General features: G+C 62.0%; 89 protein-coding genes and 1 pseudogene (1 of these 90 running past the window's edge). 50 read left to right on the top strand and 40 right to left on the bottom strand.

Annotated features, from left to right (window positions below):
* Positions 1-83 precede the first annotated feature (83 nt).
* The 3 genes from FJ419_RS19355 to FJ419_RS19345 form a co-directional block, all read right to left on the bottom strand.
* Entirely contained in the window at positions 84-1,616 is a 1,533-nt protein-coding gene (locus FJ419_RS19355; protein ID WP_064993412.1) for an IS66 family transposase, read from the bottom strand.
* A gap of 69 nt (positions 1,617-1,685) precedes the next feature.
* Entirely contained in the window at positions 1,686-2,042 is a 357-nt protein-coding gene (gene tnpB, locus FJ419_RS19350; protein ID WP_064993413.1) for an IS66 family insertion sequence element accessory protein TnpB, read from the bottom strand.
* Complete coding sequence (locus tag FJ419_RS19345) at positions 2,039-2,482, bottom strand: transposase (RefSeq protein ID WP_064993414.1); 444 nt, start codon at positions 2,480-2,482, stop codon at positions 2,039-2,041. The genes tnpB and FJ419_RS19345 overlap by 4 nt, the downstream gene beginning before the upstream one ends.
* 128 nt (positions 2,483-2,610) lie before the next feature.
* Between FJ419_RS19345 and FJ419_RS19340 the strand changes: the two genes are divergently transcribed.
* Positions 2,611-3,363: a hypothetical protein gene (locus FJ419_RS19340; protein ID WP_064993415.1), complete on the top strand. Its 753-nt coding sequence runs from the start codon at positions 2,611-2,613 to the stop codon at positions 3,361-3,363.
* Between the two features lie 245 nt (positions 3,364-3,608).
* Positions 3,609-4,868 (top strand): hypothetical protein, encoded by a 1,260-nt coding sequence (locus tag FJ419_RS19335; protein WP_064993416.1) that lies wholly within the window; start codon positions 3,609-3,611, stop codon positions 4,866-4,868.
* Between the two features lie 34 nt (positions 4,869-4,902).
* Here FJ419_RS19335 and FJ419_RS31215 read toward each other — a convergent pair whose 3' ends face one another.
* Complete coding sequence (locus FJ419_RS31215) at positions 4,903-5,112, bottom strand: hypothetical protein (RefSeq protein ID WP_224655926.1); 210 nt, start codon at positions 5,110-5,112, stop codon at positions 4,903-4,905.
* A gap of 286 nt (positions 5,113-5,398) precedes the next feature.
* On the opposite strand from FJ419_RS31215, the gene FJ419_RS19325 reads away from it, so the two are divergent.
* From FJ419_RS19325 to FJ419_RS19205, 23 genes are all read left to right on the top strand, one after another.
* A complete protein-coding gene (locus FJ419_RS19325; protein WP_064993418.1) occupies positions 5,399-6,433 on the top strand; it encodes a hypothetical protein in 1,035 nt (344 codons plus the stop codon).
* Positions 6,434-7,516: 1,083 nt separating this feature from the next.
* A complete protein-coding gene (locus FJ419_RS19315; RefSeq protein WP_064993420.1) occupies positions 7,517-8,191 on the top strand; it encodes a DsbA family protein in 675 nt (224 codons plus the stop codon).
* Positions 8,192-8,904: 713 nt separating this feature from the next.
* The gene (locus tag FJ419_RS19310) at positions 8,905-9,867 is read left to right on the top strand and encodes a zincin-like metallopeptidase domain-containing protein (protein ID WP_064993421.1); all 963 of its coding nucleotides are present in this window, start codon (positions 8,905-8,907) and stop codon (positions 9,865-9,867) included.
* Between the two features lie 132 nt (positions 9,868-9,999).
* A complete protein-coding gene (locus FJ419_RS19305) occupies positions 10,000-10,410 on the top strand; it encodes a DUF2958 domain-containing protein (protein WP_064993422.1) in 411 nt (136 codons plus the stop codon).
* A gap of 83 nt (positions 10,411-10,493) precedes the next feature.
* A complete protein-coding gene (locus tag FJ419_RS19300) occupies positions 10,494-12,221 on the top strand; it encodes a ParB/RepB/Spo0J family partition protein (protein WP_064993423.1) in 1,728 nt (575 codons plus the stop codon).
* Positions 12,222-12,755: 534 nt separating this feature from the next.
* Positions 12,756-13,079: a DUF736 domain-containing protein gene (locus FJ419_RS19295; protein ID WP_013533279.1), complete on the top strand. Its 324-nt coding sequence runs from the start codon at positions 12,756-12,758 to the stop codon at positions 13,077-13,079.
* A 144-nt stretch (positions 13,080-13,223) separates the two neighbouring features.
* Positions 13,224-13,463 carry a helix-turn-helix domain-containing protein gene (locus tag FJ419_RS19290; RefSeq protein WP_064993425.1) on the top strand — a complete coding sequence of 80 codons (240 nt, stop codon included), beginning with the start codon at positions 13,224-13,226 and terminating at the stop codon, positions 13,461-13,463.
* Positions 13,460-14,008, top strand: a complete 549-nt coding sequence (locus FJ419_RS19285; RefSeq protein ID WP_064993426.1) for a S26 family signal peptidase — start codon at positions 13,460-13,462, stop codon at positions 14,006-14,008. Before FJ419_RS19290 ends, FJ419_RS19285 begins: the two co-directional genes overlap by 4 nt.
* Entirely contained in the window at positions 13,996-14,679 is a 684-nt protein-coding gene (locus tag FJ419_RS19280; protein WP_064993427.1) for a lytic transglycosylase domain-containing protein, read from the top strand. Before FJ419_RS19285 ends, FJ419_RS19280 begins: the two co-directional genes overlap by 13 nt.
* A 179-nt stretch (positions 14,680-14,858) precedes the next feature.
* Entirely contained in the window at positions 14,859-16,829 is a 1,971-nt protein-coding gene (rlxS, locus tag FJ419_RS19275) for a relaxase/mobilization nuclease RlxS (protein WP_064993429.1), read from the top strand.
* 730 nt (positions 16,830-17,559) lie between these two features.
* A complete protein-coding gene (glmS, locus tag FJ419_RS19265; protein WP_064993430.1) occupies positions 17,560-19,383 on the top strand; it encodes a glutamine--fructose-6-phosphate transaminase (isomerizing) in 1,824 nt (607 codons plus the stop codon).
* Between the two features lie 200 nt (positions 19,384-19,583).
* The gene (locus tag FJ419_RS19260) at positions 19,584-21,614 is read left to right on the top strand and encodes a conjugal transfer protein TraG (RefSeq protein WP_064993431.1); all 2,031 of its coding nucleotides are present in this window, start codon (positions 19,584-19,586) and stop codon (positions 21,612-21,614) included.
* Positions 21,615-21,730: 116 nt separating this feature from the next.
* Entirely contained in the window at positions 21,731-22,144 is a 414-nt protein-coding gene (locus FJ419_RS19255; RefSeq protein WP_064993432.1) for a CopG family transcriptional regulator, read from the top strand.
* Positions 22,141-23,109 carry a P-type conjugative transfer ATPase TrbB gene (gene trbB / locus FJ419_RS19250; RefSeq protein WP_013533270.1) on the top strand — a complete coding sequence of 323 codons (969 nt, stop codon included), beginning with the start codon at positions 22,141-22,143 and terminating at the stop codon, positions 23,107-23,109. Before FJ419_RS19255 ends, trbB begins: the two co-directional genes overlap by 4 nt.
* Positions 23,110-23,120: 11 nt before the next feature.
* Entirely contained in the window at positions 23,121-23,429 is a 309-nt protein-coding gene (locus tag FJ419_RS19245) for a TrbC/VirB2 family protein (RefSeq protein ID WP_064993433.1), read from the top strand.
* Positions 23,429-23,701: a VirB3 family type IV secretion system protein gene (locus FJ419_RS19240; protein ID WP_064993434.1), complete on the top strand. Its 273-nt coding sequence runs from the start codon at positions 23,429-23,431 to the stop codon at positions 23,699-23,701. The genes FJ419_RS19245 and FJ419_RS19240 overlap by 1 nt, the downstream gene beginning before the upstream one ends.
* Positions 23,695-26,136, top strand: a complete 2,442-nt coding sequence (gene trbE, locus FJ419_RS19235; RefSeq protein WP_064993435.1) for a conjugal transfer protein TrbE — start codon at positions 23,695-23,697, stop codon at positions 26,134-26,136. The genes FJ419_RS19240 and trbE overlap by 7 nt, the downstream gene beginning before the upstream one ends.
* A gap of 5 nt (positions 26,137-26,141) precedes the next feature.
* Positions 26,142-26,867 (top strand): P-type conjugative transfer protein TrbJ, encoded by a 726-nt coding sequence (gene trbJ, locus FJ419_RS19230; protein ID WP_064993436.1) that lies wholly within the window; start codon positions 26,142-26,144, stop codon positions 26,865-26,867.
* Positions 26,868-26,895: 28 nt separating this feature from the next.
* Positions 26,896-28,218, top strand: a complete 1,323-nt coding sequence (gene trbL, locus FJ419_RS19225) for a P-type conjugative transfer protein TrbL (RefSeq protein ID WP_064993437.1) — start codon at positions 26,896-26,898, stop codon at positions 28,216-28,218.
* Complete coding sequence (trbF, locus tag FJ419_RS19220; protein ID WP_064993438.1) at positions 28,219-28,950, top strand: conjugal transfer protein TrbF; 732 nt, start codon at positions 28,219-28,221, stop codon at positions 28,948-28,950. It abuts the gene before it with no gap.
* Complete coding sequence (trbG, locus tag FJ419_RS19215) at positions 28,940-29,968, top strand: P-type conjugative transfer protein TrbG (RefSeq protein WP_064993439.1); 1,029 nt, start codon at positions 28,940-28,942, stop codon at positions 29,966-29,968. Before trbF ends, trbG begins: the two co-directional genes overlap by 11 nt.
* Positions 29,969-29,981: 13 nt before the next feature.
* The gene (locus tag FJ419_RS19210; RefSeq protein ID WP_064993440.1) at positions 29,982-31,202 is read left to right on the top strand and encodes a TrbI/VirB10 family protein; all 1,221 of its coding nucleotides are present in this window, start codon (positions 29,982-29,984) and stop codon (positions 31,200-31,202) included.
* A gap of 2 nt (positions 31,203-31,204) precedes the next feature.
* Complete coding sequence (locus tag FJ419_RS19205) at positions 31,205-31,477, top strand: DUF2274 domain-containing protein (protein ID WP_064993441.1); 273 nt, start codon at positions 31,205-31,207, stop codon at positions 31,475-31,477.
* A 132-nt stretch (positions 31,478-31,609) separates the two neighbouring features.
* Here the strand turns inward: FJ419_RS19205 and hemN are convergent, their stop codons facing one another.
* Complete coding sequence (hemN, locus tag FJ419_RS19200; RefSeq protein WP_064993442.1) at positions 31,610-32,932, bottom strand: oxygen-independent coproporphyrinogen III oxidase; 1,323 nt, start codon at positions 32,930-32,932, stop codon at positions 31,610-31,612.
* A 178-nt stretch (positions 32,933-33,110) separates the two neighbouring features.
* Here hemN and FJ419_RS19195 point away from each other — a divergent pair, with 178 nt between their 5' ends.
* The 11 genes from FJ419_RS19195 (at position 33,111) to ubiM (ending at position 44,532) form a co-directional block, all read left to right on the top strand.
* The gene (locus tag FJ419_RS19195) at positions 33,111-33,860 is read left to right on the top strand and encodes a Crp/Fnr family transcriptional regulator (RefSeq protein ID WP_064993443.1); all 750 of its coding nucleotides are present in this window, start codon (positions 33,111-33,113) and stop codon (positions 33,858-33,860) included.
* Between the two features lie 336 nt (positions 33,861-34,196).
* A complete protein-coding gene (gene ccoN / locus FJ419_RS19190; RefSeq protein WP_064993444.1) occupies positions 34,197-35,825 on the top strand; it encodes a cytochrome-c oxidase, cbb3-type subunit I in 1,629 nt (542 codons plus the stop codon).
* Complete coding sequence (gene ccoO, locus FJ419_RS19185; RefSeq protein ID WP_064993445.1) at positions 35,816-36,547, top strand: cytochrome-c oxidase, cbb3-type subunit II; 732 nt, start codon at positions 35,816-35,818, stop codon at positions 36,545-36,547. Before ccoN ends, ccoO begins: the two co-directional genes overlap by 10 nt.
* 10 nt (positions 36,548-36,557) lie before the next feature.
* Complete coding sequence (locus tag FJ419_RS19180) at positions 36,558-36,707, top strand: CcoQ/FixQ family Cbb3-type cytochrome c oxidase assembly chaperone (protein ID WP_013533256.1); 150 nt, start codon at positions 36,558-36,560, stop codon at positions 36,705-36,707.
* Positions 36,708-36,709: 2 nt separating this feature from the next.
* Positions 36,710-37,573, top strand: coding sequence for a cytochrome-c oxidase, cbb3-type subunit III (gene ccoP, locus FJ419_RS19175; RefSeq protein ID WP_064993446.1), 864 nt, complete (start codon positions 36,710-36,712; stop codon positions 37,571-37,573).
* A gap of 139 nt (positions 37,574-37,712) precedes the next feature.
* Positions 37,713-39,272 (top strand): cytochrome c oxidase accessory protein CcoG, encoded by a 1,560-nt coding sequence (ccoG, locus tag FJ419_RS19170; protein ID WP_064993447.1) that lies wholly within the window; start codon positions 37,713-37,715, stop codon positions 39,270-39,272.
* Positions 39,269-39,766: a FixH family protein gene (locus tag FJ419_RS19165; protein ID WP_064993448.1), complete on the top strand. Its 498-nt coding sequence runs from the start codon at positions 39,269-39,271 to the stop codon at positions 39,764-39,766. Before ccoG ends, FJ419_RS19165 begins: the two co-directional genes overlap by 4 nt.
* Entirely contained in the window at positions 39,763-42,048 is a 2,286-nt protein-coding gene (locus tag FJ419_RS19160; protein WP_064993449.1) for a cation-translocating P-type ATPase, read from the top strand. The genes FJ419_RS19165 and FJ419_RS19160 overlap by 4 nt, the downstream gene beginning before the upstream one ends.
* Positions 42,048-42,203 carry a cbb3-type cytochrome oxidase assembly protein CcoS gene (gene ccoS / locus FJ419_RS19155; RefSeq protein WP_064993450.1) on the top strand — a complete coding sequence of 52 codons (156 nt, stop codon included), beginning with the start codon at positions 42,048-42,050 and terminating at the stop codon, positions 42,201-42,203. The genes FJ419_RS19160 and ccoS overlap by 1 nt, the downstream gene beginning before the upstream one ends.
* Positions 42,204-42,930: 727 nt before the next feature.
* A complete protein-coding gene (locus tag FJ419_RS19150; RefSeq protein ID WP_084015713.1) occupies positions 42,931-43,221 on the top strand; it encodes a hypothetical protein in 291 nt (96 codons plus the stop codon).
* A 129-nt stretch (positions 43,222-43,350) separates the two neighbouring features.
* Complete coding sequence (gene ubiM, locus FJ419_RS19145; protein ID WP_064993451.1) at positions 43,351-44,532, top strand: 5-demethoxyubiquinol-8 5-hydroxylase UbiM; 1,182 nt, start codon at positions 43,351-43,353, stop codon at positions 44,530-44,532.
* Here the strand turns inward: ubiM and FJ419_RS31210 are convergent.
* Entirely contained in the window at positions 44,522-44,668 is a 147-nt protein-coding gene (locus FJ419_RS31210) for a hypothetical protein (protein WP_224655927.1), read from the bottom strand. The two genes, ubiM and FJ419_RS31210, sit on opposite strands and share 11 nt — an antisense overlap.
* 1,513 nt (positions 44,669-46,181) lie before the next feature.
* Here FJ419_RS31210 and FJ419_RS19130 point away from each other — a divergent pair.
* Genes FJ419_RS19130 through FJ419_RS19115 form a run of 4 tightly spaced genes read left to right on the top strand, consistent with a single transcriptional unit; the run spans position 46,182 to position 51,941 of the window.
* Positions 46,182-48,296, top strand: coding sequence for a hypothetical protein (locus tag FJ419_RS19130; protein ID WP_064993452.1), 2,115 nt, complete (start codon positions 46,182-46,184; stop codon positions 48,294-48,296).
* Positions 48,297-48,312: 16 nt separating this feature from the next.
* Positions 48,313-49,512 (top strand): hypothetical protein, encoded by a 1,200-nt coding sequence (locus FJ419_RS19125; protein WP_064993453.1) that lies wholly within the window; start codon positions 48,313-48,315, stop codon positions 49,510-49,512.
* 33 nt (positions 49,513-49,545) lie between these two features.
* Positions 49,546-50,895: a tyrosinase family protein gene (locus FJ419_RS19120; RefSeq protein ID WP_064993454.1), complete on the top strand. Its 1,350-nt coding sequence runs from the start codon at positions 49,546-49,548 to the stop codon at positions 50,893-50,895.
* Positions 50,892-51,941, top strand: coding sequence for a hypothetical protein (locus FJ419_RS19115; protein WP_064993455.1), 1,050 nt, complete (start codon positions 50,892-50,894; stop codon positions 51,939-51,941). Before FJ419_RS19120 ends, FJ419_RS19115 begins: the two co-directional genes overlap by 4 nt.
* 196 nt (positions 51,942-52,137) lie before the next feature.
* Here FJ419_RS19115 and FJ419_RS19110 read toward each other — a convergent pair whose 3' ends face one another.
* Positions 52,138-53,040, bottom strand: coding sequence for a serine protease (locus tag FJ419_RS19110; RefSeq protein ID WP_084015715.1), 903 nt, complete (start codon positions 53,038-53,040; stop codon positions 52,138-52,140).
* A gap of 322 nt (positions 53,041-53,362) precedes the next feature.
* Here FJ419_RS19110 and FJ419_RS19105 point away from each other — a divergent pair, with 322 nt between their 5' ends.
* A complete protein-coding gene (locus FJ419_RS19105; protein WP_140696752.1) occupies positions 53,363-54,706 on the top strand; it encodes a hypothetical protein in 1,344 nt (447 codons plus the stop codon).
* A gap of 1,395 nt (positions 54,707-56,101) precedes the next feature.
* Here FJ419_RS19105 and FJ419_RS19095 read toward each other — a convergent pair.
* The 18 genes and pseudogenes from FJ419_RS19095 to FJ419_RS19010 all read right to left on the bottom strand — a co-directional run.
* Positions 56,102-56,914 carry an NAD(P)-dependent oxidoreductase gene (locus FJ419_RS19095; protein WP_140696749.1) on the bottom strand — a complete coding sequence of 271 codons (813 nt, stop codon included), beginning with the start codon at positions 56,912-56,914 and terminating at the stop codon, positions 56,102-56,104.
* A gap of 3 nt (positions 56,915-56,917) precedes the next feature.
* Positions 56,918-58,120 (bottom strand): pyridoxal phosphate-dependent aminotransferase, encoded by a 1,203-nt coding sequence (locus FJ419_RS19090; RefSeq protein ID WP_140696746.1) that lies wholly within the window; start codon positions 58,118-58,120, stop codon positions 56,918-56,920.
* Positions 58,120-59,736 (bottom strand): hydantoinase B/oxoprolinase family protein, encoded by a 1,617-nt coding sequence (locus tag FJ419_RS19085; RefSeq protein ID WP_140696743.1) that lies wholly within the window; start codon positions 59,734-59,736, stop codon positions 58,120-58,122. The genes FJ419_RS19090 and FJ419_RS19085 overlap by 1 nt, the downstream gene beginning before the upstream one ends.
* On the bottom strand, positions 59,733-61,829 hold the full coding sequence (locus FJ419_RS19080) for a hydantoinase/oxoprolinase family protein (protein WP_140696740.1): 2,097 nt from the start codon (positions 61,827-61,829) through the stop codon (positions 59,733-59,735). Before FJ419_RS19080 ends, FJ419_RS19085 begins: the two co-directional genes overlap by 4 nt.
* Entirely contained in the window at positions 61,826-63,496 is a 1,671-nt protein-coding gene (locus FJ419_RS19075; protein WP_140696735.1) for a thiamine pyrophosphate-binding protein, read from the bottom strand. The genes FJ419_RS19080 and FJ419_RS19075 overlap by 4 nt, the downstream gene beginning before the upstream one ends.
* Before the next feature lie 98 nt (positions 63,497-63,594).
* On the bottom strand, positions 63,595-65,019 hold the full coding sequence (locus FJ419_RS19070) for an FAD-binding oxidoreductase (RefSeq protein WP_140696732.1): 1,425 nt from the start codon (positions 65,017-65,019) through the stop codon (positions 63,595-63,597).
* A gap of 49 nt (positions 65,020-65,068) precedes the next feature.
* Positions 65,069-65,833, bottom strand: a complete 765-nt coding sequence (locus FJ419_RS19065) for an amino acid ABC transporter ATP-binding protein (protein WP_140696728.1) — start codon at positions 65,831-65,833, stop codon at positions 65,069-65,071.
* Positions 65,834-65,843: 10 nt separating this feature from the next.
* A complete protein-coding gene (locus tag FJ419_RS19060; protein WP_140696725.1) occupies positions 65,844-66,923 on the bottom strand; it encodes an amino acid ABC transporter permease in 1,080 nt (359 codons plus the stop codon).
* Positions 66,924-66,926: 3 nt separating this feature from the next.
* A complete protein-coding gene (locus FJ419_RS19055; RefSeq protein ID WP_140696722.1) occupies positions 66,927-68,090 on the bottom strand; it encodes an ABC transporter permease subunit in 1,164 nt (387 codons plus the stop codon).
* An 82-nt stretch (positions 68,091-68,172) separates the two neighbouring features.
* Positions 68,173-69,207 carry an amino acid ABC transporter substrate-binding protein gene (locus tag FJ419_RS19050; protein WP_140696719.1) on the bottom strand — a complete coding sequence of 345 codons (1,035 nt, stop codon included), beginning with the start codon at positions 69,205-69,207 and terminating at the stop codon, positions 68,173-68,175.
* Positions 69,208-69,293: 86 nt separating this feature from the next.
* Positions 69,294-70,244, bottom strand: coding sequence for a LysR substrate-binding domain-containing protein (locus FJ419_RS19045; protein WP_140696715.1), 951 nt, complete (start codon positions 70,242-70,244; stop codon positions 69,294-69,296).
* Positions 70,245-70,317: 73 nt separating this feature from the next.
* Positions 70,318-71,067 (bottom strand): SDR family oxidoreductase, encoded by a 750-nt coding sequence (locus FJ419_RS19040; protein ID WP_140696712.1) that lies wholly within the window; start codon positions 71,065-71,067, stop codon positions 70,318-70,320.
* A 1-nt stretch (position 71,068) separates the two neighbouring features.
* Positions 71,069-71,791 carry an SDR family oxidoreductase gene (locus FJ419_RS19035; protein WP_140696709.1) on the bottom strand — a complete coding sequence of 241 codons (723 nt, stop codon included), beginning with the start codon at positions 71,789-71,791 and terminating at the stop codon, positions 71,069-71,071.
* Positions 71,792-72,083: 292 nt separating this feature from the next.
* Complete coding sequence (locus FJ419_RS19030) at positions 72,084-72,872, bottom strand: FadR/GntR family transcriptional regulator (protein ID WP_181170755.1); 789 nt, start codon at positions 72,870-72,872, stop codon at positions 72,084-72,086.
* Positions 72,873-72,928: 56 nt separating this feature from the next.
* Positions 72,929-73,276, bottom strand: coding sequence for a RidA family protein (locus FJ419_RS19025; RefSeq protein WP_140696701.1), 348 nt, complete (start codon positions 73,274-73,276; stop codon positions 72,929-72,931).
* 13 nt (positions 73,277-73,289) lie between these two features.
* Positions 73,290-74,096, bottom strand: a complete 807-nt coding sequence (locus tag FJ419_RS19020; RefSeq protein ID WP_140696698.1) for an SDR family oxidoreductase — start codon at positions 74,094-74,096, stop codon at positions 73,290-73,292.
* A complete protein-coding gene (locus tag FJ419_RS19015) occupies positions 74,089-74,868 on the bottom strand; it encodes a shikimate dehydrogenase (RefSeq protein ID WP_281405827.1) in 780 nt (259 codons plus the stop codon). The genes FJ419_RS19020 and FJ419_RS19015 overlap by 8 nt, the downstream gene beginning before the upstream one ends.
* Positions 74,869-74,922: 54 nt before the next feature.
* Positions 74,923-75,795 (bottom strand): annotated as a pseudogene (locus FJ419_RS19010) (2-hydroxy-3-oxopropionate reductase); the annotation flags it as partial.
* 110 nt (positions 75,796-75,905) lie between these two features.
* Here FJ419_RS19010 and FJ419_RS19005 point away from each other — a divergent pair.
* From FJ419_RS19005 to FJ419_RS18980, 5 genes are all read left to right on the top strand, one after another.
* The gene (locus FJ419_RS19005) at positions 75,906-76,670 is read left to right on the top strand and encodes an aldolase/citrate lyase family protein (protein ID WP_140696695.1); all 765 of its coding nucleotides are present in this window, start codon (positions 75,906-75,908) and stop codon (positions 76,668-76,670) included.
* 14 nt (positions 76,671-76,684) lie between these two features.
* A complete protein-coding gene (locus tag FJ419_RS19000) occupies positions 76,685-77,902 on the top strand; it encodes an FAD-dependent oxidoreductase (protein ID WP_140696692.1) in 1,218 nt (405 codons plus the stop codon).
* 57 nt (positions 77,903-77,959) lie between these two features.
* Positions 77,960-78,709, top strand: a complete 750-nt coding sequence (locus tag FJ419_RS18995; RefSeq protein ID WP_140632863.1) for an electron transfer flavoprotein subunit beta/FixA family protein — start codon at positions 77,960-77,962, stop codon at positions 78,707-78,709.
* A gap of 24 nt (positions 78,710-78,733) precedes the next feature.
* Positions 78,734-79,666 carry an electron transfer flavoprotein subunit alpha/FixB family protein gene (locus tag FJ419_RS18990; protein ID WP_140696688.1) on the top strand — a complete coding sequence of 311 codons (933 nt, stop codon included), beginning with the start codon at positions 78,734-78,736 and terminating at the stop codon, positions 79,664-79,666.
* Between the two features lie 543 nt (positions 79,667-80,209).
* A complete protein-coding gene (locus tag FJ419_RS18980; RefSeq protein WP_140696685.1) occupies positions 80,210-80,584 on the top strand; it encodes a hypothetical protein in 375 nt (124 codons plus the stop codon).
* A 21-nt stretch (positions 80,585-80,605) separates the two neighbouring features.
* On the opposite strand, the gene FJ419_RS18975 is transcribed toward FJ419_RS18980, so the two are convergent.
* The 7 genes from FJ419_RS18975 to FJ419_RS18945 form a co-directional block, all read right to left on the bottom strand.
* On the bottom strand, positions 80,606-81,781 hold the full coding sequence (locus FJ419_RS18975) for a Fic family protein (protein WP_140696682.1): 1,176 nt from the start codon (positions 81,779-81,781) through the stop codon (positions 80,606-80,608).
* A gap of 256 nt (positions 81,782-82,037) precedes the next feature.
* Positions 82,038-82,670, bottom strand: a complete 633-nt coding sequence (locus FJ419_RS18970) for a flavodoxin (RefSeq protein ID WP_140696679.1) — start codon at positions 82,668-82,670, stop codon at positions 82,038-82,040.
* Positions 82,671-82,696: 26 nt separating this feature from the next.
* Positions 82,697-83,524, bottom strand: a complete 828-nt coding sequence (locus FJ419_RS18965; RefSeq protein ID WP_140696676.1) for an SDR family oxidoreductase — start codon at positions 83,522-83,524, stop codon at positions 82,697-82,699.
* Positions 83,524-84,537, bottom strand: coding sequence for an aldo/keto reductase (locus FJ419_RS18960; protein ID WP_140696673.1), 1,014 nt, complete (start codon positions 84,535-84,537; stop codon positions 83,524-83,526). The genes FJ419_RS18965 and FJ419_RS18960 overlap by 1 nt, the downstream gene beginning before the upstream one ends.
* Positions 84,534-84,728 carry a hypothetical protein gene (locus FJ419_RS18955; RefSeq protein WP_140696670.1) on the bottom strand — a complete coding sequence of 65 codons (195 nt, stop codon included), beginning with the start codon at positions 84,726-84,728 and terminating at the stop codon, positions 84,534-84,536. The genes FJ419_RS18960 and FJ419_RS18955 overlap by 4 nt, the downstream gene beginning before the upstream one ends.
* A 14-nt stretch (positions 84,729-84,742) precedes the next feature.
* Positions 84,743-85,732 carry an aldo/keto reductase gene (locus tag FJ419_RS18950; RefSeq protein ID WP_140696667.1) on the bottom strand — a complete coding sequence of 330 codons (990 nt, stop codon included), beginning with the start codon at positions 85,730-85,732 and terminating at the stop codon, positions 84,743-84,745.
* 42 nt (positions 85,733-85,774) lie between these two features.
* Positions 85,775-86,608, bottom strand: coding sequence for an SDR family oxidoreductase (locus FJ419_RS18945; RefSeq protein WP_140696664.1), 834 nt, complete (start codon positions 86,606-86,608; stop codon positions 85,775-85,777).
* 127 nt (positions 86,609-86,735) lie between these two features.
* Between FJ419_RS18945 and FJ419_RS18940 the strand changes: the two genes are divergently transcribed.
* From FJ419_RS18940 to FJ419_RS18925, 4 genes are all read left to right on the top strand, one after another.
* Positions 86,736-87,632 (top strand): LysR family transcriptional regulator, encoded by an 897-nt coding sequence (locus FJ419_RS18940; RefSeq protein ID WP_140696660.1) that lies wholly within the window; start codon positions 86,736-86,738, stop codon positions 87,630-87,632.
* A gap of 114 nt (positions 87,633-87,746) precedes the next feature.
* Positions 87,747-88,112 carry a VOC family protein gene (locus FJ419_RS18935; protein ID WP_140696657.1) on the top strand — a complete coding sequence of 122 codons (366 nt, stop codon included), beginning with the start codon at positions 87,747-87,749 and terminating at the stop codon, positions 88,110-88,112.
* A 291-nt stretch (positions 88,113-88,403) separates the two neighbouring features.
* Positions 88,404-90,329, top strand: a complete 1,926-nt coding sequence (locus FJ419_RS18930; protein WP_140696654.1) for an APC family permease — start codon at positions 88,404-88,406, stop codon at positions 90,327-90,329.
* Between the two features lie 153 nt (positions 90,330-90,482).
* Positions 90,483-91,043, top strand: a complete 561-nt coding sequence (locus FJ419_RS18925; protein WP_140542295.1) for a sigma-70 family RNA polymerase sigma factor — start codon at positions 90,483-90,485, stop codon at positions 91,041-91,043.
* 13 nt (positions 91,044-91,056) lie between these two features.
* Here FJ419_RS18925 and FJ419_RS30830 read toward each other — a convergent pair whose 3' ends face one another.
* From FJ419_RS30830 to FJ419_RS18890, 8 genes are all read right to left on the bottom strand, one after another.
* Entirely contained in the window at positions 91,057-91,218 is a 162-nt protein-coding gene (locus FJ419_RS30830; RefSeq protein ID WP_181165011.1) for a hypothetical protein, read from the bottom strand.
* Between the two features lie 123 nt (positions 91,219-91,341).
* Complete coding sequence (locus FJ419_RS18920; RefSeq protein ID WP_224544246.1) at positions 91,342-91,479, bottom strand: hypothetical protein; 138 nt, start codon at positions 91,477-91,479, stop codon at positions 91,342-91,344.
* A gap of 192 nt (positions 91,480-91,671) precedes the next feature.
* A complete protein-coding gene (locus tag FJ419_RS18915; RefSeq protein WP_140542293.1) occupies positions 91,672-91,890 on the bottom strand; it encodes a hypothetical protein in 219 nt (72 codons plus the stop codon).
* A 59-nt stretch (positions 91,891-91,949) separates the two neighbouring features.
* Positions 91,950-92,864 carry a class I SAM-dependent methyltransferase gene (locus FJ419_RS18910; protein ID WP_246679249.1) on the bottom strand — a complete coding sequence of 305 codons (915 nt, stop codon included), beginning with the start codon at positions 92,862-92,864 and terminating at the stop codon, positions 91,950-91,952.
* Complete coding sequence (locus FJ419_RS18905) at positions 92,861-93,853, bottom strand: GNAT family N-acetyltransferase (RefSeq protein WP_140696648.1); 993 nt, start codon at positions 93,851-93,853, stop codon at positions 92,861-92,863. The genes FJ419_RS18910 and FJ419_RS18905 overlap by 4 nt, the downstream gene beginning before the upstream one ends.
* Complete coding sequence (locus FJ419_RS18900; protein ID WP_140696645.1) at positions 93,853-94,914, bottom strand: glycosyltransferase family 4 protein; 1,062 nt, start codon at positions 94,912-94,914, stop codon at positions 93,853-93,855. The genes FJ419_RS18905 and FJ419_RS18900 overlap by 1 nt, the downstream gene beginning before the upstream one ends.
* Positions 94,915-94,932: 18 nt before the next feature.
* Positions 94,933-95,868 carry a beta-xylosidase gene (locus tag FJ419_RS18895; RefSeq protein ID WP_140696642.1) on the bottom strand — a complete coding sequence of 312 codons (936 nt, stop codon included), beginning with the start codon at positions 95,866-95,868 and terminating at the stop codon, positions 94,933-94,935.
* A protein-coding gene (locus FJ419_RS18890; RefSeq protein ID WP_140696639.1) for a TIGR04290 family methyltransferase crosses the window boundary here: on the bottom strand, positions 95,861-96,120 show its 3' end. Its footprint extends 502 nt past the window's final position; 260 of the gene's 762 nt are visible here — the last part of the coding sequence; its start codon lies off the right edge, out of view — the gene reads right to left on this strand; the stop codon is at positions 95,861-95,863. Before FJ419_RS18890 ends, FJ419_RS18895 begins: the two co-directional genes overlap by 8 nt.

Genomic DNA, 96,120 nt, shown 5'->3' with positions numbered 1-96,120 from the left:
GCTCATCAGAATGAGCAGCCGTTCCTCGGATCGGGCGACCTTCTGCGTTCCAAACCTTGACAGCGGACATCAGAGCGATGTTCTCAGGCCACTGCGCTGAGTTCGTGAGCCTGGATGTAGGCCCATGGCAAGAGGTCGTCGATCTGGCTGTTCGGGTGGCCATTGACGATCCTGGTGAGGACATCGGCGAGATAGCCGAGGGGCTCGACGCCGTTGAGTTTGCAGGTTTCGATTAGCGAAGCGACGACGGCCCAGTGCTCGGCGCCGCCGTCCGATCCGGCAAAGAGTGCATTCTTGCGGTTTAGCGCGATAGGACGGATCGAGCGTTCAACAGTGTTGCTATCGATCTCGATGCGGCCATCATCGAGGAAGCGCGAGAGGCCTTCCCAACGCGACAGCGTGTAGCGGATTGCCTCGGCGAGCTTGGTCTTCTGGCTGATCAGCCCGAGCTTCTCGCGCAGCCAGGGCTCGAGAGCGACGGTGATCGGCAGGCTCTTTTCCTGGCGCACGGCACGACGCTGCTCCGCCGATCGTCCACGGATGTCGTCTTCGATGCGATAAAGTTCGGCGATCTGTCTCAGCGCCTCGCAGGCGATTGGCGCGGGACCGGCCGCGGCGAGTTCGTAGAAGCGCCGGCGCACGTGCGCCCAGCAGAAGGCGAGCGTCACGCCGCTCTTGTCGGCGAGCACGCGATAGCCGCCATAGCCGTCCACCTGCAGGATTCCTGTGAAGCCCGCGAGATGAGCGATCGGACGCTCAGCTTTGCGGTCGGGCGCGTAGACATAGGCGACGCCGCGCGGATCGGCTCCGTCCCATGGCCGATCATCGCGGGCATAGGCCCAGAGCTGGCCGGTCTTCGTTTTGCCGCGACCGGGATCGAGCACCGGCGCCGTGGTCTCGTCGGCGAAGAGCTTTGGCGAGGACTTCAGCTTCGCCAGCAGCCGTTCGTGAACCGGACGCAGGTGCCAGGCGGCACGGCCAACCCAGTCGGCGAGTGTCGAGCGGTCGAGATTGATGCCCTGCCGGGCGTAGATCTGCGCCTGGCGATACAGCGGCAGGTGGTCGGCATATTTGGAGACCAGAACCTGGGCAACCGTCGCCTCGGTCGGCAGGCCGCCTTCGATCAGCCGGGCGGGCGCGGGAGCCTGAACGATCACGTCTTCGCAGGCTCGGCAGGCATATTTGGGTCGGCGCACGACGATCACACGCAGCTGCGCCGGAACGATGTCGAGCCGCTCGCTTACGTCCTCGCCGATCCGATGCAAGTCATTGCGGCAGCACGGGCAGGCATGGTCCTCGATGTCGACCACCATATCCGTGCGTGGCAGATGGGGTGGCAACGCACCGCGGTTCGCCCGACGCTTGGTGACACGCGCCTGACGCTCCATGGGAGCAGCCTGTTCGTTCTCCTCCTCGCCGGCCGCCTCGATCTGCTCGGCTTCTTCAAGTCCCAGCAGCAGCTGGTCTTCCGGCAGCGTCTCAGCACGACGGCCGAAGCGGTGGCGCTGCAATTCCTTGATGATCTGGATCAACCGGGCGTTCTCGACGTCGCGCGCCAGCACCATCGCCTTCAGCGCATCCGGATCGTCGGGAAGCTGGTCCGCCGTCATCGCCATGAGTGGATCAGACCATATTCGTCGACAGCCCGCGACAGCGGAATCCAGGCTGATTCACTTGGTCGCGGGTCAGCCCGCCTGGGCTGGAACACGGGTCCGGCGCGCCTCGTGGACGCGCCGCCAGTCGAGTCCTTCGAGCAGCGCCGAGAACTGCGCCGCCGTCAGCTGCATCACGCCATCCTGAACCTTTGGCCAGCGGAACTCCCCGTCCTCCAAGCGCTTGGCATAGAGGCAGACGCCGGTGCCGTCCCAGAAGATCAGCTTGATCCGGTCAGTCCGCTTCGCCCGGAAGACGTAAACGGCCCCGCTGAACGGATCGGCCCCCATCGTCTCTCGCACCAGCGCCGCCAATCCCTCCGCACCCTTGCGGAAGTCGACCGGCTTCGTCGCCACCATGACCTTGACCGCACCCGTCGGCCCGATCACGACGTCGCCTTCAGCGCGCGGATCACCGCCGCCACCGTCTTGGCGTCGGCGCCACGGCCGACCCGCATGGCGACGCCGTCGATCTCCAACTCGATAACGCCGGCGTCGCGGGCAGCTTTCCGTTTGCGTTGTGGCTGTTGTTTCCCCGTCGGTTCCGGCTTCGGAGCCGGCACCACTGCCGGCACGAACAACGGTTCCGGTGCCAGCGCTTCCGCCAACGGCACACGAGCAGCCCGACGCCAGGCGAACAACTGCTGCGGGGACAATGCATACCGCCGGGCCACGGCACTCACGGTCTCGCCGGCATCGTAACTTTCAGCCACGATCCGGGCTTTCTCTTCCGGCAGCCATTCGCGCCGCCGACCGGAACCCGTGAACACCTCGAAACGGCGCGCGGGCTCAAGATTGCTGGATTTAAGCGTAAGCTCTGAAATCGTCATGTGTCGAAGCCCTCAAAGGCTCCGAACATCGTTCCTCACGACCACGCGCGAAAGGTGCCACCAGAACAGCGCTTACAGTTATCGGGATAGTCGACAACGTTGGAACACCTTGGGTTCACACCCTCCAGGTGGCGGCGCGAATAGGCCCCGAGCTGTCCGGCATTGCTTTGCAAAACTTCTGTGAGGTCGCTCTCGATCTACAAAAACAAAACCCTGTAGATCGACCTCTTCGCTACGCGCTGTCGTTGATACAGGGTTCTGAAATCAAGGTGCCCGACGCGTTATACCTGCAAAGTTTCCTGATGCGAGCCCTGATGGTCGATCCGAGAAACATCGACCTAGTGTCAGCGCTTCTGATCAACATGCGCCATGAGGGGCGGACGATACACGAAAGTCTCATCACCAAGCGCTTGACGTCGATTATAAAAGGCGGCTTGGAGCGCGGCGAGCACTATGAAGTTGCATGGGCGATCTTCCTCATGAAGGGCTTGGCACTGCCGCTGCAGTTGGGCGCCCAAGCTGCTCTTCTTGCGAAGATCGAATGTCCAGCGATCTGCTTGCTCATTCTCGACATGGCATCTCGCGGACTTGCTCCGGAGGCTCCAATCCGGGATTGGGAGCGCCGGGTGAAGGCCGTATCAGCCGACGGTCCCGACTGGTTGCTCGCCTACGAAGGAGTTCGGCATGGTTGGCTGGCAGACATCACTGGCGCTATCAGAGCCGATCCGATGTTGAAGCCCTTCTTTGACCGAAATATCGTCTTTTACGACGATAAGCGGAACGTGCCGACAACCAAGAAAGCGGTGAGAACGCGGCGCGCAAGATCGAAGAGGCTGACAACAGCAATGCTCTGGCGGATCATTACGTCCAAGTACATATAGATCCGACCACCCCGCCAGGGAAACCCAAAGACTGCATCAGGTCGATGCTGGGCTCACATTTTTCCGTCAGAAATTTGGCGCTCCGCATCAGAGTGGTGCGCCGAGTCATCTGGAGGGATGAGCGGTGAACCCGCTGCCTCGTGACCTCATGCAAAGGGAACTGTCGACTCAGCGCATACGGCGCTATGATACGTTGGGTCAGCTCAAAGACTTGCCGGAACCAAACAACCGTTAGCGTGAAGACGATGGACAAATTCAAGAGCTTATCCGACATCGCCACGGGCCAAAGTGATGGGCCGCTCGATCGACTGAGTCGCGGGCTAGAGCTGTCGACCCTCTCAACGGCCATCAGCAACCTTCCGGAATCGACCCTGTCGAAGGCGATCAGCGGGCTGGAGGTGTCGCCGTTCTCGCCGACCATTGCCGAGCTTCAGGCAAAGGGATCGGCCCTATCGCAGACCTTCGCCGAGCTGCAGGCAAGGGGATCGACCCTATCGCCGACCATTGCCGAGCTTCAGGCATCGCCTGGCATGGCATTGATTGCGCGCGCCACCCAGTGGGCAAGCCAACTCGCTAGCACGGGTACGCTCGCGGTGCACATGCCGACTGGCACGCCAAACAAAGAAATCGAGCTAATCCAGCGGGCCGCTACTGGCGTCTTGAGCCTCTCGGCTGAGGTAGGCCGCTTGCGTCTGAGCGCTCTGGGAGCGGAAACTCTGTCCGCTGGGCTGCAGACAACCCGGTTGAAGCTCTCCGCACTGGCTGGTGCTGGAGACGTGCTTGGCTTCGCGGCGAGATCAAGCTTCACAGCCTATGAGGAGCTATTCGGCAACTGGCACACGCGGTCTGATCTGCCAAACCGCTTCTGGAGCGATCCAGAAATGCGCCAACGACACTACCGCGAAGCCAAGGTTGACCCGGGTCTGATCGAGACCACGTCAACTGGTGCGATCGAGGTTGTCATAGAGAGCGGTTTCGCGGCCGGCGCTTCGGAAGCTGGTAGGTCCGTCGCGCTGCTGGACGTTGCGGGGCTGTCCGTTCAGATACGGTCGGCCAATCCCAGAAATGATGCCTTCAGCGCGATAGGCTTCTTTGAGCGCGCGTTGCGGTCCTTCATCTCGAAGAAGATGGAAGCGGTGGGCGGACCGCAGTGGTTCAAGCAGAGGGTTGGGGGCGAAATCCGTAACAAGGCGCGTGATCTTCGCGCGGCGGCGATGGCGAATGGCGAGCGGGATGAAGCGTTGCTTTCTTATCTCGATCTTGGCGACCTGATGGCGATCGTGCTTCGCGCGGATAACTGGAATCAAGCGTTCGGGTACGTCTTTCCAAACGAACAAAGGCTGCGGCTTGACCTACAGGCGCTTATCGCCACTCGCCGTCCGACGATGCATACGCGCGATGTCGATGCGGTGCGTCTCGTCGAGCTGATTTGCATTATCAGCCGCCTTAGCCAATTTATGACCGGCGACGGCGAATGGAAGCGCATCGCCGACTCCGAGGATTGAGGGCTGCTGTTCATCGGTTGGGCGTCCGCACTGTCTAGAGCAAACGTAGTTGGTCACCGGGTGTCGAGCCCAGCGGAAACTTGATCTGCGTGGCGGGCTTCTCGACAATCACCAAAGCGTCGTCCGGTGCCGGATACGGCTGCCAATGAAAGTAGTTGGTCTTGCGAATGTTGGTGGTCCCGTAATCGGCTTTGCCTGTCACTCGCTCCGAAGGTGACGGCATTCCCCTCAGGAGATAGGCCAACTCTCGCCCCCTTCGAGAGCGTTTCGGACCACGGGGCCGGGCCAGTTGGGATAGATGTCAATGGACGGCTCAAGGTTGCCCAAGATGTTCCGCAAGGTACCGGTCCACTGGCGGATGGCCTCTTGCGAAGTGGTGAGGTTGTAGAGGTTACACATCGTTTTAATGTTCCCAACAGACATTGAATTTCAACCAGTTCTCTCATCGCCAGTTGCCCCGGTCCAGTTGCCCCTTGAAATAGATCTTTAAGTGGCTCTTAGTTGAGGTTGGTGGGTTTGGATGTTGGGTTATGCGTTCGGTTGTGAAGTTTCTCGCTGTCGCGTCAGTTATTGTCGCCACATCAAGTTCAGCTAAGGCTCTGGAATACAAGCCGGTATCGTCGCCGGGCGAGCTTCCGTTTCTCATCGTCTCTGGTGAATTTGGGGTCAACGAACCTCTGAATGAGTTTAGCCACGCTGTCACAAGCAGTGGGGCTAGGGTGGTCGTATTCGACTCGCCGGGCGGCAGTATCGGAAGTGCAATGCAGCTTGGACGTTTGATCCGGGCAGCCGGCCTTGATACGCTTCAAGTCCGACAGTTGCAGTGCGCGTCGGCTTGCTCGTTAGCTTACATGGGTGGCGTTCGCCGTGTTGCCGACCCGGGCTCTATTGGTGTTCATCGCTCATCCTTCGCCCCAGAGAACGGAATGTCTACCGACGAGGCTGTGGCCAACGTTCAAGCCGTAACTGCCGATATCATGTCCTACATGTCCGAGATGGGCGTTGACCCCAAGTTGATGGCCGTAGCATTGAGTTACGACAGGTTTGATATGCGATATCTCTCCGCCAGTGAGATGGCTGAACTGCGCGTAACCAACGTTTCTACCACGCCGCCGTCCGTTGACACGTCGCGTGTGTCGCCAACGCCCAGTCCGGCCCCCGCTGAAGCCAGCGCAGACGAGCGGCAGCTAGAGAGCGCGGCGGTAGCATTTATCAAGGGGCTCATCGAGCACCATGGCGACAACGCAGATTTGGCGATCGCTCAGGTTCAAAATTCGTATGCTGGCATCGTCGATTATTACGGAAAGCCAACGGACCTAAGCTCGATCATCGCCGACAAGAGAAGCTATTTCCAACGATGGCCGGAACGGGGATACAATCTCCACGACGAGAGCGTCATAGTCACCTGTGCCAATGAGCGATGCATGGTGTCGGGCACTTATGACTGGGTCGTCCGCAGCCTGCCAAGGCACAAGCAGGCAAAAGGTGTGGCGCGCTTCAGTTACACGATTGCGATTGGGCAGAACCCCAAAATCATCGCTGAGACCAGCAAAGTCATGCGCTGAAAGTTCCGTCAGATTAGTGCCTTCTCAAGCGCCCGTCTCGCAACCTCAAGCCGCGCCTCGTCGCCCCATAAGTCCTCACCAACGCTGCCCGATGAGTGACCCAGAACAATGTCTTGGTCCGACTTTGTGACGCCGGCCAAGCGTAGTCGGTCTTTCATGAGGTGGCGAAGCGAGTGGGTGGTAGCCTTTGGGTCCGTCACGCAGGCCCGAACGTGCTTGCCCAAGGCAGCAGATGCTGAGGAGGCGCCTTTGGGACGCCCGTAGGTCGGAAAGAGCATCGTTGCGCTGCCGGCAGCCTTGACGGCTTCCTTTGCGGCCTCCAGCGCGCGACCTCTCAACGGCACATTCCGCCGCGATACGGCATTCTTAATGCGGCGGTCATCGTGCCACTCAACCGTGATGTGCGGGACGACGTGGTCAACATGCACGTCCGCAACGCGAAGACCTGAGACCTCGGCGAGGCGGCATCCGGTACCAGCGAGGATTGCCCAGATGTGTTGAAGGTCTGCCTTCGCATGGTACGCAATGCGGGCGGTTACCCCGCAGTGTATCGCGCGGTGTATCTCTGGGGAAGCGGAAACCCGGGCAATCCTTGGGTTTCAAGACATTTCTGGATTAAGTGGCTCCCCGGGCCGGAGATGAACTAGCGCTTGCAAAGCGAGCCACAGTGGAGGACTCGGCTACAGTTCGAGTTTTGTGGCCGCGCTCTGTGAAATTTCACAGACCTATTTTCTGCAAAGTGCACAGGAAGCGCCGACAAATCCCCGCCAGTTGTTTGAACGGTTCCCGACCTTATGTCGCGAAACCGCCGCCGGTTGCGCCATCTTATGGTGCGCCCGTCGAGCGAGGCCACCCAGCCTACGAAGTCAGCTGTGAGCCACAGTGATCTTCAATGCACGATGGCCCACGCTTTCCGCGGCGCAGCGCTGCGTGAGCTCCTGCTGCGGGCGGCGATGGCACGGGAATTGCGGCACGGGGGGTGCGGCGCTTGACCGGAGAGCCGCGACGGGAGAAGCGCCGCAACGTGCCGGGGGTGCCGGCGCCGCGGGCGTCCTGCCGTTCATGTTTGATTGGAGCCCACCCATGTCCAGGCTGAATGCCGCCCTTGTCACAGTAATCGCTTTGTTGGCCCTAGCTTTGTTCGCGCTGGGAGCGCTGAAACAACATCTGGATACGGCCGAGGACCTGCAATGTGTGGAGGACCAACGCCTGATAGCGGCTGACTTGCGCATACGCATTCCACAGCGGCGCGACGCCCTCCTCAACGACCCAGCCTCGCCAATTGCGGGCAATCCGGATGGCGATATCGCTGTGGTCTCGTTCTTCGACTACAACTGCGGCGTTTGCCGGGCGGCAGCTCTCGATCTACAGGAGGCCCTCAGCAATGATCCCAATGTGAAGCTTGTGTTCAAGGAACTCCCAGTCCTGGGGCCAGCATCCAAATTTGCAGCGCGCGCAGCGCTCGCGTCGTACAAACAGGGGAAGTATCAGGCGTTCCATCTCGCCCTCATGGCTTTCCCCGGCTTCCTCAACCAGCGCACCACCTTAGCCGTTGCAGAGCGGGTGGGCCTCGATCTCGAGCAGCTGAAGCGGGACATGCAAGACCCAGCCATCGCAAATGCCATCACACGCAATTTCGCACTCGCCAAAGATCTGTATATCGAGGGCACACCGGCGTTGGTGGTCGGCGACGAAGTAATCCCAGGGGAAGTGGGGATGGCCCGACTGCAACGCTCCATTGCTGATGCCCGCGCCTAGGCAAATCTTCGACAGCTGCAAAAGTGCCGTTCTGACCGAGGGTCTCGGGATCGTCTTTGGGAGCTGGGGTTTTGATGTGCTCCTGAGCGCCTTCTTCGCGGTTGGCTTCTTGACCAGACCGGAACGCGGGGCGCGAGCGCGACGCCGGACATGGCGCCGTCTCCCGGCGTGCGGCTATCACCCAAGATTCCGGCGGCCGCGATCTCGCTCCTGGACGCTCTCCCCGTTACGCGGCAAGGGGCGCCGAGAGGTGGAAATTCACGGCTCTGCGGCGTCGACCATATCCACGCGTCCAGGCGCAAGGATCGATGGTATCACATCAGCTGCGGTGCCGACCACCAGTCCTGAATCCCGCGCGCCTGAAGGCGCGCGCCGGGTGCTCGTGCACCGAGCCCGCTTTTCTTCGCAAGGCTCAGGCGGTCTCGGCCATCCGGCTTCGCCCCCTGGCTTGGGCCGCCTTTCGGCTGCGCACGGCCGCCGGCCGATCGGCCGGCGTGGTCTGTCTTTTAGGCCGTCCCCGGGTGCGCGCGGTGGGCGGCTCTCCCTTCTAGGCCCGCCGCGGCATCCCGCAACCCTTCGCTGCGCTTCGGGTCCTCCTCTGCGTTCCGGTCCTTCGGATGCGGTCCGCCTTTCACGGCGGGCCTTTCCGGTCGTTTTCGCCGCCCACCCCGCTTCCGGGGGAGGGCGCGATTTGGCGAGCGGAGGACCAGGGCATGCGTTCAACCAACAAACGTTCCGGCAGCCGAAAGGCTGGCGCAAGCAGGGGCGGGCGCGCAGGCGCCAGCCTTTATCAAGAGATCACGGACCGCATCATTGCCGAGCTCGAGCGCGGCATCGTGCCATGGGTCAAGCCCTGGGGAAACGCAAAGGCAGGCCTCGGCCTGCCCAGGAATGCGGCCACCGAGCGCCGCTATTCCGGCATCAATATCCTGATCCTGTGGGGCGCGGTCATCGAGCGCAGCTATGCCTGCCAGAACTGGCTGACCTTCCGGCAGGCGCTTGCCCTTGGCGGCAATGTCAGGAAAGGCGAGCGCGGCACGACCATCGTTCACGCCGACCGCTTTGTTCCGCAAAACGAAAAGGAACGCGCCAAGGTCGATGGCGACGAACCACAGGCGGTGCCCTTCCTGAAGCGCTTCACCGTCTTCAACGTCGCGCAGTGCGAGAACCTGCCCGGACATCTCCATGCCGCCGCCGAACCGCTGCCGCAGCGCCAGATCATCCCGCAGGCCGAGGCGCTCATTCGTGCAACCGGCGCTGATGTCCGCATCGGCGGCGATCGCGCTTTCTACATGCCGGACTGCGACTTCATTCAGGTGCCGCCGCAACCGGCCTTCTTTCAGCAGATCAACTATTACCGGACCTGCTTTCACGAGCTTGGCCACTGGACCGGCCACCCGACGCGCCTTGCGCGCGACCTCTCCGGCTCGTTCGGCTCCAAGGCCTATGCGCGCGAGGAACTGGTCGCTGAAATCTGCGCAGCCTTCGTCTGCAGCACTATGGGCATCGAGCCGACCGTGCGCCATGCCGATTATATCGGCTCATGGCTGAGCGTGCTGCGCGAGGACAATCGCGCCATCTTCCGCGCCGCCAGCCATGCCTCGAAAGCCGCCGATCTCCTGCTCGGCTTCAATGCCGACGTGGAAGGCGAGGCGGATGCCGAGATCGCCGCATGAGCGCGCTTCGTCGCCCTACGCGAGAGCCTTGCGCTTCTGACGGCGCGCGATGCGGCCGCGCGGAAACCCCTTGAATACCGGCCTGTTGGTCAACCCGCCGTCAATCACGAACCGTTTTGAAGGAACGCCGCAATGATCCTCATCACTGACGAACTGCGCCTTCTTCTGCTCGCCAATGGCGCTGCCGAGACCGAAGCCGACCATGTTCCGGTCGTGAAACTGTTCAATCCGCTGGGCGCCGCCACCTGGCTCCTGAGCGAGCTCGATGCTGATGGCGATACACTCTTCGGCCTCTGTGATCTCGGATTGGGCTTCCCCGAACTCGGCAGCGTCAGCCTTGCCGAGCTCCAAACCGTGAAGGGACCGCTTGGCCTCGGCATCGAGCGCGACCTTTATTTCAAGGCGCGGTTTCCGCTCTCGGTCTATGCCGAAGCCGCTCGCCTATGCGGCCACATCACCGAGGCCGAAGGGCTCTTGCGGCAGGCCGCCGCCGCCCTCTCGCTTTCCCTTCCCGAGCTTCCGTCCGACCGGGCGGAACAATAGCGCCCTCCGGCGCAAAACCGTCGCGCCGCTCGGCCAGCGGCCTCGCGGTCAGGCAATTTCGGCCATAGCAAAGGAGAAAGACCATGCAGCTTGCCCACGTTTCCATCGACCAATTGAGCATCGCCGCCGCCAACATGCGGCATTCCAAACGCGCGCCCGACATCGCCGACATCCTGCCCTCGGTGCGGGCGCGCGGCGTCCTTGTTCCGCTTCTGGTGCGGCCCAACGGCTCGCCCGACACCTTCGAGATCGTCGCCGGGCGCCGACGCTATTTCGCGGCCAAGACCGTTGCCGACGAGCGCGGCAAGGCCGCGCCGCTGCCATGCGCCATCATGGAGGATGGCGACGACGCCGACGCGCTCGAAGCCTCCCTGATTGAAAATATCGCCCGCCTCGATCCCGACGAGGTCTCGCAATGGGAAACCTTTTCCCGCCTCATCAGGGAAGGTCGCACAATCGCCGATATCGCGGCCACGTTCGGCCTCACCGAGCATCAGGTGAAGCGGATTCTGGCGCTCGGCGAGCTTCTGCCCAGGATTCGCGAAGCCTATCGCCGCGAGGAAATCGACGCCGAGACGGTGCGCCATCTCACCATGGCCTCGAAGGCGCAGCAGAAGGACTGGCTGGCGCTCTTTGCCGATCCCGACAACCGCGCGCCGCGCGGCTGGCAATTGAAGCAATGGCTGTTCGGCGGCCAGTCGATCTCGACCAAGGTGGCGCTGTTCGCCATCGAGGACTATCCCGGCCTGATCGTCTCCGATCTGTTCGGCGAGGAAAGCTATTTTGCCGACGCCGACCTGTTCTGGCTCAAGCAGAATGAGGCGATAGCCGCCACGCGCAACGCCTTTCTTGAGGCCGGATGGAGCGAAGTGATCGTGCTCGAACCGAGTCAACATTTTCACGCATGGGACCACGAAAAGACGCCGAAGAAGAAGGGCGGCAAGGTCTTTATATCAGTCTCGCATCGCGGCGAGGTCGCGTGTCACGAGGGCTGGCTGTCGCACAAGCAAGCCCGCCGCGCCCGAGCCAATGGCGAGGCCGCAGAGGCCGAGACCCCGGACAAACCCTCGCGGCCCGAAGTCACTGGACCGATGCAGAATTATGTCGATCTGCACCGTCATGCCATCGTGCGCTTGGCGCTCCTTGACCGTCCGGCCGCAGCCCTTCGCCTGATGGTGGCACATGCGATTGCCGGCTCAAGCCTGTGGCAGGTGCGTACCGAGCCGCAGCGCGCCGCCAACGAAATCGTGGCGGCAAGCCTTTCAGCCTGCAAGGCCGAAACCGCCTTCACGGATAAGCGGCGCGAGGTCCTGGCGCTGCTTGGAGAACCGGACGAGGGTGGCGCGGTCGCTGGCCGCAATGGCGGCGACTTCGGCACGGCAAGCCTGTTTGCGCATTTGCTGACGCTGTCCGACGATGATGTGATGCGCGTTCTCGGCATCGTCATGGCCGAGACGCTTGAGGCCGGCAGTGCCGTCATCGAGGCGCTCGGCAATCATCTCAATGTCGACACCGCCGCTTGCTGGCAACCGGACGACGCCTTCTTCGACCTGTTGCGCGACAGGGAAATTGCCAATTCGATGCTTGCCGAAATCGGCGGCAAGCATGTCGCGGACGGCAATGTCGCTGAGAAGGTGAAGACGCAAAAGACAATCATCCGCGACTTTCTGTCCGGCGAAAACGGCAGGCAAAAGGTCGAGGCCTGGCTGCCGCGCTGGATGAAATTCCCGGTCGAAAGCTACACGGATCGAGGCGGCTTGCGCACCGCCGATCAATGGGCACGGGTCCGCTCCCTGTTCGACTGCCAATAGCCCGTCAAGCTGGGCGGCGGCTGCCAGGATGGCCGCCGCTCGGCATCGCACCCCGGTCGCAATGGCCGCATGTTCGTGACCTTTGCCCCCCGTTTCCAGCGGCACAATCCAGCCCGGCAAACCACCTTGGTCCCGCAGGTCGTTCAGCCCGTCGGATGCCTGCCCTGGCGCCCGACCCGTGGGGCACGATCTCGATCGGCATGGCGCGGCATCAGCCGCAGTCCCGCAATCCTCTCCTGCTTGGCTTGGCTGCAGCGACCGCGCTCGCCACGATCTCCATGCTCCCTGCCAGGACCATCCCCTGCGGCTGGCTTGTCGACCTATGGACGGGTCCGGCCGCCCGAAACCCTCGCCAGCAGCTTTTTTCCCCGCCGCCTGCGGCGGCTTCCTCGCGCCGCTCCGCTTCAAAAAAGCCGCCTGCTCGGGTCCTCCGCTGGCGCTGCGGCCCTGTCAGGTTCAGGCGCTCCGGACGCATCCATCACGGTCCGCCATCGCAGGGGATGGTCCCCGGCGACAGCAAAAGGAGACTTCGAAATGACCGCGATCGGTTACGTCAACAAGCAGGAAAACGGCGCCTACAAGGGCCAGCTCAAGACCCTCAGCGTCCGCGCCGACATCGACATCATCCCCAACCAGGCCAAGAGCGCCGACAACCATCCCGACTACAGGGTGCTGACGCAAGGGGTCGAAGTTGGCGCCGGCTGGATCCGCACCGGCGAGACCTCCGGCAAGGATTATGTGAGCCTGTCGATTGCCGCGCCGGAGTTCGGACCGCGCAAGCTCTACGCCAATCTGGGCCGCGCCGCCGGCCAGGACGATGACGACACCTACGCCATCATCTGGAACCCGGCCGACTGATCGGGCTCATCGGAGCCCCGCGCCGCAGCCGGCGCGGGGCTCTTGCCACAGAGCGGCGAAAACTCGCCCCCAACTCTTCGCCCGTCCCCAAGACGACCTCGCCCCCCCATCCTCGTCTCGCTCGCAAGCCAAACGAGGATCATCATGGACAACGAAAACGAACGCGCCGCCCGCGCCAAAAAGGGCAGTCCGTTTCTCAACACAGCCCAAGCCGCCTTCTACATAGGGCTCTCCCAGCGCACGCTGGAAAAGATGCGGCTCAAGGGCGGCGGCCCGAAATTCCGCAAGCATGGCCGCTACGTCCGCTACCACATCGACGAGCTCGACGACTGGTCGAAAGGCCGCCATAACCAGACCCATTCCAACGATGGAGGCCGTTCATGAGCCGGCCTCCTTCCATCGGTCTGACCGGCAGCCGCCTGCGCCGTGCTCGGGCGACAAAGGCGATCGCCGCGACCGCGATTGCCCTTGGCCTGGTTGCCTTCGGCCCCCTTGCAAACCCATCGCCCTTCTTGATCTGGAACGCCTCGGCGAGCGCGCCGGTTGGCCTCTATCGCGTCGTGGCGGGAGCGCCAGCACGCGGCGACCTGGTGCTCGCCGGCGCACCGGATGCCATTGCCGGCCTCGCTGCCGAACGCGGCTATCTCCCGAACGGCGTTCCCCTTGTAAAGCACATTGCCGCGCTGCCGCACGAACGTGTCTGCGCCTTCAACGAGGCGATCATCATCGGCGGCAAGATCGTCGCACGTCGGCTAGTTACCGACACCCAAGGCCGTCCGCTGCCCTGGTGGAGCGGCTGCCGCGCGCTCGCTGACGACGAATTCTTCGTGCTGAACGGCGAGGCACCGCGCTCTTTCGACAGCCGCTATTTCGGGCCGGTCCGAGCCACCAACATCATCGGGAGGCTCGCGCCGCTATGGACCGAGTAGCCCTCCTGATGCTTGGCATGATCGCTGTCGCGCCATGCGCCTGTTCCGCCTCGACCGGCGCTGAGCCGGTCGCCATCTCCCATAGTCCGCAGCTTGGAAAATGGCGGCACTTCGTTGCCGAAGCAAGCAAGCGTTTCCGTGTTCCCGAGGCCTGGATCTACGCGGTGATCGATGCCGAAAGCGGCGGCAAGACGATGCTCCACGGCCGGCCGATCACCTCGCGCGCCGGTGCCATGGGCCTCATGCAGGTGATGCCGGAAACCTATCAGGACATGCGCGCGCAATACGGACTGGGCGCCGATCCCCACGATCCGCACGACAACATTCTGGCCGGCACTGCCTATCTCCGCGCCATGTATGACCGCTTCGGGTTCCCCGGGCTGTTTGCCGCTTACAACGCCGGACCCGAGCGCTACCAGGCGCATCTGAAGCGCGGCACGCCGCTGCCGAAAGAGACCGTCGACTACCTCAAGCAGCTCCGGGCTGCCGGAGTTTCGCGAACCGACATCGAGCAGTTCAAGGGCAAATCTGTCGCTCCGGACAGGCAAGATGCACCCTCGGGGCGCTCGCTGTTTTTCCCGCAAAATGGTGGTCGCGCTTTTGCGCGAAACGGCGATCTCTTCGTGCCGCTGGGGAGGGATGTCGCACATGTCAAAGAGCCGGAACGCTAGCAATGGGGGGCCGGACGCGTCCAAAGGGGTGGGGCGCGGAAGGCAAGATAAAGGCACCGCCTCCCAGGGCCGGCGAAGTGTCTGTCTGCACATCATTTTTGCCGGAGGCACCCTCCAGCGTCAGGAGAACTTCGGAGCGCAAATGGCTGATTCGACTCTGTTCCAGGCGCAGGCCAAGCATGAGGGATGACGAGTTCAGACCGAAGCTCGGGAAGATTGGCTCCCGTGGTTCGAAGGCCGGCAAACGCTTTGCCGGCCAGGTGCGGGCGGCGATCAACCGAGCTGGTGGCCGGCCCCAGCGTGGTGGGCGCTTCGCGGGCAGCAGGATAGGCCGGGGTGGGGCGACGGCCGCGCTGCTGAAATCACGCGATCGCCATGCAGCCTTCCGCCAGCGCCGGGTCGTCGTCAAGGCGCGTGTCGTCAAGCTGGCCGGCAAGAGCGCGGACGGGGCGCGTGCGCATCTGCGCTACATCCAGCGCGACGGCGTCACCCGGGACGGCGCGCCTGGCCAGCTCTACGGCGCCGACAGCGATTGCGTCGCTGGCAAGGACTTCCTCGATCGTGCCGATGGCGATCGCCATCAATTCCGCTTCATCGTCGCACCCGAGGACGGCATCGAATTTGACGACCTCAAGCCACTGACGCGGCGGCTCATGGCACAGATGGAGGAGGATCTCGGCACGAAGCTCGACTGGGTTGCCGTGGACCATTTCAATACCGGCCATCCGCACACCCACATCATCGTGCGTGGCAAGGACGATCGCGGCGAGAATCTTGTTATAGCGCGAGAATACATCTCGAGCGGCATCCGCGAGCGCGCCGCCGAGCTGGTCAGCCTCGATCTCGGTCCGCGCACCGACCACGAGATCGAGCATCGCCTGCGCCAGGAAATGCAGCAGGAACGCTTCACCAGCATCGACCGCCGCCTGCTGCAGCTGCGTGACGACAGTGGGCTGGTTTCGCTGGATAGCCGCGACGCGTTTCGACAGACCTTGCACCAGGGGCGCCTGCGCAAGCTCGAGCGGATGCATCTGGCGGAAGAGATCGCCCCGCGCCGCTGGCGGCTCGACGACGGGCTTGAAGCGACGCTGCGCCGCATCGGCGAACGCGGCGACATCATCAAGACCTTGCATCGCGAACTGACGGGCAGGGGGATCGCCCGCAGTGCCGCCGACTGCGTGATCCACGATGGATCCGGCGAGCAGGCCGCCCCTGTCGTCGGCCGCGTTGTCGCGCGCGGGCTGGCCGACGAGCTCAGCGACCGGCATTACCTCATCGTCGACGGTGTGGATGGCAAAACCCGATACATCGACATCGGCAAGGGCGAGGCGACAGAGCCGACGCCCGACGGCTGCATCGTGCGTGTCACGCCGAGGAACACACAGCCCAGGCTGGTTGACCGCACAGTGGTCGAAATCGCGGCTGCCCATGACGGCCGCTACAACATCGACATTCATCTGAAGCACGATCCGGCCGCCACCGACCGCTTCGCCGATACGCATGTCCGCCGGCTGGAGGCAATCCGGCGCGCTATCGGGGGCGTGGAGCGCGAGCCCGACGGCACCTGGATCATCGCGCCGGATCATCTCGATCGTGTCGTCGCCTACGAGCGCCAGCAGGCCAGGACCCAGCCGGTCACGGTCGACAAGCTCTCATCGATGCCGCTGGAGCGGCAGGTTGGCTTTGACGGCGCGACCTGGATCGACAGCCAGCTTGTCTCCGAGGCATCAGAGAGGTTGCGCAATTCGGGCTTCGGCCGTGAAGTGCAGGAGGCGCGGAGCCGCCGGCAGCAGTGGCTGATCGCGCAGGGCCTTGCTCATGAGGAGCAGGATCGGATCATCTATCGCGCCAACATGGTTTCGATCCTCCGCCAGCGGGAGTTGAACCGTGTTGCCGGTCAACTGTCGGAAGAGCTTGGCCTGTCCTATGCCGAAACGCGGCCCGGTCATCGCGTAGAGGGCACGCTCCGCCGGTCAGTTGAACTCGCCAGCGGCAAATACGCCGTTATCGAGAAATCGCGAGAGTTCACGCTCGTACCATGGCGGCCGGTTCTCGAGCGGCATGTCGGCAAAGAGGTTTCCGGCCTGGTGCAGCGCGAGGGCATCTCTTGGAACATCGGTCGGCAAAGGAGTGGGCCCAACGTCTCGTGACCTGCGCAGCTATACGAACGCGGTCTGCCTTCGATCGGCCCGGGCAAGACTTCGACAAGGTGCTCCGAGCCTGCTTGCATCGGCAGCGAAAAATGGGGCTGATAGCCACCCGATTCGCATCGGCATCGATCTTTGATGCACGATCCCAAATCGACTGACGCAGACGACGGGAATGCGCTGGGCAGCAGAGGAAGGTAGCAATGCAAATGATCCTTAGGGCCATCGGCAGAGCCTGGCATTCGGCCTTGTCTAAGATCGACACAGCGCGGTTGCGGCGGCAGCGTCGGCGACTCGGCGACGTTGCCACGGCTGAATTTCAGCGGCCGAAACTCCGCACCGCCGAACACTCCGCGACTAAGTCGGCCACCGGGCCATCCTCTCCGCGACACGCGGCGGTCCCCATGATGGACAGCTTGCAGGGACAATCTGCGCGGCCGCGAAGGTCGAAAAAGCACTGAACATGGCCGCAAATTGCGCCAATCGCTGACGAATTTGACAGCTTACTAACTCTCCGAGACGGGTGAGTTGAGGTCAGGAGACCTGCAGAGCCGAGATCAACGATCCGTCTCGCCGGATGTCAAAAGACATGCTCGCCTATCCGCTGGCTGGATGGCAGCTATCCCAAAAATCGATTTTACCTGTTTTGCAGAATTCTACTACGGAGGCTGAGCGCTTGGCGCGTTCCCTTCGAGCCGACTGAGGCTACCGGGAAGAATTCGGAGACGAAGTCATGTGCGGGATTGTTGGCATTGTCGGGCATCAGCCGGTGTCGGAGCGGTTGGTCGACGCGTTGAAGCGGCTCGAATATCGCGGCTATGACTCAGCCGGCCTTGCCACCATTTGCGAGGGCTCGCTGCACTCCCGGCGCGCGAAGGGCAAGCTTGTCAACCTCGAGAGAAGGTTGAAGGAAGAGCCGCTGAGTGGGATCGTCGGCATCGCACACACGCGTTGGGCGACCCACGGCGCACCCACCGAGCGCAACGCGCACCCGCACATTGCGGAGGGTGTGGCCGTGGTTCACAACGGCATCATCGAGAATTTCGCCGAGTTGAAGGATGAACTCGCGGCGGCGGGCGCCGAGTTCCAGACCGATACCGACACCGAGGTTGTCGTACATCTCTTGGCACGATACCGCCGTGAGGGCATGGGGAGGGGTGAGGCAATGCATGCCATGCTGAAGCGCGTCAGGGGTGCCTATGCGCTTGCTGTTCTCTTTGAGGATGATCCGTCCACCATCATGGCGGCGCGCAATGGACCCCCATTGGCGATCGGTCATGGCGTCGGCGAGATGTTCCTGGGCTCCGACGCGATCGCGCTTGCTCCCTTCACAAATGCGGTCACGTATCTCGTCGACGGCGACTGGGCCGTTATCGGCAAGACAGGAGTCGACATCTTCAATTTCGATGGCCATCCCGTCGAGCGTCCGCGCCAGACTTCCCTTGCCGGGGCATATCTGGCTGATAAGGGCAAGTATCGCCATTTCATGGAGAAGGAAATTCATGAGCAGCCCGAGGTTGTCGCCCGTGCGCTCGGTTATCACACCAGCTTCGAAGGGAATCGCGCCGACACGACGTCTTGCATAGATTTCGCCGGCATCCCGAGCCTGGCGATCTCGGCTTGCGGCACCGCCTATCTGGCTGGACTTATCGCAAAATACTGGTTCGAGCGCTATGCGCGCCTGCCGGTCGAAATCGACGTCGCGTCCGAATTCCGCTACCGGGAGATCCCGTTGCCGCCGCAGTCGGCGGCTCTCTTCATTTCGCAGTCCGGTGAAACCGCCGACACGCTCGCATCCCTGAGATACTGCAAGGCGCGTGGGCTGAAGACCGGCGCTGTCGTCAACAGCCGGGAATCGAGCATCGCGCGGGAGGCCGACGCCGTCTTCCCGATCTTCGCCGGCCCGGAGATCGGCGTTGCCTCCACCAAGGCGTTCACCTGCCAGCTTGTGGCTCTAGCCACACTCGCCATTGGCGCTGCCAGGGCCCGTGGAACGGCAACGCAAGATGAGGCAAAGGCGCTCGTCACGAGTCTTGCCGAAATGCCGGGCGTCATGGGCCGGGTCCTGAACAGCATCAAGCCAGATGTCGAGCTCCTATCGCGCGAACTGTCAAAATTTCATGACGTCCTGTATATCGGCCGCGGCACCAGTTTCCCGCTGGCAATGGAAGGTGCGCTGAAGCTCAAGGAGATATCCTACATCCATGCCGAGGGATATGCGGCTGGTGAATTGAAGCATGGTCCGCTCGCACTGGTCGACGAAAACATGCCAGTGATCGTCATCGCGCCACATGATCGCTTTTTCGACAAGACCGTCTCGAACATGCAGGAAGCGGCCGCCAGAGGCGGTCGGATTATCCTCATCACGGATGAGAAAGGGGCCGCTGCTTCGAAACTCGACACGATGCACACGATCGTGCTGCCGGTAGTCGACGAGATTATCGCGCCAATGATCTTTGCGCTGCCGATACAGCTTCTTGCGTATCACACGGCGGTCTTGATGGGCAAAGATGTCGACCAGCCGCGCAATCTCGCAAAATCGGTTACCGTCGAATGATGGTCACGGCCCTTCGATAGAAATGCACTTCGGCTGAACGAGCAGTCGGACGTTATCGTCGAGGCCTTAATAGCTCCGGCTAATCCTTGTGACGAGCCCGGCGCTGCTCCTCATCGCACCTGGTCGTGCGTAGTGTGCATTTCAGTTCACATCGCGGCGCGCGATGCTTGCCCCGGTGTTCGAAACAGCGGAGCAAGCCAATGACGCCCACGAAGTTGCTGATTGGGCAGATCGTCGTCGTATTCGCAATCGTCATGCTCGGCGTGTGGACGGCCACGCAGTGGTGCGCGCACATGCTGGGCCATCAGCCGCCACTCGGCGCGCCGTGGTTTGTTGCGGCTGGCTGGCCGATCTACAAGCCGTGGAAACTGTTTGAATGGTGGTACCATTTTGACGCCTATGCGCCCGAGGTCTTCGATAAGGCCGGTGCGCTCGCCGGCGCGAGTGGGTTCGTGGGCTGTGCCGCCGCCATCGGCGGTTCGCTGTGGCGCGCGCGACAGCTCGGATCGGTGACGACCTATGGCTCGTCAAGGTGGGCAACGACTCAGGAGATCGTGACGGCAGGGCTGTTTCGGCCGGCCGGGGTTTTCCTAGGCAAGCTGAAGGATCGCTATCTGCGACATGACGGGCCCGAGCACGTCATGGCCTTTGCCCCAACACGTTCAGGCAAGGGCGTCGGACTGGTTGTTCCAACTCTTCTGTCCTGGACCGGTTCGGCGGTCATTCATGATATTAAGGGCGAGAATTGGCAGTTGACCTCCGGCTGGCGGTCGAAATTCTCCTATTGCCTTCTATTCAATCCAACTGATCCTAGGTCGGCGCGCTATAACCCGCTGCTTGAGGTACGAAAGGGTCCACAAGAGGTCCGCGATGTTCAGAACATCGCCGACATCCTGGTAGATCCGGAAGGCGCGCTGGACCGCCGGAATCACTGGGAAAAGACAAGTCATTCCCTCCTCGTCGGCGCCGTTTTGCACGTGCTCTATGCCGAAGAGGAGAAGACGCTTGCCCGCGTCGCCACTTTCCTGTCGGACCCGCAACGTTCCTTTTCCGCGACGCTGCAGCAGATGATGACCACCAACCACCTGGGCACGCCCGACAAGCCTGAGGTCCATCCGGTCGTGGCCTCGGCGGCACGTGAGCTGCTGAACAAATCGGAAAACGAGCGTTCTGGTGTTTTGTCGACCGCCATGTCATTTCTCGGGCTCTATCGCGACCCGACGGTCGCGGCGGCAACATCGACCTGCGACTGGCGCATTGTCGATCTCATGGATGCCGAGCGACCGATATCGCTCTACCTGGTCGTGCCGCCGTCGGACATCTCGCGCACCAAGCCCTTGGTGCGCCTGATCCTGAACCAGATCGGCAGACGCCTGACCGAGCGCCTTGAGGGCGATCCAAGCAGGAGTCGCAAACATCGACTCCTCATGATGCTCGACGAATTCCCGGCGCTCGGGCGGTTAGATTTCTTCGAGACCGCGCTCGCCTTCATGGCCGGCTATGGCATTCGCGCATACCTGATCGCGCAATCATTGAACCAGATATCCAAGGCCTATGGCGAGAACAGTGCCATTCTCGACAACTGCCACGTGCGTATTGCCTTTTCCTCCAATGACGAACGCACCGCCAAGCGCATTTCGGATGCGCTCGGCACCGCAACGGAGCTTAGATCGATGCGCAACTATGCCGGCCACCGGCTGGCGCCCTGGCTGTCGCACGTCATGGTCAGCCGGCAGGAAACGGCCCGACCGCTGCTCACTCCTGGCGAGGTGATGCAGCTGCCCCAAACCGACGAGCTGGTGCTGATTTCAGGGCTGCCGCCGTTGCGCGTCCAGAAGCTGCGCTATTATGAGGACCGGAATTTTACCGAACGCGTGCTACCTTCCCCGGTGCTGCGGGACAGCCCTTACGCAGACCGTCCGGCTTCCCGCACGGACGACTGGACTGGACGGGTGCGCAGCGTTGACGGTCGTCTGGCTGCAGGCGACGAAATTGCCGACGCGGCGATCGGGGACGAGGGCGGCGTCCAGCAGCAGCGCCATCCAGCTCTACCGGAACATCAAATCGTGCTTTCTCAAGAAGCTGAGCAGGACGATCTCTTCAAGTCTGTTGACGATGATAGCGAGCCGGTCGCCGACAAACGTGTCATGGATCGGACTTCGACGGCGGCCCGGGTCTACGGCCTCAATGAAGGAAGGGGCGACGACAAGGACATCGTGCCCGGCTTCTGAACGCTGCTTCCTGACGGCGTACCTCAGCGTAGGTAAGGGCGATAAGCGTTTTTGGGCATCTGGAGGATGCTTGTTCCCGTCGCCGGCGCGTAGCGCTGGCTGTTGGAACAAGCCACATGAAGCCCCGCCGCATTCGTCACCAGTTTCTGCTTGAGTTTGAGTTAAGCGAGAAGCTGGACAAACTCAGTCGTGATCCTTCGACCACCAAATCGGCGATCGTCGCCAAGGCAGTAGAAGCCTTCATCGAGCGGCGTGGCAAGAACGAGCTCGACCAACGCTACGGGGTAAGGCTCGACCGTCTTTCTCGCGACCTCGCTCATGTCAGGCGCGACGCCGAGATGACGATGGAGAGCCTGGCGCTCTTCATCCGCTTCTCGATCACGCTTCACGCCCACACGCCGGCCCCGGACAGGGTAACGCAGGCCATCGGCCAGGAGCGCTTCGACAAATTTGTCGAGCAGGTCGGCCGGCAGATCGCTTCCGGGAAGCGGTCGCTTGGCAAAGACAATGGCGGGGGAGAGGAAGGGTGAACTCTCATCCGGAAGCCGATCATCGCCGCCGCGCCATGCTGCGCACCGCCATGGGCCCGGCGATCACCAAAGCGCTTTCAGACCCATCGATCATCGAGGTGATGGTCAATCCCGACGGAGCACTGCGCATCGATCGGCTCGGGGAAGGCTTGGTCGACACAGGCGTGCACATCCATCCTACCGAGGCGGAGCGCATTGTCCGCCTCGTCGCTTCCCACGTGCGCGCCGAAGCGCATGCGGATAATCCGATCGTAAGCGCCGAACTGCCCTCGGGCGAGCGGTTCGAAGGCCTCCTGCCACCTGTGGTGTTGGCGCCATGCTTTGCCATTCGCAAGCCCGCCGCAAAGCTCTACAGCCTAGCCGATTATGTCGCCGACGGGGTCATGCTGCCGCTGCAGGCTGATGCGTTGAAGAAAGCCGTCCGCGAGCAGCGCAACATCCTGGTCGCGGGCGGCACTTCATCGGGCAAGACAACCCTTGCCAATGCGCTGCTGGCCGTGGTCGCCGACTGCCACGAGCGGGTGATCCTGATCGAGGATACGCGCGAACTTCAATGCGCAGCAAAAGACTGCGTTGCGCTGAGGACCAGGCGTGGTTCTGTCACGCTCGCCGATCTCGTGCGTTCGACACTGCGCCTCAGACCCGATCGCATCATCGTCGGCGAGATCAGAGGCGCGGAAGCGCTCGACATGCTGAAGGCATGGAACACTGGTCACCCAGGCGGCATCGCCACCGTTCACGCGAACTCGGCGCGGTCCGCCCTCTACCGCATCGAGCAGCTCGCACAGGAAGCCGTGGTCACCGTTCCCCGCCGGCTCATCGCCGAGGCGATAGACCTGATCGTCTTCATCGCCGGCCGCGGATCCTCGCGCCGCATCGAGACGATCGCCGAGGTCACTGGCCTCGACGGCAGTGGCGACTACGCCGTCACCCAGCTCACGCTTCCGCAACTCCAGCAACTCTGAAAGGTCACTTCATGCGCAAGAAGCTTCGCTTTCTCTGGGCCACCACGCTCGCGTTTCTTCTCACGTTTCCGGCATACGCCGCCGGCTCCGGAATGCCCTGGGAGCAGCCGCTGCAGCAGATCTTGGAATCTGTGCAGGGGCCGGTCGCCAAGATCATCGCGGTCATCATCATCATTACCACCGGCCTGACACTCGCCTTCGGCGACACGGCAGGTGGGTTCCGTCGGCTCATCCAGATTGTCTTCGGCCTGTCGATCGCCTTTGCCGCATCGAGCTTCTTCCTCTCCTTCTTCTCCTTTGGCGGCGGGGCACTCGTCTGATGTTGGCCGGAGAGCACCATATCGAGGGCTTTGAGGTTCCGGTTCACCGCGCACTGACCGAACCGATCCTGCTCGGCGGCGCGCCGCGAGCGGTGGCCATCTTCAGTGGCACCGTTGCCGCGGCCGTCGGGCTTGGCTTGCAGCAGTGGATTGCCGGATTGGTGCTGTGGATCTGCGCGCACACGGTGGCTGTCTTCGCGGCCCGCCGCGACCCGGATTTCGCCAGCGTGCTCGTCCGCCATCTTCGCCTGAAGGGGTGGCTCGCATGCTGAATCTTTCCGAATATCGGGGCAAGGCCGACCGACTTGCCGATCATCTGCCTTGGGCCGCACTGGTGGCACCGGGCATCGTGCTCAACAAGGACGGAAGTTTCCAGCGCTCATTTGGATTTCGCGGGCCTGATCTCGAGAGTGCAACAGAAGCCGAACTCATCGGCATCTGCGCGCGGGCCAACAATGCGCTCAGACGGCTCGGCTCCGGCTGGGCATTGTTCTTCGACGCCGAGCGCATCGAGGCGCTGGGCTACCCAAGCTCGCGTTTCCCCGACGCTGCGTCATGGCTGGTGGATGAAGAACGGCGCGCGGCCTTTCAAGGCAAGGTCGCGCACTACGAGAGCCGCTATCACCTAACGCTGACGTTCATCCCGCCGCCAGACAGCCAGGCGCGGGCGCAAAGCGCTCTGGTCGACTCGCATCATTCAGGAGGCGAGAGAGAGTGGCGCCAGGAACTGACGCGGTTCCGGGACGAGACCGGCCGCGTGCTGGATCTCCTGTCGGGCTTCATGCCCGAAATACGCGCACTCGATGATGCCGGGACGCTGACTTACCTCCACGGCACGATCTCCACCCGCCGCCATCCAGTCGCCGCGCCAAAAACACCCATGTATCTCGACGGCATCCTGGTCGATGCGCCGCTTACTGGCGGATTGGAGCCGATGCTTGGCAACCACCATCTGCGCACGCTCACCATCCTCGGTTTTCCGAATGTCACACGGCCCGGAATTCTCGATGCGCTCAACAATCAGGATTTCCCCTACCGCTGGATGACGCGCTTCATTCCGCTGGATAAGACCGAGGCCACCAGGACGCTCACGCGGTTGCGGCGGCAGTGGTTTGCCAAGCGCAAATCGATCGTGGCCATCCTGCGCGAGGTGGTGACCAGCGAACCCGTCCCGCTCGTTGACACCGACGCCGAAAACAAGGCGCTCGATGCCGACGCCGCAATCCAGGCGTTAGGCGGCGATCATGTCGGGTTCGGCTATCTGACGACGACGGTAACGGTTTGGGACGAGGACCATCAAGCCGCTGCGGAGAAACTCCGCGCGGTCGAGCGCGTCGTCAATGGCCTCGGCTTCGCCACGATCCGTGAAGGCGTGAATGCGGTCGAGGCCTGGCTCGGCTCGTTGCCCGGCCATGTCTATGCCAATGTCCGTCAGCCGCTCGTTCACACATTGAATCTCGCCCACTTGATGCCGCTTTCCTCGGTGTGGGCCGGCCCGGCGGCGAACGAGCATCTCGCCAAAGTTACACAGGCAGAGGCCCCGCCGCTTCTCTTCGCCTCAACCAGCGGGTCGACACCGTTCCGGCTTTCCACCCACGTCGACGATGTCGGCCACATGCTGATCGTCGGACCGACCGGCGCCGGCAAATCGGTTCTCGTTGCCCTCTTCGCTCTGCAGTTCCGACGCTATGCCGGCGCGCAGGTGTATGTCTTCGACAAAGGCAATTCAGCCCGGGCCGCAATTCTTGCCATGGGTGGCGAGCATCACGCGCTGCGCGCCCACGGTGCGCTTGCCTTCCAGCCGCTGCGCAAGATTGACGATCCGGCGATCCGCAGCTGGGCAGCCGAATGGATCGCCGGGCTGTTCGCCCATGAGAACGTCACCGTCACCCCGGAGGCGAAAGAGGCAATCTGGTCGGCACTCACCAGTCTTGCAACGGCGCCAGCGCAGGAACGCACACTCACCGGCCTGTCGGTCTTGCTTCAGTCCAACGCGCTGAAGTCCGCTTTGATGCCCTACACGCTCGACGGGCCCTTCGGCCGGTTGCTGGACGCGGACGACGATCGGCTGGCCTTGTCGGATGTGCAGTGCTTCGAGACCGAAGAGCTGATGCACAGCCAAGGCGCTGTGCTGCCGGTGCTCACCTATCTTTTCCATCGCCTCGAGGCGCGGTTCGATGGACGACCGACATTGCTCATGCTCGACGAGGCCTGGCTCTATCTCGACAATCCGCTCTTTGCGGGGCGTATACGCGAATGGCTGAAGGTGCTGCGCAAGAAGAACGTCTCTGTCATTTTCGCCACGCAGTCACTGGCCGACATCGCTGGCTCTGCAATCGCACCGGCCATCATCGAGAGCTGCCCACAGCGCATTTTTCTTCCAAATGACCGTGCCGTGGAACCACAGGCACGGGAAGCCTACGAGCGTTTCGGCCTGAACGAGCGGCAGATCGAACTGGTCGCGCGCGCCACGCCGAAGCGGCAATATTATCTGCAATCGCGCCGCGGCAACCGGCTGTTTCAGCTGGGCTTGGGTCCAATTGCGCTTGCGCTATGCGGCGCCTCCGATCCGGCCAGCCAGACCCTGATCGACAAGATCCTGTCGGAACGCGGACAGGACGGCTTTGCCTTTTATTTCCTGAATGCCCGCGGGCTCGATTGGGCCGCCGAGCTTCTCCGCCAATTCCCTCAACCAGACATGGAGTAATCGTCATGATGCGGCGCCGTTTCCTTTCCGGCCTGATCACCCTTTCCCTGATGGCCAAACCGATGGCCGACTATGTCCAGCCAGCCTACGCGCTCATTGTCTTCGATCCCTCGAACTACACCCAGAATGTGCTGACGGCGGCACGCTCACTGGAGCAGATCAACAACCAGATACAGTCGCTCCAGAACCAGGCGACCATGCTGCAGAACATGGCGCGCAACCTTCAGAGGCTGGATTTTTCTTCGGTAGGCCAGCTCACCGGTTCGCTGCAGCGGATCGACGGGCTCATGGACCAGGCGAGTGGCCTGAGTTTTGATCTGGACAAGCTGCAGGACCAGTGGCGCAATCAATATCCCGAAAGCTACGACGCCACGATCAAGGTCAGCGATGTGGCAAGCGCAGCGCGCGAGCGCTGGCAGAGCGCCATGCAGGCGTTCCGGCAGACGATGGGTGTCCAGTCGCAGATCCTCGAGAACGTCCGGGGCGATCGCGACCTGCTTGCTGATCTCGTCAACCGCAGCCAGGGTGCTGCCGGTGCGCTTGAGGCAAGCCAGGCCACCAACCAACTGATCGCGCTGTCAACCAAGCAGCAGATGCAGATCCAGACGCTGCTCGCGACGCAGTTTCGCGCGGAGGCGGAGGATGCGGCTCGCAAGGCGCAGTCCGAAGAAGCCGCACGCCAGACGACAAAGCGTTTCCTCGGCACCGGCACGGCCTATCCCGGCAACTGATCACCATATCTGTCACGAGGAAGGCGCAATGAACGACCTCGGGGTCATCGATCGCTTCATGGAGACTTTCATCCGCTATATTGACAGCGGGTTTGGTCTGCTGTCGGGCGATGTCGCCTTCCTCACCACGACCCTGATCGGCATCGACATCACGTTAGCCGGGCTCGCCTGGGCATTCGCCGGCGAGCCCAACATTCTCGGCCGCTTCATCCGCAAGGTGCTCTATGTCGGCGTCTTCGCTTTCATCCTGAACAATTTCAAGAATCTCGCCGACATTATATACCGCTCCTTCGCAGGGCTGGGCTTCAACGCTTCGGCCGCCAATCTGTCGCCCGACAGTCTCCTGCGGCCCGGACGTATTGCCGCCACAGGCTTCGAGGGCGCGTGGCCGCTGCTGGATCAGGCGAGCCAGCTTCTTGGCTTTCCCGAAATCTTCGGCAACGCGCTCACCATTTTCGTGCTGCTCGTGGCCTGGTTCCTGGTCATCATTGCCTTCTTCATTCTTTCCATCCAGCTCTTCATCACCATTCTGGAGTTCAAGCTCACCACTCTCGCCGGCTTCGTTCTGGTGCCCTTCGCAGTCTGGAACCGGTCGGCGTTCCTGGCCGAGCGCGTGCTCGGCAACGTGATCTCGTCGGGCATCAAGGTGATGGTGCTTGCGGTCATTGTCGGTGTCGGGTCCACGCTGTTCGGCGAGTTCGCTTCGGCGCTGCAAGGCAAGGAGCCGGATTTGGCCGCCGCCATGTCACAGGTGTTGGGGGCGCTGGCGCTGCTTGGGCTAGGTGTTTTCGGGCCTGGAATAGCGTCCGGTCTCGTCTCGGGTGCCCCGCAGCTTGGTGCGGGCGCTGCACTGGGTACGGCCGCGGCCGCCGCCGGTGCGTCACTCGTTGCCGGAGGCGCTGCGATCGCCGGGGTGCGCATGGCAGCTGATGGCGGGCTTGCCGCAATTCGCGCCGGCACCACGATCGGTTCGGCAGCTTCCTCTGCCTGGCAATTAGGGCGCGCAACCTCGCCTGACTCCGGCCTGTCCGGTGTGGCTGCCGGGATGCAGGGCGTGGCAGGTGCCGCCAGTGGCGCCGCTGTGCGAGCGGCACGATCTGCCGCGGAAACCTTCGGGCGCAGCGCTGATGCCGGGCGCCAGGCCGCATGGACCGCGACCGGCGGGTCTCCCATCGCCTCGATGACCGAAACTCCTGCGGGTCCGACCACCGATGCTGCCCCTAGCTGGGCCAGGCGCCTGCGTTCCCAGCAGTCTGCGCGAGCCCACCGCCACGCCACCATGCAGGCGGTGCGCGATGGTGACAGACCGGGCGGTAGCGCCAATCCCTCTCTCAACGACAAGGACGACTAGATGCTCTTCAAGCGATCCGTTCAACGCTACGGCAAGACACCCGAGCCCATCACACCGTACCAGAAGGCGGGCCAGCTGTGGGATGAGCGCATCGGCTCATCGCGGGTGCAGGCCCGCAACTGGCGGCTGATGGCTCTTGGCTGCCTGGCATTGGCAACCGGGCTCTCCGGCGGGCTCGTTTGGCAGTCAATGCAAAGCCGGGTTGTGCCCTACGTCGTCGAGGTCGACCGCTTCGGCGAGGCGCGCGCCGTAGCCTCGGCAATCCGGGACTACGAGCCGACGGACGCCCAGATCGCCTGGCATCTTGGCCGTTTCATTCAGAATATCCGTTCCGTTTCCACCGATCCGGTGTTGGTGCGGCAGAACTGGTTGGCCGCCTATGACTTTGCCAGCGACCGCGCCGCGCTCTTCCTCAACGAATATGCCAAGGCGAGCGATCCTTTCGGTCAGATCGGAACGCGAAGCGTGTCCGTCCAGGTGACCAGCGTGGTGCGGGCCTCCGGTAGCTCGTTCCAGGTCAAATGGACCGAGCAGGTCTTTGAGCGCGGCAGCCTTGCCAGCACGACCCGCTGGACGGCGATCCTCACCATTATGATCCGGCCGCCAAGCAATACAGACCAACTGCGCAAGAATCCGCTCGGCCTCTTCATCAACGCCATCGATTGGTCGCGCGAGCTCGACAGTGCCGCGCCGACCTCCGTTTCCCCCAAGGAGCCCGCCAATGACAAATAAAGCCCCATCGCTCCGTGCCGCGCTGATCCTGTCGGCCTCGGCAGCGGTGCTGTCCGCCTGCGCATCCAAGCCGGTGCCGCCGCCCGAGATTGCCTATGACGCTGCCGACTTCAAAGCAGCGTCGATCGAGAAGCCGCCAGAGAAACCGGTTAAAATCGTCGAGGTGCCAAAGCCGCTACCGCTTCCCGGCCAGTTGCAGCCTGACCCAGTCAAGTTCGCCGAGGACAAGCGCTCTCCTGAAGAACGCGTTGCCGATGCCAATAGGGCCGCAACTCGGCAGCCAACCAGGTATGGCTATGTCAACGCGGTCCAGGTCTATCCCTTCACCGATGGCGCGCTTTATCAGCTCTTTGCAGCGCCGGAGCGCGTCACCGACATCGCTCTGCAGCCGGGCGAGAAGCTGACGGCTGTGTCCGCCGGGGACACGATCCGCTGGGTCATCGGCGACACCGTCAGTGGCACCGGTGACGGTCAGCGCACCCATGTTTTGGTGAAGCCGTTCGCGCCCGAGCTTACCACAAATCTGGTGATCACCACGGATCGACGCACCTATCACTTGCAGCTCCAAAGCACGGAGAAGACCGCAATGGCGGCCATCTCTTGGACCTACAGCGAAGACCAGATCCTTGCGCTCTCCCGGCGAAACGTTCAGGCCGACGCTGCAACGCCGGTCGCATCGAATGTTGCGCTCGAAAATATCCGCTTCCGCTATTCGATCGCCGGCGACACACCGCCCTGGAGACCGACACGGGCCTTTGACGACGGCAGCAAAGTCTATATCGAATTCCCGCGCCGCATCGATCAGGGCGAGGCGCCGCCGCTCTTCATCGTCGGTGCTGACGGCGGCAATCAGTTGGTCAACTACCGCATGCGCGGCAACTACTACATCGTCGATCGCCTGTTCGCCGCGGCCGAACTGCGCCTCGGCGCCAAGCCGCAGCAGGTCGTGCGCATCTCAAGGATGGACGGCCGGCAATTGCCGCGTCGGATGCCACTCTTTGCCGGTTTCGGCAGGTGAGGGGAAAAGGCTCATGACCTATACGTCCCACTCCAATGCGCCGCCGAAACTCGATCCCGACCAGCTGCAGCTGCGCGCCTCACCCCGCGGTGCTGTGCGCTTCAGGCGGGGGGTGATTGTCGCGATCTCTGCCGCCGGATGTGGTGCCATTCTGGGCGTCATGATCATTGCGCTTCAGGGGCCGGCATTGCGATTCAAAGAGCAGGCGGAAGACCTCTACCATCCTGACCACAAGCCCACCGCCGAGGGGCTCGACAGCCTGCCCAGGGACTATTCCGGCGTCAAGCCGAAGGCCCCGGTGCTCGGACCGCCGCTACCCGGTGATCTCGGCCGCCCCATCCTCGAGCGGCAGCGCCAACTCGGAATTGCGCCGGGACAGGAGGTCTCCGCCGAGGATCAACGCCTTGCCCAGCAGGCGATCGAAGCGCGCGAGTCGCAAGTGTTGTTCCGGATCGACAATCGGCCCAAACCGACAGATCTCGCTGGCGGCGAGGAGAGTCTACAGCAGCGGCCTGAAGCGCCGCAATCCGGAGCGACAGCCGGGTCGGCTTCCGTTGCACCAGCCGAGGGCGATCAGAACAACCAACAGCGCAAACTGGATTTTGTCAGTCAGCGGAGCACAAGCGGAATCTACAATCCGCATGCGCTGCAGACGTCTGCCTCGCCCTACCAACTGATGGCTGGCAGCGTAATCGCGGCAAGCCTCATTACCGGGATCAATTCCGACCTACCCGGCCTCGTCGTCGCGCAGGTCACAGAGAATGTGCAAGACACAGTCACTGGCAGCATCTTGCTCATTCCACAAGGTTCCCGGCTGATCGGCACCTATGACAGCGTGGTGGCGTTTGGGCAAAAGCGCGCATTGCTGGTCTGGCAGCGAATAATCCTGCCGGACGGGTCCTCGATCGAGATCGATAATCTGCCGGCGACAGACACCGCCGGATATGCGGGGCTTGAGGACAAGGTGGATTTCCACACCTGGCAGCTGATCAAGGGGGTTGCGCTCGCGACCTTGCTTGGCGTGGGCACCGAATTGAGCCTCGGAGACAATGAAAGCGATCTGGTCAAGGCGATCCGCGAATCCGCCCAGCAGAACGTCAGTCGAGCCGGCCAGCGCATAACTGAGAAAAATCTCAACGTTCAGCCCACCATAACGATCCGACCAGGCTGGCCACTGCGCGTCATCGTGCACAAGGATCTCTTGCTGCGGCCATACAAGATTGAACGGGAGTGATTATGGCCAACTTGAAACTTGGCAAGCTTCCAGACCGAACGCCCTTGAAGATTACCATCACCGTCAGCGCGGACTTGAGCCAAGAACTCAACGCCTATGCTGCGCTCTATCGTCAGACTTACGGCGAGTCTGAAACAGTCGCGGAACTCATTCCTTTTATGCTGGCGGGATTTCTGGACGGCGACCGAGCGTTTGCCAAGGCCAGAAAAGAAGGTCTGGCGACGGCCAGCATCTCAGACGAATCGCGGTCTTTGAAAGCCTCAGATTCCGAATGACCGAAGCAGAGAGTCAGTCAAGTGCAATTGTGGCGCACCGTGCCTGTCAAACAAGGGTGTGCGCGGGCAACATCGTCTGGCAAATAGGTCACCGATGATGGGCCCTGCGCGGACCGCGACGCACTCGCTGGCTCAAACTGCCACGGAGTGCCTGGCCTTTCCCGTTTTGAGATATTTGTCGAACTTCGCAGCGACGCATCTGACAAAGGGACGACTTTCCAGCGGTACGACGAAACGATCGCCGTCGAGTTCAAGTCGGACCGACTTGTCGAGGGCCACGGTACTCGACCGAAGAAGGAGCTTCTGGCCGGCTTTGCCGAAGCGTTCCACCAAATCGACTGCCGAGAAGCCGAAATCGCACATCAGGCGCTCGATGATCCAACCGCGAGCGCGGTCGTCGTCGGAAAAAGCAATTCCGCGGACCGAAGCCAACCCACCGTCATCCACCATGCGGCCATACTCGGCGGTCGAAGGCATGTTCTGTACATAGCCTTGTCGGAATTGGCTGATGGATGACGGGCCGAGGCCGATCAAGGTTTCGCAGCGATCCTCGGTGTAGCCCTGAAAGTTGCGACGCAACATCCCCGCATGCGCGGCAAGCGCCAGCGCATCCCCCGGTTTGGCGAAATGGTCGAGCCCGATTGCTTCGTATCCTTGGTCGAGTATGGCGCGAGCTGCCAGTTGCGATTGGGCAAACCGCTCCTCCGGGCCTGGCAACCAGGCCTCGTCGATCATTGTCTGATGTTTCTTGAACCATGGCACATGCGCATAGCCAAAGAGGGCGATCCGGTCGGGCTCGAGCGTCAGCGCCTGCCTGACGGTGGACAAGACGCTCTCCCTGGTCTGGTGCGGCAAGCCGTAGAGCAGGTCCAGGTTAACCGACTCGACGCCGCGTGCCCGAACGCCGTCGACGACTGTCTTGGTCTGCAAGAAGATCTGTTCGCGATTGATGGCCTTCTGCACCTTCGGATCGAAATCCTGGACCCCGAGGCTGGCCCTCGTCATGCCGATTTCGGCAAGTGCGTCGAGGCGCGCTTCGTCCATATCGTTGGGTTCGATTTCGCCGCTGATCTTGGCGCCGGGAAGAAATGAGAAGCTGTTGCGCAGAACGGCTCCGAGCGCCACCATGTCCTGTGGTTTGAGCATCGTCGGTGAGCCGCCACCGAAATGGACGGCACGCACCCGGCCCTTGCCTCCGGCGAGACATGAGACGGTGGCGATCTCCGCATGCAGCGATCTCAGATATTTGGTGACCGGTTCATAGTGGCGTGTCTGCTTGGTGTGGCACGCGCAGAACCAGCAAAGCTTGGCGCAGAAAGGGATGTGCACGTAGAGCGATATCTCATCGTCCTCGCCGAGCGCCTCCAGCCAGCCACGATAAGCCGCAGCATCGACGCCCACGTGGAAATGCGGTGCGGTCGGATAGCTGGTATAGCGAGGGACGTTTTCGACAATCCGAGCAAGCTACTTTCGACTGCATGTCGTGGTCACCATGTGCACCGCTGGAACTCTTGACTGGTTGGCCGGCCAACGCCCTGATTTCGATCAAGTGCAGCTCGGACAAACTGCCGCAAGGATTTTTCTACCCTGGATTGCTACCCTGTCGGTGCTTGGAAGAGGATAGAGCGAGCGCATGACATTACGGCAGGGCATTCACAGTGCCGGCATTCCCGTTCTTTGCCGCTCTTGCGAGGGAAGGCGTCGCGGTATTTGCGGCGCGCTCGATCCAGACCGTTTGGCTGCGCTTGCCAGGAGTTCATCGCGGCACAAGATCGAGCCAGGAGTCGAACTGGTCGGCGACTGCGAGGCCGTCAACAGCTATTCGAATGTGCTTTCAGGCGTGGTCAAGCTGACGAAGAGCCTTTCGGATGGGCGCCAGCAGATCGTAGGGCTCCAGTTTGCACCGGATTTTCTGGGGCGACCCTTCAAGGTCGAAAGCGAGATCAGTGCGGAAGCGGCAACCGTTGTCACGCTGTGTTCGTTCCCCAAGGCAGCCCTCGAACGGATGGTGAAGGAATCACCGGAACTCGAGCATCGCCTGCTCAAGCAGGCGCTGGACGAACTTGACGCAGCACGCGAATGGATGGTGACGCTCGGGCGCAAGACGGCATCGGAAAAGGTGGCGAGTTTTCTTGTCATGCTCGCCCTGAACATGGATTCCAGTGTTGATCCGGCCGCTATCTCGGCGTCCTTCGATCTGCCACTGACTCGTGCCGACATCTCTGATTTCCTTGGCCTGACGAATGAGACCGTGAGCCGCCAGCTGACTCGATTGCGAGCTGAAGGCGTGATCCGGATCGACAACAAGCGCCATGTGAGGGTGGAGAGCGTCGGCCGGCTGGAGCAGCGTTGCGGCGGCCGAAGGCCGCGGCAGTTTGGATAAGCCCAAGCGGCGGGCTCTGCGCCGCCAACTCGAATCCGCGGCAGGACATGCTGCGTTCGAGCACAATGTATTGCTGTAGCCTCGAGAACCCCGGTAGCATAGACCCAAGAGCATCAGCGACCCTTGTCGGATAGCAAGGCAGCCGGCAAGAGTTCCGCAAAGCTCGCCGGCCGCGCTTCGACATACCCGCCCGCCCCAACGTCCGCTCTGATTTGCGCAAACTCGATTCTACCAAACAAACCTGGCACCTGACATGGATCAGGGCGGGCAGAGGGCAGCTGCGCAATTGATGCCGAGCGGATTTGGCGTGCGCCCGATTCGGGATCAGGATTTGCGATGAAATTCGGCACAGCGATCGTCGTGGTGGGCTTTTTTGCCTTTGCAGCCCTGGTGGCTGCTGGCTTCGGCATTGATGGACCTTTCCGCCAGCATATGGGGGTGCTGTCTTTTGCCCTTATTGCCTTTATCGGGATCTTGTTGCGCAACTCGGAGTTCAAGCCGGCCGCTCCGATCGACCCGTCCGCCTATATGGACGGTCCGATCCGCTACGGCGCCATCGCCACGATGTTCTGGGGCGTCGTCGGCATGCTGGTCGGCGTCGTTATCGCGCTGCAGCTGGCCTACCCCGATCTCAACGTTCAGCCTTGGTTCAATTTCGGCCGCTTGCGGCCGCTGCACACGTCCGGGGTCGTCTTCGCCTTCGGCGGCAACGCGCTGCTGTGCACGTCATTGTACGTCGTGCAACGCACTTGCCGCGCTCGCCTGTTCGGCGGCGATCTCGCCTGGTTCGTCTTTTGGGGCTACCAGCTTTTCATTGTCATGGCCGCGACAGGCTACCTGCTCGGCATCACCGAGAGCCGCGAATACGCCGAACCGGAATGGTATGTCGACGTCTGGCTGACCATCGTCTGGGTCGCCTACCTCATCCTGTTCCTCGGCACGATCCTGAAGCGCAAGGAACCGCACATCTACGTCGCCAACTGGTTCTACCTCTCCTTCATCGTGACCATCGCGATGCTGCATGTGGTCAACAACCTGTCGATGCCGGTCTCTTTCCTCGGTTCCAAGAGTTACTCCGCCTTTTCCGGCGTCCAGGACGCGCTGACGCAGTGGTGGTACGGCCACAACGCCGTCGGCTTCTTCCTCACCGCCGGCTTCCTCGGCATGATGTATTATTTCGTGCCCAAGCAGGCGAACCGGCCAGTCTATTCCTACCGGCTCTCGATCATCCATTTCTGGGCACTGATCTTCCTGTACATCTGGGCCGGGCCGCACCACCTGCATTTCACCGCTCTGCCCGACTGGGCACAGACGCTCGGCATGGTGTTCTCGATCATGCTGTGGATGCCGTCCTGGGGCGGCATGATCAACGGCTTGATGACGCTGTCCGGAGCCTGGGACAAGTTGCGCACCGACCCGATCATCCGCATGATGGTGATGGCCGTCGCCTTCTACGGCATGTCGACCTTCGAAGGCCCGGTGATGGCTATCAAGGCGGTCAACTCGCTGTCCCATTATACCGACTGGACAATTGGTCACGTGCACTCCGGTGCACTCGGCTGGGTCGGCATGATCTCGTTCGGCGCGATCTACTACATGGTACCGAAGCTCTGGAACCGTAACCGGCTCTATTCGCTGCGGCTGGTTACCTGGCACTTCTGGCTGGCGACGCTCGGCATCGTCGTCTACGCCGCCGCCATGTGGGTGTCCGGCATCACGCAGGGCCTGATGTGGCGCGAATACGACGGGCAGGGCTTCCTGGTCTACTCCTTCGCCGAGACCGTCGCTGCCATGCGCCCCTACTACGTCATGCGCGCCATAGGCGGCGCCATGTATCTCTCGGGCGCCCTGATCATGGCCTGGAACATCGCGATGACAATCCTCGGCCGTCAACGCGAGGAGAGGCCGATGTCGGGTGCCGCGCCTGTCATTCAGCCTGCCAGGGAGCCAAACCAATGGGCTTGATCGACAAACATGCCATTATCGAGAAGAACGCCACGCTTCTTCTCGTAGGCTCCCTTCTTGTCGTGACTGTCGGCGGTATCGTCGAAATCGCGCCGCTCTTCTATCTCGACAACACGATCGAGAAGGTGGAAGGCATGCGTCCGTACTCGCCGCTCGAGCTCGTCGGGCGCAACATCTATGTGCGCGAGGGCTGCTACCTCTGCCACAGCCAGATGATCAGGCCGTTCCGCGACGAGGTCGAGCGCTACGGCCACTACAGCCTGGCCGCCGAGTCAATGTACGATCACCCCTTCCAATGGGGATCGAAGCGGACGGGGCCGGATCTGGCCCGGGTCGGTGACCGCTACTCGAACGCCTGGCATGTCGCCCATCTTTCGGATCCGCGTTCCGTTGTGCCGGAATCCATCATGCCCAGCTACGCCTTCCTGAAGGACGCGCCGATCGAGGTGAAGGACTTCTCGACGCATCTGGTCGCCAACCGGCGGGTCGGCGTTCCCTACAACGATGACATGGTCGCCAACGCCAACGCCGATCTGATGGCGCAGGCTGATCCCAACGCCGACACATCAGGTCTTGAGGCCCGTTATCCCAAGGCCAAGATCGGCGACTTCGACGGCAACCCGCAACAGGTCACCGAAATGGATGCGCTCGTTGCGTATCTGCAGATGCTCGGCACGCTGGTCGATTTTAAGAACTACGACGAAGGCGCCGGTTACCGCTGAGGAGTTTTCCATGAATTACAATCTTATGCGGGAGTTTGCCGACAGCTGGGGTCTGGTTGCCATGGCGCTTTTCTTTGCGGGGGCAAGTGTCTTCGTCCTGCGTCCCGGCAGCCGTAAGTTGGCGGACGAAGCTGCCCGAATTCCGCTTCAGGACGAGTGATCATGAGCGAGGAGCACATCGATGAAGTCTCTGGGGTCTCGACCACCGGCCACGAATGGGATGGCATCCGCGAGCTGAACAACCCGCTTCCGCGTTGGTGGATCACCATCTTCTACGTCACCATCGTGTGGGCGATCGGCTACACAATCGCCTATCCCGCATGGCCACTGCTGCATTCGGCGACGACGGGTGTTCTCGGCTATTCGAGCCGCAATGACGTCAAGAACGAACTGGCGGATGCGGAAGCAGCGAAGAGCAAATACCTCGCGGCGGTGAAGTCGAAAAGTGTCTCGGAGATCGCTGCGGACGATGCCTTGCGCGAATTCGCCATCGCCGCCGGCGGCGCCGCATTCAAGGTCAACTGCACGCAGTGCCACGGCTCCGGCGCCCAAGGTTCCAAGGGCTTTCCCAACCTAAACGACGACGACTGGCTGTGGGGCGGCAAGGCCGAGCAGATCCAGCAGACGATCACCCATGGCATCCGCTTCGCTTCGGATCCGGACACGCGCCTGTCGGAAATGCCGGCGTTCGGGGACATCATCACCGCCGACGAGATCAAGCAGGTTAGCGCATATGTCGTCAGCCTCTCTGGCAAGGTCGCCGATGCAAGTCTGATCCAATCCGGTGCCAAAGTCTTTTCCGACAATTGCGTCGCCTGTCATGGTGAGAACGCGGAAGGGAACAGGGAATTTGGGGGCCCCAACCTCACCGACGCCATTTGGCTGCACGGGGCCGGCGAGGCAGCGGTCGCAGCCCAGGTCCGCGCGCCAAAGGAAGGTGTCATGCCGGCCTGGCTCGGCCGTCTCGGCGAGATCAAAGTCAAGGAGCTTGCGGTTTATGTCCATTCGCTTGGCGGCGGAGAATAGGAAGGCAAGGCCTATTCTCGGCCTCCCCCTGCCAAGCGACGGGGCCCGGCGCAAGCCGGGCCTCGACACCATTTCGGCTGCGCCGCTCGTCGATGCGGCACGAAATCCCCTTCTGACTTCGGATGGGAGTGGTACGCACGTGCGCAATGATACGCGAACTGAACGGCTCGAAGGCTCGGCCCCAAATTCCTCGAATACCCGCCAGCCGCATTATGCCAGACGCAAGAAAGTCTTCCCAAAGCGCGTCTCGGGCAACTTTCGCCGCTTCAAATGGCTGGTGATGGCGATCACGCTCGGCATCTACTACCTGACGCCTTGGCTGCGTTGGGATCGCGGTCCATTTGCTCCGGATCAGGCCGTGCTGCTCGACCTCGCCAACCGGCGCTTCTACTTCTTTTTCATCGAGATATGGCCCCAGGAATTCTTCTATGTGGCCGGCCTCCTGGTCATGGCCGGCGTTGGGCTTTTCCTGATTACCTCGACTGTCGGCCGTGCCTGGTGCGGCTATGCATGTCCGCAGACCGTATGGGTCGACCTGTTTCTTGTCGTCGAACGTGCGGTCGAGGGGGACCGTAACGCCCGCATGAAGCTTGACGCTGGTCCCTGGACCGCCCGCAAGCTGGTGCTGCGCCTATCGAAGCACACGATCTGGCTGGTCATCGGCGCGGCCACCGGCGGTGCTTGGATCTTCTATTTCGCCGATGCGCCTAGTTTGGCTCGCGAACTTTTCACCGGTACCGCCGCGCCTGTCGCCTACATCACCATCGCCGTGTTGACGGCGACCACCTACACGTTCGGTGGCCTGATGCGCGAACAGATCTGCACCTATATGTGCCCATGGCCGCGCATCCAGGCAGCCATGCTCGACGAGAATTCGCTTACCGTCACCTACAATGACTGGCGCGGCGAACCGCGCTCGCGTCACGCCAAGAAGGTGCAAGCGACAGGGCAGTCCGTCGGCGACTGCGTCGACTGCAATGCCTGTGTCGCGGTCTGCCCGATGGGGATCGACATTCGCGACGGCCAGCAGCTCGAATGCATCACCTGCGCGCTGTGTATCGACGCCTGCGACGGCGTCATGGACAAGCTCGGCAAAGAGCGCGGACTGATTTCCTACGCAACGCTCTCCGATTACAACGCCAACATGATGTTGGCGACCGCGGGCGGCTCCAGTTCAGTCAACCCGTCGCTGGTCAGGACCGCTGATGGCCTGTTCTCCGACAAGGTGGCGCATTTCCATGTCAGCAAGATCTTCCGGCCACGCACCTACGTCTACATGGGTCTGTGGTCGCTGATCGGCCTGGGTCTGCTCTATTCGCTGCTGACGCGCGACAGGCTCGAAGTCAATGTGCTGCACGATCGCAATCCGCAATTCGTAACGTTGTCCGACGGCTCGATCCGCAACGGCTACACCGTCAAACTGCTCAACATGATCCCCGAGCCGCGGATCATTGTTGTCACCATGCAGGGCTTGCAAGGAGGCGAAATGAGCGTGGTCGGGGACGACATCAAGGCGGGCCGCTCGTTTGCCATCCCGGTCGAGCCCGATCGCCTGAAAACGTTGAAGGTCTTCGTTCGCCAGCCGGCGGACCAGATCCACGCTCCGGCACAGACCTTCAAGTTCCGTGTCGAGGACAGAGCGAGCTCCGAGTCGAACGAGTACACCGCAACATTCAACGCGCCAGAGGCCGCCAAATGACCGCCAATGCCCAAAAGCCTCGCGAATTCACCGGCAGGCACATGCTGGCCATCATTCTCACCTTCTTCGGCGTGGTCATCGCGGTCAATCTGACGATGGCCACGCTCGCCAACACCAGTTGGACCGGCCTTGTCGTCGAGAACACATATGTGGCGAGCCAGCAATTCAACAAGGAGGCCGAGGCCGGCCGCGCCCAAGCCGCGCTCGGTTGGACCGGCAAGCTGACCATCGCATGGGGCGAAGTCCGCTACAGCCTCTCCGACGCGGCCGGCAAGCCGGTTCCTCTGCACGGCGTCAAGGTGCTGTTTCGTCATCCCGCCTACGAGAAAGACGACAAGTCCGTCACGCTCGCCCTCGCCTCAGGCAAGGAATTCGCAGCGCAGCAGATGCCGAAGGACGGCGTCTGGATCGTCGAAGTCGACGCCGATGCCGGCCTGGCACGACCCTATCGCGACGTCAGCAGGATCATGATCTCTCATGGGGCTCTGCAATGAGCTGTTGTGCACCGGGCGCTGAAACGGCGCTGGATCTGAACGGCGCCACATGGGTCCTGCCATCCAGCCAGGAAATCAGGTTGGCGAGCCGATCGCTTGGCGACGATCTTCGGCAGACCGACCTTTCAGTGCCGACGGTTCATTGCGCCGCCTGCATCCAGACGATCGAGGCGGCACTTGGAAAGCTCGATCACGTCGAAAGCGCGCGCGTCAACCTGTCGACGAAACGGGTCGCGGTCCGGTGGCGTGGAGACGAGGTGCCACCGTTCGTCGCCGCGCTTGGCAGGCTTGGCTACGAGGCGCATCTGTTCGCACCCGAGATCGACGACAAGGACAAGACGCTTGCCGAACTGATCCGCGCCGTCGCTGTTGCCGGTTTTGCGGCGGGCAACATCATGCTGCTTTCGGTCTCTGTCTGGTCCGGCGCCGAAGGTGCTACCCGCGACCTGTTTCACTGGGTCTCGGCGCTGATCGCCATTCCTGCCCTCGCCTTCGCCGGCGGCATCTTCTTCCGGTCGGCCTGGAACGCCTTGCGTCATGGCCGCATGAATATGGACGTGCCCATCGCGGTCGGTGTTTCGCTCGCCTACGCCATGAGCCTCTATGAGACGATCAATCATGGCGACCACGCCTATTTCGACGCGTCGGTATCGCTGCTGTTCTTCCTTTTGATCGGACGCACGCTGGATCATGTGATGCGGGAGCGTGCCCGAACTGCCGTGAAAGGCCTGTCTCAGCTGGCCGCGCGTGGCGCCATGGTGCTGCGCGGCGATGGCGCGCGCGACTATCTGCCGGTCGGCGAGATCGAACCAGGCATGCGGATGTTGATCGCGGCCGGTGAGAGGATCCCCGTCGACGGCAAGATCATCCAGGGAACGTCGGATCTCGACTGCTCGCTGGCCTCAGGCGAAAGCACGCCGAAAAACGTAGCGCCGGGCGAAGCGGTACAGGCCGGCGTGCTCAATCTTACCGGCCCGCTGACGATTGAGGCGACAGCCGCCGCAAAAGATTCATTCCTGGCGGAAATGGTCCGGTTGATGGAGGCCGCCGAGGGCGGCCGCGCGCAATATCGCCGTATCGCCGACCGCGTTTCGGCGCTCTACGCGCCCATGGTTCATCTCACCGCCTTCGTGACATTCCTGGGCTGGATAGTGGCGACCGGCGACTGGCACCGGGCGATGACGATCGCCATCGCCGTTCTCATCATCACGTGCCCCTGCGCGCTTGGCCTCGCCGTGCCGATCGTGCAGGTGGTCGCCGCGCGGCGCCTGTTTGAGAACGGCATTATGGTCAAGGACGGCTCCGCCATGGAACGCCTGGCAATTGTCGACATTGCCGTGTTCGACAAGACCGGAACGCTGACGCTTGGCCAGCCCCGGCTCGTTAACGCGCCGTCGATCGATCCGGCCATGCTGGCAGTCGCAGCCGACCTGGCGGCGCACTCGCGTCATCCGTTTTCAAAGGCCATAGCCGGCTTTGCCATTCCTGGCGGGCAGCTCAAATTCGATGCCGTCACCGAGCATCCGGGATTCGGAATCGAGGCCACTGATGCGGGAAGCACCTGGCGACTGGGCCGACGCGGATGGGCTGGATGGAAGGCTCGAACCGGCGGCGAAGCCAAACATGGCTACGGCGGAACCGTTCTCACGAAGAACGGGATGATTGTCGCTTCCTTCGCTTTCGAGGATGCGTTGCGGGTCGACGCCAGAGCGGCCATCGATCAATTGAGCGACGCCAGGGTTCCCGTGGAAATGCTGTCAGGCGATACCGCGGCGGCCTGTGCCGAGGTTGCGAAGTCACTCGGAATCGACAACTTCGTTCCCTGCCTGCTGCCATCCGGCAAGCTCGAACGCATCGAGACCCTCGCGAAAGTGGGGCACAGGGTTCTGATGGTTGGCGACGGCCTCAATGATACGCCGGCGCTGAGCGCAGCGCATGTCTCGATCGCACCGGCCACCGCCGCCGATGTTGGCCGCAACGCCGCGGATTTCGTCTTCCTGCGCGAAAGCCTCCTGGCGGTGCCGCTCGCGCTGGACGTCTCGCGCAAGGCAGGAAGCCTGATCCGCCAAAACATCGCCGTCGCGACTCTCTACAATACCATCGCTGTACCAATCGCTATTCTAGGGCACGCCACTCCGCTTATCGCGGCGATTGCTATGTCTGCGTCATCACTGCTGGTGATCGGGAATGCATTGCGCCTGGAAGGCTTTGTTCGGCACGCACCAGCGGAAACTGTTGCCAATGATAGACACTCCAACAATGGCGGACGGGTACAGTTGTAATGAGGACGCTTGCCTATTTGATACCTGGGACCCTGCTCCTCGGCGGGCTTGGGCTGTCTGGCTTCCTATGGGCATTGAAAAGCGGTCAGTACGAAGATCTCGACGGGGCAGCAGAGCGTATCCTTGTCGACCAGGAAGACAAGCCAGAACGCTGATTCAAGCCGCTCTGCAGACGACTGTTGGGATGCCGGTGATAAGCCGAGTGGAACTACTGCTGAGGTTGCATAGGCAGCTTCACCTGCCGCCGGTTGACGCTGATCTGTGAAAAGCCTGTGTCGCTCGAAAGATTACGTCGCCCATTCCGCCCAATATGCAGGCGGGTGATCGTCGAACCGCGGTCGCCGGATTACTCACACCGCTTGACCTAGATCAGGGTTATCTACTCATCGGCGTGGTTTCATCGGCCAGTCCTTCAGGGAGAGAATCCATGCCTACGTCGACGAATCGCGCCGCCGAACGCCTCGGCGATCGGTTTGAATCAAGACCCACACGAAGAACGGCCAAAGCCAAAAGTGGGCCGAAGCGTGGCTGCGCAAGGCGGCGGCCGGATTCTTGTGAGCAAAGGCTGAACGCGACCTCCGGCGGCAACGATCAGATCGCCCAGGGTGCGTGCGACCCGCTCTGCGAGATGGCTCGCTAATACATGCCGATGTAGCCCTCGCTAGTTTTGAGAACGTTGTGGAGCTTGCGGCGCGTCCGCAACTGACAACCGTCGATGTGAACCCAAGGCGCTCGGACGCGAGGCTGCTGACCGCGTGCTCAAGACATCGCGGGACGGCAGCAGAGCGGCGTCAGACGCTGGCCATGTTCGCTGGTCCTGCGGGCATGGTGGCATCACCGGGCAACTGCGTATGCCAAAGTTTTGTTTGCAGGAGTGTATAGATGTCGCGATTTCGCCTATTGACGATCTTCATGTCGGGAATGCTGGGAACGGCGACGTTGCCGGATCAAGTCGCCTCGGCACCAGTCCTCAACTCCGCCAATCGCAATGCGCTGGTCGAGCAGAACCAATTACTGATGCTGGAGAACAGGCTGCGGCGGCAGCAATATCAGCAGCAGCAGCAGCACTTCCGTGGCCAGGATCGCGAGATCGCGCCGCAGCAACGGCCCGATCGACCGCTTACTTGCCAGCATCAGCGGTCAAGCAACGGCTTTGTGAGCATCTGCCGCTGATAAGGCGGCTTGCCACTTATTTAGGCGGCCATAGCTTGCGCGCGTCGTGCTTAAACTAGCATCAAAGGCGTTTTTGATTTCGCAATTCGTGCCTGAACACTGGAGAGCCGACCCGATGGCGCCACGCTGATGGCCGTCTCCGATAACAGCTTCGACATCATTGTCGTTGGCGCGGGGCCGGTCGGACTTTCCTTCGCCGCCTCGCTTGCCCAGAGCAAACTCAAAGTGGCACTTGTTGAAGCGCAGGCCCGGGAAAGGCTCGCGAATCCGGCGTTCGACGGTCGCGAGATCGCGCTGACTCATGCCTCGATCAGAATCCTTCGGGAGCTCGGCGCCTGGGATATCATTCCCGCTTCGGACAAATCACCACTTCAAGGCGCACGCGTCCTCAACGGATCGAGCGCTTTCGCTCTGCGTTTTAATGCTCCAAGAGCGTGTGGAGAGCCCCTCGGAATTTTGGTCCCGAACTGCCGCATTCGCGATGCGCTGTTCAAAATCGTTCGGCTGCGTGATCAGCCAGAGCTGCGGTGCGGCCACTCGGTCGTCCATGCAAGGACCAGCCACAAAGGAGCAGTGGTTACGCTTTCTGACGGCATGCAGTTGAGCGCCAGGCTTGTTGTTGCCGCAGATTCGCGCCTGTCTCCCACGCGTGATCTGCTCGGCATCGGCGCCGACATCAATCGGCTTGGCCACTCGATGCTGATCTGTCGGGTGCGGCATGAACGCGCCCATCACCATGTGGCAACCGAATGGTTCGATCACCATCAAACGATAGCGATGTTGCCTCTGGGGGAGGGGGTCTCCTCGTTGCTGCTCACTCTGCCCTCAAGCGAGGTCGGCAGACTGCTTGCCTCCAACGACGATTTGTTCCTCAGGGAATTGACGAAGCGGTGTCAAGGCCGTCTCGGGGAAATGACATTGGCAAGCAGCCGCCACGCCTTTCCGCTGGTCACCACGTGGGCGCACGAACTCAGGGCTCCGAGTGCCGCACTCATCGGTGACGCTGCTATTGGAATGCACCCGGTGACAGCGCATGGCTTCAACATCGGTCTCAGCAGCCAAAAGCAACTCGCCGATGCAATCCTGACTGCAAGTCGCGACCGCCGTGACATTGCCGATCCCGACATGCTGCACAGATACGAAAGGCGGCTGCGCCTGTCGGCGGCGCCGCTCTACCATGCTACGAATATACTCGTCCGACTCTACTCAAGCGAGCGACCGGCGGCACGGCTTGCACGCCATGCGGGGCTTCGGTTCGCCCAACACGTTCCTCTTATCCGGCATGGCATCTCGGCCATGCTCAAACGGTGAAGCACCAGCAGCTCTGGAATTCGTGGACTTGTTGCGACGACCGCTCGGCAAGAGTGGCATCGCTCCAAATCATCACTGCCACCGCTTCGGCGAACGCCTGTTCGGTCGGTGACGGTGACATTTCGGCGCGGATCATCGGCCGTACTGCGAGCTGAATGACCTAACGGTGTGGGTTCGGATGGTATTCCGAAAGGCTGAGTTTACTGGAAAATTACTGCGCGTGATTCCAGGCCACTGCGACTGGAAAAGATCCGAAGCAGTACCCGAGCACTTGGAGGTGGGCGGCGCACATCTCCTTCGATGCCGTCCAGCAGAATGTTCTGGGCGGGGGAAGGCTGCTACCGATCTCCTTGAGTTCGAGCACGAAGCGCCGGCGAACTGGCATGGGTTGGAGGAGCAAACTTAACCTAGGCCGATACTCTCGCGCCGCATTTTGATCAGTGCGCTGGCGAACGGAACTTTTCTCACGAACCATGGTTCGCGCCGGCGAAAGCAGGTATCTGCTCCCCGCAGCGCCAAGGAGATTTGCCATGAACGTTCGCCAGTTGCTGAAACCAAATCAAGGACCTCCCGGAAGAAACATTGGTCTGTGTCGCCGAGGTCGATGAAGCATTGCGGCCGTTGCCGCCGGGGTTGAAGCCGTTGAGAGCGCGAAATCCAGAGCCGCAAGCAAGATGGCACCGAGGCTGTCGAACTCGCCAATGGAACTGAAAAAGTCGTCGTGATCCGCTGGTGACGCGCGCCTAGGTGCAGCAAGCTCTTTATGGTTTCCTCCACCGGTACGTGGTCATTTTCATGCATCAGCAAGAGGCAACGACACGATTGTCCCGACTGTGCGGACTGCGGAAGGGACTTCCGAAACCATGCAGACGCCCTCAATCCCTTCGGCCGGCTCGGGGAAAACGCGGAACTGAGGCCTCAATTACACAGCCTCATGCGAGCCATGCGTCGAGAATTCGCCTCCCCCAGCATCGAGGAGGCAGACCAACCTCATCAGGTCGACAAGGTTCAGTCGACCACCTGAGAGATCGCCTGCAATCGGCTTTCTGCTCAACGAGCAAGGTGCGGGCCGCATTCGTGCTGCCGCGATCAAAGCCTCGATGTTCTTCCGAGGTGAACTCCCACTGAAAGTCCAGCCTCTTAGACCGCACTCTTATCGAACCGATCATGCTCCTGTTCGACACGGACCAACATGCGTTTCGAATTGATGCCGCTGACCTATTCAGACGCGTGACCTCCGACCGTGTAGATCTGGGCCATACGCGACACCGAGCGCAGCCATGTACTTGATGCCTGGCGCCGGCTCGAGCACCCGCGCCGCTTCCTCCGCGCTCAGCACGTCGGGCAGCTCCGAGATTCCGGGTGACCACCAGCGCAAAACCAATCCTGCCGAACGGTGAACCGCAGCGCAGTGCTCAGGCCATTTCCTGCCTGCCGGCTTTTTTTCACGTGCCTGCAGCCGATCCCGCGGGCCCAGATAGCATTTGGACTTACCTTCCCGGCGCAGCCGCTCTTGTGCACTAAAAACAGCGCGTAAGTATCTCGTCCAGCACTGCTACAGGACATTGACCGGGAGGATGCATATCTCTGATTGCTAAACCAGGTATACTCGTGCAATTATACATGACGCGATCGGGGGGGTCGAGTTCATGCGCCTCTTGCTTTGCAGTCTGATTGCCTTTGCAGCGGCGGGTTCCTGTGCCCTGGCCCAAGACGCGAAACTGATGCGGCCGAAGTCGTTCGCCGATTTTGTCCGGCAAACCGCGCCCGATCTGATCCGACATCTCGACGCCGCCGCGCTCGAACGGACCAATAGCCAAGCTCTCATCAATGAGGGGGAACTTTTAAAGGCGCCCCGATATCCGTTTGCTAGACCGATGTCGCAGTTGCCAGAGGGAGATTCTCGCACCTTAGAGTACGTCAACCAGCTTTCAATTTTCCTGGAACAACATCAAAAACTTGGACAAATAACTGATCAATTTCGCTTAGCGGTAGGGTCGTCAAGTCGACCTCTCAACGCGGCGCCGGATTTTTTGGGCAGAGGAGACTACTTCTCATCCAAGGTTAATCGGTGGAACGGCAATATCTTTTGGGCACCTGCTTCGAAAGAAACAGACATTAACCTCCGCTACGCCGATGAAGTCAGAGCTGTCTTCGGACCGATCCCGCCGTTCGACGTTACCACGCTTGGCCGATTTGTCCGCTCTGACGGGTCAGTTATCGAAACGCGGGCCACGTATGTGGAGGTGGACGGCAATCGAGCGGAACTAAAGCCGAACAGTTCCAAATCTGGCTCTCCGCTCGAATACGAGCATCGCGACAAGAACGGTGTGTTTGTAAATTGGACGGCGACCATCGACAAATGCGACAAGCCGTCTCTGGCAGGCGGTGTAACACCATGCGGTACCGCTTCGAGACTCTCTAGGATCGAAAAAGGAAACGTCGAATGGATCGCACTTGCGAGGAAAACCCACGGCCCGGAGATTCTAAGACCAGAGAAATATTGGAGTGAGAACGACAACTCCTATGCGCTGCTTGGTTACATCGGCTTCAACCAGGTGAGCGGGGAATTGGCGTTCTTCGACGGAAGCTATGAAGGAATAAAGTTCGATTGGAGTACGCCTACTGTGGCACCAGGAGGAGGCGGATACAACGACACTGCTGGTCGGACTCTGGCATCCAAGACATACGACGCGACTTTCAGGGTCGACTGCGCCGCGTGCCACGATAACAAAGAACCCAGGATCATTACCCCCTATATCAAGCAAGCGCGCGTGGGTTATCGCGACAAAGATGAGGCCGCGGCGTTCAGCCTTGGCGATCTGCTCCCCGAGCGTACCCGGAACTCGAAGACCCCCTACCGAGTGGTTGGGACGGACTATACCGCAGCTCACAGGGGCACGCTCGATGGCGACCTCACGATTGTAGATCCAGCACGAAATTGTACCTCATGCCATGGACTCACCAACAACGGCACCGGACGCTTTGCATCGGATGCAGTAGGACGCCTCGGTTCTATTGCCGGAGACAGCGGGTTGGAAAACAGTTTCCGCACCGACTGGGCACTTCGGACCGGCGCAGGTAAAATTCATCCGTGGATGTACGCGGAACCGCAAGGCAATGACGTTTCCGACCCTCAACCTGCTCCCATCTCGGATGCTGATTGGGATAAGCTTCGCGCGGTTATCGAGAACGCTGATGGAGATTCGCGCTCCCTCAAAACCTACACCGATGCTCCAACTCCCGAGTCCACGATGGATGAGGCGACGAGGATCGGAGATCCATCAGGTCCTCAAAATTTCGCAGTGGGCATTGAAGACAATCCCGACGGTTCCTCGGAATTGTCGCCAAAGCGCATCCGGCTTGACTGGACGTATATCAATTCATTCGGCGGAGTCCCTGAGCGCGATGATGTACGCTTTAACGTAGCGATACACGAGGTCGGTATACCCTCTGATGGTGCGGAGCCGGCTAGTGGTGACTTTCCAAGCATCGAGCAGACCAAGGCGTTAGGGTTTAGCGACCTGGGAGGGGGTGTCTTCACGGATGGGACAATATTCGTACTCCGCGACATGTCTTTCCAGGGGCATATGCGCTGGATCAACCCCGCCCCTACGCTGACACCAAGGCAATACAGATTGTATTTTCCGGCATCGCTGAACAAGCGGTACCTCATTCGTGTCGCTGCCAAGCGATTTGGTTTCGATCAGGGCGGGGAGCGCGTCAGCGCCGCTGACCATCTGCTAAAAGTCGATATTAAATAGCCCACGGGAGTAAGTCATGCGTATAGCATATGGGATCGCGGTTGTCGTCGTTTCGCTGCTGTCGAGCAACCTCAAAGCGGCCGCGACAGGGCCGGATGTGATCGTGGGATTCATCGACGACGCTCGGGAAGACAGCCGGCTCGGATCGAAGATCGGTCTCACGGCTTCAACCAATTCCTGCAATATTGGGGATTCGCCACTCAATTGGCAGCGCCTTCCGGACACACATCATCCAGCCATCACCCTCAACTTTTATCGCTTGGCAGATGGAAGGATGGAGCAATTGGCGAAATCTTGGGTCAAGCACGGATTCTACGCGACGAATCAGAACGATTGCGGTGGCATACCGGAAATGCATCGCACCTGCCAGGCTGGGGCCGGGGGAAGCCAGTTGCGTCCCGGTTGCTCCGACCTGTATACTGAGGATCTCAATTCAGATCCCCGTAATCTTGGGCCTCGGAGCAGAATAACCAATTCTGCAAAAGTTGAATTTGACGGATCCAAAGCACAAGATCTGACCGGCTATCCCCCAAGCGATCCAGCGGAACGGATCTTGCTCGTCGACGAAGCTGACCTGCTCACGCCAGGCGCGCGGTATTTCGTGGAGGCCCAGTACATCACCGCCGACGATGCGACAGCCGGTAACGCACGTAACAATGTGACCTATAGGGAAGTCAAACCGATCTTAAGATCTGGAGCGTGGGTGTTGCGAAACGAAAGCCCGGAGGTGCGGATGCAGCCGGCTCTGTTCGCCTGGAAAGAGTACGGGGCGCAGCTCTCCGAGGTCGATCTTGATGAGAACGGGGTGAAGACGTATATCCTAGTAGGCTCCAAGGCCCAGCCCCTCGCCGGTGGGAAGTTCCGGTACGATTATTCCGTGTACAATATGAACAGCGATCTCGCTGTCCAGGCATTTGCAGTGCCTGAGCAGCAGATTGACCAGAGCAGCGCTTCATTCAAAGCTCCACATTCGAATGGGGAGATATGGTCGAACGACGCCTGGGACAGCCGCATTCAAGGCAACCAGATAATCTGGTCAACGCGCAAATCTTCCGAAGACACCAACGCAAACGCGGTTCGCTGGGGTTCGGCCTATAACTTTTCGTTCGTTTCCGATAAGCCTCCCACGACTGCGGACGCCACCCTTACATTTTTCAATGCGCCCGCCGACGGTGGGGCCGAGACTGTTGTGCGAGTGACGGCGCCAGGGCAATGATTTCGACGGTGGCAATCCAATCGCAAGGGTGCAATGCGAATTCTTCTCGGCCTAATATTCTGGTGCGTCCTCATCTCGATTGCCGCCGTCGGTCGATCAACGGCTCAGTCGGTCGAAATACAAATCGGCGACGGCGCCCACGATAGCAGTCCTTATATTTGCTGGACTCCTGTTCTCTCGCGAGCTCGACTCTTAAGCAAGTCGTCGACAGCGCAACAACATCTAACCCTCTCTGCTGTCTCTACCGACAGCAGCGGCAATGTGGCCTTCCAGCTAAACGGAGCCGAAGTCCTCGACAAGAAGTCTTACTCTCCTTCCTCCACTCTCAGTCTGCCCCTTCCCTCGAATGGGGCATGGGCGTCGTTCTGGATCATGGGGACGAAGGCCTCCACTGGCGCCAAAGACGTGCGCGTGATCGCGCTTGATGACCTAGGCCTGGAGCTTGGATCGGTGGACGTGATGGTGCGGGTGCGAAAAAACGCGGAGTCGTTGACGAGATTTGAAGTCCAAATTTTTCTGGACGCTTTGAAGAAGCTTCACGATATCCAAAACAGCGCCGCGTCGTCGGATTACGAACCGTTCGTTCGCATCCATGAAGCGGCCAATCAGCTTGAAATTCACAGGTCGCCACTTTTTTTGCCATGGCACCGAGCGCTACTCCTTGATCTTGAACGTCGCCTCCAGCAGGTCGACCCGCGTGTGACCATTCCATATTGGCGCTTCGATGAGCCTGCGGACCATGTTTTTTCCGATGATTTCATGGGAGCGACTGTGCCAGGTGTGCCGTTCGTCAGCGGGCCAGGTCTAGGCGACTGGATCGATCCACAAATGGGTCGGCTGATTCGAGACCCAGCTGTGGCGCCAAGCCAAGGCGTCCTTGATCCAGCCGTACCGGCGAACTTCCACCGCGCGTTCGTGATATTCCATAGCCAAATCGAGAGTAGTTTCCATAGCGGTGTGCATCGAAACCTGGGCGGCTGGCTTGCCACGGCCGACTCGCCCGCCGACCCACTCTTCTTCCTGCTGCATGCCAACGTGGATAGGGTTTGGGCACACTGGCAGGCCACCTATTCCCGGTTCAGCGGGAATGATGAGGACGCGTACTCAGCCCTGGGGAAATATCCAGGAACCGGGCCAGATGCGGGCATATACAGGAAGGGCACCTACGCCGACGATCCGATGTGGCCTTGGGGATACCCAGATCCCGCAGAAGCATCGGGATGGCCTTCCACGTCGCATCAGATGCCCGGAATAAGTTCAAAGTCCGAGGCCGCTTCGCTCACGCCAGCAAGAATGCTAGATTACCTAGGATCCGAACAGGCCTCCTCGGCGCTGGGATATTGCTACGACGACATCGACTATCTCGGACGGCCTCTCAAATGACCTACATGGGTGGCAACAATAACAGCCGCATCTTCGTTTCCGCCTTGGTTAGCGCTTGGCTTTTGGCTGCGCCGTGCCTGGCCCAGTTGGGCCAGCCCCCCAATCCCGATCCGCGTGTCAGGGCGTATCTCCTGGAGAACGCAGGCGAGATCGAAAGACTGCGCGTCACCGCCGCAAACACGAATTTTGATCCAGGAACACGCAGCAAGGCGCTCGAAGGTCTTGCGTTGATTTCCGAAGACGCGGCTCTGCCCGTCGCTGCGGAGTTGGTAACGGATCCCGTCGAAGACGTGCGAAAATCCGCAGTCGGAATCTTGGCTAACTCGGTCGTCATGGCCGGTCACGACGCCGGCAATCACGACCCCGCGATGCACCCGGGCACAATATGGGGAAGCTACGTTCAAAACCAGCACAAGGTGGCGCTCGACGCATTGAGGCTGGCAACTCGCCAAAGTCGATCCGAGGCAGGTATGCTCGCCTTAAAGACGCTGGTGAGGTCCTCCGCGGAGGAAGCCTCGCCCTTGCTGGCGGAGGCCCTAGCCAATGGAGCGGTCACACCAAAGCAAGCGGCCGAACTTTGCACGCAAGCACCTGAGGCGCGTTCGCGTGCCTGCCTTTTGGATTTTCTGGATAAGGGGCCCGCGGAAGCGCGACTGGCTGCCGTGGCGGTTCTTGGCTCAATTCCAGGAGACCGACCTTTGATTCGCAACAAGATTTTTCTCAACGACCAGGCGGAGCCCGCTCTTCGAGCCGCGGCGGCTCAAGTGCTTGGTCAATATGATCCGACATTCACGTCCTACGCACTCACCGTCGCCACCGATCCGAACACACCGTCGCTCGTCTATGCAGCGGCGGTGCGAAACTATGCCCAAAGCGCGGAATCGGCTGGGAAGCTCGATGCCGCGCAATGGGCGGCGCTCAAAAGAGCGCTACAAAACAAGTTGAAGGCAGCACAGGAAACCGACGCGCTAACCCGATCAAACCTCAATGCGCCTCCGCTTCAGGAGCTTAACCAAATGTTCAACAAAGGCCGTCCGCTCCAATAGCGGTCGGCTTGCATGATCCTCCTAACCGCGTTTGTTCTTGTTCTCGATCCAGCTGCAAAGCCGTAGACCGGACTCGGTCCTGCGCTAGGCGGACCAACGTTCGCAACACCTGACCTTGCCCCTAAAATCAACGGGCAAGGTGACAACCGAATAGTCCCGTCAACGGAGTCACTCGCTTCAAGCCCGGACTAATAGCTCAGCGCGCCAGCGTGTTGGCTATCCACACGGTTGCAACCGCGACGTTGGCGTAGACGCCATATTTCAGGCGTTTGGCGCAACCCTCGCCCCAGCTCACAACGCCGACGAGCTGGCGCTTCCCGTCTACAACGGCACTTAGTGGCCCTCCGCTATCGCCTTGACAAGAATCGACGCCGCCGTCCTCCTTGCCAGCGCATATCATCGCCGAGGTAATTCGTCCGTTGTAACTGTCCTTCGCATTGCACGCATCATTCGGCACTATGGGCACGGTTGCACCGAGCAGGTCGGTCGTCGTATTTCCGCCTTGGAAGATCGCTCCCCAACCCGTAACGTAGGCCGTCCCGTGGTAACTTGAACCCTCTGGGATCAGCGCAATCGGTCGGCCCATCCTCGCGTCCCGCGCCAACTGAAGTAGTGCGAAATCGTACTCGTTAAGCTGCGAGTCCCATTTCGGATGGATGATGATGTTGGTTACCTTGAGACGCTCGCCGCCAGCAGGCAGGAAACTCGTGCCATCGACGACGTCTAGCGCGGCTGGGTTCTTGTTCACGATGAAGTTGTCGACGCAGTGCGCCGCCGTTAGGACCCAGCCTGGCGCCACAAGCGACCCGCCGCAAAACAGGAACCGTTGTGGATCGGGGGCGACCGCCCTTACAAGCCCAACCTGCCACTCATTTTGCTTGAAATCCACCGCCTCGCCGCCAACGATGCGAGGGTCCACACGAATCGAATTGAGTATCAACTTCTGATCGGCGTCGGGCAGTTTCGCCCGCTTCACGATGTCTTGCACCTCGTTCTGGAGGCGCTCGATATTCCCCAGTCCTCCCGCCGCTGCAGGCGTGACTGACAGTACCTCTATCACAAAAAAGCCAATCGCAGCCAATCCAGCAAATACCTGCATTCCAATCCCTCCCAAGGTTATGTGCCTCTCTCGCAGGTGTGACGTGCTTGCCCTTCTCCTCAGTTAATAAGTGTACGTATGCCCGTCGCGAACGCACGTGCCTGTATTATAGTCTCTGCCCTGACAATTAATCTTTTTGTCGTCGCGTGCAAGCGGTATTGCGTCAATCGACTCTGAGGGATATGGTCATACCGCAGGGGGGGCGCTTTTGGCTTTGGCGTCTAGTCCGGCATTATATATTGTTGCCCATTTAATGTTCCAGGTCATGGAAGCTCTTGGCAGCGCGCTTTACTGACAAGACTTAATACTTCGGGAGAGTGCTATGGTCAGCGTCCTTGGACGTCGATTGATGCAGGCTGCGACTTGCTTGTCATTGTTTGTTGGTTGGGACTGCGCGCTTGCTCCCGCGGTGGCCGCAGGGCAGCCGCCTGCGACACCCGCCGATTTTTGTCCTCCGTCGCCCGTACGCACCGATGCGATGGATAATCCCAGCAAGCACGCTTGGGATTTGTTCGCTACGTTGGTCCAACCTGCGGTCGCGACAGACCCTAAATCTCGCGGAGTACCAGACTGTTCGCGCCGTCCTGGAGCGCCAGGTACCACTTCTGTTTGGGAGACGTGGAAGTTAGCAGATAGCGAGGTATTCAAGGACGACGGAAGTTACCCGGCCGATTGGACCGATGCGAACGACGAAAGACATCTTTTTGGTCAGGCGCCTGGGCAGCAGCCAGGTTTTCATGAACAAGCCGCATTAAGCGCAAGGTTCAATACATCAGGAGAGGGTGTCTATATCGGAAGCGTAGGCGGTCTCGGCGAGACATATATGAACAAAGCGACGTTCGACTTCATTCGTACGAATTGTCTGTATAGTCGAGATGGATTGGCGAGGTACGCTAAGGCGGTACTTGATAAGGCGGTCGGACCGATCACTTTCCCTCCAGAGAGCATTGAAGTCAAAGCTGCTTGGGTGCAATTCACCGATGCCGAGATTGGGTCGGGCGTTCCAAACAATTTCTATTCAATAGTACTCTATGTGAAGAATGGGCAGCTCAGCTCTGGACAATCAACAGGAGCAACGAAAGTCGTCTTTGGGCTACAGACGCTTCACATCCTCACGAAAGACGTTCCAAACTGGTTCTGGGCGACCTTTCATCACAAGATATTCGCTGGAAAGCCGCTCCCCAGCCAACCTGGAAGGGAGTATCCCGACACAGCGCAAATGCCAGCCAGTCTCGCGGGAACCGTTTGGGAGAACTATAAATTGGGAGGGACGCAGGTCAATTTCGTGGACACGACCGGCTCTCCAATTGTGCTTTCAGATGCCCATATCGAGAATGGCTTTGTAAACTCCTCGTGCATTAGCTGCCATTCATACGGTGGATGGGACAAGAAAGCCGCATCACCGCGATTTTTCAACCCTCTGAACACCGGATTGTTTCAGATCGGGTTGCCTAACCAAGAACCCGTGCCAGATGGTGCTGTACTTGCCAAATCTGTTGACGGTACGCTCGTTCCGTGGCCAGGCTTCCCATCGGCCAATCTGCAGGTTACGCGTAATAATGTATTTGACGACTTCGTCCAGACCGACTTCGTGATGTCAATACCGTTCCGTGCAAAGCCAGAAACTGCAGGTCCGCCGCCCGCCTCCTGTCCATTTCAAAAATGAAAGGGGGCTGACGAGATGAGTGTCAGGCGCTGTTTGGGCGCGATGCTCCTGGCAATCGCGGCTTTAGTGATTGCATTGCCAAGTAATGGAGCAACCGATCGCCCCGAGGGTGATGGCCACGCGGCGACATTAGGTCCACTTACCTTTTCTGCCGATCAGGCTGGGGCCGGTCGGACCAAATTCCTTTCGACCTGCGTGCTTTGTCATAAGGCCGACCTCTCGGGGGGATTCGGCCCCCCCCTTAGAGGCTCTGTCTTTACACAAAAGTGGTTCCCTGGCAGCGTCAGTGCCCTGTTCAGTTTCATCAAAACTAATATGCCAAGGAACGCGCCTGGAACTTTGAGCAACGCAGAAGTGAGCGCACTGATCGCATTCATCTCAAGCGAAAATGGGAAAACGGCGGGCGACGTCGCTCTGCCAAGCGACTTGATGGCTCTCGCCGGGATAGGTTTCGATCAGCTTACATCTTCGGCCTCGCCTTGAATAACAAGTGAACAGCCGTTGGGCGCCAGGCGGAGGCACAGCGGTGGCGCTCATGGATGTATCCGTTCGCTATCTCGCTTAGGCAATCTGATTAACAATCCGCTTTCGGCGCCCGACTGCGGCCATTCGCCAACTGGCTGCGAATAGTCCAAAGTCGTCTACAGTCGAATTGTGCAAATTCGCCGGTGCTCGGTGGGCCAAACGGATGCGAAACCAAGCAGCCGCTGTCCTGTGTCGGTTTGCTTACCGCATCCGCTGGCGGAAATGGCGCCCACGCGCCATTCTGTTTGGCGCTGCGAAATCGCTACGGAAATGATGCAGTCAAAAGGATGCATGCCGCGACAGCGACTACATTGTTGTAGCCTTTTCAACAGCGTAAGAATCCGACGGTATTTGGAACGGTATTAGGAAATTTATGGCAGCAATTGGACTGCAAAACCAGTGTGTTGAAGGTCCGGTTGATCATCGAGTGGGAATGACCCGGCGTCCTTCGCGGTGTTTCGCGGTCTATCGAAAAACCGACTTATCCCGTTGATGCCGGCCTCGAGTATGTTTCACGACATGGACAGACACCGGCAGACTTCAAGGCGGGGTCCGCCATCGCCAGTTCATAGCGAGAAACCGCCCGAAGGCCGGAGCCCGCTGATTGTCGTCTAGCGAACCGGACGACCGAACAGGACTGGAGACATGCAAAAAATGACGGCTCGCATGTCACATTGCTGAATCCAGAGTCGTCATGAAGTCGGAGCCAACCAAAGGAGCCCGATCATGACTGCCAGTCCACGGACCATCGCTTTGGGTCCGGGCTAGGTATTGCTGGCATCAGTCTGAGAGATTTCGCGCATGCGAAGCGCGTTCTGTGATGCCAGTTGGCGTGATCAAGCCACATGTTACTCCCGCTGTCGTAAATCGTCATATTGGCGTATCGTCCGGATGGCCGAGCTCGCAGAACCAGCCGCCGAGATATTTCACTGAAGGTCTTTTCGGATCGGGAACCGGCGTCTTCGCCTCGACGGCGGCGCGGAATGGCTCGGCGCTGTCCTGTGGGATAAATCCCAGATGGTTCGCGCCGCTGTTGTCGACCATCTTCAGCTTGTTGTCGGAAATGCCGTAAGAGATGGTGTGGCCGACGCGCGGCGCGGTCAGCGATGCCTCGACCAGGCGCACGCAGTCGGCGAAGGAGAGGTACGACCACAGCATGCGGCGGTCGGCCGGTTCAGGGAAGGACGAGAAGATGCGCAGGCACGCCGTCTCGATGCCGAACTTGTCCCAATAGAGCCGGCTGAGGCTTTCGACGAAATTCTTCGACACACCATAGAGGCTGTCGGGACGTACCGGCGCGTCGACGCCGATATGCGCCTCGACCTCGTGGTAGCCGATGGCATGCACCGACGAGGCGTAGATGACGCGCTTCACGCCGTGTTTCCGAGCGCCTTCATAGATGTGGTAGGAACCGCGGATGCTGGAATCGAGGATGGTCTGCCATTCGCATTCGAGCGGCGCGCCGCCGAAATGTACGATGGCATCGCAGTCCTTGGTGGCGGCGACAGTCGCTTCCATGTCGGCGAGGTCGAAGACCGCTTCTTCCTCGTGAGGCGCAAGATCATCGAAGGAGTGGCGCCCCGCCACGCGAATCGTCTTGGCCAGCGGCACCAGCCCCTTGCGCAGCTCCGATCCAAGCCGGCCGGCGGCGCCGGTGATCAGGATACGTTCGTAATGCGGCATCGTTTACTCCACTTGCGCGACGGCGGCATTGATCCGCGAGATCGCCTCGGCCAGCACGCCTTCTGCGGTCGCGGTCGAGATGCGGAAATAGGGTGACAATCCGTAGGCGACGCCGGGCACCGACGCCACGCGGCCTTCACTCAGCAGGTAATTCGCAACCGCGGTATCGTCTTCCAGCACGACGCCGTTCGGCGTCTTGCGGCCGATCAGGCTGGCGCAGCCGATATAGGCATAGAAGGCGCCTTCCGGCGGCGACAGCGTCAGTCCGTTGATCTTGCGGATGCCGTCCACGACCAGATCGCGGCGCGCTTCGAAGGCCTGCCGGAAGCGCGCGACATCGTCCTGCGGGCCGTTGAGCGCGGCGACGGTCGCGGCCTGCGCGATCGAGCACACCGAGGTGCACGATTGGCTCTGGATCGTCGACATCGCCTTGACGAGCGGCGCGGGTCCTGCCGCATAGCCGACACGCCAGCCGGTCATCGCGTAGGACTTCGACACACCGTTGACGATGAGCGTGCGGTCCTTGAGCTCCGGGCAGGCCTTGCCGAAGGAGGCGAATTTGCGCCCGTCGAACAGGATGTGCTCGTAAATCTCGTCGGAGAGGACGAGCACTTGCGGGTGCTTGGCTAGAACGGCGCCAAGTGCGCGCAAATCCGGCTCCGAATAGACCGCGCCGGATGGATTACCCGGCATGTTGAGGAAGAGCCATTTCGTCCTCGGCGTGATTGCCTTTTCCAAGAGCGCTGGCGTCAGCCGGAAACCGGTGGTCTCCGGGCATTCGACGACGACCGGCGTGCCGCCGAGCAGCTTCACCATCTCCGGATAAGAGACAAAGTAGGGCGCCGGCAGGATCGCCTCGTCGCCCGTCTCCAGCGTTGCCATCAGCGCGTTGAAGATGATCTGCTTGGCGCCGTTGGCAACGACGATGTCATCGGCCGTATAGTCCAGCCCGTTTTCGCGGCGGAATTTTCCCGCTACCGCCTCGCGCACCTCAACCGTGCCGGCAGCGGCTGTGTAGAGCGTCTGGCCGGCCTTGGCGGCGAAATGAGCGGCATCGACGATGTGATGCGGTGTCGGAAAGTCGGGCTCGCCCAGGCCGAGATCGATCACGTCCACGCCCCTGGCGCGTAGCGCCTTGGCGGCCTGCGAAGCGGCCATCGAGGCCGAAGGCTTCACCACCGAAAGGCGCGAGGCAATATAGCTCATCAGTCGTTCTCCGTGATGTAACCCTTGGACCGATCATTGGCTCGTGCGGCCGCACGGCGTTTGGCCGGATCGCCATAGCCGCCGCCGCCTGGCAGTTCGAGGATCAGCCGGCGTCCCGCCGGAACATGCTGCCAGCCCTTCGGCCGCATCTTCGTGCCGTCGTCGAGCTTGACCACGCCGGCAACGCCAGACTTCCCGCCATTGCGGCCGTGGGCCGGATGGTTGACGCGGTCGAACATGGCCGAGAAGTCGAATTCGTGGCCGTCGGTCGCGGCGATCTCGATGATCTGTCCGAGGCCGCCGCGGAATTCGCCGTCGCCGCCGGAATTAGGGCGCAGCTCCTTGCGCCAGATTACGATCGGGCCAGTATGTTCCGTCGCTTCGATCGGCATCGTGTGCACGCCGGACGGAAAGGCCGTCGCCGACAAGCCGTCGAGCTCGGGGCGGGCGCCCATGCCTCCGGAATTGAACATAAGCACTTCGGCGCGGCGACCGGATGCGCCTGAAACAGGGCGCGCCGAAATATGGATGTTCCAGAGTGCGCCGGCGCCTTCCGCGAGGATTTTTCCGGGTAACGCCTTCGAGAAGGCGCCGAGCACCAGATCGGGAACCATGTGGCCGAAAATATGCCTGAGCGCCACCGGCGCCGGCCGCACCGCGTTCAGGATGTTCACCGGTGAGGATACGGTGAAGAAGGCGAGCGAGGCGGCATTGTTGGGAATGTCGGGCGCCACCATGCATTTCAGCGCATAGCAGGCATAGGCCTTGCTGTAGATAATCGGGCAGTTGATGCCCCAGCGGCTCATCGGATCTGTGCCGGTGAAATCGACTTCGACATGGTCGTCGCGGACCGAGACCGTGGCTGCGAGCTTGACCGGCTCGTCATAACCGTCGGTCACCAGCTCGTTCGACCAGCTTCCCTTCGGTAGCGCCTCGATGCGCTCGAGCATCGCGTCGCGGGTGCGCGAGAAAATGAAGTCGCCGAGCCCGTCGAGCGAGGTGAGGCCGATCTCCTTCATCATGTCGACGAGGCGGCGATGGCCGACGTCGTTGCAGGCTGCAAGCGAATAGAAATCGCCGACGACCTGGTTGGGCTCGCGGACATTGGCACGCAGGATGCGGACCAAGTCGAGGTTGACCTTGCCCTTCTCGGCAAACTTCATGATCGGGATCTGGATGCCTTCCTCATAGACCGACTTGCCGTCGGCGCCGAAGCCGCGGCCGCCGACATCGACGACATGCGCCGTGCAGGCGAAGAAGGCGACGAGCTTGCCATTGAGGAAGGACGGCGAGACCATGGTGATGTCGTGTAGGTGGCCTGTGCCCAGCCAGGGGTCGTTGGTGACATAGGTGTCACCCTCGAACATGTTCTGGCGCGGGATCTCGTTCATGAAATGCAGCACGGCTTCGGCCATAGTGTTGACGTGGCCGGGCGTGCCGGTCACCGCCTGCGCCAGCATCTGGCCGCGCGGATCGAACACGCCGGCCGACAGGTCGCCGGATTCGCGCACCGAGGTCGAGAAGGCGGTGCGCAAAAGCGTGAGCGCCTGCTCCTCGACCACCGAGATCAACCGGTTCCACATGACCTGCATGCGGATTTCGCCAATGTCGCTCATGCCTGGCTGCCTTTGCGGATCAGGAGGATCGCGCCGTCGCTCTGGATGACGGCGTCGAAGCTGGTGGTGACAACAGTCGATGTCTCGCGCTCGACGATGACGGCCGGGCCAGCGATGCGATCGCCGGCGCACAGCGCCTCGCGTTCGACGATGCCGTAACTCTGCGGCGCCCCCGTTGCCGGATCGAAGACCGCGCGGGTCGTCGTCGGTTGGCTGGTCTTCTTGCCTGCGGCGAGCTCGTGCCTGGTGCCGGCCGGACGAATATCGGTCGCCTTCACCGACCAGGTGACGATCTCAATCTCCAGCCCGTCGAGCCCGTCGATGGCGCGGCCGAAGAAGCGCTGATAGCTGGTCTCGAACAGCGCCTTGAGCCTGGCGGCCGCATCGTCGCCGAACGGCTCGTCCGATATCGGCACGGGGATTTCCCAGCCCTGGCCGGCATAGCGCATGAAGGCAGTGATCTCGCAGACGATCTGGCCACTGGCGCCGGTGCGGACAAAGCCTTCGGCGGAGGCTTTGAGATCGGAGAGCAGGGCGTTGACTTCGGCCGGCTTGAAGCGCGAAAGGCGCGTCAGTTTCGAGGCCAGCGCCTCGTAGCCGAACGGCGCCTTGAGGAAGCCGATCGCCGATCCAACGCCAGCGCCGCGCGGCACGATGCACTGATCGATGCCGAGCTTTTCGCAAAGCCTTGCCGCATGCAGAGGCGCTGCGCCGCCAAAGGCGATCATCAGATTGTCGGAAATATTCTTGCCGTTCTCGACGGCATGGACGCGTGCGGCATTCGCCATGTTCTCGTCCACGACCTCGCAGATGCCAAAGGCCGTCGACATCGCATCGAGCGACAGGCGCTCGCCGACATCGCGCAGGATCGCCTGCTCGGACGCGGAGGTGTCCAGCTTGATCGCGCCACCGGCGAAATTGTCTGGATCGAGCTTGCCAAGCACCAGGTCGGCGTCGGTGATCGCCGGGCGCTTGCCGCCGCGGCCATAGCAGGCCGGACCCGGCTCCGAGCCGGCGCTTTCCGGCCCGGTCTGGATGCGGCCCATAGCGTCCACCCAGGCGATCGAGCCGCCGCCGGCGCCGATCTCGATCATCTCGATCACCGGAATGGAGATCGGCATGCCCGAGCCCTTCGAGAAGCGATAGGTGCGCGCCACCTCGAAGGTCCGCGCCGTGCGGGGCGCATAGTCCTCGATCAGGCAGATCTTGGCGGTGGTCCCGCCCATGTCGTAGGAAACGACCTTTTCGAGTCCGAAGCGCCTGGCGATGTCGGCGGCAAAGATGGCGCCGCCGGCGGGGCCGGATTCCACCAGCCGCACCGGAAATTCCGATGCGGTCTCCACAGAGATCAGGCCGCCGCCGGAATGGATCATGAAGACCGGGCAGTCGGCGCCCATCTCCTTCAGCCGCGTCTGCAGGCGGGCGAGGTAGTCGCCCATCTGCGGCCGCACATAGGCGTTGGCGCAGACCGTGTTGAAGCGCTCGAACTCGCGCATCTGCGGCGAGACCTCGGCGCTGATCGAGATCGGGATGGTGAGCGTGCGAGCGAGGATCTCGCGCGCGCGGCGCTCATGGTCGGGGTTGGCGTAAGCGTGGATGAAGCCGATCGCCACCGAGCCGAAGTTGCCGGCCGCGATCCGGTCGGCGATTGCCTCCAGCGCCGCTTCATCGAGCGGCTGCAGTTCCTGGCCCTCGGCGCCGATGCGGCCCTTGACGGTAAAACGGTCCTCGCGCGGGATCAGCGGCGTCGGCAGCTGCAGGTTCAGATCATACTGCTCGAACCGGTTCTCCGTCCGCATCTCGATCACATCGCGAAAGCCTTCCGTCGTGACGAGCGCGGTCCTGGCGCCGCGCCGCTCGATCAGCGCATTGGTGGCGAGCGTCGTGCCGTGGATGATGATGCCTATCTCGGCCGCCGAAATTCCGGCATCGCGGACGACGACGTCGATGCCGTCGAGGATCGCCTGCTCGGGCGCCGTATAATTGGTCAGCACCTTGGTCGAGAACATCGTTCCCCTGACATCGAGGGCGATGTCGGTGAAGGTGCCGCCGATGTCCGCGCCGAGACGGATGTCGTCTGATCTGGAGGTCATGCCGTGGCCTTCTGCGAAGCGAGTGCTGCGTCGCGCATCTGGGAAAGGGTCTGCCGGGGCGTGAGCGCTTCGGGCGAGATGGCGATGTCGAGAACTGCGCCGGTCGCGGAGCTGAGCGCCCGCTCGAATGCCGCGGCGAAATCCTGTGTCGCCTCGACGCGCTCGGCGTGAAAGCCGTAAGCCTTCGCCAACGTCACGAAGTCCGGGTTTTCCAGCGAGGTGCCGGAGACGCGGGCCGGATAGTTGCGTTCCTGATGCGCGCGGATCGTGCCGTATATGCCGTTGTTGATGACGAGCACGATCGGCTGCGCGCCCGCCTGCATGGCGGTGCCGAGCTCCTGGCAGTTCATCTGGAAGTCGCCGTCGCCGGCAAAGCATACGACGGTGCGCTGCGGAAACGCGACTTTCGCGGCGATGGCTGCAGGCAGGCCATAGCCCATGGCGCCAGACTGCGGGGCAAGCAGCCGCGCGTCCGGCCCGAACTTGAAGAACTTGTTCGGCCAGACGGTGAAATTGCCGGCGCCGTTGGTGAGGATGACGTCGGCAGGCAAGGTCTTGCGCAACCAAGCGGTGACCGCGACCATGTCGACCGGGCCGGGCTGCACGGGTGCGGTGAAGGTGCCTTCATAGGCCTTGCGCGCCACCGCGCGCCACTCGGCCCAGGCTCCCTCGACCGGGGTGAGCGCTTTGGCGAAGGCGTTTGGGCCGGCGTGGATGCCGATGGTGGGCACGTAGATCTTGCCGATCTCGCGGTCGGAGCCGTGCACATGGATCAGCTTCTGGCGTGGCACGGGCACGGAGAGCAGCGTGTAGCCGTCGGTCGTCATCTCGCCGAAACGCACATTGACAGCCAGGATCACGTCGGCATCGCGGATCAGGCTTTTGACATGCGCCACCATGCCGACGCCGGCTTCGCCGACGAAGACCGGCGAGTGGTTGTCGAACTGATCCTGGTAGCGGAAGGCGGCAATGACCGGGATGTCGGAAGCCTCGGCGAAGGCCTGGAGCGCGGCGCGTCCATTTGCCGTCCAGTTGGCCCCGCCTATCAGCAGCACCGGCCTCTCGGCCGCAGCCAGCATCTCAAGCGCCGACGAAAGGGCATCCTGCGACGGAGCGGCTTCGAAAATCGAAGCAGGGCCGCTGAGCGGCGCGGCCTCGGTCGCGGTCGTCAGCATGTCTTCCGGCAACGCGACCACGACGGGGCCTGGCCGTCCGGTCAGGGCGGTGGTCCAGGCCCGCGCCACGATCTCGGTCAGGCGCGCGACATCGTCGATCTCGACCGCCCATTTCGCGACGGTTCCGTAGACGGCCCGGTAGTCGATCTCCTGGAAGGCCTCGCGGCCCTTCATGTCGGTGCCGACCTGGCCGACGAACAGGATCATCGGCGAGGAGTCCTGCATTGCCGTATGCACGCCGATGCTGGCATTGGTCACGCCGGGGCCGCGCGTCACGAAGCAGATGCCCGGCGCGCCGGTCAGCTTGCCGTAGGCCGAGGCCATGAACGCCGCACCCCCCTCATTGCGGCAAAGCACATAGTCCAGCTTGCCATGCGTGTCGTGCAGCGCATCGAGGACAGCGAGATAGCTTTCGCCGGGCACGCCGAAGCACTTGGTCGCGCCGAGCGCAATCAGGCACTCGACAAGAAGGCGGCCGCCATTGCGGGTCATGCTGCAACATCCTCTTGAAACCGGCGGCCGGATCGAGCCTGCCTTCTCAGATTCATACCTGCACTCTGGGGGGCCAACGTGAAATCAAGAAATGCGGACTATTCGAAAGTTTTTCTTTGTTGTGGCGGGCGCACCAGAACATCGGGGTTCATCGTGCCCCGCGGATCGAACGCGTCCTTCAACCGAGACATCAAGTCACGCTCCACCCGGCTTCTATTGAGGTCGGCCATGGCGATCTTGGCGCGGCCAAGCCCATGTTCGGCGGCAAAGCTGCCATCCATCTTCGTGGCAAGCAATGACAGCGCCTGCGCGAACTGCTCGGCCTTGCCGTCGAAATCGGCGCGGCCTTCCGGGGGCGACAAATTATAGTGGATGTTGCCGTCGCCGAGATGGCCGAACGGATTGATGCGCACGCCGGAAAGAATGTCGTCGCAGATCGCAGCACCCGACTCGATGAAACGGGCGATGGCACCCGTTGGCACCGAGATGTCGTGCTTCAGTTGCGGGCCTTCCAGCCTTTGCCCTTCCGGCTGTTCCTCGCGCAGACGCCAGAACTGCGCGCGGTGGGCGACAGATGTCGCCAGCGCGCCGTCCAGGACAAGGCCTTGATCCACGCCCCATTCCAGCGCGGAAGTCAGGATGTCGTCCAGCGGAACGCGGGGCGAGCCCGATGCCAGCTCAACGAGCAGATAGACGTCGCCACGCTTATCCAGCTGGTAGGCGAGATCGGGCAGATGCTTGAGCGCCAGTTGCAAGCCGAGATCGCAGAAGAACTCGAGGCCGGTCAGGAATTCGCCCGCCTCGCCGCGCAGGAAGGCGCCGAAGGAAACGGCGGCGGCAAAGTCGGGCATGACCAGAAGGGCGCTCGCCTGCTGCCGGGGCGTTGGGTAGAGCCGCAGGATCGCGCGCGTCACGATGCCGAGCGTCCCTTCCGCGCCGCAGTAAAGCTTGCGCAGCTGGTAGCCGGCATTGTCCTTCTGCACCGCGCGCATCCCGTCCCACACCGCGCCATCCGGGGTCACGACTTCGAGGCCGAGAACCAGATCCTGCATCATGCCGAAGCGAAAAGCCTGGCTGCCGCCGGCATTGGTGCCGATCAGGCCGCCGACCCTGGCGCTGCCCTCGGCTCCGAGATGCATCGGGAACATCAGCCCGTGCGGCTCCAGCGCCTCGTGTAGCGCGGCGAGCACGACGCCGGCCTCGACGATGATCGATCCGCTCTCCGGATCCGGTTTGCCGATCGCCGCCATGCGTGAGAGCGAGACGATCACCGCATTCGACTGCTCGGCCACGGCACCACCGCAAAGACCGGTGTTGCCGCCTTGCGGCACCACCGCCAGCCCTGCCTCCCGGCATGCGGAGACGACCGCGGCCACTTCAGTGGTGGTGGCGGGCCTGGCGACGCCCAAAGGCGCGACGCCATAGCGATCGAGCCAGTCGCGCCGGTAAGGCTCGGCATCGCGGCCCGAAAGCCAGCCTTTCGGTCCCAGAATCTCGTGCAACGTGGTTGCGGGATCAGTCATCGAAAACCAGAGCGGCTGCCTTCAGCACGTTGCATCTTCCCAAACCCGCTCAATGATCCAGCACCTGCGACAGGAACTGCCGCGTGCGCTCGTTCCGGCAAGAGGTGAAGAACTCCTCCGGTGGAGCCTCCTCGACGATCTCGCCTGCGTCCATGAAGATCACCCGGTCGGCAACCCGGCGCGCGAAACCCATCTCGTGCGTGACGCAAATCATCGTCATGCCGTCGGAGGCAAGCGTGACCATGACGTCCAGCACCTCGGAGATCATTTCGGGATCGAGCGCCGAGGTCGGCTCGTCGAACAGCATGATCTGGGGCTGCATGCAAAGGGCGCGCGCGATAGCGACCCGCTGCTGCTGGCCGCCGGACAGCTGGCCTGGAAATTTCATCGCCTGCTCGGGGATGCGGACCTTTTCCAGATAGCGGCGTGCGGTTGCCTCGGCCTCGGAGCGCGGCTGCTTGCGCACGAGCATCGGCGCAATCATGCAGTTCTCCAGCACGCTCATGTGCGGAAACAGGTTGAAGTGCTGGAACACCATCCCGACCTCCCGCCTGATCCCGTCGATGTTGCCGACATCGTCGTTGAGCTCGGTGCCGAGCACGACGATGCGGCCGCCATTGTGCTGCTCGAGCCGGTTGATGCAGCGGATCATCGTGGATTTGCCGGATCCGGAGGGTCCGCAGATGACGATTTTTTCACCCCGCTCGACCGAGAGGTTTATTCTCCGCAGCGCGTGGAACGACCCATAATATTTATCGAGATTCTCGATGCGGACGACAGGTCCGCCGGACTCACCCCGACCAGCTGCGATCATCTGCGCCTCCTCACCGTTCGCCGACCGACATGCGGCGCTCGAGATAGGCGCCATAGCGGGAAAGGCTGAAGACAAAGACAAAATAGATCATAGCGATGAAGGCATAAACTTCGATGTAGGCGAACCGCCATTCGCCGGTGCCGTAGGCGGCATTGCCGGACGCCAGGATCTCGAAGAAACCGACGATGACCACCAGCGAGGTCTCCTTGAAGGAGATGACGAACTGGTTGATCGTGGCCGGCAGCGCGTTGCGCATGGCCTGCGGCAGGAGAATGCGGCCGATGCGCTGCCAGTAACTCATGCCGAGCGCCATGGCGGCCTCTTCCTGTCCATTGGGAACGCCTTGCATGCCGCCTCTGACGATCTCGGCCTGATAGGCCGAGAAGAACAGGGCGGAACCGAGGATTACCCGGTACAGCTTGTCGCCTGCCAGCCATTGCGGCAGAGCGAAGGGCAGGACGATGGCGAATGTGAACAGGATGGAGATCAACGGCAGCGAACGGACACCATCGATGATGAGGCCGGTGGTTCGGGATATCCAGGGCAGTTCCGACCGGCGCAGCAGCGCCAGGCAGATCGCCAGCGGGAAGCCAATCAGACAGGTCGTCACGAAGATGAAGAGGGTCAGCGCCAGGCCGCCCCACGCTTCCTCGCCGACGTGGGCGAGACCCAGCACGCCGCCTTTCATCAGCACGTAATAGAGCGCCGCTCCGGCGCCCCATACGAGCGCGATCCGCCGGCCGGTCCAGAAGGCCGGGATACAGCTCAGCACCGTCATCACCACCACGGTTACGCAGGCCAGCGCCGAGCGCCATTGCTCCTCGAAGGGATAAAGACCGAACAGAATGATCCGCCATCTGGCGGCGATGACCGACCAGCAGGCCCCCGACGCTACCTGGCAGGCTTCCGGCCCGCCGACGGTGGTGAAGACGGCCGAGAAGATCGCCCAGTTCAGAAGCTTCCAGCTCAGGAAGACAAGGATCGCCAGGGAGACCAGCGACAACAGCGCCTGAAGCGGCGTCGCAAAGAAGCGACGCCTCAGATCCTCGAGCTTTGCCGGAGCGGGGGGCGCGACAATGACCATCTCCATCTCTCATCCCCTCAGTTGGTTGCCCTTGAGGGCAATGGCTTTGTTGATGCGATTGAACATGGCGGCCAGGCTGAGGTTGATGGCGAGGAAGCCTGCCATCAGGATGCCGATTGCTTCCAGCGTCTGGCCGGAATGGTTGATGGTCAGCGCCACGATCATGAAGAAGTCGGTGAAGCCCACTGCAATACCCATCGTGGTCGCCTTCATCAGCCACACATACTGGTTGGCAAGGATCGGCAGCATGGCGCGCAGCGCCAGCGGTAGCCGCACCAGCGTGAACACGCGCCAGGGGCTCAAGCCAAGCGAGCGTGCGGCCTCCATCTGGCCCTTGCCGACAGACTTGAAGCCGCCGCGCACGATCTCGGCAATATAGGAACCGCCATAGATCGCGATCGCGACCGCAAGCGCGGAAAACTCCGGCGGAATGCGCAGGCCGCCCCTGAGGTTGAGGCCTTGCAATGACGGGAAGTCGAGCAACGGCGCGTCAGGCAAGCGCCCGGCCACCAGCATGATGGCCGCGCAGGCCAGGGCCGCCGCCGCGCCTATGAGCTGGATGGTGACGCGCTGGCCGATCGGCTGGCTGAGGCGCGACGTCCTGCCCAGCCATACCGGCAGAACGATTGCCGCGACCACGGCCAATGTCACGGCGGCCATCGCCGCGCCCCCGACATTCGGGACCGGCACGTAGAGGCCGCGACTTGTCAGCAGGAGCCCCCAGGCTTGATGCGCGCTGCGCGGCGGAGGCAGATGCGTGATGAGCGCATACCAGAAGAAAACCTGCAGGATCAGCGGGATGTTCCGGAAGATGTCGACGTAAGTGCGGCCGAGCAACTGCGCCAGTTCGTTCGTGGAGGTGCGAGCCAGGCCGACGACCGTACCGACGATGGTTGCAAGGATCAGCCCAACGCTTCCCAGGAACAGCGTGTTGAGCATGCCGATGAGGAAATACCACCAATAAGGATCGTTGGCGGTGGCCGGCAGGAGCGAGAAGTTGACGTCCCAGCCGGTCGACTTGAACAGAAAATCGAAGCCGGAGGTGATCCCTTGCTCAGCCAGGTTCCGTCGTGCGATCACGACGCCGGCCAGCACCAGCGCGGCGATCGAGCCGACATAAAGGACCTGCACGAATGCATTGCGGACCTTCTGATTTCTCAGCAGGCTGCTCATTTTCCGACCCTTCCCGAATTGTCGCTTGCTCCGCCCGGCGCGCGCCGGGCGAAGCCTGAAGCAAGCTCCGTTCAAAAACGGATCAGTCGATCACCAGCGGGAACAGGACGCCGCCATTGTTCCACAGATTGGTCAGTTCGCGATCCATCTTGTAGGGCGACCCCTTGCCGAGATCGCGATCGAAGATTTCGCCGTAATTGCCGGTCTTCTTGATGACGTTGTAGGCCCAGTCGTCGGGGAGCCCGAGACCCTTGCCCATGCCCGGCGAGACGCCGAGGAACTTGGCGACTTGCGGCGAGGTTGGCTTGGCCTTGATCTCGTCGACGTTCTTGGAGGTGATGCCTTCCTGTTCGGCGAACAGCAGGGCGGTCAGCGTCCAATTGGCGATGTCGACCCAGTTGTCGTCACCCTGGCGCACAATCATCACTTCCGGCTCGACCGCGAGAACGTCGGGCAGGATCACGTGGTCGTCCACCTTGCCTTTGGCAACACGCGCGATTGCGAGGACTGGTCCCCACTGGGCGTACATGTCGCAGCGGCCGGAGAAGTATGCCTGCTCGAGTTCTTCCGTCTTTTCGATGACGACCGGTTCCAGCTTGATTCCGATCTTCTGCGAATAGGCGGCAACCTGCTGCTCGATGGTCGTGCCGGCAGGAATGCAGATGGTGCCGCCAGTGGCATCCTTGAGCGACTTCAGGTTGAGCTCCTTGTGCGCCATCACCTTGGTCGTTCCGAGGTAATAGGACATGGAGAATTGCAGCCCAAGCTCGGTGTCGCGGCTGAGCGTGCCGCCCGACGCCTTGATGATGATGTCGACATCGCCCGATTGCAGGGACGGCCAGCGCTGCGCCCAGCTGATCGGCACGACCTTCAGCTTTGACGGGTCCCCCAGCACGGCCGTGGCGACGGCCCTGCAGAGGTCGATGTCCATGCCCTTCCAGTTACCCTTGTCATCCACCTCGGCAAAGCCGAGATAGGAGCCGTCATGGCCGGTGCAGTTGAGCGTTCCGCGCGCCTTGACGGTGTCGAGCGTCTTGCCGCCCGCGGCCTCGGCCGGCGCCGCCAGATGAACCAGGCCAAGAGCCAGGACCGCGGCCCCCCATTCGATCATTTTCATATTTCTTGTCTCCGCTGTTTGAGGTTGTTCCGTTTCTTGTTGTTGGAGATCCGAAGAGGCTTTCGGGTCTCTGTCGCGAGCCGCTCCTACTCGGAGAGCGGGGTCGGTTTCGGCAGGGAAGAGATCTTGAGATCGCTTCCCCAATCCTGCTGGACCAGCCATCGGTGCAGGGCGGCCACCGCCTTCGCACGCAGATGGCCGCGCGGGACGATCAAGTAGAATCCGGGGACTTCCTCCGGTTTCATGTCGGCCAGGGCATCGCGGCCGATCGGCGCGACGAGCGCGCCGGACTTCAGGTCCTCCACGGCATCGATGACCGAGACCAATCCGACGCCGATGCCTTGCATGGTTGCACGGCGCATGGTTGCCGCATCGTCGAAGCCGATACTGCGGTCGCCTTCCGTCTGCTCGACGGCAAGGTGGCGCAATATGTCCGGCCACAGGCGCTTCGACTTGACGGTGTCGAGCAGCGTGAACCGCGTCAGGTCCTGCGCCGACTTGATCTTCTCGCCGATGGCCGGCGTGCAGCAGATGATCTTCGGGTCCGGCACCAGCAGCGTCGTCTCGTAGTCAGGCCAGTTGCCGTAGCCCCACTGCACGGTCATATCGATGTCGTCGCGTCCGAAATCTGGCAGGTCGACCATCGTCGTCAGGCGCAGATCCGCGACCGGCAGGATCTCGCGAAACAGCGAAAGCCGCGGCAGCAGATAGTGGGTGGCGAAGTAGGGGCTCGCATTGAGGTTGATGCGATCCCGATAGTTCGACTTGGTGACGCGGCGAACGCCTTCGGAAAACTCGTCAAAGCCCGCCTTGACGTAGTGCGACAGAAGGATCGCCGACTCCGTCAATTCGATCGACCGGCCTTTGCGTTCGAACAGCGTCACCTGAAGCGTGTCTTCGAGAAGCTTGATCTGCTGACCGACCGCCTGCGGCGTCACCAGCAATTCGTCGGCCGCCTGCCGGAAGCTCTTGTGCTGCACGACGGCATGGAACACTCGAAGAGCATTGAGCGAAGGAAGGCGAAGTTTGCCGGTCATCGTAAATTCCGCCTCCTTTCGTTTGAAACTCCGTCGATCATGCACTGCTGTATCTCAGCCGAAGGCAGTCGCCTCAGGCGTAGATGTAACCGCCTGAGACAATTACGTTTTCTCCGGTCATGTAGGTATTCTTTGGGCCGCCCGTCATCAGTACCCATTCGGCAATCTCGGTGGGCTCGGCGCCGCGGCCAAGTGGACTTGCCTTGGCGAGCTCCTCAAGGAAGCCGAGGGCTTTTGCCTTCTCCGTGGCCATGCCGGCCGGCGCGACGGAGTTCACCAGAATGCCGTCCTTGGCGACGTGATGCGCGAAGGATCGCGTCAGGCTGACAACGGCCGCCTTGGTCGCCGCGTAGTGGGCGTTCTGCGGATGCGCCTTGAAGGCGTCGACCGAGGTGAGGTTCACAATCCGCCCGCGCACATGGTTCTTTGGCTCTTGCGCCTGCATGTGGCGAACCGCGGCCACCATCATGTGATAGGTGCCTTTGATGTTGATGCCGTTGGAGGCGTCCCAATCGGCGTCGGTGATTTCGAGCAGCGGACGGCGCGGATAGATGGCGGCGCAATTGATCAGCGTGTCGATGCGCCCGAGCTTCGAAACGATGTCACCGAAGGCCGCGTGGCATTGCGGGGCGACCTGGATATCGCAACTCGCGGCAGCGGTCGGCAGGCCCTTGGCCTTCGCGGCTTCCAGCGCACCCTCGGCCGCCTCCAGGTTGATGTCGATGATGCCGATCTTCGCCGCTCCGGCCTCGACAGCCATGCGAGCCAGGAGCGCGCCGAGGCCGGCGCCGCCACCGACGATGAGTACGGAAAGATCTTTCATCCTATTTTCCTTGCTTGCTGCCGCTCGGCGGGGTCGGCCGGGTCGGCATGATGTCAAAGCGGGTTACGTCGGCCCAGGCGGGCAGGCCGAGCAGCGCGGCGACCATCTTGGCCACGTCGTCCGGCTGCACGGCGACATTGCCGGCGTACATCGCCGCACGCGCCTCGGCGTCGAGGATGTCCTTGTAGAGCAGCGTCTCGACGCGGCCGGGCACGATCTCGGTCACGCGAATGCCGTATTGCGAGAGATCGGCACGCAACGCGGCGGCAAAGCCGGCGATGGCCGCCTTGGTCGCCGAGTAGACGGCGACATTGGGGAAGGCCGCGTGCGCGGCGGAAGAGCCGGTGAACAGGATGTGCCCCGATTGCCGCTCGCGCATCTGCGGCACGACGAGCCGGGTGAGCAGGATTGCGGCGCTGAGGTTGATCTCCAGCGTGGTGTCGATGTCGGCGATCTTCATGTCGGCGAAGTTGCCGAGCGGCGGCATGATGCCGGCATTGTTGATCAGCACGTCGATGGTGAGATCCGCCACGACCGCTTCCAGGGCCTCGCGATCGGTGACGTCGACGGCGATGGGCACGATGCCTGGACGCTCGGCCTGCAGCTCCATCAGCGCCGCCTGGCTGCGACCGACGGCATAAACCTCATAGCCCGCATCGCTCAACACAATGGCTATGGCTCGCCCTATGCCGCTCGTCGCTCCTGTGATGAAGGCTGTCGTCACCTGGGCTCCCCCAATTGCCTGGCGCCAGTTTGCGGCCTCGACCGATGCCGCGAAACCAAGAAAACCAGCAAAAAGGAAAGATAAACTTTCGTAAATGGTTCCTGCGTCCGGAATTTTTCGAGCCGGCAGTGCGATTGAGAAAAGCTGCAAACCCCAAGAAACCGAGGGAAAGCAACGTGCTCAGCCGCAGTGCGAGAGTCGCTGCCGGCAAGCGGAGCAAAAACATGGCTTTCGCAATGGCCGGTGGGCCGCGAAGCCGATCACGCAAAAAGATCCCCGGGCACCGAAGCCCTCACGCACCTGTCGAGGCGGGCCTCTTCATGCCTTTGAAGAGGGAGGCCGCGGCCGCTCTCTGATCGACATCGGTCTCCTCCACGCCTGAAGCCCGGGCCAGGGCTCGGACGCGTCCCAGGCTGTTGTGCAGGTGCTTGCGCATGGCCTGTCGCGCCTTGCCACTGTCCTGCCTCTCGATGGCATCGACGATGGCTTTGTGCTCGCTGTGGATACGGGCGTAGTAACTGTCCTTGAGCGCAGGCTCGACCAAATAGCCGAGCTGGAAACGCGGCACGATCATCGGCCCGAGATAGCTCAGGAAGCCATGGATGAACTCGTTGCGCGCGGCTTTGGCGATCGCCAGGTGGAAGTCGTAATCGTAGTGGATCTGGACGGCTGCGGGATCGGCCTGCTGGGCGTCAACCTGTTCCATTATGGCGCGGATATCGCGCGCGTCCTTATCGGTGCGCCGTTCCGCGCAGAGCCCGGCGGACTCCACCTCGACGCTCAACCTGAGCTCGAGCAAAGCAATGGTTTCCGGGAGCGTTCTCAGAGCCTCGTCCGGAATCGAAAAATTGCGCGGCACGGGCGTTTCGCTGACGAACATGCCGCGGCCCTGCTGCGGCACCACCATGCCCTCCGAGCGCAGTCGCGCCACCGCTTCGCGCACGACGGTGCGGCTGACATCGTACTCGGCGCAAAGCTCCGCCTCGGTCGGCAGTTGCGCGCCGGGCTGCAACTGTCCGGAGCGGATCTTTTCGGCCAGGCTCTCCGCCACGACGGTGGAAAGCGGCTTGCGCTTCGTCATCTCGGTCCTTCCGTTCAAGTTCAGATTCGGGATCATGCCCGAACCGGCAAGACCATTCAAACCGCCGCGGTGACGATCAGTTCGACCAGCATGCCGGGCTTGGCCATCCGTCCCTCGCCGGAGGAGCGCGCCGGCGCATGCTCCTTCGGCATCCAGGCGTCCCAGACCGTATTGACCTCGTCGAAATCACGCACGTCGTCCAGCCACATCTGGACGTGGAGGATGCGGGTCTTATCGGTGCCGGCCTTGGCGAGCAGCGCGTCGATCTTGCCGAGCACTTCGCGCATCTGGTCGGCCGCGGACTGGCCCGGCCTGGCAACCTGGCCGGTCAAGTAGAGCGTCCCGTTGTGGATGACGCCGTGATGGATGCGGGTGTCGAAGTCGAAACGCTGGATATCGCTCACTTGATTTTCCTCGTCAGATCGCCGGCGTCTGCCGGATGGGGTTGCCCTGCAGGTACTGCGCGTAGGGTGCTTGAACGAGCCAGCCGGCATCGACGGGAAGCGTGACGCCAGTGATCGAGGCGGCGCGGTCGGAGCAGAGGAACACGGCCGCCTCAGCAACGTCGCGCGGCTCGACAAAGCGGCGCAGCGCGGTCGTGGCCTGGATGGCTTCCGGATTGCGCTCGCCCTTGGCGATCTTTGCTTTCAGCCCGTCCGACAGCGTGTAACCCGGAGCCACGGCATTGACGCGAACCCCGTGCGGGCCGAGCTCGGCGGCCAGCATCTGGGTGAGGGCCAGCACCGCATGCTTTCCCGGCGTGTAGGCCGGCAGCGATAGCGGCGCGAAAGAGGCAAGCGAGCCGACATTGAGGATCGCCCCGCGCCCGGCCGCCGACATCAGCCGGCCGAACACCTGGCAGCCGAGTAGGGTGCCGCGATAGTTGATGCGCCACATCTTTTCGTCTTCGTCGAGATCCTGGTCGAGCACATGCTTGCCGCTCTGCAGGATGCCGGCGCAGTTGACGACGACATGAGGTGTACCGAAGGTGTCGCCGACGGCTTGCGCCAGCGCCTCGACGGAAGCCGGATCGGCGACATCGGTCTGCACGAAGAGGGCACGCGGCGCGCCCTCCGCCTCGCTGGCGCCCGCCGCTTCCTTGCCTCGAACGGCATCGCGGCCTGCGACGGCCACCTGATGGCCGTCCGCTGCGAAGCGCAGCGCGATGGCGCGTCCGATGCCGGACGTGCCGCCGATGACGACCGCTGTCGATGCCTCAGCCATTGCCGCGATCCTTCCGCTCGATGTCGAAGAATTCGGACATGGCCTCGACCTGGAAATCCATCATCGGGCGCCCGGGCTGGATGCGACAGCCGATTTCCTTCGCCGCTTTGAGCAGTGCCGTCTCGGCCGGCTCCATGATGATGTCGACCACTGTCATCTTCGGCGTCAGCTTGGTCACGTCCATCGGCAGCGGATCGCTGGCCTTCAGTCCCGAAGGTGTCGCGTTGATCGCCATGTCCATTCCGGACGGATCAGGCTCTCCGACCTCGATCCGGCAGTTGGGAAAAGCCTTGTTGACCAGCGATGCGAGTTTTTGCGCGCGTTCCCTGTCGATATCGGCCAGGCGGATTTCCGCCGCGCCTTCTTCGGCAAGGCAATAGGTCAGCGAGGCGCCCGCGCCGCCGGCGCCGACCTGGAGGATGCGCTTGCCGGCGATCCGGTGTTCGCCGGCCTTCAGTCCCTTGATGAAGCCGACGCCGTCGAAATTGTCGGCATACCAGCTGCCATCCGCCTGCCGGCGCACGGAATTCGCGCTCTGAACGCGTGCGGCGCGATCGTGAGCCGTCGCACATTTGTGAAAGACCGCGACCTTGTATGGCACCGAGATAATCACGCCGCGAATGTTCTCGGCCGCCGTGATGCCGGCCCAGAAGGCCTCGAAATCCTCCGGTCGGCAGCTCAACGGCACCATCAGGCTGTCGAGTCCCTTCTGCTCGAAGATTTGGTTGAACATGCCGGGGCTCTTGGCATGCCCGACTGGATGGGCCAGCATCACGAAGACATCGGCTTTGCCGGTTCCGCGCATCGGTTCATTCCTTTCTTTTGAGAGTTCATGATTACTCGAGGTCTCGATCGCCCGGACGAGGGACGAGTGGTCGGCCTCGGCACCTCCCGCTCGCGCCGAACAGGCATTCATCAATTGCTGCGCCATCGCCGTGTTCGGCAGGGAGACGCCAAGCGCATGTGCGCTTTCGAGCGCGAGGTTGAGATCCTTCTGGTGAAGCCCGATGCGAAAGCCCGGCGCGAAGGTGCGGGAAATCATGCGCTCGCCATGCACTTCGAGCACGCGGGAAGAAGCAAAGCCGCCCATCAGCGCGGCGCGAACTTTCGCCGGGTCGCAGCCGGCCTTGCTGGCGAAGACCAGCGCCTCGGCGACCGCCTCGATGTTGAGTGCGACGATGATCTGGTTGGCGATCTTGCAGATCTGCCCAGCGCCATTCTGCTCGCCGATCAGGGTGATGTTCTTGCCCAGCCTCTGGAAGATCGGCAGCGCCCGCTCGAACTCGGCGGCCGGGCCACCGACCATGATGGTGAGGCTCGCCGCATTGGCACCAACCTCGCCGCCGGAGACCGGCGCGTCGAGAAAGCCCGCTCCGACTTCTCGTAGCTTCGCCGCGAATTCAGCCGTGGCGATCGGGCTGATCGAGCTCATGTCGATGACCAGCTTGCCGGCCGAAATTCCTTCCAACACACCGTTCCGCCCGAGCAGGACGCGCTCCACGTCGGGCGTATCCGGCAGCATGGTGATGACGAGCTCGGATATCCGCGCCACCTCGGCGGGGGAGGCTACGACTTTTGCCTTCAAGTCCCTTGGAAGAGGGGAGCGGTTCAGGACCGTGACGATCTCGTGCTCCGCGTCGGCGAGATGCCGCGCCATCGGCGCGCCCATGACGCCAAGTCCGATAAAGCCGATTTTCATGCGCAACTCCCGTTCCGCGTCAGAGCGCCTTGCAGCTCCAGTTCGACGTATGATATAGGACATCATACAAATTTCAATGCACCTTCTTCTCATTGGAGACCGATCGCAAAATGCAGGAGCGTGTCAATTCGCTGAAGGCGGCCGTTCAGGCCGGCCGGGCTCACATCGGCATCTGGTGTTCGCTGGCTTCGGCGCTCACCACCGAGGTCGTCGCCGGCTCCGGAGCGGGCTGGCTGCTGATAGACGGCGAGCATAGCCCGAACGATCTGCGCAGCATCATGGCGCAGCTGCAGGTCGCGGCGGCGTTTCCGTGCGAAGCCGTGGTGCGATTGCCGTCGGATGATGCCAATCTCATGAAGCAGGCATTGGATGTCGGCGCCCGCAGTCTGATGATCCCCAATGTGCGCACGGCCGATCAGGCACGCGCCATCGTCGCAGCCATGACCTATGCGCCAGGCGGCTTCCGAGGCTTTTCCGTCGGTCATCGTGCCAACGCTTTTGGCCGCATCGCCGGCTACCACGCCAAGGCGCGCGAGCAACAGCTGCTGGCCGTCCAGATCGAGGACGAATCCGGCGTCGCCAATGCGGGCGAGATCGCCGCTGTCGCGGGCGTCGATGTGCTCTTTGTCGGCCCCGGCGATCTCTCCACCAATATGGGCGCGATGGGCAATCCACGCGCTGCACATGTGCAGGAGGCGATCGCTTCGGTGCGCAAGGCCGCGGCCGCCGCTGGCAAGGCCAGCGGCATCCTGGCGCCGGTCAAGGCCGACGCCGACCGCTATGTCGCCGACGGCTTCACCATGATTGCGGTGGGCTCGGATCTCGGTTTGCTGGCGCGGGGCTCGGACGCCCTTGTCGCCTCGTTCAACCAATAGAGCGGAGAACTGCCATGGCGATCCCCACTTACAAGGCACCTTCGCGCGGCGCCTATGACATCGTCATCGTCGGCGGCGCGGTCATCGGCTCGTCCACGGCCTATTGGTTGAGCCAGGCGCTGGGTAGTCGCGTGTCGATCCTCGTCGTCGAGCGCGATTCGAGCTACCAATTCTCCTCGACCGCGCTCTCCACCAGCGCAATCCGCCAGCAGTATTCCAACCCGATCAATGTGAAGATCAGCCAGTTCGGCATCGAGATCATTCGCGGTTTCCAGGAGCGGATGGCGCCGTTCTACACCAATGAGCCCGCGCCTGATCTAGGCTTCAAGGAACATGGATATCTCTATTGCTGCTCGCCCGAGGACGTGGACGCGGCGCGAGAACGGGTCGAGCTGCAGCGCAGCCTCGGCGCCCACACCGTCTTCCTCGAACCGGGCGTGTTGAAGGAACGTTTTCCGTGGCTGAATGTCGAGGACCTCGGCGGCGGTTCTTGGGGTTCGCGCGAAGAAGGCTGGTTCGATTCGATGGGCCTCCTCAACGGCTTCCGCCGCGCGGCGCGCGCGAGCGGGGTCGAATATATCGACAACGCCGTGACGGATTTGGATGTTTCCGAAGGCCGGGTCGTCTCGGCCCGCCTCGCGACCGGCCAGACCGTTTCCTGCGGAACATTGGTCAACGCCGCCGGTCCACGCGCACAGCAGGTCGCAGCCATGGCCGGCCTCTCCATCCCGGTCGCGCCCTACAAGCGCTACAGCTTCGTTTTCGCCAGCGCCAATCCCATCCCCGGGCGGATGCCCAATGTCATTGACCTTTCCGGGACATTCGTGCGTCCGGAAGGCGAACTTTTTCTCACCGGCAACACGCCGCAGGGCGACGGGCCGGCCGACTATGACGACTTCGAGATGCATTTTGAAGAGTTCGACGATTACATCTGGCCGGCGCTCTGGCACCGCATTCCAGCGTTCGACGCGTTGAAATTGCAGACCAGCTGGACCGGCCATTACGAATACAACATGCTCGATCACAACGGTATCGTCGGCTTCCACCCGGAGGTGACCAACTTCATGTTCGCCAACGGTTTCTCCGGACATGGCCTGCAGCAGTCGCCTGCCGTCGGCCGGGCAGTCTCGGAGCTGATTGTCCACGGGGCTTTTCAGACGCTCGACCTGTCGCCGTTCAGCTACGAGCGCATACCGCGCAATCAACCGTTCCTCGAAGAGGCGGTGATTTGAGCCGTGTCAAAACCGAGCCGACCAGCGCTCCCAATTTTATTTTAGGGAAAATGAAAAATGAAGATCCTTGTGCCCGTGAAGCGGGTTGTGGACGCCAACGTTAAGGTCCGGGTGAAAGCCGACGGACTGGGCGTCGAGCTTGCCAACGTCAAGATGGCGATGAACCCGTTCGACGAGATCGCGGTCGAGGAAGCCATTCGCATCAAGGAAGCCGGCAAGGCTGAAGAGATCATCGTCGTCTCGATCGGCCCGCAGCAGGCGCAGGAGACGCTGCGCACCGCGCTCGCCATGGGCGCCGACCGCGCCATCCTGGTCAAGACCGACGAGCAGACCGAGCCGCTGGGCGTCGCCAAGGTGCTGAAGGGCGTGGTCGAGGCGGAGGCGCCCGGCCTCGTCATCCTCGGCAAGCAGGCGATCGACGACGATTCGAACCAGACCGGCCAGATGTTGGCGGCACTGCTTGGTTGGTCGCAGGGCACCTTCGCGTCCAAGATCGTGCTCGAAGGCGATCAGGCCAAGGTGACGCGCGAGGTCGACGGCGGCCTGCAGACGGTGGAATTGAAGATGCCGGCGATCGTCACCGCCGACCTTCGCCTCAACCAGCCGCGCTATGCCTCGCTGCCCAACATCATGAAGGCCAAGAAGAAGCCGCTCGACGAGAAGAGCCCGGCCGACTACGGCGCCGACGTCAAGCCGCGCCTCAAGGTGATCAAGACCGAGGAGCCAGGCGGCCGCAAGGCGGGCGTCAAGGTCAAGAGCGTGGCCGAGCTGGTCGAGAAGCTGAAGAACGAAGCCGGCGTGCTTTAAAGCGATCGGGAAAGGACAAAGAAAATGGCAATTCTCCTCATCGCAGAACACGACAACGCAAGCCTTTCCGAGCAGACTGCCAAGGCGCTGTCGGCGGCGCTGCAGATCGGCTCGGATGTCGACGTGCTGGTGGCCGGCAAGGGCGCCAAGGGCGCGGCCGATGCCGCCGCCAAGCTGAAAGGCGTGCGCAAGGTGCTGCTCGCCGGGGCCGACGAGCTTGCCGAGCGTCTCGCCGAGCCGACGGCGGCACTAGTCGTCTCGCTCGCCGGCTCCTATGACGCGATCGTCGCGCCGGCCACCTCGTCGGGCAAGAACATCGCGCCGCGCGTCGCCGCCCTCCTCGACGTCGCCCAGGTGTCCGAGATCATCGAGGTTGTCTCGCCGGATACCTTCAAGCGGCCGATCTATGCCGGCAACGCCATCCAGACCGTGCAGTCGACCGACGCCAAGAAGGTCATCACCGTGCGCACCGCGTCCTTCGCGGCAGCGCCCGAAGGCGGCTCGGCCTCGGTCGAGACGGTCGGCGCCGCCGCCAACCCCGGCCTGTCGTCTTTCATCGAGAACAAGCTCTCCGAGAACGATCGTCCGGAGCTGACCTCGGCCAAGATCATCATCTCGGGCGGCCGCGCGCTCGGCTCCTCGGAGAAGTTCCAGGAAGTCATCCTGCCGGTCGCCGACAAGCTCGGCGCCGCGGTCGGCGCCTCGCGCGCCGCGGTCGACGCTGGCTACGCACCGAACGACTGGCAGGTCGGCCAGACCGGCAAGGTGGTGGCGCCTGACCTCTACATCGCCGTCGGCATCTCGGGTGCCATCCAGCACCTGGCCGGCATGAAGGACTCGAAGGTCATCGTCGCCATCAATAAGGACGAGGAAGCCCCGATCTTCCAGGTCGCCGACTACGGCCTGGTCGGCGATCTCTTCGTCATCCTGCCGGAGCTGCAAAAGGCAATCCAATAGTAGCGCACATGGAGGCGCCAGCATCGAGGTCCACGTGGCACAGAGTTCCGAGGCTCCCGGTGGAATGGGTGAGACAGGCACGTCTTGCATCGTGCCGCTGTACCCAACGCTATCTTCGCAGACATGGGAAAGCGGATGCGCAAGCTGCCGGTGGACCCGAGGAGTTGAAGCGGTCAGGTTGATCCCGAGTGAGGTGATGTTCGCGGTGGAGAACCGGCCCCATTCATTTGACGGTTCTTCCGACGATTTGATCAAAGTCGCAAGACGCGACCGAGAAAGGACCGTCAGAAATTGTGATCGTTCTGACGGTCTTTTTCTGAAGCGGGCTACCCGAAGTTGCAGCGCCGCGCTTCGCGGAGTCTTTGAGAAGGTGCGAGTTACGTAGCTTTGGCTACGATTCACTGATAAAAAAATCGGCGGCTCAGGAAACGTGCAAGCGGTCTTGGATCGATCGGCTCGCTCTCAATCGTCAACACGGCGAAAACGCATTCATGAATCTGGCGCCACACGTGGGATGAGGACGGCGCGGACTCAGAGAGGACTATGAAGACTTGGCTGAGCGGAGCTGTGTCGAAACGACTGGTGCTGGGCGGTGGCGCCAAGACTGCGCACGAACTCGAGGTCGAGATTGAGCGGCTTCGAGACCGCCTAGCCGCAAATGAGGCCGAGCGGAAAGAGCTTGAGGCCGCGCTGAGGAATCTGGTGAGCCGGCGCTCGGCCGCGGCCGCAAATTATTCACCACCCGTCATTGCAGATGCGCCGGGGGTCACTGCCGCGTCACCCACCGCGGAAAAGATCGCGCTGTTTCGGGGCCTATTCGCAGGCCGTGCTGACGTATTCCCTGTCAGGTGGGAAAATCGGAAGGCCGCAAAGTCCGGCTATGCGCCCGCGTGCGCCAACGGAGTCAGTCCAGCGTAGTTGATCCAGAACAGTCGCTGCTCAGCGACTGAGATCCAGTTCCGTTCCGGTTCGCAGACATTCCATATAGGCTCGATATGCGAAGCTGCGGTCGCGCTTCTTCCCTGTCGTTTCCACGAGGATATCAATCTCGGCTAGCACTTCGATTGCGCGGGTCGCGGTCGGTTTGCTTGTCTCGAGGAGTTTCATCGCCGATGCGACGGTCACGATCGGATGACGCGGAAGTCGCTCGAATAATCGGAGAGCGGAAACGGATGCTGATTCCACACCGAGCAGCCGCGTGCGATCCGTACTGACGAGGTTGAACAATTCGCGGGCCGAGACGACGGCTTCATCGGCGATCGTTGCCACGCCATCGAGAAAGAAGTCGATCCAGCCCTCCCAGTCGCCTTCCAGCCGCACGAGATTGAGGCGCCGGTAGTACTCTTCGCGGTGACGCTTGAAGAAGAGGCTGATATAGAGGAGCGGTGCCTTCAATAATCCCCAGTGCTCCAGTAGGAGGGCGATCATCAGCCGTCCGATTCGTCCATTGCCATCGAGATAGGGGTGAATGGTTTCGAACTGCGCATGCAGGAGGCCCGCGCGCACGAGTTTTGGCAGCCGGTCGTCGGCATGGATGTATTTCTCGAAGGAACTGAGAAGTTGCGAGAGTTTCTCGGAGGGCGGGGGAATATAGACCGCGTTCCCGGGCCGGCTTCCGCCAATCCAGTTCTGGCTGCGGCGTATTTCTCCAGGTTGCTTGCTACCGCCGCGCACGCCACGCATCAATCGCTTATGGGCTTCGTTCAAAAGCCGCAGCGAGAGCGGCAGACCACGTTTCGACGCGAGCTGACCGCGCGCGTAGGCAAGCGCATCGAGGTAGTTTGTAACCTCCTCGACATCGGCGTTGGGTTGGGGCTGATCCTCGGCTTCAAAGGCGAGAAGGTCGACGAGCGATGCTTGCGTGCCCTCGATCTGCGACGAGATCACCGCCTCCTTGCGTACGAAGGCGTATATGAACCAGTCGAGCGAAGGCACCATCTCGCCCGCCAGATCGAGCCGGACAAGCGCCTGCTCGGCCTGCCCAAGGCGATGTTCAAGCTTTGCGTCGATGGCGAGCGCCGGCCGCGCAGGCGGCAGATCGAAGGGAACGAAGGCATCGATCTTTTCGCCGCCTGCGGTCACGTTTGCGTATCGGCCTGTTGTGCGCTTCGGCATGTCTTGGGAGCTCGCCCCAGGGATGACGTCGTTTCAACGCCCGCATGCAAGGAACGCTCACGTTCCCTACCAGCCCACTAAGAACTCACTCTTTACTAGCGGAAGCCGTTAGTCAAGAGATCGTTCTTAGAGTTTGCGTGGATGGCACGAAATAGAGATTGGGCGATCCCAGAGGCCACTCGATAGAGTTCCATCGCTGCGAACGATAAGCAGCCCGTCCGGATTGCGAAAGATCCACACGGGAATCTCGCCGTTCTCAGCGCGGGATCGCCGCAGCTACATCGCTCAGCCAGCCTCGCAATGCGTTCAGGTTGGCGCGCTCCTGATCGCATTGCAGGATGAGAGGTTCGGCAAAAGCGGCATCGGGCATCAGGCGGCGAACCTCGGCCATCGCGTCGCCGGCGCCGAAGCCTCCGTGGGTGATGAACGGCAGTACGGGCTTGCCGGCAAGATTGGCGGTCGCGAGGAAGCTTCGCATTGGCGCGGGCAGCGACCCGCCCCAAATGGGGAAGCCCAGGAATATGAAGGCACGATCCGAAAGGTCCGGGGTCGATTTCAGGGGCAGAAGCCGGTCGCTGTTGCGCCAGCGCGTGGCCCAGCGGACCATCTCTTCGTAATCCTCGGGCCAGGGATCACGCGGGCGGATTTCGATGAGATCGGCACTGAAGCTACGCGACAGGTCCCCCGCCAGCATCCGCGTATTGCTGGATCTGGAAAGGAAGATCACGGCGCACGGACCGGACCCTAGCGCAGAGGCCGCTGGGGCAGTCCAGGTCGAGGCGGCGGCGAGAGCTGCCCCTCGCAGGATCTGCCGGCGATGGAACTCGCCGTGGGTTGGCTTTTCGCTCATGGTCTCTTCGCGTTCCGGCCGCAGCAAAACCTTGCCCACCGAGTGAAATCCGGACTCATGGAGAGTTATTCTCGGTCGGCTTTGCCGAACCAGTGGACGGCAGTAGTGCCGCCATCGATCAGAAAATCGCTGCCCGTGATGAAGGCGCCGTCCGCGCTCATCACTAGCGCGGCGAGGTTGGCGATCTCGTCGGGCGTGGCGGCGCGGCCCGCGATCGAGCTCTCGATCATCTTGCGATAGCCTTCGCCGCGCGGCCCTTTCAGTTCGTCATTGGCGAGCGGCGTGATGACGATGCCGGGGCTGATCGCATTGATCCTGGCGCCGCGTCGGCCCCACCGCACCGCTTCCGCCTGCACGCGCAGACCATTGCCGCGCTTGGAAAGCTGATAGGCGTGGAGCGTGTCCTGCACCGCGTCGGGCTGGAGAAACGGCAAATCCAGGAGCTGGTCGACCGGCGTTGTCGCCAGTTGGCGGTTCTGCTCGACCGTAAGCGGCCCCATGCGGTGACCGGACTGCGACGAGATGACGATCCCCGAGCCGCCCTTGGCAATCACGTTCCCGAACGCTTCCAGCAGCAACGCGGTGCCGTACAGATCGACCTTCAGGATAGCCTCGATCGGCGCCTGCGAGGGTGAGACGCCCGCGGCCTGGATGAGGCCAATGACTTCCCCCAGCTCCGCCGCCTTTGCCACCAGCGCCTCTACTGATTCGCGCGACGATACATCTACGCTGACGGCCTGCGTGGCGTATCCGGCGTCGCTCAGGACCTTCGCAGCGGCCTCCGCTTTTTCCCGGCGTAGGTCGGCGAGCAGCACGGACTTGCCCACGCTTACCCGCCGGGCGATCGCCTGGCCGATCGAACCGGCGCCTACGACGACGACAACTTGTGACATCAGACATCCTCCTTCGTGGCGGATTCCACGCCGGCCATCGCTTTGCCGGCGGGCGTATAGCGGTCGCCTTCGACTTCCAGACCGGCAAGGGCCGTCTTGATCTCTGCCAGATCGGTCTCGGTCAGCGCGATATCGGCGGCGCCGAGATTTTCTTCGAGCCGGTGCAGCTTGGTCGTGCCGGGGATCGGCACGATGTAGGGACGTTGGGCAAGCAGCCAGGCGAGTGCAATTTGTGCCGGGGTGGCGTCCTTTGCTGCCGCAATACGCTTCAGCAGGTCGACGAAGGTCGTGTTCTTGGCCAGCGCCTCGGGCTGAAAGCGCGGAATGGCGGCGCGGAAGTCGCTCTTGTCGAGCTTCGTTTCGGGGCTCATCGCGCCGGTCAGGAAGCCCTTGCCAAGCGGGCTGTAGGGCACGAAGCCGATGCCGAGCTCGTCGCAGGCGGCCAGGATGCCGTTGGTTTCCGGCGCGCGCCACCAGAGCGAGTATTCGTTCTGGACGGCGGTGACCGGCTGAACACCATGAGCCCGCCGCAGCGTCGGGACGCCGGGTTCTGACAGGCCGAAGCCCTTTGCCTTGCCTTCGGCAATCAGGTCACGAACGACGCCGGCGACATCCTCGATCGGAACGGTCGGATCGACGCGGTGCTGGTAGATGAGGTCGACTGTCTCAATGCCGAGGCGCTTGAGCGAGCGTTCGACATGGCCGCGAATGTGTTCCGGCCGGCTCGATACGCCACGGTTCTCACCCGTTGCCGGATCGATGTCGAAGCCGAACTTGGTGGCGATCACCACCTGGTCGCGGATGGGGCGGAGCGCCTCGCCGACCAGCTCTTCGTTGGTGAAGGGACCGTAGATTTCGGCCGTGTCGAAGAAGGTAACACCGCGCTCCGCCGCTTGGCGGACGAGCTTGATCCCTTCCTCGCGGCTGACGCGATGGCCATAGCTGAAGTCCAGACCCATGCAGCCAAAGCCGATCTCGCTGACGGCGAGCTTCCCAAGCATTCTTTGTTTCATGATCTACTCCTTTGATGTTCAGCGGCGCCATGAACGCCGAGGCTCTCGCCGATCCCGACCTCCGGCTCGGTGACGAGGCGGATCATCTCCACCTTGTCGCGCGCCGCGCCGCAGTTGATGCTCATGCCCATGCAGCCGAGGCCGAGGGAGCAGACGGTGAGGCCGCTGTGGCCGAGTTCGCGCGTCTTCATCGGATAATCTCCGATCAACGATAGGAGAGCTTCAGGACCTCTGCCGGGAGCCGCTCGCCCTTGATCTCGATCTTGCCGATCGCGGTCTCGATCTCGCCGAGGTCCGCAGGCGTCAGCACGACGTTGGCCGCACCTAAATTCTCCTCGACGCGATCGAGCCGGCGCGTGCCGAAGATCGGCACGATGAACGGCGCGCGGGCAAGCAGCCAGGCGAGCGCGATCTGGGCCGGAGTCGCCATCTTGTCCGCAGCAATGCGCTTGAGGAGCTCGACAAGCGCCTGGTTGGCGGCGCGGGCCTCGGCGGTGAAGCGCGGCGATGCGGCGCGGAAGTCGCTGCTGTCGATCGGCGTCGATGCATCGATCTTGCCGGTGAGATAGCCGGCGCCGAGCGGGCTCCACGGCACGAAGCCGATGCCAAGCTCGGCACACAGCGGCAGCACCTCGGCTTCAGGCTCGCGCGTCCACAGCGAATATTCGCTCTGGATCGCGGTCACCGGCTGCACCGCGTGCGCGCGCCGGATCGTGGCAGCCGCGGCTTCGGACATGCCGAAATGCCTGACCTTGCCCGCCGCAATCAAGTCGTGCACCACGCCGGCGACGTCCTCGATCGGCACGGCCGGGTCGACGCGATGCTGGTAGAGCAGGTCGATCGTCTCGATGCCGAGGCGTCTCAGGCTGGCGTCGACGACCTGGCGCACGTGATCCGGGCGGCTGTTGACGCCGCCACGGCGTTCGCCGGTGGCAGGATCGATGTTGAAGCCGAACTTGGTCGCAATCACCACCTGGTCGCGGAACGGCCGCAGCGCCTCGCCGACGAGCTCCTCATTGGTCCAGGGGCCATAGGCCTCCGCCGTGTCGAAAAGGGTGACGCCGAGATCGTGCGCTCCGCGGATGACGCGGATCGCTTCGGGGCGGTCGGGTGAAGCTCCATAGGTCGAGGCGAAGCTCATCGTGCCGTAGCCGATCTCGCTCACCGCGAGGCTTCCAAGCATGCGCTGTTTCATGGGTTCGGTCCTTTTCGATCGTTTTGGAAGGAGGAAGGGCGTTCAGCCCGGCGTCGGCAGCTTGCCGGCGCGCATCGCCGCGATGACCCCGCCGTCGATGAGAAGATCGCTGCCGGTGATGAAGCCGGCATCGGGACCGAGCAGGAAGCTCGCCGCGACCGCAATCTCGTCGGGCGGCGCCATTCGCTTCGACGGCGAAGCCTCGACCATCGCGCGATAGATGTCGCCGATCTCGGAGTTCAGCTCATACGCCGCCAGCGGCGTGACGATGATCCCGGGGCTGATGGCGTTGATGCGTGCGCCACGTTCGCCCCAGCGCATCGCCTCGGCCTGCACGCGCAGGAAATTGGCGCGCTTGGCGACCATATAGGCAACCAGCGTGTTGGGGATTGCCTCGGCCTGCAGGCAGGGCAATGCGAGCAGCTCGTCCGCAGGCGCGTGGGCAAGCTGCTTCTCATCTTTTTCAGATAGCTGGCGCATCATGTGGCCGGCCATGCTGGAGATGATGAGGCCGGCGCCGCCGTTGGCGATGACCTTGCCGAACTCCTCGAACACTATGGCCGAGCCGTAGAGATCAACTTCGAGCAGCTTCTCGACCGGCGCCATGTTGGGCGAGAGTCCTGCCGTGTTGACCACCTGCATGACCGGGCCAAGCGCCGCGGCGGCTTCCGCCAGCGCCTGCACCGACGAGCGCGAGGTGACGTCGACCTTCTGCGCCACCACCGCATAGCTGGCGCTGCCCAGAACTGCCGCCGCCTTGGCAAGGGTCTCTTCATTCCAGTCCGCCAGCAGGATCGTCCTGCCGAACCCTTGCCGCCGCGCGATTGCTTGGCCGATCCCACCAGCGCCGATCACGACGACCACGTCTTTCGCCATATGCTTGTCTCTCCACAGGGGTTGGCGCGCGCGTCAGGCCCGAGGCATCGCTGGAGACGATATATGCGATAGGCTTTTTAGCTATTAGACGCTAAGTTCTGCATGTGCTTATATCTGGAGCTTATCAATGAAACGGGAGGAACTCAGCGATCTTGCGGTTTTCCTCGCCGTCGCCGAGGCGCGCAGCTTCACCAGGGCGGCCGCGACGCTTGGCACATCCCAATCCGCGATCAGCCAGATAGTCCGCCGACTTGAAGGGGCTATCGGACTGAAGCTTCTCACACGGAACACGCGCAAGGTCGCGCCGACCGAAGCGGGAGAGCAGCTGATCGCAACGCTGCGCCCGGCCTTCGATGAAATCGATGCACGGCTTTCGGCACTCAGCGCTCTGCGTGAGCGGCCGGCAGGTACGGTCCGGATAACCTCGAGCCGACACGCCGCCGAAACGATCCTATGGCCGGCGGTCGGCAAGTTGCTCAAGGATTATCCGGAGGTGACCGTAGAGATCTCGATCGACAGCCATCTGACCGACATCATTGCCGATCGTTTCGATGCCGGCGTCCGCTTGGGAGAGCAGGTCGCGAAGGACATGATCGCCGTGCGGATCGGCCCCGAACTGCGCATGGCAGTCGTCGGCGCGCCTTCCTATTTTGCCGCGCATGGTCGTCCCCGCACACCCCACGATCTGACCGGGCATGCCTGCATCAACATTCGCATGCAGACCAAAGGCGGCCTTTACACGTGGGAATTCGGCCGCGACGGCCGCGACCTCAATGTTCGTGTGGAAGGACCGCTGATACTCAACGACGTACCGATGATTCTGGATGCTGCAGCGGAAGGTGTGGGCCTTGCGTGTGTCCTGGAGGATCAGGCCGACGCGCTGCTTAAATCGGGCAGGCTGGAGCGCGTGCTCGAAGATTGGTGCCCGCCTTTCTCAGGGTATCATCTTTACTATCCCGATCGCCAGCAGCTTCCGCCTGCTTTTTCGCTGCTGGTCAACGCGTTGCGGCACAGAGACCGGTGAGGATGGTTTTAGCGCGGCTTTCTTTGCTGGCGGACTATTGGCCGCGATCGCCGATGCCAAGGAACCACATTCCCATCGGCCAGTTCACTTTCTGTGGTGAAAGGAGCTCGGACCATGGCATCAATCCGATACATTGTGACGGACGTTGACAGTTCGGTCGCGTTTTATCGCGATAACCTCGAGTTCAAGGTTGACATGCACAACCCTGGCAAGTTCGCGGCGCTCATTCGCGATGATCTCACGCTTTACCTTAGTGCTCCGGGGGCAGGCAGTGGAGGAACTGCTGGCGGTAAACCGGAGCCTGGCGGATGGAACCGATTCATGATCGTCACGAAGGACATAGATGTCCTCGTCGGCCGGTTGAACGATGCGGGCGTCAAATTCAAAGGAGAAATCAGCGAGGCGGGAGCTGGTCGCGCCAGACTTCTGGAAGATCCGTCGGGCAACCTGGTTGAGCTGTTTGAGTTCAAGAAGAAATGAGTGGGCGCGCAGATCGGCAGCTGTTGCGGCGGCCTTGATTGCGATGAGGAGCGCTCACAAGCAATCCGAGCCGCTCGCGCCGCGCGATCGCCCCAAAGCGCCACGAGATCCGCTCGCGGCCGAATTGCTGCGCCGCTCGGAGCCGCTATCGGGAGCTCGGTCGCTCTCCAGCAACGGGAACTGGTGAATCCTAGCGACCGGCCCATTTCCGCCCGCACACAGAATCGGAAGTCGCAGTCGAGGAACATTCTTCTTCCCGCGCTATTCGGGAGAAGTTCTCGGGACAATGACATGTCGATACTGGGCTGGATTCTCGGCCGTCGCCTGGCAAATCAGGAACAGTCGCAACGCAAGATCGGCGTGTTCGAGGGCGTGCCGGCAATGGGCCTCGATGGGCTGGGTTCGTCGGCCTATGGGCCGGAAGCGGCGCTCACGATCCTGATCCCGCTCGGCGCGGCGGGTCTCGGCTATATCGGTCCGATCATGGGCGCCATAGTCGGTTTGCTCGCGGTCCTTTATCTTTCTTACCGCCAGACCATCGCCGCTTACCCCAGCAATGGGGGCGCTTATATCGTCTCGCGCGAAAATCTTGGCCGCAACGCCAGCCTGCTCGCCGCCGCCGCGCTGATGGTCGACTACGTGCTCAATGTCGCCGTAGGCATCTCTGCCGGCGTCGGCGCGCTGGTGTCGGCGCTGCCTTCGCTGCATGTCTACACGCTTTGGATCTGCCTCGGGATTCTGCTTTTGGTGACCGTCGTCAACCTGCGCGGCACGCTCGATGCCGGGCGGTTGTTTGCCTTGCCGACCTATCTGTTCGTTACGAGTTTCCTGGCGATCCTGGCGATCGGCGTCTCGAAGACGCTTGCCTCCAGCGGTCAGCCGGTGCCGGCAATTCCACCGCCGCCCCTGCAGCAGCCATCCGAAACGGCAAGCCTGCTCCTCTTGATGCACGCCTTTGCCAGCGGCTGCACGGCGATGACCGGCGTAGAGGCGGTCAGCAACGGCATGACCGCATTCAAGGATCCACCCGTCAGGCACGGCCGGCGCACGCTGGCGGCGATCTGTATGATCCTTGGACTGCTGCTCGGCGGCATCGCCTTCCTGTCGGCACGCTACGGTATCGGTGCGATGGATCAGGAGAAGGACGGCTATCAGAGCGTGCTGTCGCAACTTGCGCATGCCGTGGTTGGCGACGGGGTCTTCTACTATGTCGCCATCGGTAGCCTGCTTTGCGTGCTGGCGCTTTCGGCCAATACAAGCTTCGTCGATTTTCCCCGTCTTTGCCGCATGGTGGCGGAAGACGGGTATCTTCCCAAGCCCTTCGCCATGGTTGGCCGCCGGCTCGTTTTCTCGATCGGCATCCTTTACCTCGCCTCGTCGGCGGGACTGCTGCTGGTCGTGTTCGGCGGCATCACCGACCATCTGATCCCGCTTTTCGCCATCGGCGCCTTTCTGACGTTCACGCTGTCGCAGACCGGGATGGTGATACACTGGGTAAGGGCGCTTCGCACAACCACGGACACGAACCGGACGGGCAACCGGATGCATCTGGCGATCAACGCGTTCGGCGGCATAGTCACCGCGCTGGCGCTCATCGTGATTGTCGTCGCCAAATTCGGGGAGGGCGCCTGGATCACGGTGATCGTCATCCCGGTTGTGATCCTCCTGCTGCGGTTGGTGAGGCGCTATTACGACCAGCTCGAGGCAAGTCTGCGCGAGCCCGGGAAAGTCGATTTGAGCAGCACCGAGCCCCCTGTCGTTCTTGTCGTGACCCAGCAATGGAACAGGATGGCGGACAAGGCGCTCAGCTTTGCCTTTCGCCTGTCCGGAGATGTCATCGCCGTCCATGTGGCGCGGCTGTCGGGCGAAGAGAGCGACGAAGAGCGCGCAATTCGAGGAAGGTGGTCGCAAGATGTGGAAGCGCCGGCGAGGGCGGCTGGCCTGCGCCCGCCACGCCTGCTTCTCCTCAATGCCGACTACCGGCTGATGTACGAGCCGTTATTGAAGGAGATCAAGGCGCTGCGCGGCGAGTTCGATGGCCGCACCATTGCAGTGCTGCTCCCAGAGGTCGTGCCGCCCAATTGGTGGCAATATATGCTGCATACGCAGCGCGCTCGCCGACTGCACGCCAAACTGCTCGAGTTCGGCGGATCGGACATCGTGATCATTTCCATGCCTTGGTATATCGAGGAACCGAAGATCGAGGCGGCCCGTTGAATGTTGCCGCTCCGATCGATCACGCAACCTCGCCAAAAGTTTGGCCGAGCGATGGAAAACAGGAACGTTCCTATTTCTCAAACATTCTCCCTAGTCTGCACCGCGTAATTTCTACTTGCTGGGGCCGGAACATTGTCATCCAGAGAGCATAATTTGCCGAACCCCAGCGCCGAGGAGATCTCCATCGTCGATCTCATTCCTGCCTTGCGGGCTTTTGCGCGAACCTTCTGTCGCGTGCCTGACGATGCCGACGATCTTGTGCAGGAAACATTGTCCAAGGGGCTCGCCAACCTGGACAAATTCGAGCCCGGCACGCGCCTGAAGTCCTGGCTCTTCACCATCATGCGAAACACGCACTACACGCGTGTCAAGGCGGCGGCCAGGGAGGCGCCCGGGCTGCTCGACTGCGCCTCCAGCCGGCCGATTTCGGAACCGTCCCAGGATTGGTCCGTGCAAAGCAGGGAAGTGCATCAAGCCATCCAGAAGCTGCCGTCCCATCAGCGTGAGGTCTTGATGCTGATCGGCGTACTGGGCGTAAGCTACGAAGAAACCGCGCAAATATGCGGTTGCGCTGTCGGCACCGTCAAAAGCCGCCTCAACCGCGCCCGCGCCGGCGTTCTGGAATTCCTCGGAGAAAGCTCGCCGCAAGCGCTGATCGAGCCACGCCGTCAACTTTCGGACAATCATTGGGATACGGAGGGCGCAAGGCGCTAAGCCCGGCCAAATCCTACCGGCGCTGGGCTGCTGTCATGACTTTGGCCTCTCTCATCAACGAAGCCCAATTCAGGCCGAGCAGAGAAACAAGTTCGAGCGCCTGCGCTTCGGTGATGCCCGTCTGTGCGACCAGCCGCCGAATGAGTTCGTCCACTTCCGGAGTTCTGCCAGCCATCGGGATGGTCCCCAATCGGCTACAACGATTAACTTATGTTAAGGTTCCACCGGTCACGCGACAGCGGGCGATATCGATGACTTGCCGTCTCCAAGGAATGCCGCATCCTTGCTGGTGACATCTTCAGCCGCGCTCACCGGTCATGTCGCCTTTGCGCTTTTCGATCAGAGCGTTCTGCAGTTCGAGTGCAAGCCTTGTCAGCCGGTCAGGGACCTCCTCCCGCTCGATAGCGTTCAGCAGCGATGCGATCTCCTGGTCCAAGCTCTGGATAACCTGGGCGCAAAGGTCGCGCTGACTCCTGTGAGACATGGCATTCTCTTAACAAACAGAGGCCCCTTCAAATCTCACAGAGGCATAGCCGACCGGCCTATGCAAGGCGCTTGCCGCAGGCTGTAGGGTTTCCGGTCCGTTGTCCCCGGATTTTGCGGCAAGAGGTGATCTGGAAACATCAGCTCAATCCTTGGGAAGGCGGTTCGCAGCGTGATCCTGATACTGATCGGATTTGATCCGGTTGCCGTCCTGACCGCGTTGCTCGGTGTGCTGCTTCTTGTCCCGGTTGGACAGCACGTCGTTCTCGCCGACCACGTCCTTTGCAAGCGTCGTCTTGGCTCCGGTTCCGGAACCCTTGCCCTGGCTGCCGCGGCCCATCTGCTTCTTACCGCCGGATGCCATCTGCTTCTCCATGTTCTGCTGGCGTGGAACTGTTCGGTGACCGAACTGCCGCCGGTGCGTTATGTTCCGCCGTCACGACGGACAAGAAAGACCATGCCGTCCCAACTGCCGAACGGCATTTCGCCGTCGACCACGAGGTCCATGCCGCATGCATGAGAAAGACGGCTGATGTCGCCGGAATCGATGCCCGGCGATGTCCGATAGGAATAGTTGAGGATCGCTGCCATTCCTCCCCGCCGCAGCACGCGCGCGATCTCGATGAAATGCCGCTCGGCAACCCCGGCGAGCACCAGGTAAGGAAAACTGTCCAGGGCCAGCACGCCGTCAAAGCTTGCATCGGCGAAATCGCCGAGATCAAGGCCTGAGGTCAGGCGAAATTCGACATTGGCAAGGCCAGCGCATCGCCAGCGCGCGATTTCGATCATCCGCGACGAGATATCGATGCCGATGACATGTCCTGCGTGGGTGCCGAGCGCATATCCGAGACGCCCGATGCCGCAGCCGATGTCCAGTATGTGCTTATGGGCACCAAGGAAATCCTGCTGTTCCAGCCATGAGACAATCTCGGCGGTCGTGGTCGACAGCCTGTGCTCGTCGCCAAGCGAGGACAACTGGACGCTGGCCGCGGGAGATATGGCGGCCGCCCGATCGAAGCTGCCGGCGAGCCGTTTGACGGTCATGGCGGTCGGTTCGCTATCCGGCCGGTCATGCGACACGCAGGCAGCCGCTCTGCGGACCTTGTCGAAGGCGTCCGCCTTGCCACGAAGCATCGTGGCGACCTCCTCCAGCCAGCATCGCCGGGGAGCATGGCTTGGACGCATGTCCAGCGCGATATCCGCCAATTGCGCCGCGCTGGTCGTCTTGTCGGTATAAACGGCCAATCTGGCCAGCGCGTTGTCGACGGAAAGGCCGTCTGTCATGCAATCCCCGATCAGGCGCCTGGCAATCGCGCCGGGTTGGCTCGCGACGTTCACGGCGACGCGCTCCTGGTCCAGACCTTCTGCGCAGTCCAGCGGTCCTTCGCGCCCCAGCCATATTTGTAGCCTTCCCTGCCGCGTAGGAAATCGAACTCCAGCGCGCCCTCGCTGGCGGCTCCGGTGATGGCATGCCCGATCAGAATCGCGCCGGGGCTTTCGTCGGCATAGGCCGGATCGAAACCGCCAAGATAGGCATAGGCCCGGTCGCGGTGATGAAAACCGTAATAGGCGCCGACGACGGCACCGTCGATCTGGATCGTCAAGCATCGCGCCAGGCCGTTATCGGCAAGCCGCGGCAGGGCCCTGCGATGAAATTCCACAGCCGTGTCGGACAGCACGCCACCGCCATGGCCGGTCCAGCGCGCGCCATGCAGTCGAATGAGCCTGTCGAGAAATGTCTGCGGATCGGATTCGCCGCGGCTGACAATGACGGCTCCTCTTTGCCGGGCAGCTCTCTCGGCGCGACGCAACTGACGCCTTCGTCTCGCCGGAACCGAGCGGGCCAGAGTCCGATCGCCGTCGAGCAACAGCACGGGACAGGCCGCGTGCGCCATAAATCGGCGCTCTTCGGCATTCGGCAGCTCAAGGCTCAGCGATATGGCGTCGGCCGAGAGATCGGGCAGGATCCACTGCGACCATTCCAGCGACAGCGCCGCTTCGGCTATGGCGGCTTCGGTCTCCGCCTCCAGTTCCGGCGCGCACAAAATGTCGAGATAGTCGCTCAGCGAAATCCCGATGGGGAGCAGGCGCTGACCGCCATCATGCCTTTCGATATAGAGCGGCGCCAGTCCGGCGAGTTCGTCTCCGCTCCACACGGCAATTGCCGTGAGATCGCCCGGCGCGAATGTACGCCACCAGGGGATGAGCCAGGCAGGAGACTGGAACGGCGTGGCCGAGATGCTTCGCCCCCAGAGCTGCCACCAGCACGGCTCGAGGTCCTCGAACGTCCCGGGATCGCGAATGATCTCGGTGCGCAGACCGCCCATCAGGCGGTCCCCAGCAAGGCGCGGCGGGTGCCAAGCTTCGCCAGCACTTCGTAAGCATCCATGTAGGATGTGACCATGCGCTCAAGCGAGAAGCGGCGGCGCGCCTCGGCCCGGCAGGTCTCATGGTCCAACGCTCCAGAATGGACGATGGCCTTAGCCATCTCCTCGACGTCATTGACCAGAAATCCGGTTGTGCCATGCTGGACGACGTCGGGAAGGGCGCCATTCGGGAAAGCGACGACCGGCGTGCCGCAGGCAAGCGCCTCCATCGCGACAAGCGAGCTGGTTTCGGCGGCAAGGCTGGGAATGACCAGGCAGCGGGCGGCGTTGAGCAGCCGCCGTTTGGCGCGAAAGCCCAGCGGCCCGAGAAAACGCCGCTGCCGATCGAGACGAGGACGGACCTCGTCGGCGAAATAGCGCAAATGGGTCTCATAGGGATAGACCTGGCCGGCGATCGCCAGGGGAACGCCGGCGCGCCTGGCTGCCTCGATTGCGAGATGGACGCCCTTTTCGGGACAGATGCGGCTGAGCACCAAAGCGAAATTGCGCCGCAACCGGGGCTCGTTCAGCGCATTGATATCGACGCCGTTTGGAATAGGCTTCGCAAATCTCGACCCTGCCGCCGCCGTCCTGTGCTGCGCCTCTGAGACCGCGTGCAGCCACAGGTCCTCGCGCGACGGCGCAAGCACTTCGGAGGGATACCAGCCCAGCGGCAGGTGCAACGTCACCAGGGTTGGGCCGTCGGTGGGCAGATAGGCGTCGAAGTCGATGCCGTGGAGGTGAACGACGTCGATAGGCCAGCGCGCCCGGGCGGCCGCGATCGCGTCGCGATGCGCCTGCTGGGCCCGGTCCTTCGCCGCCTTGTCGAGCACGCCTGCTTCGGCCGGTGTTTCCACTAGGACGCCGGCCGTCTTTGACCCATGGCAGGCAACGACAACCGACCGGTGGCCCTTCTCAACCAGCGCCCGGTCCAGCGCCGACAGCACCTGCTCGGCGCCGCCGACCGCATCCGGTCCGACAGGCGCGAGGGGGTAGGCGACGTTGAGGACAGTCAGTGTCATCGCCGATCGAGCCGGAATTCACCATGCCGCCGACACGCGCCGCGTTCGTGTCATGTCGTCGCTGATCGCAGGAGCGTAGCGGCGGATCATCGCCGCGCAGAATTCGGCGAATTCCTCGGGCACCTGCGGCGGACTTGTGTGGTGGGGCTGGAGACCGCGATGCTCAGGCGTGAAGCAGAAGGTCACCGTGACGTTGAAGTCGGCGAGCGCTTCCATCTGGCGATCGAACCAGTCCAGCGCATTCGGCCGGAAGCTGTCCGCCCAGGACAGGCCAGTGCGCAGGTGCGTCACGCCCAGTCGGTGCATCCAGGCAACGGCATCATCCAGCCGATGGTCCTCGAAATGGAACCACTGTACCAGACCCATTTGCGGGGTGTGGCGCACGAACTCCTCGAGCGCCGGCTTGGGCGTGCCGTCCTCGCGCAGCAGGCCCATGTAGAAGTGCCTGTAATAGGACGAGCCTTCCGCCTCGCGATGGCGCGTCGTCGCCTCCCACGAGCGCGGCAGGTCATAGAGGCTGTACCACTGCACCCGCGGCGCGATGCCAAGCAGCAGCTCGGCCGTGCGGCGCAGGCCCCAGAGCTGGATCTCCTCGGCGCCGAAGGTCGACACGCCGACTTCGCTGACCCAGATCGGCAGATCGGTGATGGCGGCGATCTCGCCGAGCTTCTGCGGCCATTCGTTGATTTGCCAGAGGTTCCAGTCAAGCGGGAAGCCATGCACCGCGACGGCGTCGACATGGTCGAGCACGCCGAAATCCTTCATGCGCGTCATGAAGCCGGCATCGATCGGCGAAATACCGCCCAGCACCTTTGTGACGGCCGGATTCTCCCGGTCGATCGCATCGGCCGCCAGAGTTGCCATCGAGGCAAAACGGCTCCAGTCCGGATCGAGCTCGGGATCCCAATGCGATTTGTTGTTGGGCTCGTTCCAGATCATCGCGGCTTCAATCATCGGCCTCTCCTTTCGCGGGATAGACGGCGGCGCCGTCGGCCGGATTGCCCGCCGCACGGCAGAAATAGACCTCGTCCTCAGGGTGCAGCACGATTTCGAAGCCGGCGCTGCGCAGCATCGCTTCGGTGCAGGCACGGTTTGGAATCCACCAGTTAGTCGGGTCGTCCGCATAGCGATGCTCGATGAAGTGCAGTTTGGGAAATTCAGGTTGATCGAAGAGGTCGCGTGTCCAGAAATGGTAGTTCTGTTCGA

Origin of the sequence: Mesorhizobium sp. B2-6-2 (assembly GCF_006440615.1) — a bacterium.
Taxonomy (GTDB): Bacteria; Pseudomonadota; Alphaproteobacteria; order Rhizobiales; family Rhizobiaceae; genus Mesorhizobium.
Note: the sequence above shows the minus strand (reverse complement) of the source record. Positions and strands in the feature narration are given on the sequence as shown.

Coding starts and splice junctions, on each gene's coding strand:
- FJ419_RS19355 (WP_064993412.1), bottom strand. CDS start 1,616: ATGGCGATGACGGCGGACCAGCTTCCCGACGATCCGGATGCGCTGAAG.
- FJ419_RS19345 (WP_064993414.1), bottom strand. CDS start 2,482: ATGACGATTTCAGAGCTTACGCTTAAATCCAGCAATCTTGAGCCCGCG.
- FJ419_RS19335 (WP_064993416.1), top strand. CDS start 3,609: ATGGACAAATTCAAGAGCTTATCCGACATCGCCACGGGCCAAAGTGAT.
- FJ419_RS19325 (WP_064993418.1), top strand. CDS start 5,399: ATGCGTTCGGTTGTGAAGTTTCTCGCTGTCGCGTCAGTTATTGTCGCC.
- FJ419_RS19315 (WP_064993420.1), top strand. CDS start 7,517: ATGTCCAGGCTGAATGCCGCCCTTGTCACAGTAATCGCTTTGTTGGCC.
- FJ419_RS19310 (WP_064993421.1), top strand. CDS start 8,905: ATGCGTTCAACCAACAAACGTTCCGGCAGCCGAAAGGCTGGCGCAAGC.
- FJ419_RS19305 (WP_064993422.1), top strand. CDS start 10,000: ATGATCCTCATCACTGACGAACTGCGCCTTCTTCTGCTCGCCAATGGC.
- FJ419_RS19300 (WP_064993423.1), top strand. CDS start 10,494: ATGCAGCTTGCCCACGTTTCCATCGACCAATTGAGCATCGCCGCCGCC.
- FJ419_RS19295 (WP_013533279.1), top strand. CDS start 12,756: ATGACCGCGATCGGTTACGTCAACAAGCAGGAAAACGGCGCCTACAAG.
- FJ419_RS19290 (WP_064993425.1), top strand. CDS start 13,224: ATGGACAACGAAAACGAACGCGCCGCCCGCGCCAAAAAGGGCAGTCCG.
- FJ419_RS19285 (WP_064993426.1), top strand. CDS start 13,460: ATGAGCCGGCCTCCTTCCATCGGTCTGACCGGCAGCCGCCTGCGCCGT.
- FJ419_RS19280 (WP_064993427.1), top strand. CDS start 13,996: ATGGACCGAGTAGCCCTCCTGATGCTTGGCATGATCGCTGTCGCGCCA.
- rlxS (WP_064993429.1), top strand. CDS start 14,859: ATGAGGGATGACGAGTTCAGACCGAAGCTCGGGAAGATTGGCTCCCGT.
- glmS (WP_064993430.1), top strand. CDS start 17,560: ATGTGCGGGATTGTTGGCATTGTCGGGCATCAGCCGGTGTCGGAGCGG.
- FJ419_RS19260 (WP_064993431.1), top strand. CDS start 19,584: ATGACGCCCACGAAGTTGCTGATTGGGCAGATCGTCGTCGTATTCGCA.
- FJ419_RS19255 (WP_064993432.1), top strand. CDS start 21,731: ATGAAGCCCCGCCGCATTCGTCACCAGTTTCTGCTTGAGTTTGAGTTA.
- FJ419_RS19245 (WP_064993433.1), top strand. CDS start 23,121: ATGCGCAAGAAGCTTCGCTTTCTCTGGGCCACCACGCTCGCGTTTCTT.
- FJ419_RS19240 (WP_064993434.1), top strand. CDS start 23,429: ATGTTGGCCGGAGAGCACCATATCGAGGGCTTTGAGGTTCCGGTTCAC.
- trbE (WP_064993435.1), top strand. CDS start 23,695: ATGCTGAATCTTTCCGAATATCGGGGCAAGGCCGACCGACTTGCCGAT.
- trbJ (WP_064993436.1), top strand. CDS start 26,142: ATGATGCGGCGCCGTTTCCTTTCCGGCCTGATCACCCTTTCCCTGATG.
- trbL (WP_064993437.1), top strand. CDS start 26,896: ATGAACGACCTCGGGGTCATCGATCGCTTCATGGAGACTTTCATCCGC.
- trbF (WP_064993438.1), top strand. CDS start 28,219: ATGCTCTTCAAGCGATCCGTTCAACGCTACGGCAAGACACCCGAGCCC.
- trbG (WP_064993439.1), top strand. CDS start 28,940: ATGACAAATAAAGCCCCATCGCTCCGTGCCGCGCTGATCCTGTCGGCC.
- FJ419_RS19210 (WP_064993440.1), top strand. CDS start 29,982: ATGACCTATACGTCCCACTCCAATGCGCCGCCGAAACTCGATCCCGAC.
- FJ419_RS19205 (WP_064993441.1), top strand. CDS start 31,205: ATGGCCAACTTGAAACTTGGCAAGCTTCCAGACCGAACGCCCTTGAAG.
- FJ419_RS19195 (WP_064993443.1), top strand. CDS start 33,111: ATGACATTACGGCAGGGCATTCACAGTGCCGGCATTCCCGTTCTTTGC.
- ccoN (WP_064993444.1), top strand. CDS start 34,197: ATGAAATTCGGCACAGCGATCGTCGTGGTGGGCTTTTTTGCCTTTGCA.
- ccoO (WP_064993445.1), top strand. CDS start 35,816: ATGGGCTTGATCGACAAACATGCCATTATCGAGAAGAACGCCACGCTT.
- FJ419_RS19180 (WP_013533256.1), top strand. CDS start 36,558: ATGAATTACAATCTTATGCGGGAGTTTGCCGACAGCTGGGGTCTGGTT.
- ccoP (WP_064993446.1), top strand. CDS start 36,710: ATGAGCGAGGAGCACATCGATGAAGTCTCTGGGGTCTCGACCACCGGC.
- FJ419_RS19165 (WP_064993448.1), top strand. CDS start 39,269: ATGACCGCCAATGCCCAAAAGCCTCGCGAATTCACCGGCAGGCACATG.
- FJ419_RS19160 (WP_064993449.1), top strand. CDS start 39,763: ATGAGCTGTTGTGCACCGGGCGCTGAAACGGCGCTGGATCTGAACGGC.
- ccoS (WP_064993450.1), top strand. CDS start 42,048: ATGAGGACGCTTGCCTATTTGATACCTGGGACCCTGCTCCTCGGCGGG.
- FJ419_RS19150 (WP_084015713.1), top strand. CDS start 42,931: ATGTCGCGATTTCGCCTATTGACGATCTTCATGTCGGGAATGCTGGGA.
- ubiM (WP_064993451.1), top strand. CDS start 43,351: ATGGCCGTCTCCGATAACAGCTTCGACATCATTGTCGTTGGCGCGGGG.
- FJ419_RS31210 (WP_224655927.1), bottom strand. CDS start 44,668: ATGATCCGCGCCGAAATGTCACCGTCACCGACCGAACAGGCGTTCGCC.
- FJ419_RS19130 (WP_064993452.1), top strand. CDS start 46,182: ATGCGCCTCTTGCTTTGCAGTCTGATTGCCTTTGCAGCGGCGGGTTCC.
- FJ419_RS19125 (WP_064993453.1), top strand. CDS start 48,313: ATGCGTATAGCATATGGGATCGCGGTTGTCGTCGTTTCGCTGCTGTCG.
- FJ419_RS19120 (WP_064993454.1), top strand. CDS start 49,546: ATGCGAATTCTTCTCGGCCTAATATTCTGGTGCGTCCTCATCTCGATT.
- FJ419_RS19115 (WP_064993455.1), top strand. CDS start 50,892: ATGACCTACATGGGTGGCAACAATAACAGCCGCATCTTCGTTTCCGCC.
- FJ419_RS19110 (WP_084015715.1), bottom strand. CDS start 53,040: ATGCAGGTATTTGCTGGATTGGCTGCGATTGGCTTTTTTGTGATAGAG.
- FJ419_RS19105 (WP_140696752.1), top strand. CDS start 53,363: ATGGTCAGCGTCCTTGGACGTCGATTGATGCAGGCTGCGACTTGCTTG.
- FJ419_RS19095 (WP_140696749.1), bottom strand. CDS start 56,914: ATGCCGCATTACGAACGTATCCTGATCACCGGCGCCGCCGGCCGGCTT.
- FJ419_RS19090 (WP_140696746.1), bottom strand. CDS start 58,120: ATGAGCTATATTGCCTCGCGCCTTTCGGTGGTGAAGCCTTCGGCCTCG.
- FJ419_RS19085 (WP_140696743.1), bottom strand. CDS start 59,736: ATGAGCGACATTGGCGAAATCCGCATGCAGGTCATGTGGAACCGGTTG.
- FJ419_RS19080 (WP_140696740.1), bottom strand. CDS start 61,829: ATGACCTCCAGATCAGACGACATCCGTCTCGGCGCGGACATCGGCGGC.
- FJ419_RS19075 (WP_140696735.1), bottom strand. CDS start 63,496: ATGACCCGCAATGGCGGCCGCCTTCTTGTCGAGTGCCTGATTGCGCTC.
- FJ419_RS19070 (WP_140696732.1), bottom strand. CDS start 65,019: ATGACTGATCCCGCAACCACGTTGCACGAGATTCTGGGACCGAAAGGC.
- FJ419_RS19065 (WP_140696728.1), bottom strand. CDS start 65,833: ATGATCGCAGCTGGTCGGGGTGAGTCCGGCGGACCTGTCGTCCGCATC.
- FJ419_RS19060 (WP_140696725.1), bottom strand. CDS start 66,923: ATGGAGATGGTCATTGTCGCGCCCCCCGCTCCGGCAAAGCTCGAGGAT.
- FJ419_RS19055 (WP_140696722.1), bottom strand. CDS start 68,090: ATGAGCAGCCTGCTGAGAAATCAGAAGGTCCGCAATGCATTCGTGCAG.
- FJ419_RS19050 (WP_140696719.1), bottom strand. CDS start 69,207: ATGAAAATGATCGAATGGGGGGCCGCGGTCCTGGCTCTTGGCCTGGTT.
- FJ419_RS19045 (WP_140696715.1), bottom strand. CDS start 70,244: ATGACCGGCAAACTTCGCCTTCCTTCGCTCAATGCTCTTCGAGTGTTC.
- FJ419_RS19040 (WP_140696712.1), bottom strand. CDS start 71,067: ATGAAAGATCTTTCCGTACTCATCGTCGGTGGCGGCGCCGGCCTCGGC.
- FJ419_RS19030 (WP_181170755.1), bottom strand. CDS start 72,872: ATGACGAAGCGCAAGCCGCTTTCCACCGTCGTGGCGGAGAGCCTGGCC.
- FJ419_RS19020 (WP_140696698.1), bottom strand. CDS start 74,096: ATGGCTGAGGCATCGACAGCGGTCGTCATCGGCGGCACGTCCGGCATC.
- FJ419_RS19015 (WP_281405827.1), bottom strand. CDS start 74,868: ATGCTGGCCCATCCAGTCGGGCATGCCAAGAGCCCCGGCATGTTCAAC.
- FJ419_RS19005 (WP_140696695.1), top strand. CDS start 75,906: ATGCAGGAGCGTGTCAATTCGCTGAAGGCGGCCGTTCAGGCCGGCCGG.
- FJ419_RS19000 (WP_140696692.1), top strand. CDS start 76,685: ATGGCGATCCCCACTTACAAGGCACCTTCGCGCGGCGCCTATGACATC.
- FJ419_RS18995 (WP_140632863.1), top strand. CDS start 77,960: ATGAAGATCCTTGTGCCCGTGAAGCGGGTTGTGGACGCCAACGTTAAG.
- FJ419_RS18990 (WP_140696688.1), top strand. CDS start 78,734: ATGGCAATTCTCCTCATCGCAGAACACGACAACGCAAGCCTTTCCGAG.
- FJ419_RS18980 (WP_140696685.1), top strand. CDS start 80,210: ATGAAGACTTGGCTGAGCGGAGCTGTGTCGAAACGACTGGTGCTGGGC.
- FJ419_RS18975 (WP_140696682.1), bottom strand. CDS start 81,781: ATGCCGAAGCGCACAACAGGCCGATACGCAAACGTGACCGCAGGCGGC.
- FJ419_RS18965 (WP_140696676.1), bottom strand. CDS start 83,524: ATGTCACAAGTTGTCGTCGTCGTAGGCGCCGGTTCGATCGGCCAGGCG.
- FJ419_RS18960 (WP_140696673.1), bottom strand. CDS start 84,537: ATGAAACAAAGAATGCTTGGGAAGCTCGCCGTCAGCGAGATCGGCTTT.
- FJ419_RS18955 (WP_140696670.1), bottom strand. CDS start 84,728: ATGAAGACGCGCGAACTCGGCCACAGCGGCCTCACCGTCTGCTCCCTC.
- FJ419_RS18950 (WP_140696667.1), bottom strand. CDS start 85,732: ATGAAACAGCGCATGCTTGGAAGCCTCGCGGTGAGCGAGATCGGCTAC.
- FJ419_RS18945 (WP_140696664.1), bottom strand. CDS start 86,608: ATGGCGAAAGACGTGGTCGTCGTGATCGGCGCTGGTGGGATCGGCCAA.
- FJ419_RS18940 (WP_140696660.1), top strand. CDS start 86,736: ATGAAACGGGAGGAACTCAGCGATCTTGCGGTTTTCCTCGCCGTCGCC.
- FJ419_RS18935 (WP_140696657.1), top strand. CDS start 87,747: ATGGCATCAATCCGATACATTGTGACGGACGTTGACAGTTCGGTCGCG.
- FJ419_RS18930 (WP_140696654.1), top strand. CDS start 88,404: ATGTCGATACTGGGCTGGATTCTCGGCCGTCGCCTGGCAAATCAGGAA.
- FJ419_RS30830 (WP_181165011.1), bottom strand. CDS start 91,218: ATGGCTGGCAGAACTCCGGAAGTGGACGAACTCATTCGGCGGCTGGTC.
- FJ419_RS18915 (WP_140542293.1), bottom strand. CDS start 91,890: ATGGCATCCGGCGGTAAGAAGCAGATGGGCCGCGGCAGCCAGGGCAAG.
- FJ419_RS18905 (WP_140696648.1), bottom strand. CDS start 93,853: ATGGGCGGTCTGCGCACCGAGATCATTCGCGATCCCGGGACGTTCGAG.
- FJ419_RS18900 (WP_140696645.1), bottom strand. CDS start 94,914: ATGACACTGACTGTCCTCAACGTCGCCTACCCCCTCGCGCCTGTCGGA.
- FJ419_RS18895 (WP_140696642.1), bottom strand. CDS start 95,868: ATGATTGAAGCCGCGATGATCTGGAACGAGCCCAACAACAAATCGCAT.